Consider the following 115,343-nt stretch of genomic DNA (forward strand, 5'->3'; position numbering starts at 1 on the left):
CCACGAACATCACGCCGTTGTTGACGATCGGCGGCGCCTCGTGACCTTCGACGACGCCGGTGGCAAAGGTCCAGACCGGCGTGAGGTTCTTCACGTTGGAGGTGTTGATCTGATCGAGCGGGCTATAGCCGTGCCCGTCATAGGTGCGCCGATAGAGCATCCAGTTGCTTGGCTCTGGATTTTCCAGCCGCTGCGCTGTGACCGGCGCGTAATTCTCGATCGGACCTGACACGGCGGCGGTCGAAGCGAGGCAGGTGAAGGCGACGAAGCCGGACAGGTACCATTGCTTCCTGGTCATGGACGTTCCCCTTTTCATCCGTTTGAATTCTTGTGTTGAATTCTTGTCGTTCGTCCCGCCGTCCGCCCAACGGCGGATACGGCCTCTCGTGACGCGGGCGCGGGCCCGCACCGTTCATCATCCTGGCTGCGCGCCACCTACCTTTCCGATGAAATTTCCGGCGACGCTGAGCGAGCCGTCAGCGAGCGCCACCGGCAGCGCCGCGAGCCGTCGCGGCGCCGGGCCGAACACGACCTGTGCGCCCGCACGAGGATCGTATTCGGAGTTGTGACACATGCACTTGAACACCTCCTTGTCGCCGACATCGCTCTTCACCCAGGCGGTCACGGGACAACCGGCATGCGAGCAGATCGCCGAATAGGCGATGATGCCGTCGACGGCACGCGCGGCCGTCTTCTCGTCGAGCTCGGCGGGATCGAGCTTGATGATCAGGATCTCGTTGAGCCGGGAGGCGCTGCGCACCACCGATGTCTTGGGATCCTTCGGCCAGGCATGCACCGGCGGTCCGCCGGCCGGCAGGTCGGCCGCGGTGATCAGCTTTCCCTCCTTGTCGCCTTCGGAGAAGACGAGCACATCGCCTTTCTGGGGCCGTTCGTCGGAGCCGGGCGGATCCTCATCTGCGCGCGCGTGCCCGGAACAACCGAGGCAAGCGGTGGTGGCGAGCGCACCGAGCAGGACCGTGCGCCGCGTTTGGTCGGCGCAAGCGTCGGCTTCGGGCTCCCCGGAGTTTTCGGACGATGTGGAATTGGCGGTCAGGGATGCGCGGGACATGTCCACAAGCAGGCGCTGGAACTCTGCCGAAAACAAGGCGAAGAATTGGCACCGCAGTGCATCAATATGGCTTTGCTCGCGTTGATTGAGCGACGATGAACGCATTCAAGCGCGTTTTCACAATTTCAACGTCGCGCCGCGCGAGCGGCATGATGATTTTGCAGATCAGACCGATGATGTTGGTATTGGTGCGGCGCGCTATTCGTCGCGCTGCGCAAACGCAGCGCGACGCCCCCTGCATGTTTTGCAGGCAGCCGGGTCGTCGTCAGGACCTGAGCACGTGGCGCGGCGCGGCGATAGAACCGGCGACGGTGGCCGATGCCATCTCAAAACTGTCGGCGATGCGGCGCGCCTTGTCGATGAAGAGTGCAGCCGCCGGCGGCGGGCAGACCTCGCGCGCGGTCTGCTCGAACAGATCGAGCCAGCGGTCGAAATGATCGCCCACCAGGCTCAGCGGCAAATGCGCCCGCATCGGCGAGCCGTGATAGCGGCCGCTCATCAGCACGACCGAGGACCAGAAATCCCTGAGCTTGGCGAGATGCTCGTCCCAATTCTGCACGATCCCGAACACCGGCCCCAGCCGTGCATCTTCGCGCACGCGCCCATAGAAGCGGGTGACGAGTTCCCCGATCATCTCTTCGGTAATCCCGGTGCGCTCGATCGCATCCTGGGTCAACAGGTTCCGCCGCGCGGCCGCCGCCTCGCGCTCGGCCTTCAGTCGATCCGACATCTTTGCTTCGTCCGTTTCGTCTTTCCCTCTCCCCCTGTGGGAGAGGGTGGCTCGCCGCACAGCGGCGAGACGGGTGAGGGGTCTGCCTCCGCGTGCTCCTCAGCGAGTGAGTCTACGGCAACAACCCCTCATCCGGCGCTTCGCGCCACCTTCTCCCACAAGGGGAGAAGGGAACGCCCGCATCCATGCTGGCGCAATTCGCGACGTCCGTCTTTGTCGCAGCACAAATTGCGAGGATCAGGCGCTATAGATGTAGAAGCCCTGCCCGGTCTTGCGGCCGAGATGGCCTGCATCGACCATCTCTTTGAGCAGCGGCGCCGGCCTGTATTTAGGATCGTTGAAGCCCTTGTAAAAGACCTCCATCACCGAAAGCATGGTGTCGAGCCCGACCAGATCGGCTAGAGCCAGCGGCCCGATCGGATGGTTGCAACCGAGCTTCATGCCGGCGTCGATCTCTTCCGCCGTCGCGATTCCCTCCTGGAGCGCGAAGATCGCCTCGTTGATCATCGGGCACAGGATGCGATTGACGGCAAAGCCCGGGCTGTTCTTGGCGGTGATCGCCACCTTGCCGACGCGCTTGGCGAAATCGAGGGCCTTGGCGTGGGTGTCGTCGGAGGTCTGCAGGCCGCGGATCAGCTCCAGCAGCGCCATCACCGGCACCGGGTTGAAGAAGTGCATGCCGATGAAGCGGTCGGGACGATCGGTCGCCGCAGCGAGCTTCGTGATCGAGATCGACGAGGTGTTGGTCGCAAGCAGCGTGCGCGGCGACAACGTCGCGCAGAGATCCTTCAGGATCTTGACCTTGAGCTCCTCGTTCTCGGTTGCGGCCTCGATAACGAGATCGCAATTGGCAAGCTTCGCCCGGTCGGTGGTGCCGGTGATGCGCTTGAGCGCCGCCTCGCGATCGGCCGCCGACATCTTCTCCTTCTTGACCAGACGCTCGAGGCTGCCGCCGACGGTCGACAGCCCGCGGTTCACCGCCGCATCGGAAATGTCGACCATCACGACCGAGAGCCCGGCCGCCGCGCAGACCTGCGCGATACCATTCCCCATGGTGCCTGCCCCGATGATGCCAACCGTCTGGATCATTGCCTCGTATCCTTCATCCTTGCGGGCGAGCCAATCCCGGCCGGCCCATTGTTCCTGCATCAGGCTCTAGCACCGCCGGCGGGCGCCTGCGACCCTGATCCTGCCCCTTCCTTAAAGCATCCATGGCGGGAATAAAGCCGCTGCCGGTCGCGAAAGGGCACGATTTGGCCGCCTGGCGCGCAATTTGCCTCAAATTGCGTCCCTGCCCGGCCGGGCCAGCGATCTCCCTCAATCGGACGACGCGGCGGAGCTGACGGCGTGGTGTAGTCGGCGCGCAATGGCCGCCGCGAATGCCTCGCGACGCAATTGTGAGATCGAACACATCGGCTTCGTGCCCCACCTGTTAGCGTCGCGCAAATGAAGAACCACATCGGGCTATCAATCATCCTCACCGCTCTGCTCGTCGCCACACAAGGCATGGCAGCCGAAACCAAAGGCGCCGGCTCAACCTTCGTTTCCCCCGTGATGGCGAGATGGACCGACGCGTACAAGGCCAAGACCGGAAACGTCGTCAGCTATCAAGCCGTCGGCTCCGGCATCGGCCTCGGCCTGATCAAGAAAGAAGCCGTCGATTTCGGCGCCAGCGACATGCCGCTCGACCCCAGGGAGTTGGACAGGCTCGGCCTGATGCAATTCCCGATCGTGATCGGAGGCGTCGTCCCCGTGGTCAATATCGACGGCGTCAAGCCCGGCCAGATCCGCTTTACCGGGCAAGTGCTCGCCGACATCTATCTCGGCAGGCTCAAATCCTGGAACGATCCCGCGATCGCCGAGATCAACCCCGACGTCAGATTGCCGAACGCTGCGATCACGGTGGTCCATCGCATCGACGGCTCCGGCACGACGTTCAACTGGTCGAACTACCTCGCGAAGGTCAGCCCGCAGTGGAAAGCCAGCGTGGGCGAAGGCACCTCCGTCGAGTGGCCGCTTGGCCTCGGCGGCCGGGGCAATGATGGTGTCGCCTCGCTCGTCGGTCTCATTCCCGGCGCGATCGGCTATCTCGAATACACTTACGCGCTGCAACGTCTCGACCGGATTTCCTTCGGAATCGTGCAGAACAGCGCCGGCAATTACGTCGTGCCCGACGCCGCATCTTTCCAGGCGGCCGCATCAAGCGCGGACTGGAAGGCGGAAAAGGATTTCCATCTCGTGCTCACCAACGCGCCCGGTGACGACGCCTACCCGATCACAGCGACGACCTTCGTGCTGATGCCGAAGGCGCCGAAATCACCGGAACGATCGGCAGCCGCCATCGATTTCGTCCGCTGGTCGCTGGAAAACGGAAAGTCCGAGGCCCAGACGCTCAACTACGTCCCGCTGCCGCCTGCCTTGATCGACCAGATCGAACGCTATTGGCAGCAGAGCATCGACGCTGCCCCCAGGATTTCGGCGTCGGCCACCGTCAAACGCTGAGGCTGCAACCGCGGGCGGCCGAGCCGATCCCGGATACCTCGCTCGATGAACCGCTTCCGACAGGGTCGGGAGCGGTTCGCCGCTTCCGGTTCGGGCCAGCCACGCCGATCCTTCTGGAAATTCCGCAGTGAATCGTGATCTAGTCGGCAGGAGGCCTGTTGCCGGCTCGCCACGGTGAGAATACGCGGGGGTCCATGAGAGCAGCCGAACCGCTGCAGAGCCCCGGGGACTTTCGAATGGACGTGATCATCTACCACAATCCCGAATGCGGCACGTCGCGCACGACGCTGGCGACGATCCGGAACGCCGGCATCGAGCCGCATGTGGTCGAGTATCTGAAGACACCGCCATCGCGAGCCCTGCTGCAGCAGCTCATCGCACGCATGGGAATTTCGGTGCGCGAGGCAGTCCGCGAGAAGGCTGCCCCCTATGCGGAGCTCGGGCTCGCCAACCCCGCGCTGACCGACGATCAGCTGCTCGATACGATGATGGCGCATCCGATCCTGATCAACAGGCCGATTGTCGTGACGCCGAAGGGCGTCAGGCTCTGCCGTCCCTCCGAACTGGTGCTCGATCTGCTGCCGGCGCAACAGCGTCAGGCCGGATGAACGACTTCGCACGATCCATTGGCGCGGCGCTCTCGCTGATCGGCGAAGCCGACGCCGAGCTGCTCGGCATCGTCGCATTGTCGGTGCGCGTCAGCCTGACCGCGAGCATCCTTGCCCTGCTGATCGGCGCGCCGATCGGGGCCTTGCTCGCGATCACGCGTTTCCGCGGGCGGCAGGTGATCATCGTGCTGACCAACGCGCTGCTCGGCCTTCCGCCGGTCGTGGTCGGGCTCGCGCTCTATCTTCTGCTCTCGCGGTCCGGCCCGCTCGGGGTGGCCGGACTGTTGTTCACGCCGGCCGCCATGGTGATCGCGCAGACGCTGCTCGCCACCCCGATCGTGGTGGCGCTGGTGCACCGGCCTGCGAGCCTGCTGTGGGCGGAATATGGCGACCTCGCACGGATCGACGGGCTGTCGGTCTTCCGCTGCATGGCGCTGCTGTTCGCGCTCGGCCGGACCTCGCTGCTGACGGCCTTTCTCGCCGCCTTCGGGCGCGCCATCGCCGAGGTCGGCGCCATCATCATCGTCGGCGGCAACATCCGCGGCTTCACGCGCACGATGACGACCGCGATCGCGCTGGAGACCAGCAAGGGCGACCTGCCGCTGGCACTCGGACTCGGACTGATCCTGCTCGCGCTCAGCGTCGCGGTGTCGACCGTCGCCTTCCTGCTAGTGGGACGCGTTGGGGAAAAATAGCTGCTCACCGCCCACCTTGTAGCCGGCGATCGCCTGCTGCCCCTTCGGCGAGACCAGCCAGTCGATGAAGGCTTGCCCATCCTTCGCCTTCACGTTCGCATGCTTTGCCGGATCGACCAGCATGACGCCGTACTGGTTGAACAGCCGCTTGTCGCCCTCGGTCAGGATGGCGAGCTCGCCGCGATTCTTGAAGGACAGCCAGGTGCCGCGGTCCGACAGAACATAAGCGTTCGACGACGACGCCATGTTCAGCGCCGGGCCCATGCCCTGGCCGATCTCACGATACCAGCTGTCCTTGCCGGCACTGATGTCGACGCCCGCCTCCTTCCACAGCCGGAGCTCGGCCGCGTGCGTGCCGGACTTGTCGCCGCGCGAGATGAACTGTGCCTTCGCTGCCGCGACCTTGCGCAGCGCATCGGTGACATCCTTGCCTCCGGCGATCTTTGCGGGATCGCTCTTGGGCCCGACGACAACGAAGTCGTTGTACATGACGTCGAAGCGCTTCACGCCCTGCCCTTCGGACATGAACTTGTCCTCGGCAGCCCGGTCGTGGACGAACACCACGTCGGCATCGCCGCGCCGCCCGATATCCAGCGCCTGGCCGGTGCCGACGGCAACAACCCTCACGCTGATGCCCTCGGCCTTCTCGAACAACGGCAGCAGATGGCCGAACAGGCCCGACTGTTCCGTCGAGGTGGTCGAGGCCACGGTGATGGTGCGCTCCTGCGCGAACGCGATGGTGGACCAGAGCATAACCGCTCCGATGGTGACAATCTTCCTCATGCGTCGTCCCCCAACAAACAATGACGATCCTGAATAACCTCTGGCGATGGCGACGGGAACCCCGACATTCGGCCGCAGAGAGTTGAAGCGGTGGCGTCAAATCGGCAGGAACGGCGTTGGCGCGGGCGGATTGTATGGGGATGTAACGTCAAGGAGAATCCCATGAAAAAGATCATCTTGGCATCGGCGTGCATCATGGCGCTCGCGGCTGGTGGTGCCTTCGCGCAGACACAACCCGCTCCAGGCGCCTCCGGTCAGGGCGACGTCGGCCCCTCCTCGCGCGGCCCCGCGACCAAGGGAATGACGACCGGCAAGTCGTCGAACATGCAGAACGAGGCCAGCGACAGCAAGGGCGCGCAGCAGCCATCGGCGGGCGGCACCAACACGAATAACATGGGCAGCCAGGCCGGAGGCAGCGCGGGCGGCGGCAGCGCCGGCGCCGGCAAGTAGCCGAAGATCGAAAAATCCCGGAGGGGATCACCGTCCCCTCCCGCAGGCCGACCGGCGTCGATCAACGGCCGGGGCAATATCTCATCACGCTGCGGATCCCCTGTGGCTCCGGTTCCTTCATCCATCCGATTTCCCTGGCCAGCCAAAGCTTGTCGTCGCCGATGACATAGGCGAACGTCATGGTGTCGAAGCCTCTGGGATTGCGGACCGTGACCTCGCCGCAGGCCACCTCGATCGAGCGGCCCTGCGGGTCGGATGCGGGGCTGGTCCAGGAAATGTGGATTTCCGCATTCGGCGGGATCAAATGAGCGGCGATCTTTGGCGTGAGATCATTTGCCAAGGCAGGTGCGCAGATCAATGCGGCGAGGACCGCAGCCGGATATATCTTGCGGATCACGTCTTCTCTCCTTCGCTTTCGAAGGAAGCGTATCCGTGATCGGCGCCGCAGCTCTGTGGAAGCGATCACATTGGCAGCCGGTGCACGGCGGCCTGATGACAACCGCACTTTCTCGATGATGCCTGACACATCATGCAGCCGCCCGCGCGCGGGATGCGTGGATGTTCTGCAATTGGTCCCGTCTACATTGACAGGGGTGTGACGGCCGGGGCAGTTTTTCACATTGCTGGCGAATCAGCGATTGCCTCACGCCGAGTACCTCTTGGACAACTCCCAGTGCTTTCGAGACTGATATCGTTGCTGCGCCGCATCCCCGCGGTGAAATGGGCGTTCACCCGGCTTCGGCCCTTGCCGCATGGCGGCAGCATCGACGGTGCGGCGGTGGTCGCCGAACAGCCTGTCATCGTTGCCGACAACGCTGAAGCTCTTCCGGCTCTCGACACCGGCATCGGCACTGATCCGCTGCGCAGCGACGCCGCGGTCGCCGAGAACGGCAGCGCCCACCCTGTCATCGCGGAAGCAGCGGCCGATGTCGCCGGCAGCGACGATTCCCTGCAGCAGGCTCCGACAGAATTCGAGCCGGTCTTGGTCGCAGAGGTTTTGGTCGCGGACGAGGCCGCCGGCGAGACGGTCGACGGTCCCAAACCAGTCGATGTTCCTGAACCCGTCATCGCCAATGATCCGCCTGTGGAGCTTTCGACGAAGCCCGAGTCCGACGCCATTGAAGCGGTCGGGGCCATCGACGTCGAGGACGAGCCGGCCAAAGCGGCCGAGCCCGTCATCAGCAGCGATCCACCTCCCGAGTTCGCGGCAGGCGTTGAGCCTGATGTGGCCGAGGAGACTTCGTCCAATCTCCAGGTCGCTTCGGTTGATGTCGCTCCGGTTGATGTCGCTTCGGTTGACGCCCCCGCGCTCGTCGTTGCCGACGATCCCTCCACCGTTGCCGTCGTGGATGTCGAGCCTGTTCTAGACGATACCCATGTCACGCTTGCCGATCGCGACGTCCCGGCGGAGCCTGTCGCTGAAGACAAGATCGACAGCGATTCCGCCTCCGGCACTGCGGTGGCAACCGAGCCGGTCGCAAGCGATCCTGCCCCTGTCGCCGCGGAGGACTCTTCCGCCGACGCCCTCGTGGTCACGCATGATGAGCCGGCTCCGGCTCTCGCGGCTCCACGTGAAGAGATTCGCAGTGCGCCGAAACTTCGCGCGAAGGCCACGGAACCTGCCGATCGCACCGCGCTGATCCGGCAGCGCTGGGCGGAAACCGGAATCAGGATGTGGAATCCCCGCCTTCACGGCACCGGCGAAGCCACGCTGAACATCCAGGGCAGCGTTGGGCTGCTGCCGCCTGCGCCCGGCGAGACGATGCCGCGCTACGACAAGCTGGAATTCAAGATGCTCGGCGGACAGATCGTCTGCGAAGGCGTCATCGTCGAGGCCCCCGCGCAGGCGAGCCATCGCAGCTTCACCCGGCTCGCCGAGCCAGGGAAGCTCGACCGGGTTCGCGAACCGGTGCGGGAACGCCAGGCCGCTCTGGCCTGATCCTTTCCGCTGCAAGCGTCGTCACGCCGTGCTAGGCTGAGGTTTCCGGGACATGGGAGATCACATGCCTGCGAAGCTGTTGCGACTGATCGTGATCGCCGCCCTCTGCGTCTCGCAAGGAGCCTTTGCGGCGTCCGGCAAACGGCCTCACCACACGCCCGCCACCGATCCCGCCGCGCCCTACAAGGCCGACCGGCTCTCCTCATCGCGCGGCGAGACCCTCCTCAACACGCCCGGGCAGACCACCGTGCTGACGCGAGAAGTCCTCGACGACATGAACGCGCGGAGCCTCCGGGATGCGATGCGCTCGACCGCAGGGGTCACGATCGGACGCTAGAGCATGATCCGGAAAAGTGTGCAGCGGTTTTCCGAGAAGATCATGCTCAAACAATAAACCAAAGACCTAATCTCATCGCGCTTTGGGCTGCTCCTCGCTCAGGGGATGGATAGCCCTTCCAGATCCACTCGAGCGCCGACGGCAGCGTCTGTGCGATCGTCGACCGATCGACGTGCTTGGCGTTGCGCACGAACAGGTACTGATAGTGGTAGCCCTTCTCCGCCAGGACCTTGGCTCCCCCGCTGGGCAGCGCAATCGCATTTGGGAGGGTCTCTCCGTGTCCATCCTTCGAGGCAAGACGTTGCGGCGAAGCGCATGGTTAGCAGAGCGTAACGGCGGTTTTTGCAGGACTTCGCCGCGATACGCCTGCTGCCGCAGCCCCGTATCGTTAACACAGCCTCACCATTGCACGCGTCCGGAAATGCAGCGGTAGCGCGCAACCTGCGCTGGTCTTTCGCGCAGGACCCGATCTAACGGGCCCTTTACCCACGCTATGCAAGATCGCCGGCGTTTTCAGGATCCGGGGCTCGTATTTCAATGCCTGTTGCCGATTTGAAGTCTTACTTCGCCGCCGCAATGCGGCTGTTTCGCGTGCCGGCCGACAATCCCGAGCTGACGCGCGCGCAGTTCGACGCCTTCTCCAAGCAGATCCCGCTGCTCTACTTCATCCTGATCACCAACACGATCGCGGTCGCATATACCTATGTGCCGCTGGCGCCGGCCTCACTCAGCATGATCGTGCCCGGCGTATTGATCGCGGTGGCGGGCTATCGGACCTTCTGGTGGCTGCGGCAGCGCCACGTCGTCCGCAGCGACGCCGACATCCTGCGCAATCTGCGTCTCACCAACTGGATCGCGGCACCGATCGCGGCGGGCTTCACCGTCTGGTCGTTCGCCCTCTATCCCTATGGCGATCCCTTTGCCAAGAGCCAGGTGGCCTTCTACATGGCGGTGACCGTGATCGGCTGCATTTTCTCGCTGATGCATCTGCGTTCGGCCGCGCTGATCGTGACTCTCGTCGTCGACGTGCCCTACGTCGTGTTCTACTTCGCCACGGGCGAGCCGACGCTGGAGGCGATGGCCGTCAACAATTTGCTGGTCACCGGCGCGATGGTGACGGTGCTGACCATCTACTACCGGGACTTCGCCGATCTCGTCGCCAGCCGCAAGTCGCTGCTGGCACAGCAGGCGGCGACCCAGGCACTCTCGGACGAGAACTTCCGCCTCGCCAATCTCGATTCCCTCACCGAGCTGCCGAACCGCCGCCGCTTCTTCGCCGAACTGTCGAGCGCCTTTGCCGACGCCGAGCGCAGAAACGTTCGCGTCGCGGTCGGCATCATCGACCTCGACGGCTTCAAGCCGATCAACGACAATTACGGCCACAGCGTCGGCGACCGCGTCCTGATCGAGGCGGGCCGCCGCATCCGCGAGGTCTGCGAGGGCTTCGGCCCGCAACGCGTGGAATTCGCCCGGCTCGGCGGCGACGAGTTTGGCCTCGTCGTCTGCGGCGATCCCGACGATGCCGATCTGGCACGGCTCGGCGAACGTATCGGCGGGCAGGTCAAGCTGCCTTACCAGCTCGACACCGCCCACACCGGCCTGTCCTGCTCGATCGGATTTGCGCTGTTTCCGGACTCCGCGACGACATCGGAAGCTCTCTATGAATGCGCCGACTATTCGCTCTATCATGCCAAGCGCCAACTGCGCGGACGCACCGTGATCTTCTCGGGCGAGCTCGAGGCCGAGATCCGCAGCCGCGGCGTGATCGAGAATTTGCTGCGCACCTCCGATTTTGGCGCCGAGATGGAGCTGGTGTTCCAGCCGATCGTCGATGCCATGAGCGAGCACGCTGCGGGTTTCGAGACGCTGGCGCGCTGGCACAGCCCCCGTCTCGGCTGGGTTTCCCCCGCCGACTTCATTCCGGCGGCCGAGCGCATCGGCCTGATCCGCCCACTGACGCAGACGCTGCTGGCGCGGGCGCTCGCGACGGCCAAGACCTGGCCCGACGACATCCGCCTGTCGTTCAACCTGTCCGCTCACGACGTCTGTGCCGCCGAAGGCATCCTGCCGCTGATCTCCATCATCGAGAAGAGCGGCCTGTCGCCGCGTCGGATCGACTTCGAGATCACCGAGACCGCCGTCACCTTCGATTTCGTGCGCGCGCAGCAGTCCATCTCGACGCTGAAGGCGATGGGCTGCGGCATCTCGCTGGACGATTTCGGCACCGGCTATTCCTCGTTGAGCCACGTGCACCGGCTGCCGCTCGACAAGATCAAGGTCGACCGCAGCTTCGTCGCCGACATCAACGAGAACCCGGTCAGTCACAAGATCATCAAGTCTTTGACGGGCCTCTGCGACGACATGGAGATCGCCTGCGTCGTCGAGGGCGTCGAGACCCGCGCCCAGCTCGACACCCTGCGCCGGCTCGGCTGCGACTTCATCCAGGGCTATTATTTCGCAAGACCCATGTCAGCCGATGCGATCGGCGACTATCTCGCGAACGAACGCCAGCGCCTCGACGGCGCCAAGGTCGTGGCCTAGCGGGCTAAACGTCAGACCGCGCAGTAGCGTTCCTGGATGTCCTTGTCCGCGAGCAGCGCCGCAGCGCTGCTCTCGTGCACGACCTCGCCCTGGTCGATGATCACGGCGCGGTCGGCCAGCCGCAGCGCCCATTCGACGTTCTGCTCGACCAACAGCAGCGTCTTGCCCTCGTCACGCAGGCGGCGGAACAGCACGCCCATCTCCTCGACGAGGACGGGCATGATGCCCTCCGAGGGTTCATCGAGCAGGATCATCTTGGGCTTGCCGATCAGTGCGCGCGCGATCGCCAGCATCTGCTGCTCTCCACCGGAGAGCGTCACGCCCTCCTGCTCGAGGCGCTCCTTCAGGCGCGGAAAGGTCGCGGCGATTTCGTCGATCGCGGCCCGCTCCTCGATGCCGCTGCCGGCCGCGACGAGACCGAGCCGGAGGTTCTCGCGCACCGACAGCCCGGGAACGATGCGCCGCTCCTCGGGCACGTAAGCGAGGCCAAGGTGGAAGCGCTGATGGGCGCGCAACGGCAGGAGCTCCATGCCAGCAAAGCGCACGCGGCCGGTCGCCTTCGGCATCAGGCCCATCATGGTTCGCAAGGTCGTGGTCTTGCCGGCGCCGTTGCGACCGACGAGGGCAACCACCTCGCCCTCCTTCACGTGCAGCGAAATGCCGTGGAGGATGTGGCTCGCGCCATACCAGGCGTGGAGATCTTCGATTTCGAGCAGCGCTGTCTCAGCCATAACCTTCACTCTGTCCGAGATAGACCCGGCGGACTTCCGGATTGCTCCTGATCTCGTCCGGCGCGCCGTCCGCGAGCAGGCGGCCGTGGTGCAGCACCACGACGCGCTTGGACAGGCCCAGCACCATCTTCATCTTGTGCTCCACCAGCAGTACCGTGCGCTTGTCGGCGAGCCGTTCCAGCAGCGCGACCATGTCCTTGGTCTCTTCGGGACCCATGCCGGCGGTCGGCTCGTCGAGCAGCAGCAACTCGGGCTCGGAGACCAGCCCGATCGCGATCTCCAGCGCGCGCTGCTGGCCGTGCGAGAGGAACTTTGCAAATTCGCTTCGCCTGCCGAGAAGCCCCACCGCGTCGAGTGCCGCATCGGCACGCGCATGCAATTCGGTCAGCCGCGCGCGATTCCGCCAGATGTCATAGCTCACGGCCAGCGCCTGGGCCGCGACGCGGACGTTCTCGTGCACCGACAGGTCCGGAAAGATGTTGGTGATCTGGTAGGACCGTGAAATGCCCTGGTGCACGAAGCGGTGCTGCGGCAGGCCGTTCAGCTCACGCCCCCGGAAATGCAGCTTGCCGGAGGTCGGCGTCAGTGCACCTGAGAGGATGTTGAAGAACGTGCTCTTGCCGGCACCGTTCGGCCCGATGATCGAGGTGAGCTGCCCCGCCGCAAAGGACAAGGTAATATCCTCGAGCGCGACAAAGCCGCCGAAGCGCTTGCCGATTCCCTCGGCGCGAAGCAGTTCGCCGCTCATCGCCGCGCCTTTCCGATGCGAAGGGCATCCAGCAGCGTGCCCCAGATGCCCTTGGGCAGGAACAGCACGAACAGCACGAAGATCGCGCCGACGAAGATCTGCCAATGCGGCGTCCAGAGCGAGATGACATCCTCCAGGATCAGGAAGCTCGCCGCGCCGACGAAGGGTCCGAAAAAGCTGCGGGCGCCGCCGAGCAGCACCATCATCACGATCATGCCCGAGGTCTGGTAGTGCAGGATGTCGAGCGGCACGATCGACAGATGCAGCGCCAGCATGCAACCGCCGAGCGAGGAGATCGCGCCCGACAGCATGAACACGACCAGCTTGCTGCGCTCTACGTCGTAGCCGCAGGCCCGCGCGCGCTGCTCGTTCTCGCGGATCGCCTCGATGACGGCCCCGAACGGCGAGTTCAGGATGCGCGACTGGAACCACATCGCCAGCGCCGCGAAGGCCATCAGCACGTAATATTTGTTGATGGGGTCGAGGAAATTGACCTGGAGGCCGAACAGGCTGATGCGGTCGACGGTGAAGCCGCGCAGGCCGTTCTCGCCGCCGGTGAAGGAGGACGCCTGGAGCGCGACGTAGTAGACGAGCTGCGCCAAAGCGAGCGTCACCATGGAGAAATAGATGCCGCGGGTGCGCGTCGAGACAATGCCGATCAGGGCCGCCAGGCAGGTGCTGAGACCCACGGCGAGCGCGACCGCGGCAAACCACGGCACGCCATAGCGGCCGATCGCAATGCCGGTAAAGTATGCACCCGCCCCGAAGAACGCGGCCTGCCCGAACGACAACAGCCCGGTGTAGCCGAACAGCAGATTGTAGCCCATCACCACGACGCCGTAGATCAGGACGTTGACGGCCAGCGCCTTGGACGGCAGCAGCCAGGGCAATATCGCCAGCACGGCGATGGAAAGCAGCACGCGGTGGTCGAGAAGCCGGCCGAGCCCGCTCGGCGCGGCCTTGGCGAGAGCCTCGCCGCTCGAAGGGTGCGTCACGCCGTCCTCCCTCTCACGCCGAACAGGCCTTGCGGACGGATCAGCAGCACCACCGCCATCAGCGCGAACATGACGATAGTCGCCATTTCAGGCGCGAACAGCGCCACCAGGCTGATGGAAATGCCGACCATGAGGCCGGCCACGACCGCGCCGACGATCGAGCCGAGACCGCCAATCACGGTGACGACAAAGGCTTCGGCCAGCACCAGCGAGCCCATCTCCGGATTGACGCTGCGCATGGGCCCGGCGAGCACGCCACCCAGCGCGGCGAGACCGACGCCGAGCCCGAAGATCGCGAGCCACACCCGGCCGATGTCGACACCGAGCACCTGCATGATGGTGGGATCGCGCGCACCTGCGCGCACGATCAGGCCGACACGGGTCTTCTCCAGCGTCAGCCAGAGCGCCAGCAGCACCACCGCCACCAGCGCGATGACGAACAGGCGGTAGCGCGGGAAGAAGCCGATGCCGAGATCGAGCACGCCGATCAGCTGCGGCGGGGTCGGAAACGGAATGCCGTCGCTGCCGAACACGATGCGCACGCCCTCGACCAGGACGTAGCTGAGGCCGAAGGTGAGCAGCAGCGGATCGTCGATCGAGCGTCCATACAGCCTGCGGATCAGCACGAACTCGATCAGCATGCCGAAGGCGCCGATCAGGATGGGCGCGAGCAGCAGCCCCCACCAGAAGCTTCCGGTGAGCGAGGCCAGATACAGCCCGGCATAGGCCCCGATCATGAACAGCGCGCCATGGGCGAAATTGACCACCCCGAGCATGCCGAACACGATCGTCAGTCCAAGCGCAGTGATCACCAGGACCGCCCCAAGGGCGATCCCGGAGAGAAGCTGCATGATGATCAGCGACAGGTCCATCGTCACAGGCTTCAGGTGGCGTGGCCGAGCTCGCTGCAGCTGCGCAGCATGTCGTCCGAGCCGGTGTCGTTGGCGAGAATGGCGAACAGATCGTTGTCGCCCGCCATGGCGGACTTCTTCTTGGACTCCAGCACCAGCACCGACTGAACCGACTGATGGTCGCATTTGCGGTAATGCTGCGGCCCCTTGGTCAGATCATATTGCAGCTTCTCCAGCGCATCGACCACCTTATCGGTGTCGGTGCCGCCGGCGGCCTGCATCGCAGCCAGCAACGATCCGACGCCGGAATAGCCATAGGCGCCGTAGTCGGTCGGGATCGCGCCGCCATTGGCAGCCTTGAACGCGGCATTGAAGGCGGCCGCCGACTTGCTCTGCGTCTCCAGGCCCCAATAGTAGTTGGCGCCGCCGACGACGCCCTCGAACACGTCGGGGCCGACCGCGAGGCGCTGGTTGTGCAGGATGACGGGGACGACGATCTTCATCTGCTGCTTGACGCCGAAATCCACGGCCTGCTTGATCGCATTGGCCTGGTCGCGGCCGAAATTGGAGATGCAGAGCACGTCCGGCCGCATCGACATCAGGCGCGGCATGAAGGTCGAATAGTCGGCAGCACCGAACGGATGCAGGATCTCGCCGACATTGTCCGCACCGATCGCCGCCTGCGCGCGCTTGAAGCCGCGCAGCATCTCATGGCCATACGCATAATCGGCGACGAGATGGGCGACTTTCATACCCTTCTTCAGCGTCTGCCGCGCCACCGCGGCTGTCGTCATGTGTGGGTTCAGCGCTTCATGGAAGGTGTATTTGCTGAAATCCTTGGCTTCGTTGATGGTGTCCGACTGGCTGATCGAGACGTAGATCACGCCGCGGGCGCGGGTAACCTCGTTGACCGCGAGCTGCACGGCGCTGGAGAGCGCGCCGACCACGGCATGAACCTTGTCCTTCTCGATCAGCTCGAGCGTACGCGTCGCGGCCTCACCGGCGTTGAGCTTGTCGTCGCGCACCAGCAGCTCGACCTTGCGGCCGCCGATGCCGCCCTTGTCGTTGACGAGCTTCACCGCGAGCTCGGCGCATTTGACCTGATCGCGCGCTTCCGCCGCGAACGGGCCGGTCAGCGGCGTCGGAAAGCCGATGCGGATCGTCTCGTCCACGGCGCGGCCGAGCCGGGGCATGGCAAGTAGCGCCGCGCCGGCCGAGAGGCCGGCGAGTGCGGTACGGCGAGTTATCTTCGACGTCGAACCGGATTTGGGCATGATTTCCTCCAATTGTCTTTTTTCTAGAAACGCTTCAGGGCTTTCAGGACTTTGGCAGGCGTGATCGGGATCGAATTGATCGTGGCACCAAACGGCGCGAGCGCGTCGTTGACCGCATTGAGCACGCAAGCCGACGCCGCCGCCGTGCCGGCCTCGCCGACCCCCTTGGCGCCGAGCTCGGTGTCGGCGGTCGGCGTCTCGACGTGGGCGATGACGATATCGGGCATCTCCATCGGCATCGGCACGAGGTAATCGGCGAGCGAGCCGTTCATGAGCTGACCGGTGTCGCTGTAGCGGCATTCCTCGAACAGCGCAGCACCCAGCCCCTGCACGATGCCGCCGCGGAGCTGTTCGTCGACCAGCATCGGATTGATGACGCGTCCGCAATCCTCGACGATAAAATGCTTCAGGAGCTTGATGAAACCGGTCTCGACATCGACCTCCAGCGAGCAGCCCTGGATGCCGTTGGTGAAGGCAAAGGGATAGCCCTGCGGCGCGAAATGATGGCTCACCGTGAGCTGCGCCTGCGTGCCCGGCGGCAGCGTATCGGAACGGAAATAGGCAATGCGTGCGATCTCGGAGATCGGCATCCGTTGGTTCCGCGTGCCTGCGTCGACGATTTCGCCATCGACGATGTCGAGCGCCGACGGTTGCTCCTGGAGGATCAGCGCGGCGATCTCCAGGATGTTGCGCTTGAGCGCGCGCGTCGCCTGCAGCGCGGTCTCGCCGCCGATGCCGGCGCCGCGGCAGGCCCAGGTCGCCCCGCCATGCGGCGTCACCTCGGTATCCCCGGTGATGACCTTGACGTGCTCCTGGGCAAGGCCGAGCTGGTCGGCCACGATCTGGCTGATGATCGCCTCGGTGCCCTGCCCCTGCTCGGTGACCGAGATCAGGCAGCGGACCTCGCCCGACGGCGTCAGGCTGAGAGTGGCGCCGTCCTGCGAGGAGATGCGCGCGCCGCCGACGCCATAGAACGCCGGGCTGGGGTTCGTGATCTCGACAAAGGCGGCGATGCCGATGCCGCGATAGACGCCGCGCTTGCGCAAATCCGCCTGCTTGGCCCGCAAGCCGTCGTAGTCCATCATCTCGTGCAGGCGCTTCAGGCACGCCTGATGCGACAGCGCCTCGAAGCGGTAGCCGGTCGGTGAGGTCTGCGGATAGGCATTATCGGGGATGACGTTCCGCGCACGGATGGCGAAGGGATCGAGGCCGATCTTGCTTGCTGCCATATCGACCAGCCGCTCCGTGACGGCGCAGGCGATGGGATGGCCGACGGCGCGATACTGGCTGGTCTGCACCTTGTTCTGGAAGATCACCTCCAGCGTGGCGCGGTAATTCTTGAAGCGATAGGGCGCGCCGATCAGGCGAATGACCTGGTTGCCCTCGACCACGCTGGTGCGCGGATAGGTCGAGAACGCGCCGATCGCGGTCAGATCCAGCACGTCCATCGCCAGGATCTCGCCCCTGGCATCGAGCGCCATGCGGGCGCGGACGCGGTGGTCGCGCGCGTGGATGTCGGAGACGAAGGACTCCATGCGATCGGCAACGTACTTCACGGGACGGCCGAGCAGGATCGAGAGACCGACCACCGCCATGTCCTCGTGATAGACATGCAGCTTCATCCCGAAGGAGCCGCCGATGTCCGTCGCGATGACGCGGACGCCCGCCTCCGGGATGCCGTAGTGGCGGGAGTAGAGATCCTGGAACTGGTACGGCGTCTGCGTGCCGTGATGCACGGTGAGCGTGCCCGCGGACGGATCGTAATCCGCAACGATGGCACGCGGCTCCAGCGTCACTGCGGTATGGCGGCCGAAGGAGAACTCCTCCTCCACCACATGGGCCGCATGCGCAAAGGCGTCATCGACAGCGCCGTTGTCGAGCTGGCTGCGGAAGCAGGTGTTGTTGGCGCTGCCGGGATTGACCAGCGGACCGCCGGCCTCGCGTGCGCCGTCGATGTCGACGACGACGGGAAGGTCCTCGTAGTCGACCTCGATCAGCTCCAGCGCATCTTCGGCGATCGTCCGGCTCTCGGCAACGACGGCGACCACCGCCTGTCCGGCCCAGACCACGCGATCGAGCGGCAGCGGCAATTGCGGTGCGGAGGTCATGCCCTTGAAATGATCGAGCGTGCCAGTCCAGGGCGTGCAGATCCTGGCGAGATCGGCGCCGGTGGCGACGAGATGCACGCCTTCGATTGCACGCGCCTGCTCGGTCTTGATCGCGACGATCTTCGCATGCGCATGCGGGCTACGCAGGAACGCGGCGAAGAGCATACGCGGCAGACGGAGGTCGCTGACATAACGTCCCCGCCCGGCCAACAGCCGCTTGGCGTTCGGCCGCGGCACGGAACGGCCGATATAGGAGTTGGGCCGATCGAGCGAAGTCAGCGGCGCGCTCATGCTGCGCCTCCGCCCGTATTGCGCGCTTTGGCCACCGCGTCGATGGCATCGACGATCGCTTCATAGCCGGTGCAGCGGCAGTAATTGCCCGACAGCGCGTCGCGGATCTCCTCGCGGCTCGGCTGCGCACTCTGCGAGAGCAGCTCGTGAGCGTTGATCAGCATGCCCGAGGTGCAGAAGCCACATTGCAGCGCATTGCGACGGTGGAATTCGGCCTGGAGATCGGCGAGCAGGCCGCTCTCGCTGAGCCCCTCGATCGTGTCGATCCTGCCGCCATCAGCCTGCACCGCAAACATCAGGCAGGAATGCACGGCGCGGCCGTCGAGCTGCACCAGGCAGGCACCGCAAGCGCCCATCTCGCAGCCGGCATGCGTGCCCGTCAGCTCGAGCCTGTCGCGCAGGCAATCGACCAGCATGTCGCGCGGCGCGACCTCGCAGGCGACCTTGCGGCCGTTGACAATGAGGCGAACCCGCACCGTCTCGTCCACCTCGTTCAGCAGGCTGTCGTCGAAGCCGCTCATGCTCCCTCACCGAGACGTCCGAGCAGGCGGCCAAGCAGCACGCGGGCGAGATGCAACCGCATCGCCGGCGGCACCTCGTCGCTCTCGGGCGGCGCGAGATCGCCTTCGAGCGCGCCTTGCGCGGCAGCGATGCGTGCCGCATCCAGGCTCGCGCCGATCAAAATTGTTTCCGCCCCTTTGACCCGTGTCGGCGTGTTACCGACGGAGAAGAAGGAGATGCGGATGTCGTCAATGCGCTCCCCGGTGCAGGTCGCAAGGATGCCGCAACCGACCAGCGCATAGTCCCCGCGCCGCCGCGCCAATTCGTCGAACGCAAATCGCTGATCCGCCCTGAACAGCGGAACGTAAATTGCCGTGATCAGCTCGCCGGGCTGTAGCGCCGTCTCGAACAGGTCGATGAAGAAGTCGTCGGCCTTGACGCGCCGCCGGCATGACGGCCCGGCGATCTCGATCTCGGCATCCAGCGCCAAGGTCATCGCCGGAAATTCGGAGGCGGGGTCGGCCAGTGCGACGCTGCCGCCGAGCGTGCCGCGGTTGCGGATCGCGGGATGGGCGACGAACGGTGCCGCAGCGTGCAGCAGCGGCGCGAACTCGGCGATCAGCGGCTCGCTCAGCATTTCGCAGTGGCGCGTCAGCGCACCGATGCGCAAGCTGTCACCTTCACGCCTGACGCCGCACAGTTCGTCGATATGCGTAATGTCGATCAGCAGCCGCGGCGCCTGCAGCCGCAGCGACAGCGCCGGCACCAGGCTCTGGCCGCCGGCGATGAAACGCGCATCGTCCCCGGCGCGTGCGTGAGCATCCAGCGCCTGGTCGATCGTCGCAGCCCGAAAATAGCTGAAAGCCCGCGCCTTCACTGCCGTTTCCTCGATATCCATCGGCTCATCAGCCGGGATGCCAGATTTGTAACCATCTGGTCTCAAAATCCTGACACGGCTCCCGAGATCGGTCAACAGGAAATGACCATTTGGTCACAAAAGCACCTTGGGTTATGAAGACAGGGTTACGTTGATTCAGCGACGAGATGGCCCGAAGAGCGCAGAAAACTTTGAGGCGACCGGTCCGCAAGCGGACCGAGACAGGCAGCAAGTCCGCGCCAAAGCGTCGCAACATGCGCGCGGCCGACCGCGAGCGCGCGATCGTGGACGAGGCCATCCGCTTCTTCGCCGAGCGCGGCTTCGAGGGTCAGACCCGCGAGCTCGCCAAGCGCATGGGCATCACGCATTCGGCGATCTACCGCCACTTCCCGAGCAAGGAAGCGCTGATCGAGCGAGTCTACCAGGAGGTCTATCTCAGCCGCTGGTCGCCCGATTGGGGACCGATGATCCGCGACCGTTCGTTGTCACTCGAAGCAAGGCTCACACGCTTTTATCTCGACTATGTCGAACGCGTGTTCGAATACAATTGGGTACGGATCTTCGTGTTCTCCGGCATGAAGTCATTCGGCATCACCAGCCGCTATCTCGACATCGTCCGCCGCGAGATCATCGAACCGGCGGCGGCCGAACTGCGCCACGAGCTCAAACTGCCCGACTCGAAAGCTCACTCATTGGGTGAGCGCGAGACCGAGCTGTTCTGGGGCCTGCACGGCCGCATCTTCTATCTCGCCATCCGAAAATTCATCTACGAGACGCCGATCCCGCCCGATCTCGACGCCATCGTCCGGGACGCCGTCCAGACCTTCATGGATGGCGCGAAGACGACGATGCCGAAGCTCTTGGTCAGCGGCTGAATCGGCGACGCTGCCCCGAAGCAGGTGCGCTCCCTCTCCCGCTTGCGGGGGAGGGCTGGGGTGGGGGTGCCTCCGCAGAGAGACTCCCTGATTGGAGAGAGCCCCCACCCGGCGCTCCGCGCCGACCTCCCCCGCAAGCGGGAGAGGTTGATCGAGCCCGCGGCTAGCTACTTCGCAAGGCTCGGCAGATCGAGCCCCTTGTCACGGGCGCAGTCGATCGCGGTCTCGTAACCCGCGTCGGCATGGCGCATGACGCCGGTGGCGGGATCGTTCCAGAGCACGCGCTCGATCCGCTTGGCCGCTTCCGGCGTGCCGTCGGCCACGATCACCATGCCGGCATGCTGGGAATAGCCGATGCCGACGCCGCCGCCATGATGCAGCGACACCCAGGTCGCGCCACTGGCGCAATTGAGCAGCGCGTTCAGCAGAGGCCAGTCGGACACCGCGTCCGAGCCGTCCTTCATCGCTTCGGTCTCGCGGTTGGGGCTTGCCACCGAGCCGCTGTCGAGATGATCGCGGCCGATCACGATCGGCGCCTTGAGCTCGCCGCGTGCCACCATCTCGTTGAAGGCAAGGCCGAGGCGATGGCGGTCACCGAGGCCAACCCAGCAGATCCGAGCCGGCAGACCCTGGAACTTGATGCGCTCCTTGGCCATGTCGAGCCAATTGTGCAGATGCTTGTCGTCGGGCATCAGCTCCTTCACCTTGGCGTCGGTCTTGAAGATGTCCTCGGGATCGCCCGAGAGCGCGGCCCAGCGGAACGGCCCGACACCGCGGCAGAACAAGGGACGGATATAGGCGGGAACGAAGCCGGGGAAATCGAAGGCGTTCTTCAGGCCCATGTCCTGCGCCATCTGGCGGATGTTGTTGCCGTAATCGAGCGTCGGAATGCCCTGCGCATGGAAATCCAGCATCGCCTGGACATGCTCGACCATCGACGTCTTCGATGCACGCTCGACCCCCTTCGGATCGGAGCCGCGCTTGGCTTCCCACTCGGCGAGCGTCCAGCCCTTCGGCAAATACCCGTTGATCGGATCATGCGCGCTGGTCTGGTCGGTGACGATGTCGGGCTTGACGCCGCGGCGCACCAGCTCCGGGAAGATCTCCGCGGCATTGCCGAGCAGGCCGACCGAGATCGCCTTCTTCGTCTTGGCGGCCTCTGCCATGATCGCCAGCGCCTCGTCGAGCGTTGCGGCCTGGCGATCGAGATAGCCGGTGCGCAGCCGCATCTCGATGCGGCTCGGCTGGCATTCCACCGCGAGCATCGAAGCGCCGGCCATGGTCGCGGCCAGCGGCTGCGCACCGCCCATGCCACCGAGGCCAGCGGTGAGAATCCATTTGCCGGCAAGGCTGCCGCCATAATGGCGCCGGCCGACCTCGACGAAGGTCTCGTAGGTGCCCTGCACGATGCCCTGGCTGCCGATATAGATCCAGGACCCCGCGGTCATCTGGCCGTACATCATCAGGCCCTGGCGATCGAGCTCGTTGAAATGGTCGAGCGTTGCCCAATGCGGCACGATGTTGGAGTTCGCGATCAGCACGCGCGGCGCATCGGCATGGGTGCGGAACACGCCGACCGGCTTCCCGGACTGGACCAGCAGCGTCTGGTCGGCTTCGAGCTTGCGCAAGGCCGCAACGATCCGGTCAAAGCTCTCCCAGTCGCGCGCGGCGCGGCCGATGCCGCCATAGACCACGAGCTCGCTCGGGCGCTCCGCGACATCAGGATCGAGGTTGTTCATGAGCATGCGCAGCGGCGCTTCCGTCAGCCAGCTCTTGGCGCTGATGTCGCTGCCGCGGGGCGCACGGATGGTGCGGTCATTGTCCAGTCGGCGGTTCATGCGGGCACCTCTTTAGGCAAGTCGCGGAAATGGGTCAGTTGGAAGCATGGTGAGCGCCACGCTCGGCAGCGCATCGGCCTCGATCAGTGCAGCGGCCCTGGCGAGATCGCCGGCCATGTAGCGGTCCGCACCGAGCGCCGGCACCTGCTCGCGCAATGCGGCGATGACGGCAACGAGCGGCGCGCTGGTCGCATGCGGCGCGCGCAGCGTGATGCCTTGGGCGGCAACCAGGAGCTCGATGCCGAGGATGGCGGCGAGATTGTCGGCCATGTCGCACAGGCGGCGCGCGGCGTGTGCGGCCATCGAGACATGGTCCTCCTGGTTGGCGCTGGTCGGCGTCGAATCGATCGAGCAGGCTGCCGCGCGCTGCTTGTTCTCAGCATAGAGCGCGGCGGCCGTCACCTCGGCGATCATGAAGCCGGAATTGATGCCGGGATCTGGGGTGAGGAACGGCGGCAGGCCGAAATTCAGGGCGGGATCGACCAGCGTCGCAATGCGCCGCTCGCTGATCGCGCCGATTTCCGACAGCGCCAGCGCGAGCGCGTCGGCGGCAAAGGCCACAGGCTCGGCGTGAAAATTGCCGCCGGAAACGATCTCGCCGGTTTCGACCAGCACCAGCGGATTGTCGGTGACGGCGTTGGCTTCGACAATCAATGTGCGCGCGGCCTGCGTGATCAGGTCGAGTGCGGCGCCTGCAACCTGCGGCTGGCAGCGCAGGCAATAGGGGTCCTGCACGCGCTCGTCGCCTTCGAGATGCGACAGGCGGATGTCGCTGCCATCCAGCAGCGCGATCAGCGTCGCGGCTGCGGCGATCTGCCCGGGATGACCACGCAGCGCCTGGATTTCCGGACGGAACGGCGCCGTCGAGGCCATCGCGGCGTCGACCGACAATGCGCCGGTGACGAGCGCAGCGCGAGCCAGACCGAAGGCGCGCAGCACGCCGGCAATAGCGTAGGCGGTCGAGAATTGCGTGCCGTTGATCAGCGCGAGCCCCTCCTTGGGGCCGAGCGTCAGCGGCGCGAGGCCGGCCGCGGCGAGCGCTTCACCGCCGGACACGGTTTTCCCGTCGACGATCGCCTGCCCCTCACCGATCATCACCGCCGTCATGTGCGCGAGCGGCGCAAGATCGCCGGAGGCGCCGACCGAGCCCTGCTGCGGCACCAGCGGCGTGACGCCCCGCGCCAGCATGGCCTGCAACTGCTCGATTACCGCGCGGCGCACGCCGGAAGCGCCGCGCCCGAGCGAGACGATCTTCAACGCCATCATCAGCCGCACGATCGGCTCGGGCGTGGCTGGGCCGACGCCGCAGCAATGCGACACGATCAGATTGCGCTGGAGCAGCGCGGTCTGATCGGGCGGAATGCGCTTCGAGGCGAGCTTCCCGAAGCCGGTGTTGATGCCATAGACGGGAGCGTCGGCTTGCGCGGCCCTTGCAACGATTTCGGCTGCCGCCTCGACGCGTGGCCAGAACGACGGATCGAGCACGACGGAAGCGCCTTCCAGCACGCGCGCGAGATCGTCGAGGCTGACCGCTCCCGGCTTGACGACGATCGCGGTGCCCTGCTCCGTCACTGGCCCCTCCACACCCGGCGATGCAGCGGATTGAAGCCGATGCGATAAACAAGCTCGGCTGGACGCTCGATGTCCCAGATCGCGAGGTCGCACCATTTCCCGGCTTCCAGCGTGCCGGTTTCATCGAGCACGCCCAGCGCCCGCGCGCCCTCGCGGGTGATTCCGGCGAGGCATTCGGCGACCGTCATCCGGAACAGGGTCGCGCCCATGTTCATCGTGAGCAGGAGCGAGGTCAGCGGTGAGCTGCCGGGATTGCAATCGGTCGCGAGCGCCATGGAAACGCCGTGGCTGCGGAACGCCTCGACCGGCGGCTTCTGCGTCTCGCGGATGAAGTAGAATGCGCCGGGCAGCAGCACCGCCACCGTGCCGGCCTTCGCCATCGCGGCGGCGCCGGCTTCGTCGGTATGCTCGAGATGATCGGCCGACAGCGCCGAGAATCTTGCAGCGAGCGCAGCACCGCCGAGGTTCGACAGCTGGTCGGCATGAAGCTTGACCGGCAGCCCCAGCTCCCTCGCCGTCTCGAACACCCGCGCAGTCTGCTCCGCCGAGAACGCGATGCCCTCCATGAAGGCATCGACGGCGTCGGCAAGACCGGCCTTCGCAACGGCCGGCAGCATCTCCTTGCAGACGAGATCGATATAGCGATCCTTGTCACCCTCCGCCTCCACCGGCAGGGCATGCGCCCCGAGGAAGGAGGTGCGGATCGCAACCGGCCGCTGGCGACTGATGCTGCGCGCGGCCGCGAGCTGTCGCATCTCGGTCTCGGTGTCGAGGCCGTAGCCCGACTTGACCTCGACCGTGGTTGCGCCCTCGCCGATCAGCGCATCGAGCCGCGGCAACGCACTCGCGACGAGATCGGCCTCGCTCGCCTTGCGGGTCGCCGCCACCGTGGAGACGATGCCGCCGCCGGCGCGCGCGATCTCCTCGTAGCTCGCGCCCTTCAGGCGCAGCTCGAACTCGTGCGCGCGGTTGCCGCCATAGACGAGATGGGTGTGGCAGTCGACGAGGCCGGGCGTGATCCAGCGTCCCTCGCAATCGGTCCGTTCCGCCGCATCGGCATCCGCCGGAAAATCGGCCTGCGCACCGGCATAGGCGATACGTCCGCCGCGCGCGGCGATCAGGCCCCGCCCGATCTCGCCGAGATCGGGCCGGTCGGCCCGCATCGTGGCAAGCCGGGCATTGTGCCAGATCCGGTCGAAGCGCTCTGCCATGCAACGGTCCCTTCGCGTGGGATGCTTGACTTATATGTCTAGACATATAATCGTGGGACCGTTCTGTCCAGCCGGCGTGTAATCATGACCCGACTGCATTTCGCCTCCGCGCTCCTGCCCTCGGGCTGGGCCAATGACGTGCAGGTGGTGATCGCCGCCGGCGCGATCGCGGCGGTGTCCGCGGGTGTGCAGCCGGCCGCCGGCGACGAGCGCCACGCCATCGCGCTTCCGGGACTTGCGAGCCTGCACAGTCACGCGTTCCAGCGCGGCATGGCGGGCCTTGCTGAGCTGCGCGGCAATTCCACCGACACGTTCTGGACCTGGCGCGAGACGATGTATCGCTTCGCCCTCGCAATGACGCCCGATGACGTCGCCGCCGTTGCGACTCTCCTCTATGTCGAGATGCTCGAACAGGGATTTACCCGCGTCGGCGAATTCCATTATCTGCACCACGGTCGCGACGGCTCGCACTATGCCGATCCCGCAGAGACGGCCGCGCGCATCGCGCAGGCAGCCGAAGCCTCCGGCATTGCCCTGACGCTGCTGCCGAGTTTCTATGCGCACGGCTCCTTCGGCGGCGCAGCGCCTCATGACGGCCAACGCCGCTTCATCTGCTCGGTCGATCAGTTCGCGGCATTGATGGCTGCGTCGCGCAAGGCGATCAGCGCATTGCCCGACGCCAATATCGGCATCGCGCCGCACAGCCTGCGCGCGGTGACGCCACACGAGCTTGCGGCGATCATTCCGCTTGCCGACGGCGGGCCGGTGCATATCCACGCCGCCGAGCAGGTGAAGGAAGTCGAGGACTGCCTCGCCTGGTCGGGACGGCGCCCGGTGCAATGGCTGCTGGAGCACGCGCCCCTCGACCGGCGCTGGTGCCTTATCCACGCGACTCACACGACGGACGAGGAAGTCGCCGCGTTCGCGAAGACCGGGGCGGTGGCGGGCCTCTGCCCTGTCACCGAAGCGAGTCTCGGCGATGGCACCTTCCCGGCGCGCGAATTTCTCGGCGCCGGCGGTGCGTTCGGCGTGGGCACTGATTCCAACGTCCTGGTCGGGGTCGCCGACGAATTGCGCCAGCTCGAATATGGCCAGCGGCTGAAGCATCGCGAGCGCAACGTGCTCTCCAGCGGCGCGGGCCGTTCCACCGGTCGCACATTATTCGACCATGCTCTTGCGGGCGGCGCGCAAGCGCTGGCACAGCCGACAGTCGGCCTCGCCGCGGGCGCGCGGGCCGACATCGTCACGCTCGACACGGCGCATCCTTCGCTATCGGGGCGCGCCGGCGACGCAGCCATCGACGGCTGGATCTTTGCCGCGAGCAGTGGCGCGATCGATTGCGTCTGGGCCGGCGGCCACAAGGTCGTCGAAGGCGGCCGGCACAAATTGCGTCAGGGGGCGCGCGAACGCTTCAACGCGACGGTGCGGAGGCTCCTCGCATGAGCCTTGCGACCGATGCCGCCGATAAGCCGACGCTCTATAAGCGCATCCGCGCCGACATCGAGACGCGCATCCTGACCGGCGAATGGCCGCCGGGGCATCGCATTCCGTTCGAGCATGAGCTGGTGGCCCGTTACGGCTGCTCGCGCATGACCGTCAACAAGGCGTTGTCGGAGCTCGCGCAGGCCGATTTGATCGAGCGGCGGCGGCGGGCCGGCTCTTTCGTGCGCCGGCCGCAGCATCAGTCGGCCGTGCTCAAGATCGCCGACATCCGCGCCGAGATCACCGCACTGGGGCGCGGCTACGGCTACGAGTTGATCGGTCGCAAGCTGCGGGCTGCGACTGCCGCCGACCGTGACCGTCTCGGCGTGAAAAAGGCCGGCAAGGTGGTCGCGATTACCTGCCGGCACAGCGCCGACAAAGTGCCTTTTGCGGTCGAGGACAGGCTGATTGATCTGTCCTCGGTGCCGGAGGCCGCAACCGCGGATTTCGCACGCGAACCGCCGGGGTCGTGGCTGCTTCACCATGTCCCGTGGACGGAGGCCGAGCACACCATCAGCGCCATCGTCGCCGACGATCGCACGGCGGATGCGCTCGCGATCGCCGTCGGCGCGCCCTGCCTCGTGATCGACCGCTACACCTGGCGCAGCGCACGCACCATCACTGCCGTGCGCCTGCTCTATCCCGGTGACTCTCACCGCCTTGTCGCGCGATTCAAGGGAGGCTGAGAGGATATGTCGGCACAAATCGTGCAACGCTTCGGGCAACGGTCCATCTGGACCGACAATGATCAACAGGACGTCAATCCATCGATCGGCAAGAGGACGACAATCATGCGTAGTTCGACGATATTTGCGACAATCATTGCTATTTCGGCCTCCACTCCCGTGCTCGCCGACGACGTCAAGGTCGGAATCGGCATCTCCGGCTGGACCGGCTTCGCGCCGCTGACGCTGGCGAAGGAGGCTGGCATCTTCAAGAAGAATGGTCTCGACGTCACCATCAAGAAGATTCCGCAGAAGGACCGCCACCTCGCGATCGCGTCCGGCGACATCCAGTGTGCGGCGACCACGGTCGAAACCTGGATCTCCTGGAACGCCAACGGCGTTGCGACCAAGCAGATCTTCCAGCTCGACAAGAGCTTCGGCGCCGACGGCATGGCCGTGCGCAACGACGTCGCCGCGATCAAGGACCTGAAGGGCAAGACCGTCGCCGCCTCCGCGCCCGGCACCTCGCCTTATTTCGCGCTGGCCTGGATGCTCAAGAAGAACGGTCTCACGGTGAAGGACGTCACCGTCGTCAACCTCGAGCCGGCCGCCGCCGCGCAGGCTTTCGTCTCCGGCCAGAACGATGCGGCGATGACCTATGAGCCTTACCTCTCGACCGTGCGCGCCGCGCCCGACAAGGGCAAGATCATCGCCACCACGCTGGACTATCCGATGGTCATGGACACCTTCGGCTGCACGCCGAAATTCCTGACGGAGAATCCCAAGGCCGCCAAGGCGCTCGCCGACAGCTATTTCGAGGCGCTCGACATGATCGCCAAGGACCAGGCCAAGGCCTACGAGATCATGGGCGCCGACGTGAAGCAGAGCGGCGAGCAATTCGGCAACTCGGCGAAATATCTGCGCTGGCAGGACAAGGCCGCGAACCAGAAGTTCTTCGCCGGCGACTTCCTGACCTTCAACAAGGAGGCTGCCGAGCTGCTGCTCGAGATCGGCATCATCAAGGCCGCACCAAAGGTCGAGGATCTCTTCGACGCCAGCTTCATCAAGTAACTTCTTCTAGCGCTGCCGGTCCCGTCTTGCGGCGGGGCCGGCATTTCTCTTCATCGCCCGGATAGACAGTTTGATGCGTCCCCTGGACCCTGTTACATCGAAGCAGCGCGTGGCCTACGGCCTTGCGTTCTTCGTGGTGTTCGTCGCCCTCTGGTCGTGGGCGACCTTCGGCGGCTATGTGTCGAAGACCTTTCTCGCCAACCCGCTGACCATGGTGCAGGAAGGCTATGACCTCTTGGCCAAGCAGGGGTTTGTGTTCGACATCGGCATGACGATCTGGCGCGTCGTCGGCGGCTTTGCGCTCGCAGCGATCATCGCAGTGCCGCTCGGCGTTCTCATGGGCGCCTACAAGCCGGTCGAAGCCTTCCTCGAACCGTTCGTCTCCTTCGCGCGCTATCTGCCCGCCTCCGCGTTTATTCCGCTTCTGATCCTGTGGGCCGGCATCGGCGAACTGCAGAAGCTCCTCGTCATCTTCATCGGCTCGGTATTCCAGGTCATCCTGATGGTCGCCGTGACCGTCGGCGCAACGCGGCGCGATCTGGTCGAGGCGGCCTATACGTTGGGAGCCCGCGACCGCGGCATCATCCGCCGCGTGCTGCTGCCCTCCTCCGCACCCGAGATCGCAGAGATCCTGCGGCTGGTGCTCGGCTGGGCCTGGACCTATGTCATCGTCGCCGAGCTGATCGGCTCGTCCTCCGGCATCGGTCACATGATCACCGACAGCCAGGCGCTGCTCAACACCGGACAGATCATCTTCGGCATCATCGTGATCGGGCTGATCGGCCTGCTCTCGGACTTCATGTTCAAGGCGTTCAACGCCTGGCTGTTTCCGTGGAGGCTCGCATGACGATCCTCAAGGTCGAACAGGTCTCGCGCACCTTCCCCGCGCGCCACGGCAACGCGCCGACCAGGGCGCTGGAGCCGACCGATCTCGTCATCGGCAACAACGATTTCGTCACCATCCTCGGCCCTTCCGGCTGCGGCAAGTCCACGCTGCTGCGCATCGTCGCGGGCCTCGACCGTCCGACCAGCGGCCGCGTCACGCTCGACGGGCGCGAGGTCACCGGCCCCGGCGCGGATCGGGGCATGGTATTCCAATCCTACACGCTGTTTCCCTGGCTCACCGTGCGCGAGAACATCGCCTTCGGCCTGCGCGAGCGCGGCGTGTCGCAGGACGAACGCTACAGGATCGCCGACGCCTTCATCCGCCAGGTCGGATTGTCCGGCTTCGAGAATCACTGGCCCAAGCAACTCTCCGGCGGCATGCAGCAGCGCACGGCGATTGCCCGCGCGCTTGCCAACGATCCCAAGATCCTGCTGCTCGACGAGCCCTTCGGCGCGCTGGACAACCAGACCCGCGCATTGATGCAGGAGATGCTGCTCGGGATCTGGGAGCGCGACCAGAAGACCGTGTTGTTCGTGACCCACGACATCGAGGAAGCCATCTTCCTCGGCAGCCGCGTCATCGTCATGAGCGCGCGCCCCGGCCGTATCAAGGCCGAGATCACAGTGGACCTGCCCCATCCGCGCTCCTACAAGATCAAGACCACGCCGGAATTCGTCCAGCTCAAGGAACGGCTGGTCGAGGAGATCCGCACCGAGGCGCTGAAGGTTACTGAGCATGCCTGACACCAAGCCGCGCGCCGACGGCCAGCGCGTCCTCGCCGACCTCAACGCACTCCGTGCCATCGGCACCTACAAGACCGGCGTGCACAAGCCGACCTTCTCCGAGCCGCATAAGGAGTCGCTGGATTGGCTGGTTCAGAAGCTGCCCGGCGCCGGTCTTACCGCTGCGATCGACGGCATCGGCAATGTGTTCGGCACCAGCGCCAAGTCCGGGCCGAAACTGCTGGCTGGCTCGCATCTGGAGAGCCAGAACTACGCCGGCTGGCTCGATGGCCCGCTCGGCGTCGTCTATGCGCTCGAGGCGGCGCGCGTGCTCAATGCCGATCCGACCGTCAAAGGCGCCGTCGAAGTCGTCGCTTGGTGCGACGAGGAAGGGCATTTCGGCAGCTTCCTCGGCTCGCGTTCCTATGTCGGCCAGGTGACTGAAGCCGAGATCGACGCCGCGCGCGACCGCACCAGCGGCCGCACCATGCGCGATGCCCTCGCCGAGATCGGGCTCTCCGGTCGCGAGCGCCTCGGCGTCGAGCCGGGCCGCCACGTCGGATATCTCGAGGCCCATATCGAACAGGGCGACACGCTCGAAAGCGGCAAGCTCGCGATCGGCGTCGTCACCTCCATCGTCGGCATCTGGCAATACCGTATCAATTTCACCGGTGAACAGAATCACGCCGGGACCACGCGCATGGCCGTGCGCAAGGATGCCGGGCTGGCGCTGGCCAAATTCTGCGTCGCGATCGACCAGCGTTTTCCTGACACCTGCGGTCCGCGCACGGTCTGGACCACCGGGCGCATCACGCTCGATCCCGGCGCGCCGAGCATCATTCCGGGTGGAGCGGAGATGCTGTTCCAGATCCGCGATGACGATCCGGCCGTCATTGCCCGGCTGGAGCAGTTGCTGCGAACAATGGCGGACGAGGCCAGCGCGAACGGTCCCTGCACCGTGACCGTCGAGAAGATTCGCACCGGTGCGCCTGCCATGATGAATCCCAGCTTTCAGGACGCAATCGACGCCGCGAGCAAGGCGCTGGCCGGTGGACGATCCATTCGCATGCCCAGCGGCGCCGGCCACGACGCGCAGATGCTGGCAACCGTCATGCCCGCCGCCATGCTGTTCGTGCCTTCGATCGGCGGCATCAGCCATCACTGGACTGAAGACACCGCCGACGCCGATATCGTCACCGGCGCGGAGGTGTACGTCGAAGCCTGCCGGCGGATTCTTGCGGGCTGACGCCCTTTTTTGGGCATGATCTTTCGGAAAACCGCGCCACACTTTTCCGGATCATGCTCTAGAACGACGTCCCTCCTCCGAACCTGAACTCCTGGACGACGTCATATTTGCCCTTCGTGATCGGCACGGCGTAGTCGAAGCGCAGCGGCCCGAACGGGGAGGCCCAGATCAGGCCGACGCCGACCGACGACCGCACCGTGTTGCCGTCGTCATATTGCAATCCGCAGGTCGGGCACGCCTTGGTGTTGACTTCGCCCGTGGCCGACCACGAGGTCGGCCCCTGATAGCCCCAGAGCGATCCGGCGTCGGCATAGACCGCGCCCTTCAGGCCGACCTCCTTCGGCAGGAACCAGAACGGCATCTGCAATTCCGCGGACGCGCCCCAATATTTCGTGCCACCGAGCGCATCGCCACTGGCGCCGAGGCTCCAATAGGTGATGTCGCGTGGACCGATACCGTTCGAAGCGAAGCCGCGCACCAGGCTCGGGCCCATCTGGAAGTGATCCAGCATGCGCAGGTCCTGATCGCCGAGCTTGCCGAGGAGGCCGCCCTGGAGATGGATCACGCTGACGATCTCGGAGACGAGCGGCGTGTAGTATTTGGCGTCCAGCGCGGTCTTCAAATAGGTGACGTCGCCGCCGACCCCGGCGAAATCCTGCCGGAAGTCGACCAGCAATCCGTCCGTCGGGTTCTTGGTGTTGTCGAGTGTGTTGTAGCTCAACGTGTAGCCGAGCGCGGAGGTCCAGGTCGCGCCGTTCGCCAGTTCTTTCCGGACCGGCAGGCTCGACTCGCCGTCGCCGTAGCAGCCGTAGCCATAGACCCCCGAGCTCGTGGAGTTGGTCGGGTCGACGCCGCCCAGGACGTTCTGGATGTAGGACGGCGTCGGGTTGTAGGCCAGCGAGGCGTTGGACGCGTTGTTGTTGCAATTGTTGTAGGCGCTGGCGAGCGTGATGCTCTGCTGATAGAGCGAATAGCGGAGCTGGAGCGAAAGGTCCTCGCGCAATGCAAGGCCAATGCGCGGAGAGAAGCCGAGCGTGGTCACGCCGTAGCTCGTATAGCTGTTCGACTTCTGCTGCTTCCAATATGTGTCGAACCCCAGCGCCATCCGGTAGTCGAGCAGATAGGGCTCGACGAAGGACAGCGATATGCCGCGTGAATACTGGCCATAGCTGACCGAGGCCTTGCCGTAGAGACCGCGGCCGAGCAGGTTGCGCTCGGAGATCGAGACTTCGGCGAGTGCTCCGTCGGTGGTGGAGTAGCCGCCCGAGATCGAGAAGTCGCCGGTCGATTTCTCCTCCATGTCGACGATCAGGACCACGCGGTCGCTGGAGGAGCCGGGCTCGGTGACGATCTTGACGCTCTTGAAGTAGTCGAGGTTCTTCAGCCGCCGCTCGGCGCGGTCGACCAGCGCGCGGTTGTAGGCATCGCCCTCGGAGAGATCGAATTCGCGGCGGATCACGTAATCGCGCGTGCGGGTGTTGCCGCGCAGGTTGATGCGCTCGATATAGCTCCGCGGGCCTTCGTCGACGTTGAACACGACGGAGACGGTGTGCGCCTCGAAATTGCGGTCGCCGCCGGGCCGGACCACGGCAAAGGCATAGCCGCGGCGCGAGGCCTCGATCTGCATCTCTTCGGTCGACTTCTCGACCAATTCGACGTTGTAGAGCGAGCCGGCACTGACGCGCGAATAGCTGCGGAGCGAGCCCGCGTCGAAATTGGGAATGCCGGAGCGGAAATCGACGGAGCCGATGCGATATTGGGCACCTTCCTCGATCTTGAAGGTGACCAGAAAGCCCTTCTTATCCGGATCGTATTCGGTGAGCGCGGCCACGACCTGGACGTCGGCGAATCCGTTCTTGAGGTAGAAGCGGCGAATCAGGTCGCGGTCGGCCTCGACGCGATCGGGGTCGTAGATGTCGTTGCTGCCGAGGAAGCTGAGCAAATTGCTCTCGCGCGTCTTGATGACGTCGCGCAGGCGGGAGGCCGAGAAGGCGCTGTTGCCGACGAACTCGACCGACTTCACCGAGGTCTTGGCGCCCTCCTCGACCGTGAAGACGAGATCGACACGGTTGTTCGGCAGCTCGATGATTTCAGGGGTAACGCGGACGTCGTAGCGGCCGGAGCGCCGGTAGATTTCGGCAATGCGCAGGGTGTCGGATTGCACCAGCGCGCGCGAGAACGTCCCGCGCGGCTTGGACTGGATTTCCGCCGAGAGCTGCTCGTCCTTGATCTTCTTGTTGCCCTCGAAGGCGATGCGGCCGATCACGGCATTCTCCACCACCGACACCACGATGCGGCCGCCCGCCTGGCTGATCTTCACATCCTGAAACAGGCCCGTCGTGATGAGCGCCTTGAGCCCGTCGTCGATGGCGGATTGATCGAGACGCCCGCCGGGGCCCGGCCTGAAGTAGGAGCGGACCGTCTCGGCCTCCACCCGGCGATTGCCTTCGACGACGATCGTCTCCGCCGCCTGCGCGGCCGCCGGCTGCGGCAGCAGTGCAAGCGGAAGCGAACTCGCAATCGATACAGCACTCATCGCCACGGCGATCAGCCAGGTCCGCAAAAACGGCATTCCACACCTCAGCAGCACTTCACATGCCCTGAAGACGGGAGCCCTGTGGCCGCGGTGTGGCTTTGAGATTTCCGCATTGTTTCTACGCGTTGAATTTCGTGCGGGCGGCCGGTCGCGCCGCGGCGTTCATGTCCCGGACAAGCTGCAACGCGCAGCGTTGCGGCGCAGCGCCGGGACCCAGGGCAACACGGCGAGACGCGGCGAGATGGGCCCCGGCTCTGCAGCGCACCGCACCGGACGATGCTTCGCATCGCCGGGAGCGCTGCGCTGCAGAGCCGGGGCACGAGAGCGGAGTGCGGCGCCCGGTCTCTCCACCGTCATTGCGATGCTCCAATGCACATCCCAGCGTGCAGTGTCGTAGGGTGGGCAAAGGCGCACAGCGCCGTGCCCACCAATTCAATTGCGGTGCGAGGATGGTGGGCACGCTGCGCTTTGCCCACCCTACGATATCGAGTTTGTGGCACGCAGCTCAGCTCGCAAACACACCTTCGCGGCCTCGCGGCGGATTTCGCCCGAGCTTTGCTTCAACTCTCCACCCTCCAATCCAAGAGGGCGCAGGGAAGGCCGGGTGCCAGCTCGCACCCGCGGTCCGCTGCGCGAAATGCACACGCAGAAAGAACCGCACAGCAGCATACAGGTGGTGCCGAACACTCGGCCTTCCCTGCGCGGTGGTCGGACGGCTTATGCCGTGCTCTCCCGGGAGCCGAACTTTCCTTCTGGCCTCCCTCGCCCCGCGAATTGGATGATGCAGTCTGCCCGGTTGGGCTCGCTCGCACCTCCGCGGAAGCTTGACCGTAGCAACGACGGCCAGGACCACACGGTTTTGCCGTACGCGTTCAGCGTCGCTCGTCCGCACGCGGTTTCGGGCTCACAGGGACGACCCGCCCTGCCCGCTACCTTTTCGTGCCGACGCTGCCGCGTCCACCGCAACCCGGCTCGCGAAACGTGACGACGCGCGATCGCCCCTCAAGGTCAAGCCGGGATGGACGACACATACGTCGAAACCGAATTTCGGTAAAGTGGAATATTTTTAACGGAGCGGATTGACACGCGGCGACACAGGCGGGTCGCGTAACCCGGATGGAGCGCTAGCGGAATCCGGGACGGTGCAAAATGCCGGGCGAGCAGTCCGGATTTACGCTTTCGCTCCATCCGGGCTGCGGGACATCACCGCTTCGGCAGCGCCGAGACGTCCTGCAATACCTGTTTACATTCAGCAACATTCCCGCTGCCGAAAGGCCACGATCGGCCGGCTAGTGGCGGCTGCCTCGTCCTGCCCCTGAGGGCCATGAGCTCCCTCCGAGCCGAGGTCAGTGGATTTCAGCCGATTTGATGCCGTCGTACTCGTTCGCCGCAAGTCCCCTGCCAACGGCCAAGGAGACGCATCGTCCGAAGCCCGCCCCGTTGCGCAGCCCCATGTCGCGCGCCGGATCAGCCTGCGTTGCGCTGATGCTGGGCAGCGCCCTGGCCGGCTGCGCGGTCGGCCCGGATTATGCCGGCCCGCCCAAGCTCGCCTTGCCCTCGCACTGGAGCACCAACACCGCCCCGCATCGGGACGCCGGCAAGCTCGACCGCTGGTGGCTGCGCTTGCGCGATCCCCTGCTCAGCCGGCTGATCGAGGAGGCCATCGAAGCCAACCCTGATGTCGCGAAGGCGAAAGCGGCCGTGCGCGAGGCGCGCGCCACGCTGCAACAGACGACGGCAGGCCTGTTTCCGTCCGTGAGCGGCACGGCCTCGGTGACCAGCAACAAGTCCAGTGCCGGCTCCTCGTCCGTCCTCGTCGACAGTGCGCCCTACTCACTTCACCAGGCAAGCTTCGATTCGAGCTGGGAGCTCGACCTGTTCGGCGGCACGCAGCGGAGCATCGAGGCCGCGGCGCATGGTGCGCAATCCGCCGAGGAGGATCTACGCGACAGCCTCGTCACGCTGATCGGCGACGTCGCCGCCTATTACGTCGAGGCGCGCGGCTATCAGGCCCGGATCGCGCTGGCGCAGCGGACCGCGGTCTCGCAGCGCGACACCGAAAAGCTCACCCGCAGCAAATACGAGGCCGGCAGCGGCAACGCCGTCGATCTCGCCAAGGCCACCGCGCAGGCCGCAAGCACAGAAGCCAACGTTCCGACCTATCAGGCGGCGCTTGCGGCCGACGTTCACCGGCTCGGAATCCTGCTCGGGCGGCCGCCCGGCGGCGTCGCCTCGTCGATGGCGCAGTCCGCGCCCGTGCCGGCGCCGCGTATGCCGCTTCCCATGGGACTGCCCGCCGATCTCCTCATGAGCCGTCCCGATATTGCCAGTGCCGAGCGCAAGCTGGCGCAGGCGACCGCCAAGATCGGCGCCGCGGAGGCCGACCGCTATCCGGCGGTGTCGTTGACCGGCTCGGTCGGCACCTCTGCGCTGCGGGCCGGCGATCTCGCCAAATATTCGAGCGTCAGCTGGTCGGTCGGCCCCTCGATCACCGTACCGGTGTTCGACGCGGGCAAGCGCCTGGCCACGGTCAGGATTGCGGAGGCGCAACGCGACCAGGCGTTCGCCACGTTCCATTCGACCCTGCTCACCGCGCTCGAGGACGTCGAGAATGCCCTGGTCTCGTTGTCGCGCGAACGCGTGCGCGCCACCAAGCTGACGGAGGCGGCCAGGAACTACCGCGAAGCCGCACGGCTGTCGCGATCGCTGTTCGAGACCGGCAGCGCCAGCTTCATCGACGTGCTGGACGCCGAACGTTCGCTCTATTCGGCCGAGGATTCGCTGATCCAGAGCAAGGTGTCGGCTGCCAAGGATTACATCGCGCTGGCAAAGGCGCTCGGCGGCGGCTGGTCCGATCCGGTCGACGTATCGACGCCTGTTATCGTGGACACCAACACGGGACCTCACTTCCGGGAGGCGCAGAAGTGACCGAGATCATCACCGCCAGACGCCTGAAGATCGCCGCAGCGATTATTGCCGTCGTGGCGACCGGCGTGGTCGCGGCCACGCGCTTTCCGGGAACGTCGAGCAAGGCGCAGTCCTACATCACGGCGCCGGTCACCGTCAGCGATTTGCGCGAGGAGGTGCTCGCCAGCGGCACGCTGAAGCCGGCGCGGCTGACCGCGGTCGGCGCGCAGGTGTCAGGCCGGATCACCGCCCTCAACGTCCGCGTCGGCGACACGGTGAAGGCCGGCGACGTCATCGCTCAGATCGATCCCGTCACCAGGCAGAACGATCTGCGCAGCTCCGAGGCGTCGCTGAAGAACTACCGGGCGCAGAAGGTCGAAAAGGAGGCCGCGCTGGTGCTGGCCGAGGCCAATCTCGCGCGCCAGCAGGCGACCCTGGCGCAACGCGCGACGTCGCGAAGCGACTTCGACAGCGCGGATTCGACCGTGCGGCAGACCCGCGCCCAGATCGCCGCCCTCGAAGCCCTGATCGTGGGGGCGGAAGCCAGCGTCGAGACGTCACGCGTGAACCTCGAATACACCCGCATCACCGCGCCGATCGACGGCACGGTCCTCGCCACCGTGGTGCAGGAAGGACAGACGGTCAACGCGGTGCAGTCCGCGCCGACCATCGTCGTGCTCGGCCAACTCGCGACGATGACGGTGCGGGCGGAGATCTCCGAGGCCGACATCGTCAAGGTCAGACCGGGGCAATCGCTCTACTTCACCATCCTCGGCGACCAGGACCATCGCTATGAGGCCCGGCTCGAGCAGATCGAGCCGGCGCCCGAATCGATCAAGAACGACGCCAGCTTCTCCTCGACCACCACCAGCTCGACTTCGAGCACGAGCTCGTCGAGCTCGACCAGCACGGCGATCTACTACATCGGCGTCTTCAACGTGCCGAACAAGGAGCTCTCGCTGCGGACCTACATGACCGCGGAGGTGCACATCGTCACCGGCGAGGCCAAGCGCGTGAAGGTGATCCCGGCGCTCGCGGTGATGCGAAAGTCCGACGGCCGCAGCACGGTGCGCACGCTCGCCGCGTCCGGTGACATCCGCGAGCGCGAGGTCAAGACCGGCCTCAACGATCGCACCATTGTCGAGATCAAGTCCGGCCTCGACGAGGGCGAACGTGTCGTGACCGGCGAGGCGAACGAGCAGACCGCATCACGCGGCATGCCCGGCGGCCCGCCGGGAGGCGGAGGTCCCTGACATGATCCCTCATTTGGCCGATCCGATCATCGCGATCGAGAAGGTTCGGCGGGAGTTCATGGCCGGCGACACCAGCGTGGTCGCGCTCGACGATTTCTCGCTGAGCATCCAGCCCGGCGAGATGGTGGCGATCATCGGCTCGTCCGGATCGGGCAAATCGACGCTGCTCAACATCCTCGGCTGTCTCGACCGCCCGACCTCCGGCACCTATCGCGTCGCCGGCAAGAACGTCTCCGAGCTCGATGCCGATGCGCTGGCGGCGCTGCGCCGCGAGCATTTCGGCTTCATCTTCCAGCGCTATCATCTGCTCGGCGACCTCTCGGCCGGCGAGAATGTCGAGATCCCCGCGATCTATGCCGGGATGAAGGCCCGCGAGCGCCGCACGCGCGCAGAGCAGCTTCTCGCAAGGCTCGGCGTCAACGACCGGCGCGGCCATCGCCCGAACCAGCTATCGGGCGGCCAGCAGCAGCGTGTCTCGATCGCACGCGCGCTGATCAACGGCGCCGAGGTCATCCTGGCGGACGAGCCCACCGGCGCGCTCGACCGGCGCAGCGGCGAGGAGGTCCTGAAGATCCTGAAAGAGCTGCACCGCGAGGGGCGGACGATCATCATCGTCACCCACGATGCCGATGTCGCCGCGCGGGCCGAACGCATCATCGAGCTGCGCGACGGCAGGATCGCCTCCGATCGCCGCGCGGAGACGACAAGCGCGTCGGAGCCGGCGGTTCCGGTGTCGCGGACGTCATGGAGCAGCGGCACCGGCTGGTCCGGCGCCTTGCGGCGCCTGCGGGAGGCCTCGCGGATGGCGCTGGTTGCGATGGCCGCGCACCGGCTGCGCGCCTTCCTGACCATGCTCGGCATCATCATCGGCATCGCCGCGGTGTCGTCGGTGGTCGCGCTCGGCAACGCGTCCCAGCGCAAGGTGCTGTCCGACATTTCGAGCCTCGGCACCAACACGATCGAGGTATTTCCGGGCAAGGACTTTGGCGACGCCCGCGCCGGCAAGATCAAGACGCTGGTACTGGGCGACGCCCGCGCGCTCGGCCGGCAGGATTTCATTGCCGGGGTCACTCCGACGGTGTCGACCAGCACGACGGTGCGATATCGCGGCAACGAGTCCAACGTGCTGGTGAACGGCGTCGGCGAGAGCTATTTCCAGGTCAAGGGCGCCAAGCTCGCGAAAGGACGCCTGTTCGATACCGATGCGATCCGCAACATCGAGCGGCAGGCCGTCATCGACGACAATACCCGCAAGACCTTCTTCGCCGACGACCAGACCTCCGGGATCGGCCGCGTGATCTGGCTCGGCAAGGTGCCCTGTCGCATCGTCGGCGTCATCGCCCAGCAGCAGGGCGGGTTCGGCTCGAACCAGAACCTGTCGGTCTACCTGCCCTACACCACCGTGCAGGCCCAGTTCACGGGCGATCGCGCGCTGCGCAGCATCCTGCTGCGGATCAGCGACGAGGTTTCGACCGCGCTGGCGCAGGACGCGGTGACCACGCTCTTGACGCAGCGGCACAACACCCGGGATTTCGTCATCCTCAACACCGACGATATCCGCCGCACCATCACCAGCACGACACAGACGCTGGCGTTCCTGGTGGCGGCGATCGCGGTGATCTCGCTGGTCGTCGGCGGCATCGGCGTCATGAACATCATGCTGGTGTCCGTATCGGAGCGGATCAGCGAGATCGGCGTGCGCATGGCGGTCGGCGCCAGGCGCAGCGACATCCTCCAGCAATTCCTGGTGGAAGCGACCCTGATCTCGTCGATCGGCGGCATCGCCGGCATTCTCGTCGCGATGCTGCTCGGCGTCGCCATCAACGTCGCGGTGCCCGGATTCGAGGTCAGCTATTCGACGTTCTCGATCGGCGCGGCGTTCCTGACCTCGACCGGGATCGGGGTTGCCTTCGGCTTCTTCCCCGCCCGCCGCGCCGCCTTCCTCGACCCCGTGGTGGCACTGAGCCGCGACTGACCTTAGGATTGCACGATGACCGTAGTTCTTCGGGCGAGACATTCGTCCGCAAATCGACCAACGATCGGCAACCCCGATGCGATTTCAATCATGACCAGCGGCCCCCAGAACATCCTGATCGTCGAGGACGACAAGCAGACCCGCGACCTCATCTCGCGTTATCTGCGTGATCACAACTTCTCGGTCGACGCGGTCGCGAACGGCAGGGAGATGGACCGCCATCTCTCCCGTGAGCGGGTCGACCTGATCGTGCTCGACTTGATGCTGCCGGGCGAGGACGGCCTCAGCCTCTGCCGCCGGCTGCGGATGGAGTCCGCGACGCCGATCATCATCCTCACCGCGAAGGGCGAGGATCTCGACCGGATCCTCGGCCTCGAGATGGGCGCCGACGACTATCTGCCAAAGCCGTTCAACCCGCGCGAGCTCCTCGCCAGGATCAACGCGGTGCTGCGGCGGCGATCGAGCAGCCTCACGGGCCCCACCGCGGCGCGTCTCAAGTTCCAGGGCTGGACCATCGATCTGCGCCTGCGCGAATTGCGCGATCCCGAGGGCGCGCAGGTGCCACTGACCAGTGCCGAGTTCGATCTGCTGCAGGCCTTCTGCGAGCGGGCCGGCCGCATCCTCACCCGCGACAACCTCCTGAGCATGACGCGCGGTCGTGCCGGAGCAAGCTTCGGCCGCAGCATCGACGTGCTGGTCAGCCGGCTGCGCCGCAAGCTCGACCGGGCGGAAGGCGCATCCGTGATCAAGACCGTCCGCATCGGCGGGTACGTCTTCACCCCGAGGGTGGAGGAAGCATGAGCCGCACCGCCGACCTCGTCGCGCTCTTCAGCTTCAGGCGGATCAGCGGCCAAATCGCCGCCTTGATCCTGGGATCGCTGGTCCTGATCCATGTCCTGATCGCCGGCTATTTTCTCCTCAACCAGCCGAAGCTGCTGGCGGACACGCCGCTGGAGCAGATCGAGCTGATCGTGCGGATCATCGCCAACACGCCGAAGGCCGAGCGCGCGATCGTCCTCGACAGCGTCAGCCGGACCTTTCCGCCGCTCAAGCTCCAATTGCGGGACAGCGTATCCGCCGCCGCCACGCCGCAGTCGATGCGGACTTCACTGACCATCCCCTTTGCGCTTGGTGTCAGGGCCGAGCTCGTTCGCGGCAGCGGCGCGGACGACGAGCGCGTCTGGTTCTACCTTCCGGGCGACGACGTGCTCGAAGCCACGATCGGATCGCCCAAGATGCCGGCCTTCGTCAGCGGCCTCTGGACCTCGACGCTGCTGTTCCTCGTGGCAAGCCTGACGCTGCTCGGCGTCTGGGCCGGCCGCGCGCTCTCCTCGCCGCTGTCGGCCTTCGCGCGCGCGGCGGAGGATTTCAGCCTGAGCCGGTCCTCCGCGCCGCTGCCGGAAAACGGACCGGAGGAGATCAGGTCCGCGGCAAGGGCGCTGAACCGGATGCGCGATCGCATCACCACGCTGATGAACGACAGAACCCGCATGCTCGCGGCCATCAGCCATGATCTTCGCACCCCGATCACGCGTCTGCGGCTCCGTTCGGAATATATCGAGGATCCGGCACAACGCACGCAGACCGTGCGCGATCTCGACCAGATGCAGTCGATGCTCGAATCGGTGCTGTCGCTCCTGCGCAGCGAAAGCCCGGTCAAGCCGACGCTGGTGGACGTCGCGGCGCTGCTTCAGATGGTTTGCGAGCAGTTTTCGGATTCCGGATTTGCCGTGACCTATTCCGGCCCCGACAGGGCCGCCTTCGTCCTGCGGCCCGACGAAATCATTCGCGCGGTCACCAACCTCATCGAGAACGCAACGCGATTCGGAACCCAAATCGACGTCGCGCTGTTGACCGCCGAGGACCGGCTCGTCATCGACGTCTGCGACGACGGGCCGGGCATTCCCAACGAAAGCAAGGCCGCGATGCTGGAGCCCTTTGTGCGCGGAGAGGAAGCCCGCACCATGGACGAGACATCAGGATTTGGTCTCGGTCTGTCGATCGCGCAGGCGATCGTGACCGCGCATGGCGGAACGCTTCAGCTGCTCGACAACGCGCCAAAGGGCCTGCGCGTCCGCTTGCAGCTCGCGCGGGCCGCCCGCGACGATTTGGGAGCGCCTCGGACATAAAGCCGCGGCATTTCTCGGGCTTGTCGATCGCCCTGCCTCTGCTTCTCCGGAGTTCCCATGTCTTCCGCCGACCGGCCTGCGACGCGCCTTGCGACCCGGCTTGCCTTCCTCGTCGCGGGTTTCGGCATCTCGTGCTGGGCGCCGCTGGTGCCGTTCGCGAAGACGCGGCTCGGCGTCGATGACGGCGTGCTCGGACTGCTGCTGCTCAGCCTCGGCATCGGCTCGGTCATCGCGATGCTGGTGACCGGAATCGTGAGCGCGCGCTACGGCAGCAGGCCGATCATCATTGCCAGCGGGTTCGGCCTGGCGCTGGTCCTGCCCCTGCTCGCCATTGCGGCTTCGCCCGCAACGCTGGCGCTGGCGCTTTTCGCATTCGGCGCCGCGCTCGGCTCGATCGACGTCGCCATGAACATCCACGCCGTGGAGGTGGAGCGCGCCGCGCACCGCCCGCTGATGTCCGGCTTCCACGCCCTGTTCAGCATCGGGGGTTTTGCCGGATCCGCGCTGATGACGGCGCTGCTCTCGCTGCAATTCGGAACGCTCGCCTGCACGCTGGTCTGCTCCGCCCTGATGCTGCTCGCGATGGCCCTGACCTCGCCGCGCCTGCTTCGTTCCGTGCAGGTGCAGGAGGGCCCGCTGTTCGTGCTGCCGCACGGATCGGTGCTGCTGCTCGCGCTGCTCGGCGCCATCACCTTCCTGGTCGAAGGTGCGATGCTCGATTGGGGCGCCCTGCTCGTTATCGGTGCAGGTCTCGTCACCGAAGCGCAAGGCGGCGCCGGCTATATCGTGTTCTCGATCGCGATGACTGCGGGCCGGCTCGGCGGCGACGCCGTCGTCGCGCGGATCGGCGACCGCACGACGTTGCTCTGGGGCAGCCTGATTGCGATCGCCGGTTTCGTGGTCCTGCTCACGGCGCCCATCGCAGCGGTCGCCATCGGCGGATTCCTGCTGATCGGGCTCGGCGCGTCGAATCTCGTGCCGGTGCTGTTCCGTCGGGCGGCGCGGCAGACGGTGATGCCCACGGGGCTTGCGGTCGCGGCGATCACGACCGCGGGCTACGCAGGAATCCTCATCGGCCCCGCCGGCGTCGGCTTCGTCGCGCGTTTTGGCGGATTGCCCATGGCGTTCTGGCTGCTGGCTGCGCTGATGGGTCTGGTCACGCTGTCGGCACACATCGTCACAAAGGACAAGGGTAAGACCACGGCGACCTAACCCCTTCCATTTCCAGCATGATTCAGGCGGAGCCGAAGCCGACTGAAGTCATCTGCGCAGGTCTGCCAGCCATGCTGCTTTCGGCCAGTTTACTGGACGCCTCGTTCTGCTAGACCACAACAAAATACCTTTTGACTCCCGTTGCGGGGGGCAATGGCACGTGCCAGCTCACAATAACAACCAAGACTCGGCCATTTCATTCGGGCCATTTCGGCTGTTTCCCAAGTCCCGGCTCCTGGAAAAGGAAGGGGAGCCGCTTCACGTCGGCGGCCGCGCGCTCGATATTCTCATCCTGCTTGCCGAGCGCCCCGGAGAAGTCATCGACAAGAGAGAACTGGTCAAGCGCATCTGGGCCGAGGTGAATGTCGACGAGGGCAGTCTGCGCTTCCATGTCGCAGCGCTCCGCAAGGTGCTCGGCGATACCGGAAAATCGGCCCGTTATGTCCTCAATGTACCCGGCCGTGGCTATTGCTTTGTCGCCCCGTTCGCTCAAGCGCCCTCGCAGGTCGCGCCAGCCGCCGCCGAAATCATTCCTCCCCGCTCCCTGCCCGCCCAGCTTGCGAAGATGGTCGGACGCGAGGAGGTCATCGAGAAGATTTCGAACGGCCTGACGCTCTATCGCTTCATGACCCTGGTCGGTCCCGGCGGCATCGGGAAGACCGCCGTCGCCGTCACGGTCGGGCATCGCCGCTCGGCGGATTTCGACGGCCGCGTCTTCTTCGTCGATTTCGGTCCGCTGCGGGATGCGAGCCATGTCCCAACCAGCATCGCCGCCGTCCTCGGACTGACCGTCAGCGCGGAGGATCCGACGCCGGCCCTGCTGACATTTCTGAAGACCGGGCCGGCCCTGCTGATCTTCGACAGCTGCGAGCATGTGCTGGATAATCTGGCGCCTCTCGTCGAGCGCATCGTTCGCGAAGCGCCGCAGCTTCGTGTTCTCGCCACCAGCCGCGAGTCGTTCCGAAGCGAAGGCGAGCGGATCTTCCGGCTGTTTCCGCTGGATTGTCCGCCCGAGCGCGACGGCCTCGACGTCGCCGAGGTTCTCGCCTACCCCGCGGCCCAGCTCTTCGTCGAGCGCATCGCGCAGAGCTCCGGGCCGTTCCAGCTCAGCGCCGAAGAGGCGCCGCTTGTCGCCAGCATCTGCCGGCGCCTCGACGGCATTGCGCTGGCGATCGAGCTTGCGGCAGGCCGTGTCAATGCGTATGGCATCGCCGGCACCGCCTCCCTGCTCGACAGCCGCTTCTCGCTGCAATGGCGGGGACGGCGCACGGCCGTCCCGCGGCACCAGACGCTCGCCGCCGCCCTCGACTGGAGCTACGACCTGCTGCCTCCGGCGGAAAGCGCCACCTTGCGGCGATTGTCGGTGTTCGCAGGACCCTTCGCGCCGGAGGCGGCTGCCGCGGTCGCGTCCGGCGATGGCCTCAGCACCTCGGAGACGCTGGAGGCGATCGACAGCCTGGTCACCAAATCGCTGATCTCGCCATCCGGCTCGCGGACGCTGCGCTATCGCCTGCTCGACACCACGCGCACCTACGCGCTCGGGAAACTGAACGAGCTCGGCGAAGCCAGGCAGTTCGCGCGGCGTCATGCGGAGCATTTTCGTGATTTCTTCGAGCGCGCGGGGGCCGACGCGTCGACGCCGCTGCCCGAATGGCTCAGCACCTATGGTGGGGAGCTCGACAATGTGCGCGCGGCGCTGGACTGGGCCTTCGCGCCCGACGGCGACACCCGGCTCGCCGTTGCGCTGACGGCGGCCGCGGTCACCCTGTGGGTGCGTCTGTCGCTGTTCGCCGAATGCCGCGAGCGCAGCAGAACGGCACTGGCGGCGCTCGGAGACGACGGCGACAACGACCGCGTCCGCATGCAGCTCCTGTCGGCACTCGGCTGGTCGCTGATGTATGGCGAGGGCCGCGCGCGCGAGGCGCGCCCGATCCTCGAGACGACGCTCGAGCTGGCCGAGAGCCTCGACGACAAGGACTTCCGGCTGAGGGCGCTCTGGGGCCTGTGCATCGACCAGTTCAACAACGGGCAGTTCGGCAAGGCCCGCGTGCTCGCCGAGCGCTTTGCGAACGCGGCTGCGAATTCGCCTGACAGCACCGATCTCATGCTGGGCGACCGCCTGATGGCCGTCGCGTTGCATTATCTGGGTGATCAGAACGACGCGCGGCAGCGTATCGACCGGGTGAACGCCTCGCTGCATGTGCTGGTGGCGAAGCCGAAAATCTTCCCACTCGACCTCAGGATATCGACGCAATATTTCCGGGCCCGCATCCTCTGGCTTCAAGGCCTTGCCGATCAGGCCCAGGCGCTCGCCGCCACGAACATCGAGGAAGGCCGCGCCAACGGCCATGCGCTGACCTTCTGCAGCGTGCTGGGACAGGCCGCCTGCCCGATCGCGTTCTGGTCCGGCGATTTCGATGCCGCCGAGCGCCACGGTGCCGAGCTGCTCGAACACACCGAGCGCCACGGAATCCGGCTGTGGGGCCTATGGGCACGCGCCTTCAACGCCGCGGTCGTGGCCAGGCGCGGCGACATCGCCACCGGCCTGCCGCTCCTGCGCGAAGAGCTCAACCGCGCCGGCGATGCGCGCTTCCTGCCGCGCTTTCTGCCGCTGCTCGGCGAGCTCGCCGCGTGCTTCCTCGAAGCCGACCAGGTCGACCGTGGCCTCGACGTGATCGAAGACGTCCTGACTCGTTGCAACGACCGGCAGGAGCGCTGGTATCTGCCGGAGCTGCTCCGCATCAAGGGAGAATTGATGCTCAGGAGCGCGCGGCATGCGGAGCAGGCCGAGGCGCACTTTCGCGAGGCCATCGACATTGCCGCCCAGCAGGGCGCGCGCTTCTGGGAGCTCCGCTGCGCGACCAGCCTCGCGCGGGCCATGATCGGAGCCGGCCGGGGCGCGGAAGCCCGGGTGGTTCTCGACAACGTCTGCGGGACGTTTGCCGAAGGCTCCGATATCGCCGACATGCGCATGGCCCGCGATCTGATCGCGCGATCGCGGGCCTGACGGCACGGCGTCTTGATCTAGCCTCCGACGGCAGCAGCGCGGCGCGGCAGCTTCCAGCCGGGCCGGATGAAGTGGCAGGTGTAGCCGTCGGGATAACGTTCGAGATAGTCCTGATGCTCGGGCTCGGCCTGCCAGAACTCGCCTGCGGGCGCGACCTCGGTCACCACCTTGCCGGGCCACAGGCCGGACGCCTCGACGTCGGCGATGGTGTCTACGGCGATCTTCTTCTGCTCGTCGCTCGCGTAGAAGATCGCGGAGCGATAGCTGGTGCCCCGATCATTGCCCTGGCGATCGAGCGTGGTGGGATCGTGGATCTGGAAGAAGAACTCGAGCATGGTCCGGTAGCTGGTCTTGGCGGGATCGAACATGATCTCGATCGCCTCGGCGTGGCCTTCGTGGTTGCGGTAGGTCGCGTTCTTCACCGCACCGCCGGTGTAGCCGACGCGTGTCGAGATCACGCCTGGCTGCTTGCGGATCAGATCCTGCATGCCCCAGAAGCAGCCTCCGGCCAAAACTGCGCGTTCCGTCGTCATTTGATGCTCCTTGGTTTCGTCGAGATGCTTACCTTTGCTCTGCAACTGCACGCAAGCGCGGGTCATCCTTGTCGTCGTGATATTCGAGGCCCAGCGGCCCGATCGCACTCACCTGCGTGACATACTCGCCGGCCTTCGCCCAATGGAAATGCCAGGTCTCGCCGGGCAGCACGATAACACTCCCCGGCGGATAGGCGCTGACTTTATCGCCGTCAAAACTCTCGCCGAGCCCGATGTAGAACACGCCCGACATGACCGTGTAGATGCGGTCCTCCGGATGCTTGTGCGGCATCAACCTCGTGCCGCCGGGCACCTTGACCCGGACCACGTAAGGTCCGGGCTCGGCGGGATGTCCGACCATGACGGCCAATCGCGCACCCGGCGGAAATGCCGGGAAGGGCTGCCATGCGATATCCTCGGGCAGGATCGCCCGGAACCTGTCCTCATCCGGCTGATGTTGGCGAGACGGATTTTGGCGAGACATGGCAACACTCCCTGCGTTCAGTCAGCCCAGCTTGGCGTCGAGCGTGATCGCGGCGTTGAGCACCTTCGAGACCGGGCAGTTCTTCTCGGCCTCGCCGGCGATCTTGGCAAAACCTGCGTCGTCGAGGTTCGGCACCTTGGCACGCAAGGTCAGCGCGGACTTGCTGATCTTGAAGCCCTTGCCTTCGGGCTCGAGCGTGACGGCGGCTTCGGTCGAGAGCTCGTCCGGCGTGAAACCGGCCATCTGAAGGCCAAAGGCCAGCGCCATCGTAAAACAGCCGGCATGGGCCGCCGCGATCAACTCCTCGGGATTGGTACCCTTCTCGTTCTCGAAGCGGGTCTTGAACGAATAGGGTGTCTGCGCGAGCACGCCGGATTCGCTCGTCAGATGACCGGTCCCGTCGCGACCGGTGCCTTTCCAGACTGCCGTTGCCTTGCGTATCATCTCAATTCTCCTTGTTTGATTTCAGCACCGCTCCTCCGTACCGGTGGAAGGCGGCATCGGCGTGACCGCCTGCCGCCGCTCCAACCGGCCGCGCGTCGCAACGGTTCCGTTAGCTGCCGATCTGTCCGACGTGGAAGCCGAGCCGGTTCTCGACGTCCCCGGAGCGGTGGAAGCCGCGCGCCATCAGCGCCTTGATTCTGGTCTGGCTCGCGGGGCGGCCGAGCGAGGCCAGGAACGCGTCCCACTCCGGCTTGATTTCGGCGTCCGGCGGCAGGCTTGCGACATCGACAAGGCGCTTGGTCTCCGCGATCGCCTCCTTGTCGAACGAGGCGATGCGCATGGCGAGTGCCTCGACGAAACCATCGAGCTCGGCGTCCGGCAACGACCGGTTGACGTAACCGTAGCGTTCGGCGAGATCGCCATGGATGTCGTCGGCGCCGAGCAGCACTTCGAGCGCACGGCCGCGGCCCATCAGGCGCGGCAATCGCGCCATCGGCCCGCCACCGGGCACGAGGCCCGCCCCGACCTCCCATTGCGACAGGATCGCCTTCTCGTGGCTGGCAAAGCGCATGTCGCTCGCGAGTGCGAGCTCGCTGCCGACACCCGTCGCGCGGCCCCGGATCGCGGCGATGGAGACGACCGGCGCGCGGCTGAGGCGCACAAGCATGTCGGGCAGCGCCTCGAGGCCGGTCGACCCCGGCGGAATACGAAGCGAATCCTCCAGCGGCGCGAGGAAGTCGTAATGGGTGATGAAGAAGCCTTCGACGGCACTGTCGAACACGACGACCTTCACGTCCGGATCGGTCTCGATCCTGGTGACGATGTCGCCCAGCAGCGGCAGCTGCTTCGGGCCGAAAATATTCACCGGCGGCATGTCGAAGGTGACACGCCAGTAGGACGGCAGGCGGCGCTCGAGGTGGATCTGTTCGGTCGTGAAGGTGGGTTCGGGACGGTTCATGTCTTGCACTCCTGATGTATGGGTTCGCATCTCAGATCGATTGCCGCAGCGGGCGGAACGCGGTGCGCACTTCCGCGGAGAACAGCGCCGGCTGCTCCCAGGCCGCGAAGTGTCCGCCCTTGTCGAGACGGTTGTAGTGGATCAGCTTGGGGTAGGCCCTCTCGGCCCAGCTCCGCGGCGCGGCGTAGATCTCGTCCGGAAAGACGCTGACGGCGACCGGAATCGTCACGTGCTTGGGCGCGAAGAACACCAGCTTGTTCTCCCAGTACAGGCGGGCCGAGGAGACCGCGGTGTTGGTGAGCCAATAGAGCGTGATATTGTCGACCACGTCGTCGCGCGACAGCCCTTCCGTCCGACCGTCGAACACGCGCGCGATCATCGCGGCGCTGCGCGCATCGTGATCGAGCATCCAGGACGCGAGGCCCGCGGGCGAATCCACGAGGCCATTGAGCGTCTGCGGCCGGTTCGACATCTCGATCGCGTAGCCGAGACCGTGCTTGTAGAAATCATCGAGCTGGTCGTAGGCAAGGCGCTCGTCGGCCGAAAGGTTCGCCGGGCGCGTTCCGCCGGGTTGAAGCGCCTTGGCGATGTCGTCGGGGACGGTCGCGGGCATGTTGGTGTGGATGCCGAGCAATTCCGGCGGCGCGATCAGCGCCATCTGCTCCGTCACGGCATTGCCCCAATCGCCGCCTTGCGCGACGTAGCGGCTGTAGCCGAGCCGCTTCATCAACACGACCCAGGCCCGCGCGATGCGCTGGGGATCCCAGCCGAGAACCGCCGGCTTGCCCGAGAAGCCGTGGCCGGGGAGCGAGGGAATCACAAGGTCGAACGCGTCCGCGGCCTTGGCACCGTGTGCGGTCGGATCGGTGAGCGGACCGACGATCTTCATCTGCTCGATGATCGAGCCGGGCCAGCCATGCGTGACGATCATCGGCAGTGCATTCTCGTGCCGCGAGCGGACGTGAATGAAGTGAATGTCGACGCCGTCGATTTCGGTGACGAATTGCGGCAAGGCGTTCAACCGCGCTTCCAGCTTGCGCCAGTCGTAGTCGCTCTGCCAGTAGCGCACGAGCTGTTGCACCGTCGTCAGCTGCACGCCCTGCGACTGATCATTGACGATCTCGCGATCCGGCCAGCGCGTGGCAGCCAGGCGCCGGCGCAGGTCGAGCAGATCCTGCTCGGGCACCTTCATCTGGAAGGGGCGGATGGCGCCGCCTGCGGCGGCCCTGGCCGGATGCAGCGGCAACAGGCTCGATACGCTGGCGGCAACCGCGGTCATCGCGGCCTGGCTCAGCAATTGACGGCGATCGGGATTGAGGCTCTCGGTTCGTGCTTGCGCGGTCATGTTGGATCTCCCTTGCTTTGGTCGGTGACGCTGACCGAGTTCGAAATCAACGCGTCGGTTGGTGTGCAGAGAGATTGGCGCGGGCCCCGGAAATTTGCTCGTTATGGATTGTTAGCCTGCGTTAGCCGTTGCGAGTCCGCGCACCGCAAGAGGACGATGACATGCGCGCGATGCGACACGGCGCGCGATGACCATGTCATCGCGCGCCGTGTCGGCTAAAGTCGGAGATGCCTTTCGCGGCAGCTCAAGTCGGCAACGGCTGGCCGGCCTGCTCGCGGACGATGTAGTCGGCGTACCATTCCGCCCAGTTCTCGTCGTGCCCGCCGGTCCGCGCCTCATGCTCGCCATGCGCCAGCGCCGCGCGACGCAGCGCTGCGGCCAGATCGGTCGCTGAGGCGAATGCCGTACCGTCGCCTGCGATGCGTCCGGGCAATCGTGTCGTGACTTCCTGGAACAGCCAGCCATTGCCGTCGGGATCGCTGAACGCGGCGAATGAAGCATAGCTGCCGCGCTTCGGGTCAGCACCACTGACTCGAACGCTGCCGAACAGATAGGGCTCGTCAGGCCCGGCATGAACGTCGCCGGCACCGTGGAACGGCGCGCTGACTTCGACGCCGCGGTCGAGCAGATCCTGTCGTGCCGCCTCGAGATCGGAGACGACCAGATACAGGCCGCGCGCCGAGCCGGGCGCTGCCGCCGTGACGTTCCTGCCGAAGATCACCGAACAGGCCGAGCCCGGCGGCGTGAACTGGATCACGCGCCAGTCGTCGCCTGACGTGAAATCGGCATCCAGTCGCCAGCCGAGTCGCGCATAGAACGCCTTGGCGCGGTCGACATCGGACACCGGGATCACGAGGACCTCGAGCTTCATATCGACGCCGCGAGATGTCGAGGGCTTGGTTTCAGCTTCGCGATTGATCTCGATCACAGCCATGTCCAACTCCTTGTTTCAAGCCGCGGGCCCGGAATCGACACCCGCTCTGAACGTCAGGACTGTCGCGCAAACGACAGACCTTTGCCCGTTATGGAGTGTTAGGGTCCGCTAGCCGTTGTGAGGCAGGGGGAAGCTTCCCCCGCGGTCACGCCGCAGCAATCGGCATCACGATCGTGACCCGGGTGCCGCCCTCCCCCGCCTCGCCCTGCAGCCGCGCATGGATGCTGCGTGCGAGCCCTTCGAGAATCCGGCTACCGGTGCCCTGGAGCGGACCGGTCGCGCCGATGCCGTTGTCGGCCACCGTGCAGAGCCAGGCGCCGCCGCGCCGGGCCAGGCCGATGCGGATCAACGCACCATTCTTGCTCGGGAAAGCATGCTTTGCCGCATTCGTGACCAGCTCCGTCAGCATCAGCGCGAGCCGATGACGCTGCGCCGCCGGCAATGAGCCGCTTTCGATCGCAGCCTCGCAGCGGATACCTGCCGGTTCCAGCACAGCCTCGGAGATCGCCTCGCACAGGCTTTCGAAGAAGGCCGCTGTGGAGACGACCGGCAGATCGTCATGATCAGACAAGAGTTGATAGAGCCTGCCGAAGGCGACGATGCGCCGCTCGAGCCGGTCCACCGCCAGCGACATATCGCCCCTGCCCGCGCGCGTGAAATCGCGACGGACTGACGCACCCAGCAGCGTCAGCGTGTTCTTCATGCGATGGTGGGATTCCCGCAGCACGAGCTCCCAATCACGCGACTGATCATCGAGACCAGGTACAAATTGAGATCGAACGACGTGGTCGTTCGGCCGAGCGCCGATCGCGGACATCATAGCCTCCCGTTGAAAATTGCGTCTAACTCGAAGGCCATACTGGATGCTGTTTGCGCCCGTTGCTCGTTAGACGTTGCAAGATTCTGTTATGATCACCGTCGCGACGACCGAGATCCAGATCCGCCATCGCGGTCCAGCGCATTGCCGGATTGTCCCGATCGCTCGCTAGACCATTCGCGTTTAAGTTAGATTTGCGACGCTCCTCGCGCATCGGCCGATTGCGATGATCGCCACGCGATTTCGCCACTTTCAGCCAGTTTACTGGACGTCTCGTTCTGTTAGACCAAGACTGCACTTCAGCATTTTCACTGGAATTATTGGCCCGTGCCGGACACTAACGAGCAAGATTCGGTCATTGCCTTCGGACCATTCCGCTTGTTCGCGAAGTCGCGGCTGCTCGAGAAGGACGGCGTCCCGCTTCACCTCGGCGGCCGTGCGCTCGACATCCTCATTTTTCTCGCCGAGCGTGCGGGTGAGGTCGTTGACAAGCGGGAGCTGATCAAGCGCATCTGGGCCGACGTGAATGTCGACGAAGGCAGCCTGCGTTTCCACATCACGACGTTGCGCAAGGCCTTGAACGACAAGGCCTTGAACGATGCCGGCGAAGGCTCCCGCTACGTGATCAACGTCCCCGGACGCGGCTATTGCTTCGCGGCCCCGCTGCTCCGGGCTGCGCCTTCGGAGAGCCGGACCAGCCCGCCCGACGCTTCGCTCCGCTCGCTGCCCGCGCCGCTCGCGAAGATGATCGGGCGGGACGATGCGGTCGAGAAGATCTCGGCCGAGCTTGCCCAGCATCGCTTCGTCACAATCGTCGGCCCGGGCGGGATCGGCAAGACGTCGGTGGCACTTGCCGTCGCGCATCGCGAGCTTGCCGGCTTCGATGACCAGGTGTGCTTCGTCGATTTCGGCGCGTTGACGGATGTCCGGCTGGTTCCCGGCACGATTGCGGCCGCACTGGGCCTGACCGTCAACGCCGACGATCCCGTGCCGAGCCTGCTGACGGTCCTGCGCAGCCGGCGCATGCTGCTGGTGTTCGACAGTTGCGAGCATATCCTCGATGAGCTCGCCCCTCTGGCCGAGCGCATGGTCCGCGAGGCGCCGAAGCTGCATATTCTGGCCACCAGCCGCGAATCCTTTCGCACCGAAGGTGAGCGCGTCCACCGGCTGTTTCCGCTGGATTGCCCGCCGCAGCGCGAAGGCCTCGGCATCGCCGACATCCTTGCCTATCCCGCAAGCCAGCTCTTCGTGGAACGCATTGCCGAGAGCCTGAGCGAATTCGAGCTCACCGAGGAGGATGCGCCGCTCGTTGCCGAGATCTGCCGGCGGCTGGACGGCATTGCCCTGGCAATCGAGCTCGCGGCCGGACGCGTCAACGCCTATGGCATTGCCGGGACCGCATCGCTGCTGGACAGCCGCTTCTCGCTGCTGTGGCGGGGACGGCGCACCGCGATTCCGCGGCACCAGACCCTGAGCGCAGCGCTTGCCTGGAGCTACGATTTGCTGCCGCCGGCCGAGAGCGCGACCCTGCGCGGCTTGTCGGTATTCGTCGGGCCGTTCACGCTGGAAGCCGCGCTTGCGGTCGCATCCTGCCAGGGCATCAGCGAGGGCGAAGGTGTGGAAGCCATTTCGAACCTGCTCTCCAAATCCCTGATCGCGACCTCGCCGGCGGAGCGGCGGTTGCGCTATCGCCTGCTCGACACCACCCGGGCCTTCATGGCGGACAAGCTCGTCGAGAATGGCGAAGCGGACCGCGTCGCGCGCGCCCACGCCGAATATTTCCGCGATTTCCTGCGCGACATTGCGCTGAAATCCACGGGCATGCAGAGCGCGGGCGGCTTCCTTCCCTATGCCGACCATGTGCCCAATGTCCGGGCCGCGCTGACCTTCAGCTTTTCGGACGGCGGCGACCGGACGATCGGCGTGGATCTGGCGGCCTCGGCGGCGCAGTTCTTCCTCGAACTGACATTGCTGACGGAATGCTACCGATGGACCCAGCAGGCGCTGGCGTCCCTCGACACCAGCGCGGTGGACAGCCGTCAGGAAATGACCTTGCAGGCCGCGCTCGGCGTCTCCGTGATGTTCACGCGAGGCAATACGGAAGCGGTCCGGTCGGCCTTCACGCGCAGTCTCGAGCTCGCCCGGCAGCTCAATGACCTGCACTGGCAGCTCTGGCTGCTGCGCGGATTGCACATCTACCTGACCAGGGTCGGAGATTTCCACGGTGCGCTCGGGACCGGCGAACAGGGCGAGGACGTTGCGCGCAAACTGAATGATTCCGCCGCCACGCTGAACGTGGATTGGATGCTCGGCGTCGCGCATCATCTGATCGGCAACCAGGACAAGGCGGTTCGGTTCTGCGAAAGCGCGATGGTGCACAATCCCGGCTCGCAACGGCTGAATATCGGGCATCTCGGCTATGACGACCGCATCGTCGCGCTGGTTGCGCTGGCGCGCGGGCTCTGGCTCACGGGCCGGCCCGAGCGAGCGGTCGAGGTGGCCAGATACACCGTTCGCGAGGCCGAGTTGCTCGAGCAGCCGCTCACCCTCGGCATCTCCCTGATCTGGACGATCTATGTGTTCCTCTGGGTCGGCGACTGGGCCAGTGCCGAAATCCTGATCGAGCGGCTGATCGACCATTCCGCGCGGCACTTCCTCGGCCCCTATCACGCGGTCGGCATCGGCCAGAAGGGCGAGCTGCTGCTGCGCCGGGGCGACGTCGCGGGGGGTATCGAGCACCTCCGCCGCAGTCAGGCTACGTTGTACGCCACACGGCACCGCATCATGACAACGGTGTTTGCGACGGCGCTCGCGGAGGGTCTCGCCTCCCAGAACCAGCCCGACGAGGCCTTGCAGACGATCAACGAGGCGATCGCCCAGATTCCCGATCATGGCGAATCCTTCGACATGCCAGAGATGCTCAGGATCAAGGGTGACATCCTCGCCGGGTCGGGCAACGCTGTGGAGGCCGAGAGTACCTTGCGCAGATCGCTCGATCTGTCCCGGCGTCAATCCGCGGTCGGCTGGGAGCTTCGCGGGGCGATCAGCCTCGCCCGCATCTGGGAGCAGGCCGGCAAGGCCGCTGACGTCCGCGCTTTGCTCAACCCCCTCGTTGCGCGCTACCAGGAGGGCCTCCAGACCCGCGATCTGATCGCTGCCAGGGAGTTGCTGGGCACCCTGAATTGAGAGTATCTTCAACGAGATACTGCCATGCTGCCCGCTCGCAACTCCTAACAACTTCTAACACGCCAAGCCGCATGCGCCCCGCCATGGTGGAGACACTGCACGGTGGATGTGGCGGGACATGGCGCTTCTTGACGATGTAATCGATGCCAGCGGCGGAATGGCCCGCTGGAACAGCTTGAGCCGGTTCACGCTCCACCTTTCCGTTGGCGGGACGCTGTTCTCCAGTGCCGGCCATGCCCGGGAATTCAAGGATGTGACCGCTGAAGGCTCGACCCGGACGCAATCGGTGCGCTTTACCGGCATCACCGGGGGTGAGCACTCCGGCTCCTTTCAACCGGATGCGATCACGATCGAGAGCCTGGATGGTGAGGTCCTGCGGTCCTGGCGTGACCCGAGCCTTGCATTCTCCGAGGTCGATCCACCTGCGCTTGCCGATGAACTGCATCTCGTCTTCTTCTGCGGCGTCGCGATCTGGAGTTATCTGACGATTCCATTCCTGCTTGCCCACCCCGATGTCGTGATCGAGGAGCTGCCGCCCTGGCAGGAGAATGCCGAAACCTGGCGGCGGCTGCGGGCACGATTCCCGGCTCACCTGATAACGCTCGCGCCCGAGCAGATCTTCTATTTCGACGAGAGCGCCCTGCAGCGGCGGACAGATCACGATCTCTTCGGGATGAAGGTCGCACATTCTTCCTGGGCTCATGACAACTTCGGCGGCATCCTGGTGCCGACACTTCGGCGCGCGCAGACATTGCGGCCCGATGGAACCGTGATTGCCAAGCCGGTGCTGATGGACGTCGAGATCTTCGACGCCGTCTTCGAATAGCGGCGACACCTGATATCGCCGCTCTCAACGTCTAACATTTCATAACGAGCCAACGGCCCGCCTCGAGCGCAGATTGGGTTCGCGAGCAACGAACGACGTGCTCGAACGAAACCCAGGCGACGCATCCCACAAGCGTGGAATGCGTCGCAGCACCTTCCGCAAACCCTCGCGCCACGTGCAAGAGCAATGACATGAGCATTCCAGCCACACTCGCCCTCTCGGCCGCAATGGCCTGCGCCGTCGTGCAAGCCTCAGCGCAGGAATTGCGATCGAGCCGGCGCTCGATCAGCTATCACAGCGTCGATGTTCGTGACCTCAAGATATTCTACCGCGACGCTGGGCCAGCCGACGCCCCGACCGTGCTGCTGCTGCACGGCTTTCCGTCCTCGTCGCGGATGTGGGAGCCCCTGCTGCCGCTGCTCGCCGACAAATATCACGTGATCGCACCGGACTATCCCGGCTTCGGCAACAGCAGCGCGCCGCCGCCGTCCGATTTCACCTATACGTTCGACAACATCGCCGGCGTGATGAACGAGCTTACGGTGAAGCTCGGTCTTGGCAACTACGTCCTGTTCATGCAGGACTATGGCGGCCCGGTCGGCTTCCGCATGGCGCTGGCGCATCCCGAACGTGTCCGCGGGATCATCATCCAGAATGCCGTGTCGCACGAGCAGGGCTTGAGCCCGCTCTGGGAGGCACGTCGCAGATATTGGGCCGATCCGGCCCACGAGCTCGAGGCGCTCAAGGCCAATTTCACCTCGCTGGCGGCGACGCGCCAGCGGCATCTCGGCTCCAGCCCGCACCCCGAACGCTACGACCCCGATAGCTGGACCGACGAATACGCCTTCCTGACCCGTCCGGGACAGGCCGAGATCCAGACCACGCTGTTCCTGGATTACCGGACCAACGTCGCCTCCTATCCGGAATGGCAGGAATGGTTGCGCAAGACCCGGCCGCCGACGCTGGTGGTCTGGGGCAAATACGATCCGTCCTTCGCGGTCGCCGGCGCGTCGGCCTATCGCGACGACGTTCCGGATGCGCAGGTTCACATCCTGGAAGCGGGCCACTTCGCGCTGGATGAAGCCACCGACGAAATCGCTGCGCTCGTTCGCGGCTTCCTTGCGCGACTGGACGGGCACAAGGGCTGACAGCAACCCGCGGGGCGGATCGCTACGGAGGCGCCGCCGCTGTTCGGCTTGATCAGGGGGAAGGCGGATTCAGCATGAGCCGAGCGTCCCTGAGATCGGCGGTCTCGAACCCTTCGGTGAACCGCGCGTACGTCTTGGCGAGCTGTTCGCGCGGATCTCGTACACCCTGCCGCTCGCGTAGCCGCGCCAGCGACATCTCGGTGCGCAGCCGCCAGGACAGCGCGCCCTGTTGCTCGGCGAGCTCTGCCGACGCAACAAGGCTAGCCTCGGCCGCGTCGAGCTTTCCGCTCTGCGCCTCCAGCTCTCCGCGCAGACGGAGCAGCTCCGGCATGTCGAAGGCGCCGCCTTCCTGCTCGACGCGGTCGATGGTTTCGTGAAGGACCTGAGCGCCTTCCGCCAAGCGCCCCAACGAGACCAGCCCGGAAGACAGATCCGCGGCGAACGCCGACATATAGAGCTCGTAGCGATCCGCGTGCAGACGCGGAAGCGCGCTCCGCAACAGGTCGATGCCGCCAATGGCCTCGCCGTGGGCAATCATGGTCTGCGCCCGAAAGCCGGTCGCAACGGCTTCGTAGGGGACGAGCCCGTGCATACTCGCATGCGTCGCCAGGCGAGTGCTCATGGTCTCGACGGCGGACCAGTCGCCGACCCAACCGAACACCGAGGCGGACCAGCACAGCGCGATACAATGCATGACCACGTCGCGCGGCGCTGATGCGCCGACGAGCGGGAGGACGCATTCGAGCGCGCGATCGGGATAGCCGCGCAGCCACAACACGCGCGCGAGCGGAATTTGCGGCGTACGCGAATAGGCGAAATGTCCCGGTTGCGTGCCCCGCAGCGCGGCGTCGTCGCGCATGCCCTCGTCGAGATGAGCTTGCGCCTCGGCCTGGTCGCCGGCGAGGTGATAGGACACGCCGAGAAGCGCCTTGCTGCCCGCAATGCCCGCGGTATCGCCGATCAGGCGCGCGATCCGCTCGGCGTGACGCGCTGTCGGCACCAGATGCCGGTAGCCGCCGGTCCGGCGGTAGAACATGTTCAGTCGCGACAGCAGCCTGAACGTGTTGGCATGGTCGCCGAGCGCTTGCGCGATCTCCAGCCCGCGCCTGAGCGCCGCTTCCGCCTGCTCGCTGTTGCGCTCGGTGAACATGAAGGCGTGGCCGAGCGTCGACTGGAGCTCGAGCTCCCATCGGCCGCCACGATCGGCGTCGTCGAGCATCGCGAGTGCGCGATCGGACCAGATGCGCGCCTCGTTCAGCAAATTGAGCTCGACGAACAGCCCCGTGCAACTGCCGGCAAGCGGCACGCGCAAATCGGCGCCGTCATCATGGGCGTAGCTCCAGGCCAGCGCCGCGCGGGAATCGGCGAGCAGACCCGCGCGCTCCTGCGAGCGGGACACCTGGCCGCTGCCGCCCTGCGCCGTCAGGCCGGCTTCGAGCGTGCGTTGAACGTAACAGGCGTGACGGCGCGCGATAGTGTTGGCCTCACCGCCATCCGCCAGCTTCTGCATGGCATAGGCACGCGTGGCATCCAGCAGGCGATAGCGCCGCGATGCGCCGTCCGGCTGCGAGGACACCAGCGACTTGGCCACGAGCTGCTCCAGCGCCTCGATGACGCGATCCTCCGGCGTTGCCTCCTTGGCCGCCACCGCTATGGCGCCCTTCAGGGTGAAGTGACCTGCGAAGACGGCGAGCCGCAGAAACACGATGCGCTCGTTCTCGCCGATCAGGCCGAAACTCCAGTCGAGCGTGGCACCGAGCGTCTGCTGCCGCGGCGGCGCCGTTCGCCGCCCGCGCCATTCGAGCTGCAGACGGCTGTCGAGCAGCGCCGCCATCTCGCGCAGCCCGTAGAGACCGACGCGCGCGGCGGCAAGTTCGATCGCGAGCGCGATGCCATCGAGCTTGCCGCAGATCTGCACCAGGATTTCCGCATCCTCGTCCGTGAGGTCGTCGCGATGCCCCGCCGCACTGGCGCGGTCGACGAACAGACGCGCCGCGGGATAATTCAGCACCTCGCCGGCGCTGAGGCGCGCGCCCTGCGGCGGGCCCGGCAGCGGAGCGAGCTCGAAAATCTGCTCGCCAGCCACCGACAGCTGCTCGCGGCTGGTGGCGAGGATGGCGACGCCGGGCGCCTCGCGGTGGATGTCTTCCGCGAGACGTGCGACCGCGTCGATGACGTGCTCGCAGCTATCGAGAACGAGAAGCAGCCGCCGCCCGCGCAGGAAATTGACGATGCTGCCACTCGGATCGTTGTGATGCACGACGAGGCCAAGCGCGGCGGCAACCGTGCTCGCTACCAATGCGGCATCCTTGAGCGGACCGAATTCGAGGAAATGAACCTTGCCCTCGAACCTGTCGCACAGGTCATGCGCGAGCGCGACCGCAATGGTGGTCTTGCCGATGCCGCCTGGCCCGCGCAGCGTGATGAAACGATCGCGGAGCAAGCGCGGCGCCAATTCGGCCACGATTTCGTCCCGCCCGACCATCCGGTCCAGGCGATGCGGCAGAGACGGCGACGGCGTCACCCTTTCGGCCGGCCGCGACGTGAGCGCAGGCGGCTCAGCGCGTGGGCCACGCTGCACCGGCGCGACGAAGCAATAACCCCGGCTCGGGATGTTGGTGATATAGCGGACACCGTCCTTGCCGTCGCCGAGCACCTTGCGCAGCTCCGCGACATGAACCCGCAAGGAGATCTCCTCGACGGAGAGTCCGGACCACGCGTAGCCGAGAATCTCGTTCTTTGGCACCACCTCGCCGGCTCGGCTGACGAGCAGGCGCAAAATATCCATCGCCCGACTGCCGAGCTTGACCGGCACGCCGTCCTTCTCCAGCAGCCGCGAGCGCAGCGAGAACGGCCCGAACGAGACGGCATCGAGATCTGGGATCGGTCCGGCGCCGCCGCTGCGGGGGCCATGTCCTGCCGTGAGGTCGGTCACATCTTGCTCATCTTGACGACTGCTTCCTCGAAACGCGCGGGGACTATACCCGGCACCGATGCGAGGTCCAGCGAAGGCCCTGCGCGGATCTCACACCGGCACGTCGATCCCCACGCGATCCTCCTTGAGGTCCCCTCAAACAGCGGCAGCCGGGCAAATCTCCGACAAATTGGACTTGATCAAACGACTGCGGCGGGCTGTCGCACCTGGTGCACGCGCACAAAATCTAACAGATCCTAATCACCACTAACGGGCGTCCTGGCCAGCTCACGCCTATCCTCCGAGTATGGAAAGCATTGGGTTTGCGCGTTTGCCGGTCGTTGCAAACCGCGGCAAAGCCAGGAGAGGACGAGCGATGTCGAACAATTTGCACGCGGCCCATGCCTGGATCGATTTTCCAGCCGGCTCGCGGGATCACGAGGTTCTTCGCCCGACGCAGGTGATCGCCCGGGAGAGCCAATGGCGTCAGATCGATCGCGCTCCGGACGCCGCGACCCAGGACATCACGATCTCGCGATGGGAGGACACGCGGAGCAGCTCGTCGCACGAGACGACGACGCCGGACGATCGCTATTTCATCGGCATCGCCCTGAAGACCACGCGCGCGAAGCTGACACGGGACCGCCAGATCATTTTCGACGGCACCATGCCTGCGGGGACGCTCTATGTCACCGCTCCGTCGAAATCTCTCGGCGTGCAGTTCCAGTCGCCATGCGCCTTCCTGCACGTCCACATCTCCACGGATCATCTTCCGGCCCATGTCGTTGCGACTGACGGGCTCAATGATCTCGTGCTGTTCCGCGATCCCCTCGCAGCCGAACTTGCCAAGGCGCTGATCGAGCAGAGTGATGCCAAAGACCGGCATTTCACGCAGTGCATCGGCCGGACCCTGGCGATGCATCTCACCCGGATGGAGTTGCCGCGCGTCAGGGTCAACGCCTTGCCGAAATGGCGGCTGCGGCGTGTCGAGCAATATATCGCCGATCATTTCCACCGCGGCATCAGCCTGTCCGAGCTCGCCAATGTCGCCGGCCTGTCCCGGATGCACTTTGCGGCACAATTCCGCGCAGCGACGGGTTACCGCCCCCGCGAATATCTGCTCAATCACAGGACCGAGCAGGCGAAGACGCTGCTTGCAACCACCGAGCGGCCATTGGCGGAGATCGCTCTTGCCGTGGGCTTCAGCACGCAGGCGCATTTCTCGACCGTGTTCAAGCGCATCAGCGGCGAGTCACCGGCACGCTGGCGCCTCGCCAGCAGGGGTGAGCGGCTCGAGGTCGAAGCGCCGACGCGGCGCTGCCCTTCCCCGCAGATCGGCTGGATCGCCAGCGCCGCGGCGTAGTGCAGCGTCGGGCGCACGTGAGGGCTACACCGGATCGAACGCGCGGATCGGCGGCAGATTGCCGGTGAACTTCTCCACCTCGACCACCGTCAGCTGCCCCGTACAGCCTTGCGCGAACGACGAGGTCCCGATGTCGCGGGTGAGCACGTTCGGATTGCCGTGAACGCAGAGCGGCGCCTCGTCTTCGGGGTCCATCGGATCGTACCAGGCGCCGGTCGGAAGCTGCACCACGCCGGGCGCGATGCCGTCGGTGACGTGGACCGCGGAGAGGCACGCACCGCGATCGTTGAACAGGCGGATGATGTCGCCGTCCTTGATGCCACGCGCGTTCGCATCGCGCGGGTTCATCCGCGCGACCTCGCGGCCGCGATGTTTGGCGGCAAGCGAGTGCCCGCCGAAATCGAGCTGGCTGTGCAGGCGCGTCACCGGCTGGTTGGCGACGAGGAAGCACGGCGCCCCCGGCTTGGGCATGTCGGTCTTGTCGAGCCAGACCGGATGTCCCGGACAATCCGCATCGTTGTGCCCGGCAATCTTGGCCGAAAATATCTCGATGCGCCCGCTCGGCGTCGGCAGCGCGTGATTGACGGGATCCTCACGGAAGCGGCGCAGCCGGCCGCCGTCATCGGGCTGCTGCGGCACGACCAGGCTGCCGCGCGCCCAGAACTCGTCGAAGCGAGGGGCCTCCAGGCCGCGCTTGGCGAGCGAGGCGCGGGTCGGCTCGTAGAGATGCTCCAGCCATTGCCGCGAGGTGCGGCCCTCGGTGAAGGGTTCGCGGGCCCCCAAACGGTCGGCGAGATCGGCAAAGATGTCGTAGTCGTCGCGCGAAAGCCCGAACGGCTCGGCGATCTGGTGCATGGCCACCATGAGAGGGTCGTTGCTGGAATAGCCGATGTCCTCGCGCTCGAGCGTCATCGTCGACGGCAGCACGATGTCGGCATGACGGGCGGTGGCGGTCCAGGCAAGCTCATGCACGACGAACGTATCGAGTTTCGCAAAAGCCTTGCGCAGGCGGTTGATATCCTGGTGGTGATGGAAGGGATTGCCGCCGGCCCAGTAGACCATGCGGATGTCCGGATAGGTCCGCGTCTCGCCATTGTAGCGATAGGTGCTGCCCGGCTTGAGCAGCATGTCGGCGATGCGCGCCACGGGAATGAAATCGGCCACGCCGTTGCGGCCCTGCCCCAGCGTCGGCCCCGGCACGTCGTTGACGCGGCGGCCGTAATAGCCGATGGCCCCGAGCGAATAGGCATAGCCGCCGCCGGGAAGGCCGATCTGGCCGAGGGCTGCCGCCAGCACCATGCCCATCCACACCGGCTGCTCGCCATGCTCGGCGCGCTGCAGCGAATGCGAGACGGTGATCAGTGCGCGCTTTCCGGCGAGCCGGCGCGCGAGCTTGCGGATCGTATCCGCCTCGACGCCTGAGATCGCGGCTGCCCATTCGGCGTGCTTGGGCTGGCCGTCGCTCTCGCCAGTGAGGTAGCGCAGAAAGACCGGCCAACCCTCGGTGTAACGATCGAGGAAGGCCTGATCCTGCAGGCCTTCGCTGACCAGCGTGTGAACGATGCCGAGCATCAGCGCGGTATCGGTGCCGGGCACGCAGCTCATCCATTCGGCACCGGCTTCCACCGGCAGATCGTCACGCAGCGGGCTGACCAGGATGAAGTCGCAACCGCGCCGGCTCGCCGCTGCCATCGCGCCGCGCTCGACGTGCTTGCTGATGGAGCCGCCGGCCACCATTGAGTTCTTCAGCGCCATGCCGCCGAAGGCCAGCACGATGTCGGTGGTCTCGGCGATCTGCTCCCAGGTGACATTGCGCTTGGTGATGTCCTCGTAACCCGCCAGAATCTGCGGCAGCAGCACCGAGGACGCGCCGGAGGAATAGGTGTTGACCGAGCGCACATAGCCGCCCATCGCGATGTTGAGGAAGCGATGCACCTGGCTCTGGGCGTGATGAAAGCGGCCGGCGCTCGACCAGCCATAGGAGCCGCCGAACACGGCGCCAGGCCCTCGCGTATCGCGGATGCGCGACAGCTCGTCGCCGAGGAGGTCAAGCGCCTTCTCCCAGCTCACGGAAACGAATTCGTCGCGGCCGCGGCGATCGTCGGGGCCCGGCCCGCGCTCGAGCCAGCCGCGGCGGATCGCCGGCTGGGAAATGCGCGCCTGATGGCGGAGCGCGCCGGGGAAATTGTCGATGATGCCGTTCGGATCGGGGTCGCCCGCATAAGCCCTGACCTCCAGCCCGGCCGCGCCCTGACGCGCGGAAAACACGCCCCAATGCGAGGTGTGCGGCTTGAAGCCATCCGACAGGTCGAGACCGGGATCGGGGAAGCCAATCGTATCGTCCATCATCTGATCCTTGTTCCGGCGTCGGCCTGCAATCGGGGTGGTACTATACCGATCCAATCCGGACGTCGTCGAGATCAGCGTTGACGGGAACGCTGGGCTGCCCCGCGGTGCTGGCTCTTGGCGTTAACCGCGGCGGCTAGGCGCTGGCTCGCACGCGCTGCAGCAGGCGTGCGGCGGCTACCAGATCCTGCGTTTCAAAGCCTTCGGTGAATTCGCCGTAAAGGGGAGCCAGCAATCGGACGGCTTTCGGCCTGCGGCCCGTCGCGATCCAGTGCGCGGCAAGATCGGTGGCGATCCGCAACTCGAAGGTCACCGCCCCGATGGCGCGCGCTTCGGCGAGCGCCTGCTGCAGCCGCTTTTCGGCACGCAGCGGCTCCCCTTCCTGCAGTAGAACCGATGCCTCGACCCGCTGAAGTTCCGAGCGGCACCAGCGCTCGCCCTGACGCTCCTGGTGGTCGATCGCCCGCGTGATGGCCGCACGCGCCTCCGCGATTCGCCCCTGCCGCAGATGGGCGCGCGCGAGGACCGCCAGATAGCTGCCGATCCGCATCAGAAAGCGGCATTCGATCAGTTCGTCGATCGCGGCTCGAATATCCTCCACCGCCTGCCGATCGCCACGCAGATCGCGAAGGCAGGCGGAGAAATAGTGCTCGACGGGAACCCAACGCGAGATCCGCTCCCGTTGCAGATTGCGCCTCAGCCGCTCCGTATAGGTCTCGAGCGCGGTCAGGTTTCCGGTCTCGAGCGAGACCGGGAGCGCGGCGAGCCCGAGCGCATTCGACTGGGATACCCAATGACCGCTGCGATCCGCGGCGTCGACGGCGTCGCGCGCGAGCCTTGCCGCATAGTCGGGCTGCCCTTGCATCCACGCAACGAAGGGCAAATTGAAACGCACGGTGATGAACCGATAGACCTCGTTCGCATCCTTGCGCGAACGTCCGGCGGCGAGCGAATAGGTCGCCGCGAGGCGATCGAGGACCGGGCGGCTCTTGCTCAATTCGCCGGCAAAGGCGCGGGCCCAGGCCAATGCCCGATCGGCTTCGGACGTTGCCGTCAGGTTGCGGTCCCGCTCGGCGAGCTCCGTGGCCTCCTCGAGATAGGCGATGGCGCGCGGGACCTGGCCGATCTGCAGCAGGTAAAAGGCAAATCCCACCAGCGCGCGCTGCTGATACTCGACGTTACCCGAGCGCCTTGCAAAGGCGATCGCATCGAGCCAGGCAACCTCGTTTTCGTTCGACATCTTGCGTGCGTAGAACAGGCTCCATCCGAGGGCACAGGCGAGCTTTGCCTTCGACAGGTCGTCGCATTCCACAATCTTGGCCAATGCGAGCGCCTGCTTCAACCGCGCCTGCGCTTCCGACAGGATGGAGGTTTCCGACCACAAGGTGATCGCCGCGACCGTGAGCCTGATTCCGAGGACAGGGTCTCCCGCCTCGCCGAATGCCCAAGACAGAGCAGCCCTCAAGTCCGCGATACGGCCAAGGTAGCGATGCGTCCAATCAGCCGGCTCGCGCCAGTTCCACTCCTCCTCGGACTGCTCGAACAGCGCGAGGACGCGCAACGCATGACGGTGCAGGGCATGGCCGCAGGCGGGATCGGCCTGGCGCCGCTCGGCCGCGTAGCGCCGTGTGCTGTCGAGCAGTCGATAGCGAAGGCCCGGTCCCCTCGTCTGCGCGCTTACAAGCGATTTGGCGACGAGACTGCCGAGGCCGGTGACGACGTCGACCGGAGTGAGCCCGGCGGCCTCCGCCACGAAAGCCGCGTCCTCGACCTCGAACGCGTCGCTGAACACCGACAGCAAGCTGAACAGCACGGCTTCCTTCTGCGACAACAGCCTGAAGCTCCAATCGATCGTCGCCATGAGGGTTTCGTGACGCGGCGGTGCGCCCTCGGTGCCGGGGGCGCGAAAACCCAGATTCTGATCAAGCAGCGTCACCAATTCGCGAGGATTGAATGCGCCGATCTGGGCCGCCGCCAATTCGATCGCCAGCGGAAGACCGTCGAGCGAATGGCAGATCGAGGCGACAGCCTCGCAATCGCCGTCGATGAACTGGTAGTCCGACCATTCGGCGGCGCGGCGGACGAACAGCTGGACCGCCGGAAACCTGACGGCCTGATCGACCGTCAAGTCTAGACCGGACCTCGGTGAGGGCAGCGAACCAAGCCGCACGACGTGTTCGGTGGCCGTCCCAAGCGGTTCGCGGCTCGTGGCCAGCAGCCTGGACGGCGAGGTGTCCGCCAGGAACCTGCCGGCAAAGATCGTGGCAGCCGGCAGCACATGCTCGCAATTGTCGAGAATGAGCAGCATCTGCCGTGGTCGCAGATAATCGAGGACCGCAGCCAGGCTGTTGTCCGGATTGCCCCTGATGCCCAGCGCCGTGACCAGCGCCGCGCCGAACAGCGTCGGATCGGAGATCGTGGCGAGATCGACGAAGCAGGCGCCGTCCCGGCATTGTGGCGCGAAAAGCCGTGCTGCCGCAGCGGCGACCGTGGTCTTGCCGACCCCGCCTGGGCCGGCCAGCGTGACGTGCCTCGTATTGGTCAACACATCGGCAATGTCGGCGATGTCGGCCTCGCGACCGACGATCCCCCGCAACAAGGGCGGCCCGGACAAGGCGACCGGCTGAGCGAGTGCCGGATCGTCCTCGATCTCGCCAATGCTGGTTTGCACCTGCGCGATGAACTTGTAGCCACGCCGCGCCACGGTCGCGATGTAGACCGGCTCGATCTGGGTATCACCCAGCGAGCGACGCAAGCTCCACATGTTGACCTTCAGATTGCTGTCGTGAAGGAAGGTGCCCGGCCAGGCGGCCGCCATCAGCTCATCCTTGCTGACGAGTTCGCCGCCACGCTGCACCAGCAGCTGCAAGAGTTCGAAAGCCCGCCCGCCCAGTTTGACGGGGCGCCCGTCGAGCAGGAGCAGCTGGCGGCGGGGAATCAGCCGAAACGGCCCGAAGGAGAATGTGAGTTCCTGTCGGCCTACGCTCCGCTGCAGTGTCTCGGTGACAGCCCGCATTGACCATTGCCAGTCGATCGAAGAGATCGCCAGCAAATTATCATGCACTGCGAAAGTGTTGAATAGCGCCCTTTTGAATTAGCACGATTGCGGCGGGCATTTCGCCGCAGGACATGCGCGAGAACACCGCGTGTGCGGAATTCCGATCATTTCCTGGGCACGTCGAGGATCGCCATCCGCATGACCTCGACGCCGCCTTCGGCAAGCTCCGGAAGCTTGGCGAACCATTCCTGGACGTAAGCAGTGGCGTTATGCGCGTCGAAATCGGCCTGGCTCGCGAAGACCTCGTAGAAGATGAAGCGGCCAGGTTTGGCGCGGTCCTCCTGGAGAAAATAGACCAGGTTCTTGGGATCGCTGCGGACCTTGGCAATCAGCGGCAGGGTGGCTGCGCGCAGCGCATCTTCCTTCCCGGGCCTTGCTCGCACCTGCGCCACGACCGAATAGGCGCCTTCCGGAATCTCCTGGTAGTGCACGCGCGGCGCTTCCTGAGCGACGGCCGAGGACGCCGCCATGGATAGCGAGACCGCGAGAAGCAGGACAGCCGGCGACTGACGGACGAGGATTGGCATGATGAATTCCTTCACATTGTGGTCGTGAACGCTTCACTGGACGAGCAGGCTGTCGGCACAGATCCCGCGGCCCCGTCGCCCGGGGACTTACGGATCAGCGTGTGACTGTCTGCTGCCGTTTCGCCAGGGCCTCGCTGAAACGCTTCTTGACGGGGCCGAGCGCCTTGACGAACTCGAGCTGCTCGCCTTCGGGACCCTTGCAATAGATCAGCTCCCAGCCGTTCGAGGGCTCCTCGGTCACTCGGTTGGTGTTGGCGCTCTGAGGTGCGGCTTTGCGTGCAGCCTCGGTCATGACCCGGACCGTGCGGTTCGCCCTCACCTGCGTCATGCCGCGTCGCGCAGATTCGGCTTCGAGATCGGCGATGAATTTGTTGAAGTCGACGTCGTCGCGAACATAGAAGCAGATGTGCATCATGCGCGGAAAGGCGGGGCTCATGTGCTCCAGCGGTTCGGCAAAGCTCTTCGAACTGCCCATGGGCTGGTCGGCCTCGCGATATTGCAGCAGCTCGAGCACCATGTTGTCGAACTGGATGAAGCGGACGTCGAGCCTCTGAGCTCCGCTGCGCAGATCCGGGACGCCGATCGTCCGTGGATTGACCCCGCGCGCATTCGCCTCGATCTCCTGGTCGGCCAGCAGCGTGTTCTGCACCCCGTCGCCCTGGAAGTCGCCATGACGGAAAACCTCTGTGCCGCCCAGCACGCCCGTGTAGAACTCGTAGGCCCGCTCCATGTTCTGGACCGTCAGCCCGAAGTGCTGGACGCCCTGGAGCCGCACGCCAAGCGGCGCCTCGTTGCGCTCGGCTGAGGACATGCTGTCGGCGCCTCCTGTCGCTGCAGCCGCATCCGTCGCCGTACCGCCGACCACGAGGCCCGTGACGACGGCTGCTCCGGCAGTCCGAAGCATGGTGCGGCGGCCCATGCCGGCGGCGTTGTGTGCTTGATCTGTCATGTCTTTCTCCTTGGTCGCTGGTTGACTTGGCGTGTGTCATCCTTCGGTCGAGGCCTCGCTCGACCGGATGAACCTGCCGCGCCCTCAAGCGGCTCAATCGGCCGCCGGAAGCGGAGCTGCGGGGTTGACGAGCCCCGCCGAGCGGAGCTCGCGCCAGAAATCGGCGGGTATGGCTTCCTCGACGGCGGCGCGATCTTCAGCGATGCGGCTCGGACGGCTCGCACCTGGAATGACGGCAGCGACGACTGGATTTGCCAGCGCGAACTGCAAGCCGGCCGCCTTCATGCTGATCCCGTAGCGATCGGCGATTGCCTTGATCCGCGCCACCTTGCCGAGAATCTGTGGAGGCGCCGGCGCATATTCGAAATTCGGCCCGCCGACGAGCGCGCCCGAACTGTAGGGGCCGCCGACGATGATCGCGAGTTCATGTTCCGCAACCATCGGCATCACCCGCTGCAGCGCGCGGGCATGGTCGAGAAGTGTGTAGCGGCCCGCGAGCAGGAAGCCGTCGGGGCGCGGATCTTCGAGCGCGAGCAGCAGCTCGACCGGTTCGACCCGGTTGACGCCGAGCCCCCAGGCCTTGATCACGCCCTCGTCGCGCAACCGGTCAAGCGTCCTGAACGCACCCTTGCGCGCGCCTTCGAACACCGCCAGCCACTCGTCGCCGTAGAAATCCTGCGCGACATCATGCACGAAGACGATATCGACATGGTCGGTGCCCAGCCGCTTCAGGCTGTCTTCGATGGAGCGCAACGTCGCGTCGCCGGAATAGTCGTTCACGATTTTGTTCGGGCGTCCATGTTGGAAGACGCCGGCCTTTTCGCCGAGCTCGCGGACGCCGGCGTCCTCGGTTTCGTCGAGGATGAGGCGGCCGACCTTGGTGCTGATCACATAGTCGCCACGCGGCCGAGCGGCGAGCGCGGCACCCATACGGATCTCCGCGAGCCCTGCGCCATAGAAAGGCGCAGTGTCGAAATATCGGATGCCGTCGTCCCAGGCCGCGTTCACCGTCGCCAGCGCTTCCTGCTCCGGGATATCGCGAAACATGTTGCCGAGCGGCGCCGCGCCGAAACCCAGTTTTCCCGGCAAAATATCCTTCAGGGTCATGTTGCGAGTCCTTTGTGTGTGACAGGCAAGACCAGTCCGTGCGCGGCGCGGTCGATCTCAGTCGGCTGCGGACGTATCCGCGCTTCTGATGAAGGCCGCGACCTCGCGCGGATGCGACAGCATCACCGCGTGGCTGCTTTTGATCTCCGTCACCTTCGCACCCGAGCGCTTGGCCATGGTGCGCAGTAAGCTCGGAGGGATAATGTGATCCTCCATCGTCACCATGTAATAGGTCGGCTTCGTCTTCCAGGCCACGCGCTCGACCTTGGTCTGCACCGCCTGCAATCCAAACGGCAATTGCGCCGCAGCCATGAAGCTGGTCGTGGCCGGGTCGACACCGGCGGCGAAGGAGGTCGGGAATTTATCGCGCTCGACGAAGAGATAATTGCCTTCAGTGACCAAGGGACCCTTGTGCTCGCCGGGCGGCACGGGTGCTTCCGACAGCGTGCTGACCGACTCCCCGACATCGGGAGCATATGCCGCGAGATAGACCAGGCTGCGAACCTTCGGATTGTCGCCGGCTTCGGTGATGACCATTCCACCATAGGAGTGACCGACGAGAATGACCGGATGCCGCGCCTTGGCGATCACGCGTTCGGTCTCCGCGACATCGTCTCGCAGCGAGATCGTCGGCTGCTGGACGACGAGCACTTCATAGCCGGCCTTCGAGAGGATGTCGTAGGTGTCCTTCCAGCCCGATCCGTCGACGAAGGCGCCATGGACGAGGACGATGGAGACGGGCCTCTCGGCCGCGACCGCGGCAGAGGCCGTTGCGATCGACATTGCAGCAAGCGTAAAGATAAGCGACTTCATAACAGGCTCCGATCCTCGATACGGCGGCATTGCCGTTGACGAGCCTTTCACTAGAGCAGGCGAGCACTGCGGTATTTCCGATTCCTGCGCGATGACGGACGCATCTTGCTCATTCACGGCATGATCGAATTTAGGAGGCTCGTGGGGCGTATCGCCAAGTCTTTGCGCTGCTTGCCTTTTACCTCTTTTAACCGGGCTGCCTCTGGACTTCGCTCTTACCGCTTGTGAGAAATTCCCATCGGCGTGGCAGCAGCCGGGGCTGCAGCTCTACACCGGATGGAATGATCGCTCGCTTGCGATACGGGGCCGGGAGTCGTCGTAACGAAGCGGAGGTCCTGATGGCGCTCGTGACGCATGGAGATCAGAAATACCAGAACAGCGAGAAGCTCGCGGAGACCAGCAACTGGTCCGCACTGAGCATCGAACATCGGAAATTCGAGGCGGGACGGCAGCAAACGCCCGTTCCCGTTTGCACCGAGCTCGTCATGCTCGTGTCGGGCGGCGGCATGGTGTGCCGGGCCGGCAATGGCGAAGTCCAGAAGAGCCTCGCCCGGCCGGGCATGAGCTACCTGGTGCCCGTCGGAACGCAGGAAAGCCATCTCGAGCTTTCGGACCGGATGGAATGTCTGCATCTCTACCTGCCGCCGGCGCTGCTGGACCAGAGTGCCCTCGCCGACTTCGACATCGATCCGGCAAAGGTCGAAATTGCCTATGCTCACGGTCTGGCAGACCAGGTGCTCTTCCACATCTGCTCGCCGCTGCGTGACCTGCTCCATCGTCCCCGCCAGCGGACCGATGCGCTGTTCGTGGAAGGAATTCAGGTGGCGCTCGCGGCTCATCTTCTCGGACATTATACGATCGACCGCTGGCGCCCGCCGGAAAAGTCGCCCTCGCTCGATCCACGACGGCTGCAGCGCGTGCTGGATTATATCGAGACCTCCCTGGGCCTCGACATCAGGCTCGAGGAGCTGGCGGCGCAGGCCTGCCTCAGCCCCTATCATTTTTCCCGGCTGTTTCGCGAGGCGACCGGACTGTCCCCGCATCGCTACGTCACCGATCGCCGCGTCCAGGCCGCCCGGCAGGAGCTCGCACGCAACCGTTTGGCCCTGGTCGAGATCGCGCTGGAGTTCGGTTTCGGTTCGCAGGCCAATTTCACGCGCGTGTTCCGCAAGGCCGCGAGTCTCACACCGGGACAATATCGTGAATTGTGCTGCGGCCAGCCGGACATGAAAGCCGATCGCGCCGATCCATTCCGCAGGGATTGCGCATGATGCCGCAGGATTCGGAAATACTGCGCCTCGCCATGAGGCGATGCTGCCGTGCCGAAGAGATCCGCCAGAGGGACATATCGACATGATCGAGCTCACAGTGAACGGGATCAAGCGCCAGGTTGACGTCGTTCCCGAGATGCCGCTGCTCTGGGTGTTGCGCGACGAGCTCGGCATCACGAGTCCCAAATATGGCTGCGGGGTCGCGCAATGCGGTGCCTGCACCGTCCACATCGACGGAAAGGCCGTGCGGTCCTGCCAGTCGCATATCGGCGAGATCGCCGGCAGGTCGGTCGTCACGCTCGAAGGGTTGGCCAACAGGGACCAGCACCCGGTGTTGCAGGCCTGGATCGAACATCAGGTCCCGCAATGCGGCTACTGCCAGACCGGGCAGATCATGCAGGCGATCTCGCTGCTCTCGAAGATCCCCAAACCGACGGACGAGCAGATCAATCAGGTGATGTCCGGCAATCTCTGCCGCTGCGGCACCTATCCGCGCATTCGCGCTGCGATCCACGCGGCTGCCGCGCACAAGATGGCGGAGAAGTGAGATGGGCCACATGCAGAGCCTTTCGCGTCGCGCCTTCGTTTTCGGCTCCGCCGCGCTCGCCGGCGGCATCGCCTTCGGTGCTTACAGCAATGCCGAAGCTGCGGCGCCGGCTGCCGATGGCAATCCGTTGGCTGCCGGCCTCGGCCCGAACGCCGTGACCTTCAATCCCTGGGTGGAGATCAGTCCGGACAGGATCACGCTGATCGCCCAGCACGCCGACATCGGTCAGGGCGTCGGCTCGGTGCAGCCGATCATGATCGCCGAGGAGATGGACCTCGATCCCGGGCAGTTCGAAGTTCGCTTCGCTGGTCCCAGTCCCGCCTATTTCAACACCGGGTTCAAGGAAGAGCTGGCGCCGTTCCTCGCCTCGGATCAGAGCCCCGCGGCCGAAGCGGGTCGCGCCGCGGCGCTCGAAGGTCTTCGGAAGTCCGGCCTGCAGATGACGGGCGGCTCGAGCACGATCCCTGACACCTATGAGAAGCTGCGCATGGCCGGCGCGGTCGCGCGCGAAACGTTGAAGGCCGCGGCCGCCAAACGTTCGGGCGTCGCGGTGGCCGACATCCGTACCCAATCCGGGCACGTGATCCTCCCCGATGGCACGAAAATTCCCTACGTCGAGCTCGCGGCAGACGCCGCCAAGATTCCCCCGGTGCTCGATGCGCAGACGCGCGATCCCTCCACCTGGCGCATGATTGGCAAGCCAATGATGCGCCTTGATGTGCGCGCCAAGGTTCTGGGCGAGCTGAGTTTCGGCATCGACATGAAGATGGAGGGCATGCTGTACGCCTCCGTCAAGCTGAACCCCAACAAGGGGCAACCGCTGAAATCTCATGACGCGGCCAAGGCGCAATCGATGCCGGGGGTCAAGAAGATCCTCGAAATCAAGAATGGCGTTGCGGTGATTGCCACGAACAGCTGGTACGCGATGAAGGCAGTCGATGCCATCGCGTGCGAGTGGGCGCCCTCGGTCTATCCCGCCGAGCAGGCCGACCATTGGAAGGTTCTGGAATCCTCGTTCAAGCCGGAGTTCCTGGGCAAGGAATGGCGCAAGATCGGCGATGTCGAAGCTGGCCTGAGGACGGGAAAGCGCATCGAGGCCGAGTATCGCGCGCCCTATGTCGCGCATCAGCCGCTCGAGCCGCTCAACGGGATCGGCCTCGTCACCGACAAGGGGATGGAGATCTGGGTCGGCCACCAGAGCCCTCAATTCGTACAGTATGTCGCGGCGACCGCGATCGGCCTGAAGCAGCCGGAACAGGTCACCTTCCACAATCAGTGGACCGGTGGGAGTTTTGGCCACCGCCTCGAATACGAGAACGTCCGTGTGCTTGCCGAGATCGCGAACCAGATGCGCGGCACGCCGATCAAGCTGGTGTTCTCGCGCGAGGAGGATTTCCTCCAGGACATTCCGCGGCAGATTGCGATCGCCCGGCACAGAGGGAGCATCGACAAGGGCAAGATCGTCGCGGCCGATCTGCAATTGGCCTCGACGGCACCGCTCAAGGGACTGCTCGAACGTTCGGGTGCCCCCTCGAAGGATCCCGACGCTCAATTGGCGGCCGGCCTCTGGAACGTCTACTACGACATCCCTAATTTCCGGGCCACGACTTACGAGGCGCAAGGACTGTCGCCGAGCACGACGTGGCGGTCGGTCGGCGCCTCTACCGCCGGCTTCTTCACCGAGAGCTTCATCGACGAGTTGATCCATGCCGCGGGCCTCGATCCGATGAAAGCGCGGATCGCGATGTGCGCCGTGCCGACTTACCGCAAGCTGCTGGAGACGGTGGCGGAGATGTCGGATTGGAAGGGACCGCTCGGCAAGGGCAGAGGCCGGGGCGTCGCATTCGTCGAGTCCTTCGGGACGCCGGCGGCCGAAGTCGTCGAGGTGACGGCGACGGACCGAGGCATCAAGATCGACAGGGTCTGGGTCGCCGTCGACGTCGGCAAGGTCATCGATCCCGTCAATTTCGAGAACCAGGTGCAAGGCGGCGTCGTCTGGGGGCTCGGCCATGCCATCAATTGCGAGCTCACTTACGCAAAGGGCGCGGTGCAGCAGACCAATTACAACCATCACGAAGCCATGCGGATCTACCAATGTCCCGTCATCGAGGTCCGCGGGCTCGAGAACGATCCCAAAGTGAGAGGTGTCGGCGAGCCACCCGTTCCACCTGCCGCCCCCGCGCTCGCCAATGCGATCTTCGCAGCGACCGGAAAGCGCATCCGCGAAATGCCGTTCAACAAGTTCATCGATTTCGTGTGAGGCAAGCCATGAACAGGTCTCTGATCGCCGTCGTTCTCGCCGCCTCATCAATCGCCGTCCTCACCGGGATCGTCGCGGCCAAGGACGAGACCGCCAGGCCTGCGCTGCCGACCGGCAGCGTCAGCCGCGCCGAGGGACTGGCGGCCTGGAAGCGGATCGAAGCCGTGGTGACCCATCCGCGTTGCGCCAACTGCCACGTCGATGCCAAGGCGATCCCGATATGGACGCCGGCGGGCGAAACCAAGCCGCGCGTGCACGGGATGAACATCCACGGCGGAGCGAGCCGCATCGGCACGGAGGCGATCCCCTGCTCGACCTGTCACATGACCTCCACCCAGGCGAACGAACCGGCCCCGGCGCCGCCGCGCGCCGGCATCGACTGGCAGCTCGCCCCAGTGGCCTTCATCTGGTTCGGCAAGAGTGGCGCTGAGATTTGCGCGCAAATGAAGGATCCCAAGCGCAACGGCGGTCGCGACGCCGCCGGCCTCGTCGACCATTTGCGGCACGACGCTTCGTTGAACGGTTTCATTCCTCGTGGCTGGGCACCGGGAGCCGGCCGCTCGACGCCGCCCGGCACCTTCGAGGACCACGTCAAGGACATGGCGATGTGGGGAGCGGCGGGGCAACCCTGTCCGAATTGACGGTTTCGTTGCTTGCGGCATCGATGACGCGAGCGTGATGACGCCGGAGGAGCGCTATAAATAGTGGCGCCTGCCGCCAAGGACGGCATCACTCACCTGCGCAGCAATCCACCAACAGCTGCCAGATCCGCTGCGCCTCGCGTCTCTCGTGGCTCTCCGTCACCTTATCGGCGCCGGACTGACCATAGCCGGCGATGGTGCGCGCTTCACGCGGCGCGATCCACCGTTCCGAGATCGGGTCGTACCATTTTCCGATGTTCATCTCAGTCACGGCGATCGACTCACAAATTTTCCAACCGTCGAGCGATGCACCTCCCGCGGCCTCATGCGGACCATTCGGCGGCGCGTCGCTCAATTTACCAATCGGCGGCGCGTGTGTTGGTTCCAGTCGCTGCATCATCCCGGCCGGGCCGGATGAAGCGTACGCGGGTGCCGCTCGTGCAACAGCCGCGCGAGCTCCTCGCGCTCGGGCTCGCGCCCCTTCATGGCCGTCTCGAACAGCGCTTCCTGGATGTCGCGAGGCATGTCGCCCCACACGTCCATCGCCGCGCGGCCGAGCAAGCCCGCAAGATGATCAATTCCGTCGCTCATTCGGCCCTCCTGGTCTGCACACAGGAATGGAACAGCTGCGGCCGCGCAGCGTTCCAGTGTCATCATTGTGAAAAGGAGGCGTCTTTTATGGGATTCTTCACCAAGGACATCAAATCGATGGAAGACCTGCTGCTGCACGGGTTGCAGGACATCTATTACGCGGAGCAGCAGATCCTGAAGGCGCTGCCGAAGATGATCGACAAGGCGACCAACAGGGATCTCGTCGCCGGCCTGAAGGCTCATCTGGACGAGACCAACAAGCAGGTGGAACGGCTCAACAAGGTGTTCGCCAAGCTCGACAAGGAGCCCAGCGGCACGCAGTGCCCCGCCATCGACGGCCTCATCGAGGAAGCCGACGCGACCGCCGGCGAGATCGAGGACAAGGCCGTGCTCGATGCCGCGATCGTGGCCAACGCGCAGGCCGTCGAGCACTACGAGATGTGCCGCTACGGCACGCTGATCGCCTGGGCGCAGGAGCTCGGCCACGACGACATCGTGCGCTTCCTCACGACCAATTTGAACGAAGAGAAGGCCGCCAACACCAAGCTGAACACGGTGGCGCTCCGCAAGGGCGTCAACGCCAAGGCGTCCAACGCCGCCTGATCGATCTGCTGGCCAGGACGTGGCAGCCCGGCCTCCGGCGCCGCCACGATCCTCGTGCTCTCAAGACGCTGACGAGGCACCTTCAATCAGATGAACGGCTTCCCGCCGGTGACGGCCAAGGTGGCCCCCGAGGTGAAGCTCGAGAGCGGATCGGCCAGCATGACATAGGCGGTCGCGAGCTCGGCCGGCTGGCCGGCGCGCTGCATCGGGACCTGCTTGCCGAAATTCTTGACCCTTTCCTCCGACATCGTCGACGGGATCAGCGGCGTCCAGATCGGCCCCGGAGCCACGGCGTTGACCCGAATGCCTTTCTCGGCCAGCATCTGCGCCAGCCCACCCGTGAAATTCTGGATGGCGCCCTTGGTCGTGGCGTAAGCCAGCAAGGTCGGGTTCGGCATGTCGGAGTTCACCGACGCCGTGTTGATGATCGCAGCGCCCGGCCGCATGTGAGGCACGGCGGCCTTGGTCAGATAGAACATGGCGTGGATGTTGGTCTCGAACGTGCGCTGCCACTCCTCGTCGCTGATGTCGGCGATGTCCTTGAACGTGGCCTGGTGGGCGGCATTGTTGACGAGGATATCGATCCCACCGAGCTCCTCGACGGTGCGACGCACGATCGACCAGCAGTGCTCGGGATTGCTGATGTCGCCGGGAATCAGGATCGCCTTGCGTCCCGCTTGCTCCACCAGCGCCTTGACCTCGGCTGCATCCTCGTCCTCGTTCAGATAGGAGATGACGATGTCCGCGCCCTCACGGGCATAGGCGATCGCGACCGCTCGGCCGATGCCGCTGTCACCACCGGTGATGAGCGCCTTCTTTCCGGCCAAACGTCCTGAGCCTCTGTAGCTCTCCTCGCCATGATCGGGGCGTGGATTCATCGCACCCGTCGAACCAGGCATCGGCTGCTGTTGCGAAGGATAAGGCGGCTTGGGGTATTCGATCATGGACAGCTCCAGCAATTCGCTCCGCTAACGGAGCCCCGCCCGAAGCGTTCCTGTGACAGCCTGTTGCACCGCGGAACCATTTGCGCCGCACCATTCAAAAATGAGACTGCCCGTCAAACCAAAGGAGGCGCTAACGGATGCACCGCATCCGACTTCGGTTAGCTTTCCCATCAAAGCCGCGGGCCTTTCGAGAGCCACGCGGCGACAAAAGACGACACACAGGGAGGAGCACAATGTCGAAATGCAGTGTGGGACTGCTCGCGCTGAGCAGCTTGTTTCTTTCAAGCGCAGCGATCGCCCAGGAAAAGATCAAGGTGGGCGTAACCGCAACCCTCGAAGGCACCTACACGGTGCTCGGCGAGGACGGCATGCGCGGCCACCAGACGGCACTCAACGTCCTCGGCAAGAAGGTCGGCGACAAGGAGCTCGAATTCATCGTCGCCTCGACCGACGCAACGCCGGACAGCGCGGTGCGCGCCGTGCGCAAGCTGATCGAGCAGGACAAGGTGCAGATCCTGCTGTCGCCGCTCTCCGGCGACGAAGGCATCGCGGTGAAGAACTTCGCAAAGACCCATCCGGAGCTGACCTTCATCAACGCAGCCTCCGGCGCGCAGGAAACCACTTATGTCGATCCTGCCCCGAACTTCTTCCGCTACAACATGGACGGCGCGCAATGGCAGGTCGGCCTCGGCAAATACGCATTTGAGGACAAGAAGTATCGCAAGATCGCGACCGTCGGCGAGGACTATTCCTTCATCTACACCCAGGTGTTCGGCCTCGTGCTCGAGTTCTGCGGCGCCGGCGGACAGGTCACCAACCGGCAATGGGTGCCGCTCGGCACCAAGGATTTCGCCTCGGTCATCGCCGCACTGCCCGACGACGTCGACGCGATCTATCTCGGGCTTGGCGGCGCCGATGCCGTCAACTTCCTCAACCAGTACCAGCAGGCCGGCGGCAAGGCGCATCTGATGGGCGGTTCCATCATGATCGACCAGACCATCCTGTCGTCGAAGGGCAACGCCAAGAACGCCCTGGTCGGCACCATCGCGGCGAGCGGCCAGGCCGATACCTGGGAGGATCCGGGCTGGCAGAAATTCGTGAAGGCCTATCAGGACGCCTTCCCGCCGAACAAGCGCTTCCCGAGCCCGTCACTGCTCGCCACCAACTATTACGGCTCGACCATGGCCCTGATCCTGGCGCTGCGTGAGGTCAATGGCGATCTCTCCAACAACCAGGCCAAGTACAAGGAAGCCCTCGCCAAAATCGAAATCGATGCGCCGAACGGCAAGATCAAGCTCGACTCCAACCGGCAGGCGATCGGCACCAACTTCGTCACCGAAGTCGTCGATGACGGCAAGGGCGCGCTGTTCAGCAAGGTCGTGAAGGTGATCCCGAACGTGAACCAGACGCTCGGCTACGATCCGGCCGTCTTCTCCAAGATCGGGCTGCCGAGCCGCACCGTGCCGGAATGTAAGAAATACTGACGCATCACCTCCGCGATGCACAACCCGGGGAGCGACTTGCTGACGCGGTCGCTCTCCGCTCTTGCAATCTCGTCGGCGTTGTTGAACGCTGAGCGAAAAGACAAGAACATTCGGGAGGGGAAGGCATGAGCCGTGCGCTCGCCGTCTTCCACGGCCGGTTCGGCCGGGCGACGGTTTATCAGTTGAACCGCCCTTTCAATATCCACGCCCATCGTGAAGGTCATCTGATCTTCCATGTTGGCGGCATGCCGGCATGCATCGACGTCTCCGAGGGACACCACGATCTCAACGAGACGTCCGTCGTCGCGGTCAATCCCTGGGAGCCGCATAATTTCCTGCCCGCCGATCTCGACGGCGGCGCGATCTTCTTCGTGCTCTATGTCAATGCCGAATGGTTTGCACCCGATGCCTCCGGCACCCACCGGATGCGTTTCGGCCGCACCCAGTTCCGGCGCACGCCGGCGCTGGACAAGCACATCAGGCGGACGGCCGCGCTCGTGTGCGGCGCACCATCGCTCTCCAGCCTCGATTCCGAGCTGCGGCGGCTGATCGACATCTGCTACGACGAAAGCTGGCAGCAGGCCGAGATCGCGCGCGATCCACGCGCAAACGGCTCCGTCACCGATTTCCGCGTGCGCAAATGCATCAAGATGATGTCGGAGAGCCCCGGCGCCGAGATCGAGCTCGATACGATCGCGCGGGAATCCGGACTGTCGCGACCGCATTTCTACCGGCTGTTCCGCGTCCAGACCGGCGTGACGCCGAACCTCTATCTCAACACGCTGATCATGGAACATGCGCTCGAAGCGCTGGTGGCAAGCGAGACTCCGATCGCCGATATCGGCTTCGATCTCGGCTTCTCCTCGCAGAGCGGCTTCACCCGCTTCTTCGCCGCCAATGTGGGAATGGCCCCGACCGATTATCGACGCGCAGCCAAGATTTTGCGCGCCTGAGCGCGGGCCACGAAAAGATACTCACGATCAAACGTCGCCCTCGCAGCCCCGCTAGGATGCGGGCAACGCGATCCCGAAAGAGGGTCGCGAGTCCAGGGAGGACGTGCGTCCATGGCAGGGCCAGCAGCAGCCGGCAACGGCTTGCATGCCCCCTCGCCCCGCTTGCAGGGAGAGGGTTGGGGTGAACCCGCGTGCTCGGCGCGACCTCTCTCCGCACGCGCGAGCGCAATCGCACACGATCTCCTGGAGCCGCCTGAACAAGCGCCTCCTCCTTCGAGACGATCGCTGCGCGGTCTCCTCAGGATGAGGCTAATCGGCATCGACCCCGCTGAAATTGCTGCCGCATACTCTGCCCTCATCCTGAGGAGCCCGCCAAAGCGGGCGTCTCGAAGGATGGGCCGCGGAAAATCCGCTTACGATATGCCATTGCCCCGCCGCAAGCGATACGAGGCGAGAGCATGAGCCGCTTCGTCGAACGCCATCCGGCCTGGGCGCTGATCTCGATCATTGCCATTGCCGTCGGGCTGTGGCTGGTCTTCGCGGTCTGGCCGCCGGGCCTGGAAGAGGCCATCGGCCGCAAGCGCGTCTTCCTCAACGCGGTCTTCAACGGCATCACGCTCGGCGGACTCTACTTCCTCGTCGCCAGCGGCTTCACGCTGATCTTCGGCCTGATGCGCAACGTCAACCTCGCGCACGGCTCGCTCTATCTGTTCGGCGGCTATGTCGGCTACGCCGTCAGCACGGCGACCGGCTCCTGGCTGCTCAGCTTCATCGTCGCCTTCATCCTCACCGCCCTGGTCGGCGTCCTGCTCCAGTTGATCGTGTTCCGCCGGATGGAGGGACAGGACCTCAGGCAGACCATGGTGACGATCGGGCTTTCGATCGTGTTCGCCGATCTCATGCTGTGGGCCTGTGGCGGCGACTTCTACCAGATCCAGACGCCGAACTGGCTGATCGGCCCCATCGAGCTGCCGCTGGTCACGGCGATCAAATCCTCGGGCGAGCCGGTCTATCTCCGATATCCCCTGGTGCGGCTGGTGATCTTCGCCGCCTCCGTCGTGATCGGCGTGGCGATGTGGCTCGCGCTCAATCGCACCCGCGCCGGCATGATCATCCGCGCCGGCGTCGACGACCGCGATATCCTCGCCGCGACCGGGGTGCGCATCCAGCTCGTCTTCGTGGCGGTGTTCGCGTTCGGCGCAGGACTTGCCGGCATCGCCGGCGTCGTCGGCGGCACCTTCCAGTCATTATCCCCGGGCGAGGACATCCGCTTCCTGCTCGCCTCCCTCGTCGTCGTGATCGTGGGCGGCATGGGCTCGATCCCCGGCGCGGCGCTCGGCGCGCTGATCATCGGCCTCGCCGAACAGCTCGGCTCGGTCTACATCCCGACCTATGCCATCGTCGTGACCTTCCTGATCATGGTGCTCGTGTTGGCGATCCGGCCGCAAGGCCTGTTGGCGAGGCGCTGACATGTCGCTCGCCCACGATGCCCGCGTTACCGTTCGCCCCGCCGATGTTGCGCAGCGCCCGGCGCGGACATGGCCGGAGATCAACAATCCCGCCGCCTGGATCGTCGCGATCATTCTCCTGATCATGCCGTTGATCGCGAGCGGCTTCTTCCTGATCGAGATCTTCGCGACCACGCTGATTCTCGGCATCATGGCGCTCAGCCTGATGTTCCTTGCCGGCTATGGCGGCATGGTCAGCCTGATGCAGCTCACCATCGCGGGCTTCTCCGCCTACATGGTCGCCGTGTTCGGCGTCAGCGGCAACGCCAATATCAGCCTGGGCTGGCCGTGGTGGCTCGCGGTCCCCATGGCGCTGGCGCTGGCGACCGCCTTCGGCACGCTCGGCGGCGCGCTCGCGGTGCGCACCGAAGGCATCTACACCATCATGATCACGCTCGCGATCGGAGCGGCCTTCTACTATTTCACCAACCAGAACTGGGCGATTTTCAACGGCCATACCGGCATCAACACCGTGGCGACGCCGCACTTCTGGGGCGTGAACTGGCGCGCCGACATTCCCTTCTACTATATCGTGCTCGCGGTTGCCGCGCTGTGCTATTTCGCCGTCGAATATCTTTCGCGCGCCCCGTTCGGCCTCGCCCTTCAGGGCGTGCGCGACAATCCCAGGCGCATGGCGGCGCTCGGCTTCAACGTCAATGCGCACCGCGTCGCCGCCTATGCCTTCGCCTCCTTCGTGGCGGCACTCGCCGGCGTCCTCCAGGTCTGGAACTACCGCCAGATCTCGCCGGGCTCGGTCAGCGTCGGGGCCTGCATCGACGTGCTGATCATCGCCGTCGTCGGCGGCATCACGCGTCCGATCGGTCCCTTCATCGGCGCGCTGATCTTCGTGCTGCTGCGCACCTTCGCGCTCGACTTCCTTGTCAGGCTCGGCCTCGACGGCAACCGCTTCCGCCTGCTGATCGGTCTCGGTTTCCTCGCCATCGTGTTCTGGTCCTCGGACGGCGTCATCGGCCTGTGGCAGCGCTGGCGCCAGAGCCGGCGTCCTGCCGCAAATCGACCGGGCGGAGGACGCGGCCATGGATAGCGTCGCCCAACGCCTCTCGGCCGTCGGCGCCGGCGCCGCGCTGGAGCTGCGCGGCGTGACGCGGTTGTTCGGCGCGCTCGCGGCGCTGACCGACGTCACCATCACCGTGCGGCCCGGCGAACGCCGCGCCGTGCTCGGCTCCAACGGCGCCGGCAAGACCACGTTGTTCAACTGCATCACCGGCGACTTCGCGCCCTCCTCCGGCACGATCCGCTTCTTCGGCGAGGACGTCACGCATTTCCCGCCCTATGAACGCATCCGCCGCGGGCTGCGCCGGACCTACCAGATCTCGGCCTTGTTTCCCGGCCTCACCGTGCAGGACAATGTCTATCTCGCCTGCCGCGGCGTCTCGCGCGGACGCTTCTCGTTGCTGCGGCCGGGACAGAACGATGCCCTGATGCATGCGGCCGACAACCTCGTCCAGGCCGTGCATCTGGCCGCCGTGAAAGACCAGCGCGTGGCGGAGCTCGCGCACGGCCAGCAGCGCCAGCTCGAGATCGCGCTCGCGCTCGCCGGCGCCCCGCGCTTCGTCCTGTTCGACGAGCCGGCCGCGGGCCTGTCGCCGACCGAACGGGCCGAGCTGATCGAGATCCTGACCTCGCTGCCGGCGCATATCGGCTACATCATCATCGAGCACGACATGGACGTCGCCTTGCGCGTCGTCGAGAGCGTCACGATGATGCACAACGGCCGCATCTTCAAGGAGGGCCTGCCGGAGGAGATCCAGTCCGACCCCGAGGTGCAGGAGCTTTATCTCGGAGGCGGCCATGAATGAGGCCCGTCGCTCCGCCGCCGGGCTCGAGGTCCGCGGGCTCGACGTCTATTACGGGCACTCGCACGCGCTGCAAAGCGTCGACCTCACGCTCGAGAGCGGCGTGTTCTCCGTCGTCGGCCGCAACGGCATGGGCAAGACCACGCTGTGCAAGGCGATCATGGGGCTGGTCGGCGTCAGCGGCGGGTCGATCCGTGTCCGCGGCGCGGACATCACAAGGCGGCCGCCCGCCCAGATCGCCCGGCTCGGCGTCGGCTACGTACCGCAGGGGCGCCGCCTGTGGCGCTCGCTCAGCGTCGACGAGCATTTGCGGCTGGCCGGCGGCATGCGCTCCGGCGCCTGGACGGTCGAGCGCATCTACGACACCTTCCCGCGCCTTGCCGAGCGAAGGGATCACGGCGGCGGCCAGCTCTCCGGCGGCGAGCAGCAGATGCTGGCGATCTCGCGCGCGCTGCTCACCAATCCGCATTTGCTGATCATGGACGAGCCGACCGAGGGACTTGCGCCCGTCATCGTGGCGCAGGTCGAGGAGATGCTGCTGCGGCTCGGTGAGGACGGCGACATGTCCGTGCTCGTGATCGAGCAGAATATCGGCGTCGCCACCGCGGTCTCGCGCAACGTCGCCATCATGGTCAACGGCCGCATCAATCGCATCATCGACTCCGCGCGGCTCGCCGCCGACCGCGAGCTCCAGCAACGCCTGCTCGGCGTCGGGCTTCACGCCGAGCTCGAGCCGGATCTCGACATCCCCCCATCCGGCCCGGACGCCAAACCGGCGCCGGCGCCACGCCGCGACGGGCCGATCCGCATCTACGTCTCCAATCCGACACTGCCGACGCGGTGGTCGCAGCCGGTGCCGATCGCCCGCATCGAGGCCGCAGCCCGCACGCTCTCGACGCAAATCGCGCGGCTCGACGAGACGGCAAGGCGCAAGCGCGAGCCGATGGCGGCGCAGACCGCGGGCCCGCCTGTCGTCCTGGTCGTCGGCACGCTCGACACCAAGGGCCTCGAGCTGCGCTTCATCCGCGACATCATCGCCGAAACCGGCCTGCGTACGCGGCTGGTCGACGTCTCGACCAGCGGCAAGCATTCCAGCTGCGATGTCTCCGCGCAGGAGATCGCCCTCAACCACGGCCGCGGCGGTGCCGCGGTATTCGGCCCCGACCGCGGCGCGGCCGTGACCGCGATGGCCGATGCGTTCGCGAGCTGGCTACGGCGCCAGGGCAATGTCGTCGGCGTGATCACGGCGGGCGGGTCGGGCGCGGCGTCGCTGGTTGCCCCCGGGATGCGCGCGCTTCCGGTCGGCGTCCCGAAGCTGATCATCTCCTCCGTCGCATCCGGCGATGTCGGGCCCTATGTCGGCCCGGCCGACATCACCATGATGCACTCGGTCACCGACGTGCAGGGCTTGAACTCGATCTCGCGCGCGGTGCTGGCCAACGGCGCCCATGCGCTTGCCGGCATGGTCAAGGCGCGGCTGGATGCGCGCGCCGCGACGGCACGGGAGGCTGGCGGCCTGCCTTCGGTCGGCATCACCATGTTCGGCGTGACGACGCCGGCGGTGCAGAAGATCGCCGCCGAGCTGCGCGACGATGTCGAGTGCCTGGTCTTCCATGCCACCGGCGTCGGCGGCCGTTCCATGGAGAAACTCGTCGAGTCCGGCCAGCTCGCCGGCATCATCGACCTCACCACGACGGAGGTCTGCGATCTCCTGATGGGCGGCGTGTTTCCCGCAACCGAGGACCGCTTCGGTGCGATCATCCGCACGCGTATCCCCTATGTCGGCTCGGTCGGCGCACTCGACATGGTCAATTTCGGCGCGCCCGACACCATTCCCGAGCGCTACCGCGGCCGCAAATTCCACGTCCACAATCCGCAAGTGACGTTGATGCGGACGAACGTGGAAGAGAACGAGCGCGTCGGCCGCTGGATCGGCGAGCGGCTCAACCAGATGGACGGCCCGGTGCGCTTCTTCCTGCCCGAGGGCGGCGTCTCCGCGCTCGATGCGCGGGGCCAGCCGTTCTGGGATCCGGACGCCGATGCCGCGCTGTTCCGCACGCTGGAGCGCACCGTGCGGCAGACCGGCCATCGCCAGCTCATCCGCACGCCCAAGAACATCAACGATCCCGATTTCGCCGCCGCCATCGTCGGTGCGTTCCGAACCCTGTTCGGCCGCACGGGCACGCGGCGGAGACTAGCGAGGTGAGCGATGCCAAGGTTTGAACGCGCAGCACTTCTGAGGCGGTTCCGCGAGATGGCGAAGCGCGGCGAGCCGATCGTCGGCGGCGGCGCCGGCACCGGCCTGTCAGCCAAATGCGAGGAGGCCGGCGGCGTCGATCTCATCGTGATCTACAATTCCGGACGCTACCGCATGGCCGGACGCGGCTCGCTCGCGGGCCTGATGGCTTACGGCGATGCCAACGCCATCGTGCTGGAGATGGCCGGCGAAGTGCTGCCCGTGGTCACGAGGACGCCGGTGCTCGCGGGCGTCAACGGCACCGATCCGTTCCGCGACATGGACGCGTTTCTCGACCAGCTGAAGGCGCTCGGCTTCGCAGGCGTGCAGAACTTTCCGACCGTCGGCCTGATCGACGGCACCTTCCGCGCCAATCTCGAAGAGACCGGCATGTCCTACGCGCTCGAGATCGACATGATCGCCAAGGCGCACGACAAGGACATGCTGACGACGCCCTATGTGTTCAGCGAGAAGGAAGCCGCCGCGATGGCGATCGCCGGCGCCGACATCGTCGTCTGCCACATGGGCTTGACGACCGGCGGCTCGATCGGCGCGCAGACCGCGTTGAAGCTGAAGGACTGTCCGGCGCAGATCGACACCTGGGCCTCCGCCGCGCTCAGCGTCAATCCCGACATCCTGGTGCTGGCGCATGGCGGCCCGATCGCGGATCCCGCCGACGCCGATTTCATCATGAAGAACACCCGCCATTGCCACGGCTTCTACGGGGCCTCCTCGATGGAACGGCTTCCCGTGGAGCGGGCGTTGACGGAGCAGGTACGTCAATTCAAGGCGATCGGCGCGCGATAACGCCTGAAGGTTCGAGGGAGGAAAAGATGTCGGGGATGCTCGTCGGTGAATTGATCCTCTGGCTGATCGTCGCGATCGTCGTGATCGTGGTCGGCGTCTATATCGTGAACTGGCTCTATCACCGCTCCTCCAAGGAGACATCGTTCGTCCGGACCGGTTTCCTCGGCGAGCGCGTGGTGATCAATGGCGGCGCGTTCGTGCTGCCGTTCATCCACGATTACACGCCGGTCAACATGAACGTGCTGCCGATGGGCATCGTGCGCTCCCGGCAGGACGCCGTCATCACCCGCGACCGCATGCGCGTCGACATCGAGGCCGATTTCTACGTCCGCGTCCAGGCGACCCGCGAAGCGGTGTCCATCGCGGCCGCCACCCTCGGCCGCCGCACCATGGAGCCGGGGCAACTGCATGCCCTCCTCGCCGGCAAGTTCATCTCGGCGATCCGTTCAATCGCCTCCGAAATGACCCTCGAGCAGATGCACGAGCAGCGCGGCGAGTATGTCGCCCGCGTCAAGGCCAACGCGGCGGAGGCCCTCGCTCAGAACGGCCTCGAGCTGGAGTCGGTCGCCATCACCGATCTCGACCAGACCGATCTCGAATTCTTCAACCCCTCGAACCGGTTCGACGCCGAAGGCCTGACCCAGCTGATGCAGGACATCGAGGCCAAGCGGAAGCTGCGCAACGACATCGAGCAGGACTCGATGATCAAGATCCGCGCCCGCAACCTGGAGGCCGAGCGGCAGGCGCTGGAGATCGAGCGCGAGAGCGAGACCGCGCGGCTGGAGCAGGAACGCGACATCGAGATGCGCCGCGCGCTTCAGCGCACGGAAGTCGCCCGCGAACGGGCGCTGCGCGAAACCGAGGCCGAGCAGGCGCAGATCTCCGCGCGCGAAGCCATCGAGCGCGCCCGCATCGCCAACGACCAGGCGATTGCGGAAGCCCGCATCGCCTCCGAGCGCGAAACCCGCCAGAAGGAGATCGAGCGGACCCGCACCATCGAGGAAAAGGAGCTGCTGGCACGCGAGGAGATCGAGAAGACGAGGATCGCCAACCAGCGCTCGATCGACACCACGCGGATCGCATCCGAGCGCGAGGTGCGCCAGCGCGAGATCGAGCGGATGCGCACGGTCGAGGAAGCCGAGATCGCGGCGCGCGAAGCCATCGAGAAGGCGCGGATCCAGCAGGACCGCGTCGTCACCGATGCCCGCATCGCCAACGAGGAGGAAACGCGCCGCCGCGAGATCGAGCGCACCCGCGCGGTCGACGAGGCCGAGATCGCCGCCCGTGAGGCCACCGAGAAGGCCCGCATCGCCCAGACGCTGATCGTCAATGTCGAGCGCATCTCCTCGGACGAGCGCACCCGCGCGCTGGAGATCCAGCAGGTTCGCACCATCCAGGAGGCCGAGATCGAGGCGCAGCGCGCGGTCGAGGCCGCCCGCATCGCCCGCGAGCGGACGCTCGCCGCCGAGCGCATCGCCGCCGAGCAGAACACGCGGCAGCTGGAGATCGAGCGCAACCAGGCACTCGACGTCGCCGGCATTGCGGCGCGCGAGACCACCGAGGCCAGCCGGATCGCCCAGGAGGAGCGCGTGCGCTCGCTGGAGATCGCCCGCAACCGCGCCGTCGAGGAGGCCGACATCGCCTCGCGCGAGGCGATCGAGGCGGCCCGCATCGCCCAGGAGAAGGCGGTCGCGGCCGAGCGCATCCAGGCCGAGCGCGATACGCGTTCGCTCGAGATCGAGCGCACCGGCGTGCTGGAGGCGGCCGAGCTGAAGCGGCGCGACGCCATCGAGCGCCAGCGCATCACGGTCGATCTGGCGCTCGAGGCCGAGCGCATCAATTCCTCCAAGAAGCGCGAGGTGCTCAACATCGAGCAGAAGAAGGCGATCGAGATCGCCGACGAGGACCGCGTCATCGCACTGTCGACCAAGAAGTCCGAGCGGATCGATGCCGATCGCCAGGTCCGGCAGGCCGAGATCGTCGCGCGCAAGGAGGTCGAGACCACGGACGTGTCGCGCGAGCAGGCGCTGGAAGCGGCCCGGATCGAGCGGCGGCGCTCGATCGAGCAGCTCGAAGTCGCCCGGGTGCAGTCGCTGCAGGAGGCCGAGATCGCCTCTCGCGAGGAGGTCGAGCGCGCGCGCATCGCATCCGACCGCGGCCTCGACGAAGCCCGCGTCGGCCGCGAGCGCGAGCTGCGCAAGCTCGAGGTCAACCGCGAGAAGGAGGTCGAGACCGTCCTGATGGAGAAGGCCATCGCCATCCATCTGAAGTCTCTCGAAGAGTCCGCCGCCAAGGCGTCGGCCGAGGAAGCGCGGATGCGCGCGACCGAAGCCACCGAGCGCGTCATTACCGCGCGCGAGAGCGAGATCGCCAAGCGGCGCAAGACGGTCGAGGTGCTGCTCGCCGAGAAACAGGCCGAGGAGACCCGGATCGCCGCGGAAGCCGAGCGCGTGCGCGCCGCCGTCGAGGCCGAAGCGCAGCGGATGCTGAACGAGGCCGAGAACGTGCTGACCGATCAGGCGCGCTACTCGCTGTTCCGCCGCAAGCTGCTCGACCGGATCGAGGGCATCGTCCGCGAGAGCGTCAAGCCGATGGAGAAGATCGAGGGCATCCGCATCCTCCAGGTCGACGGCCTCAACGGCAACGGCCACGGCGGCAATGGCGGCCGCAGCGCCACCGACGAAGTCATCGACTCCGCCCTGCGCTATCGCGTCCAGGCGCCGCTAATCGACTCGATCCTGTCGGACATCGGCGTCGAAGGCGGCAGTCTCTCCAAAATGCCGGGCCTGATCCGCGAAGCCCGTGACATGCAGGGGATCAAGGAGTCCGCGCGCAAGAGCGGCGGAGGCGGAGGTGGCGGCGACAAGCCGGCGGCCTCGCCGGCCCCCTCGGCCGAAGGTGGGGAACCGCCGGCCGAGCGCGGGCCGCGGAAGAAGAGCTGAGGTCGCGCCATGGCTCGCGTCTACGTCTCCACCGTCGTCAATGCCCGCAACGACCGCGTCTGGGCGCGGGTGCGCGATTTCAATGGCTTGCCGAACTGGCATCCGGCGATCGCCGAAAGCCGCATCGAGGGCGGCGAGCCCGCCGACAAGATCGGTTGTGTGCGAGATTTTCGCCTGCGCAACGGCGACCGCATCCGCGAGAAGCTGCTCGGCCTCTCCGACTACGACATGTTCTGCACCTATTCGATCCTGGAATCGCCGATGGGTGTCGAGAACTATGTCGCAACCCTGCGGCTCACCCCCGTCACCGACGGCGACCAGACCTTCATGGAATGGACCGCCGAATTCGACTGCGCGCCGGAGCGGGAGACCGAGCTCGTCAGCAATATCGGCGGCGGCGTGTTCCAGGGCGGATTTGATGCGCTCAAGCGCGTGTTCGGAGGCTGACCGTGCCGCATGTCGTCAAGAGCACGATCCTGGACGCACCGACCGATACGGTGTGGACCGTGCTGCGCGATTTCAACGGGCACGATCGCTGGCATCCGGTTGTCGCGACCTCGTCGATCGAACGCGCGCAGTCCTCCGACAGGATCGGCTGCATCAGGCGGTTCAAGCTCAACGACGGCTCCGAGCTGCGCGAGCAATTGCTGGCGCTGTCGGACCTGGAGCAGTCCTTCAGCTATTGCCTGCTCGACACGCCGGTGCCGATGTTCAACTACGTCGCCCATGTCAGGCTGCTGCCGGTCACCGACGGCGACCGCACCTTCTGGCACTGGGAATCCCGCTTCACCACCAAGCCGGAAGATCGGGACCGCATCACCCACATGGTCGCGGAAGACATTTACCAGGCTGGATTCGAGGCAATCCGCCGGCATCTGAGGGAGGCCGCATAGTCATGGCCGTGACAGTGAAGACGTTTGCAAGCGCCAGCGAGGCGGCGGGGGCATTGTCCTCGGACCGCAGCGCGCGCTATCTCGGCGGCGGCACGCTGGTGATGCGGGCATTGAACGAGGGCGATGTCGCGATCTCGATCGTGGTCCGCGCCAACGATCAGGCGCTGACCCGGATCGACGCCTCGGGACCGCGCATCACGCTCGGCGCCGGCGTCACCTTCGCGCGCATCCTTGCTGAGCGGGACCTCGCCTTCCTGCACGCGCCCGCCCGCTCGATCGGCGGTCCCGCCGTGCGCAACATGGGCACGGTCGGCGGCAATCTTTTTGCCCAAGCTCCCTACGGCGATTTCACCGTGGCGCTGCTGGCGCTCGATGCGACCGTCGCCGTCGCGGGCGGCTTTGGTGCCCGCGACATCCCGATCGAGGAGTTCTTGCAGGCGCGCGAACGTCAGGCCGGAACCCTGGTGCTGTCGGTTTCTTGCACCCGGCCGGCGAGCAGCGACGCGTTCCGCTATCGCAAGATCGCCCGCATCAAGCCGAAGGGCGGCTCGGTCGTCACGCTTGCCGCGCATCTGCCGATCAGCGGCGGCCGGATCGCGGGCGCTCGGATCGCGCTGGGATCGATGGCGCCGACCCAGATCCGCGCCCGCGCCGCCGAGCGCGCGCTGGAGGGCCGCTCGCTGGACGCTGCAACCATCGCGGCCGCCGCATCCGCGGCGACCGAGGGAACGTCGCCATCCGACAACGCGCTCGGCAGCGCGTGGTATCGCCGCGAGATCGTCGGCGTCCATCTGCGGCGCCTGCTGTCAGGCCAGGAATAGAGCCATGTCCAAGATACCCCTGCAATTTCGTCACAACGGCCGCGATGTCGCGATCTTCGTCGACGGCGGCACCAATCTGCTGGTGGCGCTGCGCGAGTTGATCGGCGACATGACGCCGAAATTCGGCTGCGGCCAGGGCGGCTGCGGCACGTGCAGTGTGCTGATCGACGGCGAGCTTCATCTCTCCTGCCTGACGCTGGCGGAGACGGTGGCCGGCCGTTCCATCGAGACGCTCGACGGCATGAAGCAGGGCCCGAACCTGCACCCGCTGCAGCGCGCCTTCGCGGACCATTTCGCGGCCCAGTGCGGCTATTGCACGCCGGGCATGCTGATGGCCGCCAAGGCGCTGCTCGACCGCAATCCCTCGCCGAGCCGCGACGAGGTCATTGAAGCCATCTCCGGCAACATCTGCCGCTGCACCGGCTACGAGCCGATCATCAATGCCATCCTGGCCGCAGCGAGCGGCCGGGTCAGCGCCTGAGGTCAACCATGCTGGAACTGCGCAAGGACATTTTCGCCGACGAGCGCGACGATAACCTCAAGGAGATCGGCAAGGGCACCCAGCGCCAGGACATGCTCGGCCATGTCACGGGCACGTCGAGCTACTTCAACGATCACAAGCTGCAAGGCATGCTGCACCTGAAGGTCGTACGCTCGACCCAGGCCCATGCAAGGATCCGTCGCATCGATACCACCGAGGCCGAACGTTCGGCCGGCGTTCGCCGGATCATCCGTGGCACCGACGTGCCGGTCAATCTCAACACGCTGCTCAGCCTGATCAACTTCGGCAAGGATGACGAGCCGTCGCTGGCGGTCGACAAGGTCCGCTACAAGGGCGAGCCGATCCTCGCCATCGTCGCCGACAGCGAGCGCGAAGCGTTCGAGGCCATCGCGAGGGTCAAGGTCGACTACGAGCCGCTCCCGACTGTGTTCGATGTCGAGGACGCGCTGAAGCCCGGCGCGCCCGTGGTCAACGAGACCTATCCGAAGAACGCCTTCATCTATCACGACGTCTACGATCACCAGCGCCTGCGCTTCGGCGATGCGGACGCGGCGCTCGCCAGCGCCGACCACGTGCTGGAGCAGCGCTACCAGATGTCCCCGATCGAGCACGCGCCGACCGAGACCAACGGCGCCATTGCGGCACCCGACACCAACGGCCGTTACGTCGTCTACACCTCGACCCAGGCGCTGTTCTTCTCCGTCGACACCTGCGCCAAGATTCTGGACGTGCCTTCCAATACGTTCCACTTCATCGGCGGCACCGTTGGCGGCGGCTTCGGCGGCAAGGTGGACACGTTGACCGAGCCACTTGCGATCCTCGGCGCGATGCTGACCGGACGCCCCGTCCGCTACGTGTTCGGGCGCGAGGAGGAGATGCAGTACGGCCCGCCGCGCGGCGCCGAACGCATCTACATCAAGGACGGCGTGATGCGCGACGGCCGCATCGTCGCGCGCAAGATCCGCGCTTTTTTCGACAGCGGCGCCTATACGCGACTCTCCAGCTACGCCGCAGTGAAGTGCGCCGCCCATCTTCCAGGCCCCTACACCATCCCGAACGTCTATGGCGACGTCTATTGCGTCTTCACCAATCGCACGCCCGCGACCGCCATGCGCGGCTTCGGCGTCACCGCGATGGACTTCGCGATCGAATGCCAGATGGACAAGCTCGCAAACCTCGTCGGCATGGACCCGATGGAGTTTCGCATTCTGAACGCCTATCGCGACGGCGACATGAAGGCGCACCGGCGCGAGGCCAAGAACACCGCGCTGATCGAATGCGTTCAGGTCGCGGCCGAGAAGGCCAAATGGCCGATCCGCGACGAGTTCAAGCGCGCCTCCTCGCGCAAGGACGGCGGCGGCAGCCGCGCGGTGATCCCGCCGACCGCAACGGAGTCCCGCGCACGTCCGGCTGCGCCTGCACAGCAGCGCACGAGCTACGACCGTGCACCCGTAACCACGACACGGGAGCCGCCGCGCGATCCACCCCCGCCGGCACCGCCGCCTCCCCCACCACGCCCGGCCGCACCATCGCACGGCGCGACGCGGTTCTCGTCGGTGTTCGGCACCAGGAGACGCTGACATGACCAGGCATCGCGGACGCGGCATGGCGTCGATCAACTACCCCATCGGCATGAACCTTGGCGGCGACCCGAGCCAGGCACTGGTTCACTCCAATCCCAGCGGCAAGTTCACGGTGGCGCTGTCGTCGATCGACCTCGGCCAGGGCATGAAATCGGTGACGCGGCAGATCTGCGCCGAGACGCTGGGCGTGCCGGTCGAGGACGTCTATGTCGACACGGCGGATTCCGACACCGGCCCGCACTGCATGGGCTCGTTCGCCTCGCGCGGCACCCATCGGGTCGGCAATGCCGTGATGGCCGCGGCGCGCGAGGCCCGCGGCGTGATGATGGAAGCGGCGGCTGAAGAGCTCGAGGTCAATGCCGCCGATCTCGACACCGACGGCCGCGGCAATATTCACGTCAAGGGCGCGCCGCACCGTTCGATCTCGACCAAGGACGTCGCGATTGCCGCGCAGTTCAAGCAGGGCAAGACCATTTCGGGCCGCGGCATCTTTCTGGTTCCCCTTTCCAACGTCGATCCGGAGACCGGCGAGATGTCGCCGGCGACCTGCTACGCCCATGCCTGCCTCGTCGCCGAGGTCGAGGTCGACGACGAGACCGGCGATGTCGCGATGGTCCGGATGGATTCCGCCTATGAGCTCGGTCGCGCGCTGAACCCGCGTCTGGTCGAGCAGCAACTGGTCGGCGGTGCCTGGATGGGCGTCAGCCACGCGCTCTATGAGACCCCGGAGCCCTATTATCCCGATCCCATTCACGGCCCCCGCGACTTCGTCGAATATCTGATGCCCGGCCCCGGCGACATCTGCCCGCACGATATCGCGGTGCTGGAACGTCCCGCTCCCGATGGCCCCTTTGGTGCCAAGGGCCCCGGCGAGATGTGCGCCAACCCGGTGCTGCCGGCCGTCGCCAATGCGATCTTCAATGCCGTCGGCGTGCGCATCGACGACCTGCCGATCACGCCTGAAAAGGTGCTGCGCGCGATCAAGGCCCAGGGCGGCGCGCGGCCGCAGGCACGGCGCTAGAGGAACGGCCGTGGCGGTTCGCAGCAACATCGTCGGCATCGACAGCCCCGAGGCGCTGGAGAAGGCGCTGCGCGCGGCCTATTATCTCGCCGACGAGGGTCTCGCGACCGCCGCCTATCTCGGCCTCGCGCTCGGCAAGCCGTTGCTGCTGGAAGGCGCGCCAGGCGTCGGCAAGACGGAGGCGGCAAAAGCAATCGCTGCCGTGCTCGGCCGCCGCCTGATCCGCCTGCAATGCTACGAGGGCATCGACGCCTCTGCCGCACTCTATGAGTGGAACTACCCGCGCCAGATGCTGGCGATCCGCCAGGCCGGCGACGAGAGCATCGACATCTATGGCGAGACCTTCCTGATCGAGCGTCCCATGCTGGCCGCGCTCCGCGCGCCCGATTCCACCGTGCTGCTGATCGACGAAATCGACCGCGCCGACCAGGAGTTCGAGGCGTTTCTGCTCGAATTCCTCTCCGACTTCCAGATCTCGATTCCCGAGCGCGGCACGGTTCGCGCGGCGGAGCGCCCCGTGGTCGTTCTGACGTCGAACCGGACGCGCGATCTGCACGAGGCCTTGCGCCGCCGCTGCGTCTATCACTGGATCGACTATCCGACCGCGGAGCGCGAGGCGCGGATCATCATGATGCGCGCCTCCAGCGTCGCCGAGGCCACGGCCCGCGCCGTCGTCGCAGCCGTGGAGAGGCTGCGGCGCGAGCCGCTGAGCAAGGCGCCCGGCATTGCCGAGGCCGTCGACTGGGCCGAGGCCGCGACGCTGCTGCACAAGGGCGGCGCCCGCTGGCCGGATGCGTTCAAGCGCTCGATCGGCGTGGCGCTGAAGGACGAAGAGGATCTGCATTTCATCTCGCCGCGGCTCGACGCCATGCTCGCGGAGGCGACCGCATGAGCGCCGAACCGCAGCTCCCGCGCGCCGCGCGCATCTTCGTCGCCTTCGTCCCGCTGCTGCGCGCGAACGGCTTTGCCGTCGCACCGGAGCAAACCACCACGTTCCTCGCCGCGATCGAGCTGCTCGGCCCGCGCGACATCGAGCACGTCAGGCAAGCCGCCCTCGCGACGCTGGCGCCGCCGCCCGAGCGCCGTGCGACCTTCGACCGGCTGTTCGATCTCCACTTCCGCGGCAGCGAGGCCATCGCGCGAGCCGACGAGGACGAGGACGACGAGACAGTCCGCCTCCAGGAAGAGGGCCGCGGCGACGAGGCCCCCCTGCTCTCCGACGAGGCCAATGAGTCCGGCCTCACCGCGACCCGAAGCGAGGCGCTGGTCGAGCGCCGCTTTAGGGCGGCCTCGAGCACGGACGCATTGCGCCGCCTGGCGCGGGAGGCACCGCGGCGCCTGCCGCGACGGCGCGGCCATCGCCGCATGCGCGCCCGCCGCGGACCGTTTGCCGATCTCCGCCGCACCTTGCGCGACAGTGTCCGCAGCGACGGCGAGATTCTGCGGCTCGGTCACATGAAGCGGCGCCAGCGTCCGCGCAAGATGCTCCTGCTGATCGACGTCTCCGGCTCGATGAAGGGCCGCACCGAGGAGAACATGAAGCTCGCGCATGCGCTGGTGCAGGCCGCGCCCAGTGTCGAGGTCTTCACCTTCGGCACGCGGCTGACCCGCATCACCCGCCCGCTGCGACTGAAGCGCGGCGAGCAGGCCATGAACGCCGCCGCGCATCTGGTCAGCGATTGGGACGGCGGCACCCGCATCGGCGACGCACTCCAGGCCTTCCTCGCCGTGCCCCGCTTCGGCGGCTATGCGCGCGGCGCCGCCGTAGTCATGGTCTCCGATGGACTCGAGCGTGGGGAGACCGATGCGCTTCGCGACGCCGTCGCGAAATTGTCGCGGCGGGCCTGGCGCCTGAGCTGGCTGACGCCGCTGGCGACAAGCCCCGGCTTCCACCCGCAGACCGAGGCGCTCATCGCCATCGAGCGCTTCGTCGATGACCTCGTGGATGGCGGTTCGAGCGCGTCGATCGTCGCGCATATTCTGGCGCTGGGACGAAGGAGAGCGGCGTGACCGACATTGTCGACGGCCATCATCACATCTGGCGGCAGGCCGACCTGCCCTGGCTGACCGGCCCCATGCAGCCGCGCATCTTCGGACCCTATGAGCCGATCCGGCGCGACTATCCGATCCAGGAATATCTCGACGACCTCAAGGATACCGGCGTCACGCGTTCGGTCTATGTGCAAACCAACTGGGCCAACGACCGCTTCGAGGACGAGGCCGCGTGGGTGCAGCAGACTGCGGACGAACACGGCTGGCCGCACGCGATCGTCGCCTATGCCAATTTCGCCGTGGACGACGTGCGTCCGCAGCTCGATCGCCTGAAGCGCTACAAGCTGGTGCGCGGCGTGCGCATGCAGCTGCACTGGCACGAGAACCCGCTCTATCGCTTTGCCGCCCGCCCGGATCTCTGCACCGATCCGATGATCAGCCGCAACGTCGCGCGCCTCGCCGACTATGGTTGGAGCTTCGACCTGCAGGTGTTCACCCCGCAGATGCCGGATGCCGCAGCGCTGGCCGAAGCCTGCCCCGACGTGACCTTCATCCTCCAGCATGCCGGCATGCTGGAGGATCTCTCTCCTGGTGGCCGCGCCGCCTGGCGCAGCGGCATGGCCCGGCTCGCGGCCTGCGCGAACGTGGTCTCAAAGCTCTCCGGGCTCGGCACCTTCATCCATCGCAACGATCCCGCGCACATCGCCGCCGTTCTCATCGACACCGTCGCGATCTTCGGCGCCGAGCGCTGCCTGTTCGGCTCCAATTTCCCCATCGAGAAATTGTGGACCAGCTATCGCGAGCTCGTCGGCGCCTTTCGCACGGCCGCCGCGCCGTTCAGCGCGGAGCAGCAGGACGCTATCTTCAAGACGACGGCGAGGCGCGTCTACCGGCTTTGACAGACAAGAAACAGATGAGGGAGGGCAACGAATGGCGCTGGAGATCAAGATCCTGGACTATGGCGATATCGAGCTGGAATCGAGCTTTCTGGTTCTCGGCCGCGACTGCGGTCGCACCCGCCGCGTCCTCACCCTCGGTTTCCTGATCCTCGGGGGGAAATATCCGGTCGTGGTCGACACCGGCTACCGCTCCAACCAGATCATGGAGACGCTGGGCATGCGGGGCTTGCAGTACCACGAGAACATGATCGAGAACCAGCTCGCGCGCCACGGCGTGCGCATGGGCGACGTCCGCTTCGTGTGCCACACCCATCTGCACATCGACCACGCCGGCAAGGACGATCTGTTCCCGATGAACACGACCGTCGTGCTCAACCGCAAGGAACTCGAGTATTCCGTCTCCGGCCTGATGCATCCGCAATATCCGGCGCCCGACATCAAGCACCTGATCGACCGGCTGCACACCAAGAGCGCGCTGCGCTTCCTCGACCTCGAGATCACCGGCCCGGTCGAGCTGATGCCCGGCGTCTATTGCGACGCGGCCAATGCGCATACGGAGGGCTCGATGAACGTCATCGTCGAGACGGCCGACGGGATTGCGACCATCTGCGGCGACGTGATCTACGATTTCAACGACCAGATCGTGACGCCCTTCAACGAGATCCACGATTGGGAGCCGCGCACGACGGGCAATCATGGCACCAGCAAGCGTGCCGAGAAAGCCTCGATCAAGAAGCTGCTGAGCAATTCGCGCTATCTGCTGCCGGTGCACGACCGCCCGGCCAAGATCGAAGGCGGCAACGTCGTCGGGCGCCTGCACGATCAGGTCCCCGGACCGATCGTGCAGTCCTTGCCCGCACGCAACTGGTTCCCGGCTTGAGATGATCTTGGGGATCGACCGATGACGCACGTCACCTTGCGAAGCGAATTCGAAACTTTGATCGACCCCTATGCGCCGGTCGCGCAGGTCGGCACCGGCTTTGACTTCACGGAGGGACCGATCTGGCATCCGGTCGATCACTATCTGCTGTTCTCGGACATGCCGGGTGACGTGCGCCGGCGCTGGGATGCGCGGCGCGGCGTGGCCGAGGTCAAGCGTCCCTCGAACAAGTGCAACGGCATGACCTATGATGCCGAGCTCAATCTGATCGTCTGCGAGCACGCGACATCGCAGCTAGTCCGCGAACGGCCGGACGGGCGGCGCGAGGTGCTGGCTTCGCACTTCCAGGGCCAGGAACTGAACAGCCCGAACGACGTCTGCGTGCACTCCTCCGGCGCGATCTATTTCTCGGACCCCTGGTACGGCCGCATGCCGGTCTATGGCGTGGAGCGGCCGCGCCAGCTCGGCTTCCAGGGCGTCTATCGCCTCGTGCCCGGCGGCGAACCGAAGCTCGTGGTCGAGCGCAATCTGTTCGACCAGCCGAACGGCCTGTGCTTCTCGCCGGACGAGAAGCTGCTCTATGTCAACGACACCGTGCAGGCGCTGATCCGCGTCTTCGACGTCAACGCCGACGGCTCGCTGTCGAATGCGCGGGTGTTCGCAAGCGGCATCCGCTCCGAGCTCGAAGCCGGCCTGCCCGACGGCATGAAGTGCGATCAGCACGGCAATGTCTGGGTCACCGCGCCCGGCGGCGTCTGGGTCTATTCGCCGCGCGGCGAGCTGCTCGGCAAGGTCCGTGTGCCCGAGATGGTCGCCAACCTCGCCTGGGGCGGGCCGGATTTCCGCACGCTGTATCTGACCGCGACGCACTCGGTCTATGCGATCCCGACCAAGGTCGGTCCGCGGCATGAGCCTTATATGAGTGGCCGGCGAAGCGGCGGCGGCCAGGCGGCAAGCGCCTCGCCGGCGGCGCCTATCCTCGCTGACGGCGACATGCGGCTTGATCCGCAGCGCTGCGCGATGATCATCCAGGATTTGCAGAACGACGTCATCGTGGACGGCGGCGCGTTCGCCGAGTCCGGCGCTCCCGGTCATGCGAAACAGCAGCATGTCGTCGAGAATGTCCGCCGTCTCGCGGAGACCGCTCGGGCCCGCGGCGTCGCCATCATCCACGTCTGGTTCGTCGTCGAGCCGGGTGCGCCGGGTGTCACGCTGAACGCACCGCTGTTCGAAGGCCTCGTCGACAGCAAGGCGATGGTGCGTGGAAGCTGGGGCGCGGCGCCCGTCTCCGGCCTCGAGCCCCGGCCCGGCGATTTCGTCGTCGAGAAGATGCGGATGAGCGCGTGGGAGGGCACGCGGCTGGAGACAATCCTCAAGGCGACCGGGCGCGACATGATCATCAACACCGGTGCCTGGACCAACATGTCGGTCGAGCACACCGCCCGCACCGGGGCAGACAAGGGCTACTTCATGATCGTTCCCGAAGATTGCTGCTCGACCATGAACGCCGATTGGCACAATGCGTCGATTAATTTTGCCATGCAGAACGTGGCGATCGTCACGAGGGCGGATGCCGTCATCAGGGCGTTGGGATGAGCGGTGGCAAAGATTTTGCACCTCTCCTGCTCGCCGCGCCCTGACTCCGAGTCGAGTGCCGGCGCGCGCGTCTTTCTTGACGGCTTTCGCCAGGCCCGGCCGGACTGGGACCTCGATGTCGTGGACCTTTGGCGGGAGCGGATGCCGGAATTCTCAGGCCCCATCGCCGAGGCCAAATATGCTCGGATGAACGGGCAAGCCTTCAACGACACGCAACGCGACAGCTTTGCCGAGGCCGAGCGAATGGCGCTGCGGTTTTCGTTGGCCGATCGCGTGCTGATCTCGACGCCGATGTGGAACTTCAGCATTCCCTACAAGCTCAAGCAGTGGTTCGACATCATCGTCCAGCCCCGGGCTGACGTTCCGGTTCGACCCGTCACAGGGCTATCTCCCACTGCTCAAGGACCGGCCGACGCTGGTGATTCTCGCCAGTGGCAGCGACTTCGCCACCGGCATGAACCGCGGCCGCATCGACATGGCAACGCCTTACCTGCGCGACATCCTGCGCTTCATCGGTATCGACAATGTCCGTTTCGTGCCGATCGGGCCAACCACGGGACCGCAACAGCCGATCGAGGCCGCGCGGGACAGGGCCCATCGACGGCTGGCCGCAATGGCCGCGACTTTCTGAGCGCTCGGAGCGTCGCCCCGTTTAGCGAGTCCCGATCTGCGCCGCGCCTTGCGCATCCCCTGATCGGGCCTGACGGTAGACGTGCCCCGGCTCGGCCCACAGGAAGCCATTCGAGAACGGCACGCCCGGATAGGCCGCGGCAAGCCGGCGATTTCCACCCTCGACATCGTCGCGACCGTCCAGCACGTCGCGAAAGGTCCTGGCGACGACGACCATGTCACAATCCTGCGGCGACAGGCGCAGTGATCCGACGTTGCTCTCGTGCAAGAGGCCGGCCTCACCCAGCAGATTGGCACAGGTGTGCGACAGCGTCTGCACGCCGTTGATGGTCAGGAAGTCTTGCTGCTCCAGCGTGTTGAGGAGAAGACCATCCGGGTCTTTCTCGCAGACGAAGCGGCAATTGTCCTTGGCGAGCTTGTGAAGTCGCGCATGGTAGCATCGCGCGGAGATGGCCAGCGGCACCCGGCCAAACGCTAACACTTCGATCGTGGCATCGGGAACAGCCCTCGCGATCGTCGCCACCGAGGCCAGCGGCAATTCCGGCGGCAGGCAGATGCGCCTCGCCCCGCTTGCCGCGTGGAAATCCGCGCTCGCCTCGTTGTAGATGTTGACGAACGGACCGATGGCGTGCGGCCGGCCCGCAAGCGCCCTGAGACAGGTCAGATCATTGACCTCGACCATGGCGCCCTCGACCGCCGCGAGCTCCTCGGTCTGGCGGCGCTCGCGCCGCAGCGAGACCAGGATCAGCGAGCCCAGCAGCACCTGCTTGCCGGCGCTTTGCAGCCGTTCGACCACGGCCGGGATGTGATCTGCGAAGAACGGCGAGCGCTTCGAGCAGACGATCTCGCCGACGGACACGACGTCAACCGGCGCTTCATCGGCGATCCGGAAATAGAAGTCGCGCCAGCGTTCCGGCGCCCAATTGTACAGAACTGGACCGAGGCTGAGTTGCATCTTTCGGATCTCACATCGTCGAACGGATTAGCGCCAGGTCTTGCGATAGGCGCCAACCGTCGAGGCCTGACCTTCGGTGAACGGCTTCAGGCTCGCGATGTCGGCCTCGCTGCCGGTCTCGAGCGCGGCGAGCGCCTGGCGGAAGTGGCGCACCACGCTCTCGACATAGGCACGGCCGCGCTGGCGGCCCTCGATCTTGAGCGCGGTCACGCCGGCATCGCGCATGCCTTTAAGCAACGCCGTGGCGTCCAGGCTGACCGGGTCCTCGAAAATATAGCCGGAGCCCTGGGAGGTCGAGAAGCGGCCCTTGCACAGCGTCGGATAGCCCGCGGGCTCGCTCACGGCGAACCGGTTGATGGCGAAGCCGCCGAGACTGGACTTCGTCCCCTCCGCAGTCTGTTCGTAGGTCACATGGCTCGGCGGCGAACAGACGCCCTGCATGTTCGGCGACTTGCCGGTCGCATAGGACGACAGCGAGCAGCGCCCTTCGGCCATGACGCAGAGGCCGCCGAACACGAAGACCTCGGTCTCGCAGGCCGACTCCCGGGTGATCTCGGCGATCTCAGGCACGCTCAGGACACGCGGCAGCACGACGCGCCGCGCCCCGAAAGTCTCGGCGTAGAAGGCGATGGCATCGGGATTGGCGGCCGCAGCCTGAACCGAGACGTGCAGACGCTGGTTGGGATGGCGCCTTGCCGCATAGTCCATCAATCCGATATCCGCGAGGATCAGCGCATCGGCCCCCGCACTCGCCGCATCGTCCACCGCGCGATGCCAGATGTCGACGGCGGAGGCGCGCGGAAAGGTGTTGATGGCCACCAGGATCTTCGCGCCGCGGCCATGCGCCAGCGCGATCCCCTTGCGCAGCTCGTCGCGGCTGAAGTTCAGCCCCGGAAAATTGCGCGCATTGGTCTCGTCGTTGAAGCCGCAATAGATCGCATCGGCGCCGGCATCGATGGCGCTCTTCAACGCCGCCGGCGTGCCGGCAGGACAGATCAGCTCCATCATCTCGATTGCTCGCCATGGCCTGAGGAGCCGATCACGCGGCCACGGGCGGCTTCGAAGGCGCGCCTCGCTGGCGCGCCCAGCGGGCCAAACAGCGAGGACAGCTCTTCGGCCAGATCGAGCTGGGCGTCGTCGATCGCATTGCGCAGCGCCAGCACTGCCTCGACATCGCCCTCGACCACGAGCTCGCGCGAGAACATCAGGGCATCGCCATCGACCTTGCCTTCGAGCAGCGCCAGCAGATTGGCGAGCGAGGCTGAGATCCGCGCATCCAGACCTCGCGGCAAGTCGCGCACCACGGACAGGCGCGGCGGCCTGGCCTCGACCACGAAGGCGAACGGCAGATCGATCGGCTTGATACCGAACCGCGCGCGCGCGTGATCACCGAGCCGGTCGAATATTGCGGGGTTGCGCCGGTGGATCCCCTGCAGGACGCCGGCGAGAACGAGCTGCAGCGGCAGCAGAGGCAGGGGACGCATGGCCAATGCGACAAGGGGCGGAATCGTCGGCAACGGGCCGGGCGATGCGGCGGACGGATCATTCATGGCCCCACATCTGGACGGATTGCACGCCGCTGTATTTGAGCGGGAACAATGAAGACCGAAAACAACCCGGCTAGCTCTGATTTTTTGGGAGCTCGTCCAGTTGCAACGTGATGTGCCGCGCTTTCGCGACCTGTCCGACTTCCTGCGCTTCATCGAAAGCCGGGGGCAGTTGCGACGCATTCGCGAGAAGGTCTCCGTCGTCCACGAGATCACGGAAATCCACCGGCGTGTGCTTGAGGCACACGGACCGGCATTATTGTTCGAGCAGCCCGTCAGGGCCGATGGCAACGCGTCGGAGATGCCGCTCCTCACCAACCTGTTTGGAACGGTCGAGCGGATCGCGTGGGGCATGGGCATCACGCCCGACCGTCTCGGAGAGCTCGGCGCGCTGATGGCCGAGCTCCGCGCGCCGCGACCACCGCACGGCATCAGGGATGCTTTCGAGAAGATCCCGCTTGCGCGCGCTGCGCTGGCGACGCGCCCGCGCACACGCCCGGCGGCCCCGGTGCAGGACTGCGTCGCGATGGGGCCCGACGTCGATCTTGCAAGATTGCCGGTCCAGATCTGCTGGCCCGGCGAGCCGGCGCCGCTGATCACCTGGCCACTCGTGATCACCGTGCCGCCGGAATCCGCGACGGCGGACCAGGAGGAGAATGTCGGCGTCTACCGCATGCAGGTGCTCGGCCGCGACCGCGCCATCATCCGCTGGCTCGCGCATCGCGGCGGCGCCAGGCATCACCAGCAATGGAAGGCGATCGGGCGCGACATGCCGGTCGCGATCGTCATCGGCGCCGATCCGGCCACGATCCTTGCCGCGGTGCTGCCGCTGCCCGAGACGCTGTCCGAGCTGCGCTTCTCGGGCATCCTGCGCGGCGAGCGGCCTGACCTCGCGCCATGCCTCACCGTCCCGCTCGCGATCCCGGCCGAGGCCGAAATCGTCATCGAGGGCTTCGTCTCCGCGACCGAAACCGCGCCCGAAGGACCCTATGGCGATCACACCGGGTATTATAATTCCGTCGAACAGTTCCCCGTGATGCGCGTGACCGCGATCACGAGCCGGCGCCAGCCCATCTACCTCTCGACCTTCACGGGCCGGCCGCCGGACGAGCCGTCGCGGATCGGCGAGGCGCTCAACCAGCTGTTCGTGCCGTTGATCCGGCAGCAATTCCCTGAGGTGACCGACTGCTGGCTGCCGCCGGAGGCCTGCTCCTACCGCATCGCGATTGCGGCCATTAAAAAGCGCTATCCCGGCCAGGCGCGGCGGCTGATGCTCGGCCTGTGGTCGATGCTTCCGCAGTTCAGCTACACCAAGCTGCTGATCGTGGTCGACGACGACATCGACATCCGCGACTGGCGTGCCGTGATGTGGGCGGTCTCGACGCGCAGCGATTCCTCGCGCGATCTCGTGACGCTCACCGACACGCCGATCGACTATCTCGACTTTGCTTCGCCGAAATCAGGGCTCGGCGGCAAGCTCGGCATCGACGCCACCACGAAGATTCCGCCGGAGACGGATCGGGAATGGGGCGTTCCGCTGGCCATGGATCCCGCCGTGGTCGCGCGTGTCGATGCGATGTGGGCGAACCTCGGCCTGTCCGGCATGCCGGCACCGGTCCTCACATGAGCGGGCGGCAAGGCATCATCGTCGGCATCAGCGGCGCCTCGGGTGCCGCGATCGGCTTGCGCATCGTCGAGCTGCTGGCCGACAATCCACACTACGCGGTGCATCTCGTGGTTTCGCCCGCGGCTGAGCGTACGCTGAGCGAAGAAGTCGGGCACGATGCGCTCGCGCGGCTGCGCGCCCTCGCCTTCCGCCACTATCTTCATTCCGACATCGGCGCCGCGATCGCCAGCGGCTCGTATCCGGTCGCGGGCATGATCGTGGCACCGTGCTCGATCCGTACGCTCTCGGCCATCGCCTGGGGGCAGCTCGACAACCTTCTGACGCGCGCGGCCGATGTGCAGCTCAAGGAACGGCGCCGGCTGGTGTTGCTGGTCCGCGAGAGCCCGCTGCATCTCGGCCATCTCAGAGCGATGCTGCAAGCGACCGAGATCGGCGCGATCATCGCCCCGCCGATGCCGGCCTTCTATCTGAAACCACAGTCGCTGGATGAGGTGATCGACCAGATCGCCGCCCGGGCGATCAACCTGCTCGACCTGACAAAGCTTCGCGCACCCGCAAGGACCTGGTCCGGCCCGGGCGGCGAAGGCGTCTAGCCGGCCGCCTCGCCGGGTCAGTTCACCTCAGCAAAACCGAGCGACGCCTTGACGCCTGGCGAGATCATCCAGGGCTGCCAGGGCGGCTCGAACGTCATGGTGACGTCGACCGATTCCACGCCAGGAACCAGGCACGCGCTGTTGGCGACGCCCTCCTTGAGAAAGGATGCGGCGGGACAACCTGGTGTCGTCGCCGTCATGGTGATGTGCGCGACGCCGTCGTCGATCGACACGTCATAGACGAAGCCGAGGTCGACGATGTTGTGCCCGAGCTCCGGATCGATCACGACCTTCAGCGCCTGCCTTATCTGAGCCACGAGATCGTCGTCGTTGATCGTCATGCGCAAACCCTCACGGTCAGTTGATAGGTGTCGTTCTGCGGTGTGAAGCCGCCGCGCCATTGATGGCCGCGCTTGGTCAGTTCCCGAAACAGGAAGACCGGTTCACGACTGAGCAAGGCGAAGAGGGTCTGCCCGGGGGCGAGCCGCTCCATTGCAGCCAGAATCCGGACCATCGGCTCCGGTGGATCGAGGTCGCGGTTGTCGAGATGAACCACGGGCTCCGGCCAATCGCCACCACTCGCCACCGCGGGCGCCGGTTCAGCCGCATCGGACGAGCCGTCGTCCGGCAGAAACCGGATCTCCCATTCGCCGCCTTCGAGCTCGGCCTCCCGATGCGCAAAGCCCTTGCTCGCCATGACGTCGAACAGGGGAACCGGTTTGAAGGGGGCATAGAGCCGCAGCCCCTCCCCGGGCTCGAGCCGCGCGAGCGCGGCCATGATGATCGAGAACGGCTCGCCGCCTGCACGCAGGATCGGCCGGACATCGACGTCGATGAATTGGGTCATTGCAGTCTCCTTTCAGTTTCGCGAGACCAACAGATGGGGCACGACTGCTCCCGTCGGCAGGCGCAGCGGCTCCGACACGTCCGCAAGCCGCCTTGCCCTGATGAGCTCCTCGCCCAGGCCGAGCGTCGCAAGCGTCACGACCGCGACGGCGACGCGGAAACCGGGTGCCTCGTCGACCAGGAGCATCAACGTTGCCGCCCAGCTTCCGGCAAAGAACAGCATGAACCATTTCAACGCGCGGCGCTCGTCAACGAGATCCTGCACGCGGGGCGTCGGCACTCTGCCCATCACCGGACCGTAGGTCTCGAGCCAGGTCAGGAACGGGACGATCTTGTAGAGATTGGCGAGCACGAGGCCAGTGAGCCAGCCGAACGCGACCAGGAACGCGAGCGCTCCGACATGCGATTGGAGAGAACCGGTCGCAAGGAACACGGCGCCGAGGATTGCGACTGCGACGAGGCTCGCCAGCGCAACGAGGCTCATGCGCGTGTTGAGCTCGAGCGCGCGACGCTTGCGGGCTCTGTAGAGGCCGAGCATATCGCGGCCGTAGGCGATTAGCGACAGCAGCGCCGCGGCTCCTGCCAGCAGAAGCGCCAAATTCACCCCGGTCGCACGCCAGAGTGCGAGCACCCCGCCGACAGCTCCGGCGGCCAGCGCGGCAATGCCGGCAAGCCAGGCCAGCCGGCCCAGCCGCGCGTCGCTGTCGGGCGCGAGCATGAACATCGCCAGCAGGCGATAGCTGACCCCCATGGCCGTGAAGGTCAGCCATCCACCAATCCCGGCAATGGCGTGGATCGGAACGCCCGATACCAGCAGGTCCGGCCATTGCGCGCCGATAGCGGTTCCGGACAGCACCAGAGAGAACATGCCGCCGAATGCCGCCGTGACGCAGATGCAGCCCAGCCCGGCTGCGACGAAGCGCGCCGGCCCCGGCAGCGGACGGGCCGACCAGAGCGTCATGCCGAGATTGGCAACGACCAACGCGAAGCCGGCAATCAGCAGGCTCGCGCCGACCGGAAGCAGCCGGGGCGACCCGTTGAAGTGCCCGCCAAGCGTCAGGAAGCCCGCGAGCAGGATGGTCAGCCCAAGCGTCAGCAGCGCCAGAGCCGGCAGTGTCCAACGCTCCGCATAGAGCGGCCTTGCGGCCAGCACCGGCACGAACTGGAACAGCGCGCCACACAGGACCGTGCTCAACCAGCCAATGCTAACCATGTGCACGATGACGAGCGTGTCCGGCCCGCCGAAATCGTGGTTCGGAAAGCCGAACCCGGCGACAACAAGCACTTCCGCGAGCAGCAGCCATACGATTGCGACCGCGAAGTAGCTGATGGCCCATTTACAGAGGCTGGTTCCAATCACGGCTGCTTCCCATCGCGTGCAACACGAAACCCCGTGTCAGCACCCGAAAAGGTAAGCGGTTGCAGTCACGACCACTTTGTCGAGGCGCAAACTCCGGCGCCTTTCGCGACTGCCGACGTCAGCATCTGTTCAGGGCAAGACCAACTTCTTGCGGATCGCGTAGCGGACGAGCTCAGCGGTGGACGACATCCTGAGCTTGCGCATGGCCGAGGCGCGATGGGTCTCGACGGTCTTCACACTCAGTTTCAGGATGGAGCTGATCGACCTGTTGGTATGCCCCTCCGCGATCAGCTGGACCACGCTCTGCTCGCGTGAAGTCAGCAGCATGTCGGCCCGATTCTCCTTGTTGCCCTGGTAGTCGTGCAGCAGCCTCTCCAGCAGGATGCTGGTGAAGTAGGGCCTGCCGTCGAGCAGGGCCTCGATGGCGGAGATGAGGTGCTTGCGCGCGTCTGACTTGAACAGAAAGCCGCGCACCCCGGCCAGAATGGCTTCGGTCAGAAGCTCTTCGCTCTCGTGCATGGTCAGGATCAGGACCTGCGCGCCAAGGTGGAGTGCCTTGAGGCGGCGACTGACCTCCAACCCGTTCATGACCGGCATGGAGTAGTCAACGATCACGATGTCCGGCCTGGTCTCGAGCGCCAGCGCGACCGCCTGCTCGCCATCGGTCGCCACGCCGCTCACGATCCAGCTGGAATGCGCTTCGATGATTGCACGCAGCCCGGAACGCACAACTTCATGATCATCCGCAATCAAGATGCGTTTCACCGTGTCGTTCCCGTTGGCCGACCCTTGCGCTTCCGGGCCGATACCGGCAGCAAACCGGCAGCACAGTCGAACGATCATAGGGAGCGTGGCTGGAATCGTTATCCCACAAAACCCTGATATCTCCCGGCGAAGGTACCGACGCCCGTATTGCTCGCTAATATCGCCGTTTCACGCCTCGACCAGCCCGGTCCGAACGGCGTACCGGACCAGCCCCGCCGTCGAGTTCACCTCCAGCTTGCGCATCGCTGCTGCCCGATGGGCCTCGGTGGTCTTGACGCTGAGGTCGAGGATCGCACTGATGCCCTTGTTGCTGTATCCCTCCGCGACCAGCTTGACGACCAGTTGCTCGCGGGCCGTGAGTTCGTGATGCCGCTCGCCGTTGGTCCGCGGCGCATGGTCGAGTTCGGTCTTCCGGGGCCAGAACGGCCGGTGCAGCAACAAGGCTTCGACAGCTGCGACAAGCAGCTTGTTGGCGTCGGACTTCACCAGGAATGCACGCGCCCCCGCCTCGAATGCTTGCTGGGCAAGCAAGCCCGAATTGTGCACCGTGAAGATCAGCACCTCAGTCTGCAGCGGATACTCTCTGATCCGCCGCGCCACCTCGACACCGGTCATGCGCGGCATCGAGAAGTCGACGATGGCGACATGGGGCCGGCTTTCGATCGCGGCTGCTACCGCCATGCCGCCGTCATTCACCTCGGCGACCACCTCCCAATCCACCCGTTGCTCGAGCACCGCCCGCAAGCCCGACCGTACCGCCTCATGATCGTCCGCGATGAGAATTCGCTTCATGGCAGAGCACTCCGAATCCGCATCGGCGATGGGCCGTGACCCCGGCCCGCCGCCCCGCAGTTAGTGTTTTTTCGCTGATTGTGCGCCTGCGCGGGCCCTTGCATTTGTCGTGGCCCCGCGGCGATTGGCCCTGTTCGCCGAGGGAGCATACGGAAATACTGCACACAGCACCGTGCCGGCATGCCGGGGCGCGCGACTGGATTGGATATCGAGCGTACCCCCGATCTCGTGCAGCCGTGCTTGCATCGCCGGAATTCCGACACCAACAGAGACCGCGCTCCTGCCGAAACCCGGCGGGAGCCCACGTCCATTGTCGCTGAGCGTCAGGTGAAACCGGCCGTCCGCGGTGTCGATAACGATGGCCACCTCGGTCGCGTTCGCATGACGGAAGACGTTCGTCAGCGCTTCCTGGACGACCCGTAGCAACGTTCGTTTCGTCTCGTAAGGCAACCGATCCACATCCGGCACGATGTTGACACTCGCGCGCAACGACGTGCGCGCCGCAAATCCCTCCGCGTACCGCTCGATCGCAGCCTTCAGGCCCTCACCGGCGAGGTTCCGGGGATGCAGCAGATAGGCAAAGGCGCGGATTTCCCGGAGGGCTTCATCGATCGATGCATCGATTTCGTCGCAGAGCCGCTCGGCCAAATCCGGTTCGCCGATGCTGCTTCGGATCCGCATGAGACCGAGACTCGCGGCAATCAGGTGCTGGCAGGTCGAATCGTGGAGATCGGACGCTATCCGCTGCTGGATGCCTTCCTGGATCGATACCAAGCCGAGATTCACGTCGAGCCCGTTGCCCTGTCCGACCCCGCTCTCGAACGCGCGGCTGCGCAGGGCGCGGTGGCTGCCGATCAAGCGAACCGCACCACCACACGAAGATTGAACGACCGGAGTTACTACGGTTTCGACGTTCCGGGGCGAGCCGCCGAACGCGAGACGCTGCCGGATCCTGATTTCCGCTCCTTCCGCAACGCACGCCCCCAGCGCCTGGCAGACGATTCTAGCGTCGTCTGCGTTCATGCAATCGAACACATCCATGTCGTAAACGTCCTCCGGCGAGAGACCGAGCCGGGACCCGAACTCCGGATTGATCGCCTCATAGACGAAGCGCCCTTCAGGAGACGGGCGCACGACGAAGAGGAGATCAGTCGAAAACGTCCAATAGAGCGCTTCGATCGATTGTTCCGAACCTGTCCGAAGCCAGTTCCCGAGGCCGGTTCGATGCGACTCGCTGGCGGGGGAGACATGTACCTTCACGATACGCACTCACTCTTCTCCGGCGACATCGCGACGCTGACAACAGTATCACCTGTGTCCGCTCGCCTGTTCGGGGACATGTCCCCTCGCCGGCCCGCGGCGCCTTGGAGCCGATCCAATTATACACCCTGGAATCGCCCCACAACAAGAGGTAGCATTTCCTTAGGATTAAAATCTTGAATCCGCGACGCGGCGTCTGCGCGGCGAAGCGGTTCGGTGTCCTGCGCAAGCGCTCGAATTTGGCGCAACAGAGATTAAAAATGCGGAATTCCGAGACAGCGAACTCCCGCGCCGATAGGCGGCCATGCCTACCAACGTAGCGAGGCGCTAGCGGCTGCCGCCACCATTTGCGCCGGACTTCCTCCTGCGTTCCGTCCTTGCCTTTGGAACTGTCGGAGGTGGCGCAATCTGCAGGGGATGCGATGGCAGCGTCAAACGGTTTGTCGCAGCATCGTCCCGAAGCGCATCGGTATCAAGACGCTGGCTTCGATCGACGGCATCGCGTGGATCGGCGGCGGCAACGGATACCGCCGCTATGCCCACAACAATGCCGATCAACAGCGACAAGCCTCTTGCGTGCATCGATCGGATACCTCTCAGAATGCAAAATCCAGACGAGGGCCGATGCGAACGTCCCTGTATCGCCGTAGCGGTACGTTCGACGTTCGCGCCTCGTACAGCACGGTCGTCGTGAGCGACACATTGCTCGCAAAATTATACTTCAGGCCGACGTCTGCCGAATAGAGCTGATCGCGCCGCCCGCTATTGAGCCCATCGGTGAACCAGTAAGCCTCGAACAGTGGCGTGCTGACAATCGACCATTTGGAATCGAGCTTGACCTCGATACCGAGCACGGCGTCGAAGCGCCAGCGGCGCGCCTCCGCCAGGTCGGAAAATCGATAGGTCAGGAGCAGCAACGGCGAAAACGTCGCGTTGTTGAAGCGGAAGTCACGCGCAACCGAGCCCATCACATCGTTCGAGGTGAAGGCCAGGTCGCGGTAGATACCGTCAAAATCGTAGCGATGCTCGTAAATGGCGGAGAAACGCCAGCCGTCCCAGTTTTGGGTCAGGCGCCCGCCCATCCGCGCGACGGCAAAGTTGCCGTCCTTCTCACGCGAAAACGCTTCATATTGCGCGCGTGCATAGAGGCGGTACGACAGGTCGTTGCTAAGGTTCCCGTCCAGCCGGACGCTCACGTCGGGCACGTAGTAAACATCCGACTTGCGGTTGTCCCGGGTAAACAGGGCGTTGTCGGTGAAGGTGGGCGCGATGGAACCGACGACGCTCCAGGATGGTGCGGAGGTGTACGGTACAGGGGCCGCGATCGTCTTGAACTCGGTGACATCAAGGTCGGCTGCACCTGCGGTGCTTGCGCCGAACAGACCAAAGATCGGCAGAAGAATTCTGGACCTTCGCATGGCGTCCCTCGATGGCTGTCGCGTGCATCGGGATTCGCGTCAGGCTGTGACACGATTGTGGCGTGTTAATGTTATTCGATTAAATCATGGGTTGATGAGATCGATCATCGTTTCGCAAACAGCCGCAAGGGCCGCTGCTGCGGGCCTAATAGTCGACTGCGTCCCTGATGATCGGACAGGTCATGCAATGACCGCCGCCGCGACCACGTCCGAGTTCCGCGCCAACGATGGTGATGACCTCGATGCCTTCCTTGCGCAGCAGCGTGTTGGTGTAGGTGTTGCGGTCATAGGCGAACACGACGCCAGGGGATGCGCAGACGAGATTGGCGCCGCTATCCCACTGGGTACGCTCGCGCATATAGGCATTTCCGCCCGTCTCCACCACGCGCAGCTTCTTCAGCCCAAGCGCCTCTGCCACGACCTCGACGAAGGGCTTTTCATCCTTCCGCAGTTCGATGCCTGCGGAGCTGTCGGCCGGACGGTAGGAAAATGCCGCGATATTGTTGACGATGTCCGGATAAAGCAGCACGCAATCGCGATCGGCGAACGTGAAGACCGTATCCAGATGCATCGCCGCTCGGAGCTTGGGCATGGCAGCCACGATCACGCGCTCGGCCGCCTTCTTCTTGAACAGGGCGGCGGCGAGCTGGCTGATGGCCTGCCGCGAGGTGCGCTCGCTCAATCCGATCAGCACGTTGCCCTTTCCGATCGGCATCACGTCGCCGCCCTCGAGCGTCGCAAGACCGTGATCCTGTGTCGGATCGCCCCACCAGACATTGACCTTGCCGGCGAAATCCGGATGGAACTTATAGATCGCTGCGGCGAGGATGGGCTCTTCGTGGCGCGCCGGCCAGAACAGCGAATTCAGCGTAACCCCTCCGTAGATCCAGCAGGTCGTATCGCGCGTGTACAGGGTGTTGGGAAGCGGCGGCAGGAGATACTCGGTCATGCCGGCCGCTTCCCGGATGAGCCTGAGCGTCTCGCCGCCGCGGGCTTCCGGAAAGTCCTGGGTCGACAATCCGCCGATCAACGTCTCCGCCAGCTCGCGCGGCTTGAGACTTTCCAAATAGCCGCGCAGCTCGTCGATCAGGCCGAGGCCGACCTGATTGGGGATTACCTGGTTGTCGAGAATCCACGTCCTCGCCTCCGGAATGGCGACCGTGTCGGCGAGGAGATTGTGCATCTCGACGACTTCGATACCGCGGTCACGCATCTTCTGCACGAAATCGAAATGATCGCGCTTGGCATTGTCGACCCATAGGACGTCATCGAACAGCAAGGTGTCGCAGTTCGTCGGCGTCAGACGTTGATGAGCCCGCCCCGGCGAACAGACCAGCACCTTGCGCAGCTGGCCGACTTCCGAATGAACACCGAAGGGAATCCCTGCATCCGATGTCTGCTTTGTCATGGGGCCTATCTCCGGAACCGCTCCGTTCAGATCGTGATGTAGCCGGTGGCCAGGCCATGAATGCCGATGACCGCGCCGATCGCAACGACAATGAAGATGATCCACTCGACGAAGGTGAAGACTCTCGCCTTTTGCTCGAGGCGTGCCCACAAATACAGTGCCGTGCCGGGCGCGTAGAGGATGGCCGACAGCAGCAGATATTTCATTCCGGCCGCATAGATCAGGAAGAGCGTGTAGATCAGCGCAATTCCGGTAAAGGCCAGCCCGCTTCGACGCTCGTCCGGACGCTTCTCATAGGTCTCGCCCCGCTTGACCAGCAGGAGCCCGTAGGCTGCGACCAGGAAAAACGGGATCAAATTCATGACGCTCGTCAGATTGAGCATCAGCGAGAAAGCGTCCCGCGACCAGTAGGTGCTGATGACGAAGAGCTGGACGACGATGTTGGTCAGCCACAGCGCCGCCGCCGGGACCTTGTTCTCGTTCTCGGTGCCGAACAGGGCCGGCATATCCCTGGTGCGGCCCGCGGCCGAAAGAACTTCGGTGCAGATCAAGCTCCAGGCGAGATAAGCCCCGAGCACCGAAACCAGAAGTCCGATGCTGACGAAGACCGCGCCCCAATGTCCCACCACGGCCTCCAGCACCGCTGCCATGGACGGCTGACGCATGTCGGCGATGTCGGGACGCGGCAGCACGGCGTAGGGCAGCATGGTGACGAGCACCATCAGGCTGGTCACCATCACAAAGCCGATGATCGTCGCCGCGCCGACATGGGATCGCTCCTTGGCATAGCGGGAATAGACGCTGGCGCCCTCGATCCCGAGGAACACGAACACCGTGACCAGCATGGTCGCGCGGATCTGCTCGAAGAGGCCCTTGTCCGGCATGCCCTCGCCGCCCCAGAAATTGTCGCGGAACTGGTCGGCCTTGAAGGCGAAGATCAGGATGACGATAAAGACCAGGATCGGCACGATCTTGGCAATGGTCACGATGGTGTTGATCGCGGCGGCCTGTTGCACGCCACGCAGGATCATGAAGTGGAAAAGCCAGATCCCGATCGAGGCAACGATGATCGCGATGACGGTATTGCCGTCACCAAACACAGGAAAGAACGCGCCCAAGGTCGACTTGATCAGGACCCAATACGACACGTTGCCAATGCAGCTTCCCATCCAATATCCAAGCGCCGACAAGAAGCCGGGATAATCGCCGAAACCTGCTTTCGCATAGGCGTAGACACCAGCATCGAGTTCAGGCTTTCGCTCCGCCAACGATTGAAACACGCGCGCCAGCGTGTACATGCCACCGCCGGCGATGCACCAGGCTAAGATGGCGCCGAATGGACCGGTTGCGATGCCGAATGTGCGCGGCAGTGAGAAGATGCCGGAACCGACCATGGAGCCGACCACCATGGCCGTCAGAGCAAACAGCGAGAGCTTCTGGATCGACGGCGTCGCGCTCATGTGAAGGCCTCGAACCGCGAGTGATGGTTGGCGTTGCGGCCGCTTCGCTCGCTGCGACCCGGACGATGCGCCGTGGGGCACGCATGGCCAATCAGGTGATTACCTAGTCGAGGTCCGGGATTACCCTCACCGCCCACGCGCTCTCAGGCCGCGGACGAAGAGCCGGACGCTTCGGCCTGCTCCTTTCCGCCGAACCAGGCGACATACAGTGTCGGCAGGAAGACCAGGGTCAGACCGGTCGCAACCAGCAGGCCGCCCATGATCGCAAAGGCCATTGGCCCCCAGAACACCGTCGGAGCAATCGGGATCATGCCGAGAACGGTGGAGATGGCCGTCAGCATGATTGGACGAAAGCGGGAACTGCTGGCGTCCACCGCGGCCAGCCAGGGCCCCTTCCCCAGTGAACGCTCCGCCTCGATCTGACCGATCAGGATGACCGCGTTCTTGCTGATCATGCCGAGCAGCGCAAGCACACCGAGAATGGCGACGAAGCCCAACGGCCGGCCCGACAACAGCAGCGCTGCGACGACGCCGATCAGACCGAGCGGCGCAACACTGACGACCATCAACAATCGCGGAAAGCTCTGCAACTGGGCCATCAGGACCGTGAACATGACGAACAGCATCACAGGCACCACCGCCATGACGGACGCCTGCGAATTCCGGCTTTCCTCCACCGTGCCGCCGACCACGACGCGGTATGAAGCCGGCAGCGCCGCCTTCAGCTTTGCCATGGCCGCGGCCTGCCTGTTGACGACCGTCTCCGGCAGCACGCGGTCGGCAATGGCGGCCCGAACCGTGAGCGTGGGCACGCGATCTCGTCGCCAGATCAGCGGAAACTCCTGATCATACTCGAACGATGCAAACTGGCTCAGTGGAACGGTTCGCCCGCCCGCGATCGGCATCTGCAACGTGCGCAAGCTCGCCAGCGAGACGCGCTGTTCGTCGGTTGCGCGGACCACCACATCGACCAGGTAGATATCGTCCCGCACCTGCGTGACCGGCGTGCCGGATATCACGGTGTTCAGAACGGTGGAAATCGTCTGCGAACTGAGGCCGAGAAGGCGGGCCTCGTCCTGGTTGACGCGAATCCGCACCTGGCGATCGGGCTCCATCCAGTCGAAATTCACGCTCTTGGCGGCCGGATCGGCCCCGACGATCCGTGCGACCTCGAGCGCGATGTCGCGCACCCGCTCGACGTCCGGACCGCTGACGCGATACTGCAGTGGCCATCCGACCGGGGGACCGAGGCCGAGCGGAGACACCGACGAGATCGCGTTCGGAAACTCGTCGGCGAGGAATCGTTCCAGCTTGCCGTGGAGCCGCTCACGCGCCCCCATGTCTCTGGCGACGACGACCGCCTGCGTGAAGAAGTCGTTCGGCAATTCGACGCTGAGCGGCAGATAGAACCGGATCGCACCGCGCCCGACATTGGTGCTCCAATGCGCGACATCGGGATCGCCCGTGAGCATCTTGTCCAGACGCTTTGCCGCGGTTTCGCTGGCAAAAATCGATGCATTCT

At 65.5% G+C, this 115,343-nt stretch carries 99 protein-coding genes and 1 pseudogene (2 of these 100 cut by a window edge); 52 read left to right on the plus strand and 48 right to left on the minus strand.

Going from position 1 to position 115,343, the window contains the following annotated elements; translation table 11 throughout:
- From XH81_RS02050 to XH81_RS02065, 4 genes are all read right to left on the minus strand, one after another.
- Nucleotides 1–298 carry the 5' end (the start) of a methanol/ethanol family PQQ-dependent dehydrogenase gene (locus tag XH81_RS02050; protein WP_028142712.1) on the minus strand. Its footprint begins 1,430 nt before the window's first position, so the window shows 298 of its 1,728 coding nt (coding positions 1–298); its start codon is at nt 296–298; its stop codon lies beyond the left edge, outside the window.
- 117 nt (nt 299–415) lie between these two features.
- A complete protein-coding gene (locus XH81_RS02055; protein ID WP_028142713.1) occupies nt 416–1,069 on the minus strand; it encodes a QcrA and Rieske domain-containing protein in 654 nt (217 codons plus the stop codon).
- A gap of 265 nt (nt 1,070–1,334) precedes the next feature.
- Nucleotides 1,335–1,799: a group III truncated hemoglobin gene (locus XH81_RS02060; protein WP_038973413.1), complete on the minus strand. Its 465-nt coding sequence runs from the start codon at nt 1,797–1,799 to the stop codon at nt 1,335–1,337.
- 237 nt (nt 1,800–2,036) lie between these two features.
- Nucleotides 2,037–2,948: a 3-hydroxybutyryl-CoA dehydrogenase gene (locus XH81_RS02065; protein ID WP_131233117.1), complete on the minus strand. Its 912-nt coding sequence runs from the start codon at nt 2,946–2,948 to the stop codon at nt 2,037–2,039.
- 297 nt (nt 2,949–3,245) lie between these two features.
- On the opposite strand from XH81_RS02065, the gene pstS reads away from it, so the two are divergent.
- The 3 genes from pstS (at nt 3,246) to XH81_RS02080 (ending at nt 5,604) form a co-directional block, all read left to right on the plus strand.
- Nucleotides 3,246–4,301 carry a phosphate ABC transporter substrate-binding protein PstS gene (pstS, locus tag XH81_RS02070; RefSeq protein ID WP_038973414.1) on the plus strand — a complete coding sequence of 352 codons (1,056 nt, stop codon included), beginning with the start codon at nt 3,246–3,248 and terminating at the stop codon, nt 4,299–4,301.
- A gap of 236 nt (nt 4,302–4,537) precedes the next feature.
- Nucleotides 4,538–4,909 carry an arsenate reductase (glutaredoxin) gene (arsC, locus tag XH81_RS02075; protein ID WP_049801793.1) on the plus strand — a complete coding sequence of 124 codons (372 nt, stop codon included), beginning with the start codon at nt 4,538–4,540 and terminating at the stop codon, nt 4,907–4,909.
- Complete coding sequence (locus XH81_RS02080) at nt 4,906–5,604, plus strand: ABC transporter permease (RefSeq protein ID WP_028142716.1); 699 nt, start codon at nt 4,906–4,908, stop codon at nt 5,602–5,604. The genes arsC and XH81_RS02080 overlap by 4 nt, the downstream gene beginning before the upstream one ends.
- Here the strand turns inward: XH81_RS02080 and XH81_RS02085 are convergent.
- Entirely contained in the window at nt 5,578–6,387 is an 810-nt protein-coding gene (locus XH81_RS02085) for a substrate-binding domain-containing protein (protein ID WP_028142717.1), read from the minus strand. The genes XH81_RS02080 and XH81_RS02085 overlap by 27 nt on opposite strands.
- A gap of 162 nt (nt 6,388–6,549) precedes the next feature.
- On the opposite strand from XH81_RS02085, the gene XH81_RS02090 reads away from it, so the two are divergent.
- Entirely contained in the window at nt 6,550–6,837 is a 288-nt protein-coding gene (locus tag XH81_RS02090) for a hypothetical protein (RefSeq protein ID WP_028142718.1), read from the plus strand.
- A gap of 61 nt (nt 6,838–6,898) precedes the next feature.
- On the opposite strand, the gene XH81_RS02095 is transcribed toward XH81_RS02090, so the two are convergent.
- Nucleotides 6,899–7,363, minus strand: a complete 465-nt coding sequence (locus XH81_RS02095; protein WP_131233118.1) for a hypothetical protein — start codon at nt 7,361–7,363, stop codon at nt 6,899–6,901.
- A 168-nt stretch (nt 7,364–7,531) separates the two neighbouring features.
- On the opposite strand from XH81_RS02095, the gene XH81_RS02100 reads away from it, so the two are divergent.
- The 3 genes from XH81_RS02100 (at nt 7,532) to XH81_RS02110 (ending at nt 11,654) form a co-directional block, all read left to right on the plus strand.
- Nucleotides 7,532–8,776: a hypothetical protein gene (locus XH81_RS02100; protein WP_028142720.1), complete on the plus strand. Its 1,245-nt coding sequence runs from the start codon at nt 7,532–7,534 to the stop codon at nt 8,774–8,776.
- Nucleotides 8,777–8,840: 64 nt separating this feature from the next.
- Nucleotides 8,841–9,113 (plus strand): TonB-dependent receptor plug domain-containing protein, encoded by a 273-nt coding sequence (locus XH81_RS02105; protein WP_028142721.1) that lies wholly within the window; start codon nt 8,841–8,843, stop codon nt 9,111–9,113.
- A 537-nt stretch (nt 9,114–9,650) separates the two neighbouring features.
- Nucleotides 9,651–11,654: a putative bifunctional diguanylate cyclase/phosphodiesterase gene (locus XH81_RS02110; RefSeq protein WP_028142722.1), complete on the plus strand. Its 2,004-nt coding sequence runs from the start codon at nt 9,651–9,653 to the stop codon at nt 11,652–11,654.
- A gap of 11 nt (nt 11,655–11,665) precedes the next feature.
- On the opposite strand, the gene XH81_RS02115 is transcribed toward XH81_RS02110, so the two are convergent.
- From XH81_RS02115 to XH81_RS02150, 8 genes are read right to left on the minus strand one after another with little or no spacing between them, the layout of a single operon-like run.
- Nucleotides 11,666–12,385 carry an ABC transporter ATP-binding protein gene (locus XH81_RS02115; RefSeq protein ID WP_049801795.1) on the minus strand — a complete coding sequence of 240 codons (720 nt, stop codon included), beginning with the start codon at nt 12,383–12,385 and terminating at the stop codon, nt 11,666–11,668.
- Entirely contained in the window at nt 12,378–13,133 is a 756-nt protein-coding gene (locus tag XH81_RS02120; RefSeq protein ID WP_028142724.1) for an ABC transporter ATP-binding protein, read from the minus strand. The genes XH81_RS02115 and XH81_RS02120 overlap by 8 nt, the downstream gene beginning before the upstream one ends.
- Entirely contained in the window at nt 13,130–14,128 is a 999-nt protein-coding gene (locus XH81_RS02125; protein ID WP_028142725.1) for a branched-chain amino acid ABC transporter permease, read from the minus strand. The genes XH81_RS02120 and XH81_RS02125 overlap by 4 nt, the downstream gene beginning before the upstream one ends.
- Nucleotides 14,125–15,000, minus strand: coding sequence for a branched-chain amino acid ABC transporter permease (locus XH81_RS02130; RefSeq protein ID WP_028142726.1), 876 nt, complete (start codon nt 14,998–15,000; stop codon nt 14,125–14,127). Before XH81_RS02130 ends, XH81_RS02125 begins: the two co-directional genes overlap by 4 nt.
- Nucleotides 15,001–15,011: 11 nt before the next feature.
- A complete protein-coding gene (locus XH81_RS02135) occupies nt 15,012–16,253 on the minus strand; it encodes an ABC transporter substrate-binding protein (protein ID WP_028142727.1) in 1,242 nt (413 codons plus the stop codon).
- Between the two features lie 23 nt (nt 16,254–16,276).
- Nucleotides 16,277–18,652, minus strand: coding sequence for a xanthine dehydrogenase family protein molybdopterin-binding subunit (locus tag XH81_RS02140; protein ID WP_271595656.1), 2,376 nt, complete (start codon nt 18,650–18,652; stop codon nt 16,277–16,279).
- On the minus strand, nt 18,649–19,173 hold the full coding sequence (locus XH81_RS02145) for a (2Fe-2S)-binding protein (RefSeq protein ID WP_028142729.1): 525 nt from the start codon (nt 19,171–19,173) through the stop codon (nt 18,649–18,651). The genes XH81_RS02140 and XH81_RS02145 overlap by 4 nt, the downstream gene beginning before the upstream one ends.
- Nucleotides 19,170–20,030: an FAD binding domain-containing protein gene (locus tag XH81_RS02150; RefSeq protein WP_028142730.1), complete on the minus strand. Its 861-nt coding sequence runs from the start codon at nt 20,028–20,030 to the stop codon at nt 19,170–19,172. Before XH81_RS02150 ends, XH81_RS02145 begins: the two co-directional genes overlap by 4 nt.
- 254 nt (nt 20,031–20,284) lie before the next feature.
- Here XH81_RS02150 and XH81_RS02155 point away from each other — a divergent pair, with 254 nt between their 5' ends.
- Nucleotides 20,285–20,905 (plus strand): TetR/AcrR family transcriptional regulator, encoded by a 621-nt coding sequence (locus tag XH81_RS02155; RefSeq protein WP_028142731.1) that lies wholly within the window; start codon nt 20,285–20,287, stop codon nt 20,903–20,905.
- Nucleotides 20,906–21,072: 167 nt separating this feature from the next.
- On the opposite strand, the gene hutU is transcribed toward XH81_RS02155, so the two are convergent.
- From hutU to hutI, 3 genes are read right to left on the minus strand one after another with little or no spacing between them, the layout of a single operon-like run.
- Nucleotides 21,073–22,743, minus strand: coding sequence for a urocanate hydratase (gene hutU, locus XH81_RS02160; protein ID WP_028142732.1), 1,671 nt, complete (start codon nt 22,741–22,743; stop codon nt 21,073–21,075).
- A gap of 12 nt (nt 22,744–22,755) precedes the next feature.
- Nucleotides 22,756–24,315 (minus strand): histidine ammonia-lyase, encoded by a 1,560-nt coding sequence (gene hutH, locus XH81_RS02165; RefSeq protein ID WP_038974491.1) that lies wholly within the window; start codon nt 24,313–24,315, stop codon nt 22,756–22,758.
- On the minus strand, nt 24,312–25,526 hold the full coding sequence (gene hutI / locus XH81_RS02170) for an imidazolonepropionase (protein WP_028142734.1): 1,215 nt from the start codon (nt 25,524–25,526) through the stop codon (nt 24,312–24,314). The genes hutH and hutI overlap by 4 nt, the downstream gene beginning before the upstream one ends.
- Before the next feature lie 84 nt (nt 25,527–25,610).
- On the opposite strand from hutI, the gene XH81_RS02175 reads away from it, so the two are divergent.
- From XH81_RS02175 to XH81_RS02200, 6 genes are all read left to right on the plus strand, one after another.
- Complete coding sequence (locus XH81_RS02175) at nt 25,611–26,969, plus strand: formimidoylglutamate deiminase (protein ID WP_028142735.1); 1,359 nt, start codon at nt 25,611–25,613, stop codon at nt 26,967–26,969.
- Nucleotides 26,966–27,694 carry a histidine utilization repressor gene (gene hutC, locus XH81_RS02180; RefSeq protein WP_028142736.1) on the plus strand — a complete coding sequence of 243 codons (729 nt, stop codon included), beginning with the start codon at nt 26,966–26,968 and terminating at the stop codon, nt 27,692–27,694. The genes XH81_RS02175 and hutC overlap by 4 nt, the downstream gene beginning before the upstream one ends.
- A gap of 105 nt (nt 27,695–27,799) precedes the next feature.
- Complete coding sequence (locus tag XH81_RS02185) at nt 27,800–28,744, plus strand: ABC transporter substrate-binding protein (protein WP_028142737.1); 945 nt, start codon at nt 27,800–27,802, stop codon at nt 28,742–28,744.
- A 73-nt stretch (nt 28,745–28,817) separates the two neighbouring features.
- Nucleotides 28,818–29,591 carry an ABC transporter permease gene (locus tag XH81_RS02190; RefSeq protein WP_028142738.1) on the plus strand — a complete coding sequence of 258 codons (774 nt, stop codon included), beginning with the start codon at nt 28,818–28,820 and terminating at the stop codon, nt 29,589–29,591.
- Nucleotides 29,588–30,373 (plus strand): ABC transporter ATP-binding protein, encoded by a 786-nt coding sequence (locus tag XH81_RS02195; protein WP_028142739.1) that lies wholly within the window; start codon nt 29,588–29,590, stop codon nt 30,371–30,373. Before XH81_RS02190 ends, XH81_RS02195 begins: the two co-directional genes overlap by 4 nt.
- Entirely contained in the window at nt 30,366–31,598 is a 1,233-nt protein-coding gene (locus XH81_RS02200) for a Zn-dependent hydrolase (RefSeq protein ID WP_028142740.1), read from the plus strand. The genes XH81_RS02195 and XH81_RS02200 overlap by 8 nt, the downstream gene beginning before the upstream one ends.
- 58 nt (nt 31,599–31,656) lie before the next feature.
- Here the strand turns inward: XH81_RS02200 and bamA are convergent, their stop codons facing one another.
- Nucleotides 31,657–34,170 (minus strand): outer membrane protein assembly factor BamA, encoded by a 2,514-nt coding sequence (bamA, locus tag XH81_RS02205; RefSeq protein ID WP_028142741.1) that lies wholly within the window; start codon nt 34,168–34,170, stop codon nt 31,657–31,659.
- A gap of 1,449 nt (nt 34,171–35,619) precedes the next feature.
- On the opposite strand from bamA, the gene XH81_RS02210 reads away from it, so the two are divergent.
- The 7 genes from XH81_RS02210 (at nt 35,620) to XH81_RS02240 (ending at nt 46,617) form a co-directional block, all read left to right on the plus strand.
- Nucleotides 35,620–37,062, plus strand: coding sequence for an efflux transporter outer membrane subunit (locus XH81_RS02210; protein ID WP_240536507.1), 1,443 nt, complete (start codon nt 35,620–35,622; stop codon nt 37,060–37,062).
- On the plus strand, nt 37,059–38,294 hold the full coding sequence (locus tag XH81_RS02215; RefSeq protein WP_028143727.1) for an efflux RND transporter periplasmic adaptor subunit: 1,236 nt from the start codon (nt 37,059–37,061) through the stop codon (nt 38,292–38,294). Before XH81_RS02210 ends, XH81_RS02215 begins: the two co-directional genes overlap by 4 nt.
- A gap of 13 nt (nt 38,295–38,307) precedes the next feature.
- Nucleotides 38,308–40,269 (plus strand): MacB family efflux pump subunit, encoded by a 1,962-nt coding sequence (locus XH81_RS02220; RefSeq protein WP_028143728.1) that lies wholly within the window; start codon nt 38,308–38,310, stop codon nt 40,267–40,269.
- A 90-nt stretch (nt 40,270–40,359) separates the two neighbouring features.
- Nucleotides 40,360–41,070, plus strand: coding sequence for a response regulator (locus XH81_RS02225; protein ID WP_028143729.1), 711 nt, complete (start codon nt 40,360–40,362; stop codon nt 41,068–41,070).
- The gene (locus tag XH81_RS02230) at nt 41,067–42,398 is read left to right on the plus strand and encodes an ATP-binding protein (protein ID WP_271595657.1); all 1,332 of its coding nucleotides are present in this window, start codon (nt 41,067–41,069) and stop codon (nt 42,396–42,398) included. Before XH81_RS02225 ends, XH81_RS02230 begins: the two co-directional genes overlap by 4 nt.
- A gap of 57 nt (nt 42,399–42,455) precedes the next feature.
- A complete protein-coding gene (locus tag XH81_RS02235) occupies nt 42,456–43,610 on the plus strand; it encodes an MFS transporter (protein ID WP_028143731.1) in 1,155 nt (384 codons plus the stop codon).
- Nucleotides 43,611–43,770: 160 nt separating this feature from the next.
- Nucleotides 43,771–46,617, plus strand: coding sequence for an ATP-binding protein (locus XH81_RS02240; protein ID WP_028143732.1), 2,847 nt, complete (start codon nt 43,771–43,773; stop codon nt 46,615–46,617).
- A gap of 17 nt (nt 46,618–46,634) precedes the next feature.
- Here the strand turns inward: XH81_RS02240 and msrA are convergent, their stop codons facing one another.
- From msrA to XH81_RS02275, 7 genes are all read right to left on the minus strand, one after another.
- On the minus strand, nt 46,635–47,150 hold the full coding sequence (gene msrA, locus XH81_RS02245) for a peptide-methionine (S)-S-oxide reductase MsrA (protein WP_028143733.1): 516 nt from the start codon (nt 47,148–47,150) through the stop codon (nt 46,635–46,637).
- A 28-nt stretch (nt 47,151–47,178) separates the two neighbouring features.
- Nucleotides 47,179–47,634 carry a cupin domain-containing protein gene (locus tag XH81_RS02250; protein ID WP_028143734.1) on the minus strand — a complete coding sequence of 152 codons (456 nt, stop codon included), beginning with the start codon at nt 47,632–47,634 and terminating at the stop codon, nt 47,179–47,181.
- Nucleotides 47,635–47,655: 21 nt separating this feature from the next.
- Nucleotides 47,656–48,078 carry an OsmC family protein gene (locus XH81_RS02255; RefSeq protein WP_028143735.1) on the minus strand — a complete coding sequence of 141 codons (423 nt, stop codon included), beginning with the start codon at nt 48,076–48,078 and terminating at the stop codon, nt 47,656–47,658.
- A 109-nt stretch (nt 48,079–48,187) separates the two neighbouring features.
- Entirely contained in the window at nt 48,188–49,036 is an 849-nt protein-coding gene (locus tag XH81_RS02260) for an enoyl-CoA hydratase/isomerase family protein (protein WP_028143736.1), read from the minus strand.
- A gap of 31 nt (nt 49,037–49,067) precedes the next feature.
- Nucleotides 49,068–50,381 carry an epoxide hydrolase family protein gene (locus tag XH81_RS02265; RefSeq protein ID WP_028143737.1) on the minus strand — a complete coding sequence of 438 codons (1,314 nt, stop codon included), beginning with the start codon at nt 50,379–50,381 and terminating at the stop codon, nt 49,068–49,070.
- A gap of 244 nt (nt 50,382–50,625) precedes the next feature.
- Complete coding sequence (locus tag XH81_RS02270; protein ID WP_028143738.1) at nt 50,626–51,315, minus strand: VOC family protein; 690 nt, start codon at nt 51,313–51,315, stop codon at nt 50,626–50,628.
- 145 nt (nt 51,316–51,460) lie between these two features.
- Nucleotides 51,461–52,132 carry a sensor histidine kinase gene (locus XH81_RS02275; protein ID WP_028143739.1) on the minus strand — a complete coding sequence of 224 codons (672 nt, stop codon included), beginning with the start codon at nt 52,130–52,132 and terminating at the stop codon, nt 51,461–51,463.
- Nucleotides 52,133–52,459: 327 nt separating this feature from the next.
- On the opposite strand from XH81_RS02275, the gene XH81_RS02280 reads away from it, so the two are divergent.
- The 3 genes from XH81_RS02280 to XH81_RS02290 all read left to right on the plus strand — a co-directional run bounded on the left by XH81_RS02280 (nt 52,460) and on the right by XH81_RS02290 (nt 57,292).
- Nucleotides 52,460–55,318, plus strand: coding sequence for an ATP-binding protein (locus XH81_RS02280; RefSeq protein WP_028143740.1), 2,859 nt, complete (start codon nt 52,460–52,462; stop codon nt 55,316–55,318).
- A gap of 118 nt (nt 55,319–55,436) precedes the next feature.
- The gene (locus tag XH81_RS02285) at nt 55,437–56,144 is read left to right on the plus strand and encodes a hypothetical protein (protein ID WP_028143741.1); all 708 of its coding nucleotides are present in this window, start codon (nt 55,437–55,439) and stop codon (nt 56,142–56,144) included.
- 191 nt (nt 56,145–56,335) lie between these two features.
- On the plus strand, nt 56,336–57,292 hold the full coding sequence (locus XH81_RS02290; RefSeq protein WP_028143742.1) for an alpha/beta fold hydrolase: 957 nt from the start codon (nt 56,336–56,338) through the stop codon (nt 57,290–57,292).
- A 52-nt stretch (nt 57,293–57,344) separates the two neighbouring features.
- Here the strand turns inward: XH81_RS02290 and XH81_RS02295 are convergent, their stop codons facing one another.
- Complete coding sequence (locus tag XH81_RS02295) at nt 57,345–60,227, minus strand: ATP-binding protein (protein WP_028143743.1); 2,883 nt, start codon at nt 60,225–60,227, stop codon at nt 57,345–57,347.
- A gap of 355 nt (nt 60,228–60,582) precedes the next feature.
- On the opposite strand from XH81_RS02295, the gene XH81_RS02300 reads away from it, so the two are divergent.
- On the plus strand, nt 60,583–61,569 hold the full coding sequence (locus XH81_RS02300; protein ID WP_271595658.1) for a helix-turn-helix domain-containing protein: 987 nt from the start codon (nt 60,583–60,585) through the stop codon (nt 61,567–61,569).
- 24 nt (nt 61,570–61,593) lie between these two features.
- Here XH81_RS02300 and XH81_RS02305 read toward each other — a convergent pair whose 3' ends face one another.
- The 6 genes from XH81_RS02305 to XH81_RS02330 form a co-directional block, all read right to left on the minus strand.
- Nucleotides 61,594–63,915, minus strand: a complete 2,322-nt coding sequence (locus XH81_RS02305) for a molybdopterin guanine dinucleotide-containing S/N-oxide reductase (RefSeq protein ID WP_028143745.1) — start codon at nt 63,913–63,915, stop codon at nt 61,594–61,596.
- 136 nt (nt 63,916–64,051) lie between these two features.
- The gene (locus XH81_RS02310; protein ID WP_028143746.1) at nt 64,052–66,931 is read right to left on the minus strand and encodes an ATP-binding protein; all 2,880 of its coding nucleotides are present in this window, start codon (nt 66,929–66,931) and stop codon (nt 64,052–64,054) included.
- Nucleotides 66,932–67,077: 146 nt separating this feature from the next.
- Nucleotides 67,078–67,500, minus strand: a complete 423-nt coding sequence (locus XH81_RS02315; RefSeq protein WP_038974495.1) for a putative quinol monooxygenase — start codon at nt 67,498–67,500, stop codon at nt 67,078–67,080.
- Between the two features lie 94 nt (nt 67,501–67,594).
- Nucleotides 67,595–68,449 (minus strand): VOC family protein, encoded by an 855-nt coding sequence (locus XH81_RS02320; RefSeq protein WP_028143748.1) that lies wholly within the window; start codon nt 68,447–68,449, stop codon nt 67,595–67,597.
- A 93-nt stretch (nt 68,450–68,542) separates the two neighbouring features.
- Nucleotides 68,543–69,556, minus strand: a complete 1,014-nt coding sequence (locus XH81_RS02325) for an aldo/keto reductase (RefSeq protein ID WP_028143749.1) — start codon at nt 69,554–69,556, stop codon at nt 68,543–68,545.
- Between the two features lie 57 nt (nt 69,557–69,613).
- Nucleotides 69,614–70,369: an alpha/beta fold hydrolase gene (locus XH81_RS02330; protein ID WP_240536509.1), complete on the minus strand. Its 756-nt coding sequence runs from the start codon at nt 70,367–70,369 to the stop codon at nt 69,614–69,616.
- Nucleotides 70,370–70,707: 338 nt separating this feature from the next.
- Here XH81_RS02330 and XH81_RS02335 point away from each other — a divergent pair, with 338 nt between their 5' ends.
- The 4 genes from XH81_RS02335 to XH81_RS02350 all read left to right on the plus strand — a co-directional run bounded on the left by XH81_RS02335 (nt 70,708) and on the right by XH81_RS02350 (nt 75,088).
- Nucleotides 70,708–71,640, plus strand: coding sequence for a helix-turn-helix domain-containing protein (locus XH81_RS02335; RefSeq protein ID WP_028143751.1), 933 nt, complete (start codon nt 70,708–70,710; stop codon nt 71,638–71,640).
- 82 nt (nt 71,641–71,722) lie between these two features.
- A complete protein-coding gene (locus XH81_RS02340) occupies nt 71,723–72,187 on the plus strand; it encodes a (2Fe-2S)-binding protein (RefSeq protein ID WP_038974496.1) in 465 nt (154 codons plus the stop codon).
- A 10-nt stretch (nt 72,188–72,197) separates the two neighbouring features.
- Nucleotides 72,198–74,447, plus strand: a complete 2,250-nt coding sequence (locus XH81_RS02345; RefSeq protein ID WP_240536510.1) for a xanthine dehydrogenase family protein molybdopterin-binding subunit — start codon at nt 72,198–72,200, stop codon at nt 74,445–74,447.
- 8 nt (nt 74,448–74,455) lie between these two features.
- Nucleotides 74,456–75,088, plus strand: coding sequence for a hypothetical protein (locus XH81_RS02350; RefSeq protein WP_028143754.1), 633 nt, complete (start codon nt 74,456–74,458; stop codon nt 75,086–75,088).
- An 88-nt stretch (nt 75,089–75,176) separates the two neighbouring features.
- On the opposite strand, the gene XH81_RS02355 is transcribed toward XH81_RS02350, so the two are convergent.
- Nucleotides 75,177–75,488 (minus strand): hypothetical protein, encoded by a 312-nt coding sequence (locus XH81_RS02355; protein WP_131233148.1) that lies wholly within the window; start codon nt 75,486–75,488, stop codon nt 75,177–75,179.
- A complete protein-coding gene (locus XH81_RS02360) occupies nt 75,485–75,679 on the minus strand; it encodes a hypothetical protein (RefSeq protein ID WP_038973239.1) in 195 nt (64 codons plus the stop codon). The genes XH81_RS02355 and XH81_RS02360 overlap by 4 nt, the downstream gene beginning before the upstream one ends.
- Before the next feature lie 87 nt (nt 75,680–75,766).
- On the opposite strand from XH81_RS02360, the gene XH81_RS02365 reads away from it, so the two are divergent.
- Nucleotides 75,767–76,282, plus strand: coding sequence for a YciE/YciF ferroxidase family protein (locus XH81_RS02365; RefSeq protein WP_038973240.1), 516 nt, complete (start codon nt 75,767–75,769; stop codon nt 76,280–76,282).
- An 86-nt stretch (nt 76,283–76,368) separates the two neighbouring features.
- On the opposite strand, the gene XH81_RS02370 is transcribed toward XH81_RS02365, so the two are convergent.
- Complete coding sequence (locus XH81_RS02370; RefSeq protein WP_271595659.1) at nt 76,369–77,226, minus strand: SDR family oxidoreductase; 858 nt, start codon at nt 77,224–77,226, stop codon at nt 76,369–76,371.
- Between the two features lie 233 nt (nt 77,227–77,459).
- Between XH81_RS02370 and XH81_RS02375 the strand changes: the two genes are divergently transcribed.
- The 20 genes and pseudogenes from XH81_RS02375 (at nt 77,460) to XH81_RS02470 (ending at nt 99,791) form a co-directional block, all read left to right on the plus strand.
- The gene (locus XH81_RS02375; protein ID WP_028143758.1) at nt 77,460–78,710 is read left to right on the plus strand and encodes an ABC transporter substrate-binding protein; all 1,251 of its coding nucleotides are present in this window, start codon (nt 77,460–77,462) and stop codon (nt 78,708–78,710) included.
- A gap of 125 nt (nt 78,711–78,835) precedes the next feature.
- Entirely contained in the window at nt 78,836–79,663 is an 828-nt protein-coding gene (locus XH81_RS02380; RefSeq protein ID WP_028143759.1) for a helix-turn-helix transcriptional regulator, read from the plus strand.
- 458 nt (nt 79,664–80,121) lie between these two features.
- Nucleotides 80,122–81,132, plus strand: coding sequence for a branched-chain amino acid ABC transporter permease (locus XH81_RS02385; protein WP_095426999.1), 1,011 nt, complete (start codon nt 80,122–80,124; stop codon nt 81,130–81,132).
- A 1-nt stretch (nt 81,133) separates the two neighbouring features.
- Complete coding sequence (locus XH81_RS02390; RefSeq protein ID WP_038973241.1) at nt 81,134–82,216, plus strand: branched-chain amino acid ABC transporter permease; 1,083 nt, start codon at nt 81,134–81,136, stop codon at nt 82,214–82,216.
- Nucleotides 82,209–82,991 carry an ABC transporter ATP-binding protein gene (locus tag XH81_RS02395; protein WP_028143762.1) on the plus strand — a complete coding sequence of 261 codons (783 nt, stop codon included), beginning with the start codon at nt 82,209–82,211 and terminating at the stop codon, nt 82,989–82,991. The genes XH81_RS02390 and XH81_RS02395 overlap by 8 nt, the downstream gene beginning before the upstream one ends.
- A complete protein-coding gene (locus XH81_RS02400) occupies nt 82,984–85,194 on the plus strand; it encodes an ABC transporter permease (protein ID WP_095426998.1) in 2,211 nt (736 codons plus the stop codon). The genes XH81_RS02395 and XH81_RS02400 overlap by 8 nt, the downstream gene beginning before the upstream one ends.
- A gap of 3 nt (nt 85,195–85,197) precedes the next feature.
- A complete protein-coding gene (locus tag XH81_RS02405) occupies nt 85,198–86,031 on the plus strand; it encodes a phosphoenolpyruvate hydrolase family protein (protein WP_028143764.1) in 834 nt (277 codons plus the stop codon).
- 26 nt (nt 86,032–86,057) lie between these two features.
- Nucleotides 86,058–88,973 (plus strand): flotillin family protein, encoded by a 2,916-nt coding sequence (locus XH81_RS02410; RefSeq protein WP_028143765.1) that lies wholly within the window; start codon nt 86,058–86,060, stop codon nt 88,971–88,973.
- Nucleotides 88,974–88,982: 9 nt separating this feature from the next.
- Complete coding sequence (locus XH81_RS02415) at nt 88,983–89,420, plus strand: SRPBCC family protein (protein WP_018318067.1); 438 nt, start codon at nt 88,983–88,985, stop codon at nt 89,418–89,420.
- A gap of 2 nt (nt 89,421–89,422) precedes the next feature.
- Nucleotides 89,423–89,866: an SRPBCC family protein gene (locus XH81_RS02420; RefSeq protein WP_038949657.1), complete on the plus strand. Its 444-nt coding sequence runs from the start codon at nt 89,423–89,425 to the stop codon at nt 89,864–89,866.
- A gap of 2 nt (nt 89,867–89,868) precedes the next feature.
- Nucleotides 89,869–90,687 carry an FAD binding domain-containing protein gene (locus XH81_RS02425; protein ID WP_028143767.1) on the plus strand — a complete coding sequence of 273 codons (819 nt, stop codon included), beginning with the start codon at nt 89,869–89,871 and terminating at the stop codon, nt 90,685–90,687.
- Nucleotides 90,688–90,691: 4 nt separating this feature from the next.
- On the plus strand, nt 90,692–91,168 hold the full coding sequence (locus XH81_RS02430) for a (2Fe-2S)-binding protein (protein ID WP_028143768.1): 477 nt from the start codon (nt 90,692–90,694) through the stop codon (nt 91,166–91,168).
- A gap of 8 nt (nt 91,169–91,176) precedes the next feature.
- Nucleotides 91,177–92,769: a xanthine dehydrogenase family protein molybdopterin-binding subunit gene (locus XH81_RS02435; RefSeq protein ID WP_028143769.1), complete on the plus strand. Its 1,593-nt coding sequence runs from the start codon at nt 91,177–91,179 to the stop codon at nt 92,767–92,769.
- A 1-nt stretch (nt 92,770) separates the two neighbouring features.
- Nucleotides 92,771–93,793: a xanthine dehydrogenase family protein molybdopterin-binding subunit gene (locus XH81_RS02440; protein WP_028143770.1), complete on the plus strand. Its 1,023-nt coding sequence runs from the start codon at nt 92,771–92,773 to the stop codon at nt 93,791–93,793.
- Between the two features lie 10 nt (nt 93,794–93,803).
- Nucleotides 93,804–94,685: an AAA family ATPase gene (locus XH81_RS02445; RefSeq protein WP_028143771.1), complete on the plus strand. Its 882-nt coding sequence runs from the start codon at nt 93,804–93,806 to the stop codon at nt 94,683–94,685.
- The gene (locus tag XH81_RS02450) at nt 94,682–95,803 is read left to right on the plus strand and encodes a vWA domain-containing protein (RefSeq protein WP_028143772.1); all 1,122 of its coding nucleotides are present in this window, start codon (nt 94,682–94,684) and stop codon (nt 95,801–95,803) included. The genes XH81_RS02445 and XH81_RS02450 overlap by 4 nt, the downstream gene beginning before the upstream one ends.
- A complete protein-coding gene (locus XH81_RS02455) occupies nt 95,800–96,684 on the plus strand; it encodes an amidohydrolase family protein (protein ID WP_028143773.1) in 885 nt (294 codons plus the stop codon). Before XH81_RS02450 ends, XH81_RS02455 begins: the two co-directional genes overlap by 4 nt.
- Nucleotides 96,685–96,715: 31 nt before the next feature.
- Nucleotides 96,716–97,564, plus strand: a complete 849-nt coding sequence (locus XH81_RS02460) for an N-acyl homoserine lactonase family protein (protein ID WP_028143774.1) — start codon at nt 96,716–96,718, stop codon at nt 97,562–97,564.
- A gap of 21 nt (nt 97,565–97,585) precedes the next feature.
- Entirely contained in the window at nt 97,586–99,160 is a 1,575-nt protein-coding gene (locus XH81_RS02465; protein WP_028143775.1) for an isochorismatase family protein, read from the plus strand.
- A gap of 3 nt (nt 99,161–99,163) precedes the next feature.
- Nucleotides 99,164–99,791 (plus strand): annotated as a pseudogene (locus XH81_RS02470) (FMN-dependent NADH-azoreductase).
- Between the two features lie 21 nt (nt 99,792–99,812).
- On the opposite strand, the gene ubiV reads toward XH81_RS02470, so the two are convergent.
- The 3 genes from ubiV to ubiT are packed head-to-tail and all read right to left on the minus strand — an operon-like array spanning nt 99,813 to nt 102,229.
- Entirely contained in the window at nt 99,813–100,745 is a 933-nt protein-coding gene (gene ubiV, locus XH81_RS02475; protein WP_028143777.1) for a ubiquinone anaerobic biosynthesis protein UbiV, read from the minus strand.
- 27 nt (nt 100,746–100,772) lie between these two features.
- Nucleotides 100,773–101,750, minus strand: coding sequence for a ubiquinone anaerobic biosynthesis protein UbiU (gene ubiU, locus XH81_RS02480; RefSeq protein WP_028143778.1), 978 nt, complete (start codon nt 101,748–101,750; stop codon nt 100,773–100,775).
- Nucleotides 101,750–102,229, minus strand: coding sequence for a ubiquinone anaerobic biosynthesis accessory factor UbiT (gene ubiT, locus XH81_RS02485; RefSeq protein WP_244429168.1), 480 nt, complete (start codon nt 102,227–102,229; stop codon nt 101,750–101,752). Before ubiT ends, ubiU begins: the two co-directional genes overlap by 1 nt.
- Nucleotides 102,230–102,395: 166 nt before the next feature.
- On the opposite strand from ubiT, the gene XH81_RS02490 reads away from it, so the two are divergent.
- Nucleotides 102,396–103,919 (plus strand): UbiD family decarboxylase, encoded by a 1,524-nt coding sequence (locus XH81_RS02490; RefSeq protein ID WP_028143780.1) that lies wholly within the window; start codon nt 102,396–102,398, stop codon nt 103,917–103,919.
- Nucleotides 103,916–104,512, plus strand: a complete 597-nt coding sequence (locus tag XH81_RS02495) for a UbiX family flavin prenyltransferase (protein WP_028143781.1) — start codon at nt 103,916–103,918, stop codon at nt 104,510–104,512. Before XH81_RS02490 ends, XH81_RS02495 begins: the two co-directional genes overlap by 4 nt.
- A 17-nt stretch (nt 104,513–104,529) precedes the next feature.
- Here the strand turns inward: XH81_RS02495 and XH81_RS02500 are convergent, their stop codons facing one another.
- The 10 genes from XH81_RS02500 to XH81_RS02545 form a co-directional block, all read right to left on the minus strand.
- Nucleotides 104,530–104,853: a metal-sulfur cluster assembly factor gene (locus XH81_RS02500; RefSeq protein WP_028143782.1), complete on the minus strand. Its 324-nt coding sequence runs from the start codon at nt 104,851–104,853 to the stop codon at nt 104,530–104,532.
- Nucleotides 104,850–105,359, minus strand: a complete 510-nt coding sequence (locus XH81_RS02505) for a DUF2249 domain-containing protein (RefSeq protein ID WP_028143783.1) — start codon at nt 105,357–105,359, stop codon at nt 104,850–104,852. Before XH81_RS02505 ends, XH81_RS02500 begins: the two co-directional genes overlap by 4 nt.
- A 12-nt stretch (nt 105,360–105,371) precedes the next feature.
- Nucleotides 105,372–106,718: a hypothetical protein gene (locus XH81_RS02510; RefSeq protein WP_028143784.1), complete on the minus strand. Its 1,347-nt coding sequence runs from the start codon at nt 106,716–106,718 to the stop codon at nt 105,372–105,374.
- A gap of 129 nt (nt 106,719–106,847) precedes the next feature.
- Complete coding sequence (locus XH81_RS02515) at nt 106,848–107,483, minus strand: response regulator (protein WP_028143785.1); 636 nt, start codon at nt 107,481–107,483, stop codon at nt 106,848–106,850.
- Between the two features lie 168 nt (nt 107,484–107,651).
- Nucleotides 107,652–108,275: a response regulator gene (locus XH81_RS02520; protein ID WP_018318087.1), complete on the minus strand. Its 624-nt coding sequence runs from the start codon at nt 108,273–108,275 to the stop codon at nt 107,652–107,654.
- A 60-nt stretch (nt 108,276–108,335) separates the two neighbouring features.
- Nucleotides 108,336–109,544 carry a sensor histidine kinase gene (locus tag XH81_RS02525; protein ID WP_028143786.1) on the minus strand — a complete coding sequence of 403 codons (1,209 nt, stop codon included), beginning with the start codon at nt 109,542–109,544 and terminating at the stop codon, nt 108,336–108,338.
- Nucleotides 109,545–110,131: 587 nt separating this feature from the next.
- The gene (locus XH81_RS02530; RefSeq protein ID WP_028143787.1) at nt 110,132–110,953 is read right to left on the minus strand and encodes an outer membrane beta-barrel protein; all 822 of its coding nucleotides are present in this window, start codon (nt 110,951–110,953) and stop codon (nt 110,132–110,134) included.
- A gap of 145 nt (nt 110,954–111,098) precedes the next feature.
- Nucleotides 111,099–112,361, minus strand: coding sequence for an arginine deiminase (arcA, locus tag XH81_RS02535; protein WP_028143788.1), 1,263 nt, complete (start codon nt 112,359–112,361; stop codon nt 111,099–111,101).
- 26 nt (nt 112,362–112,387) lie between these two features.
- Nucleotides 112,388–113,821, minus strand: coding sequence for a basic amino acid/polyamine antiporter (locus tag XH81_RS02540; RefSeq protein WP_028143789.1), 1,434 nt, complete (start codon nt 113,819–113,821; stop codon nt 112,388–112,390).
- A gap of 143 nt (nt 113,822–113,964) precedes the next feature.
- Nucleotides 113,965–115,343: the end of an efflux RND transporter permease subunit gene (locus XH81_RS02545; protein ID WP_028143790.1), read on the minus strand. Its footprint extends 1,687 nt past the window's final position; the window shows 1,379 of its 3,066 coding nt (coding positions 1,688–3,066); the start codon falls outside the window, past its right edge; it ends in the stop codon at nt 113,965–113,967.

It is taken from the genome of Bradyrhizobium sp. CCBAU 25360, assembly GCF_028128695.1.
Classification (GTDB): domain Bacteria; phylum Pseudomonadota; class Alphaproteobacteria; order Rhizobiales; family Xanthobacteraceae; genus Bradyrhizobium; species Bradyrhizobium ottawaense.

Coding starts and splice junctions, on each gene's coding strand:
- XH81_RS02055 (WP_028142713.1), bottom strand. CDS start 1,069: ATGTCCCGCGCATCCCTGACCGCCAATTCCACATCGTCCGAAAACTCC.
- XH81_RS02060 (WP_038973413.1), bottom strand. CDS start 1,799: ATGTCGGATCGACTGAAGGCCGAGCGCGAGGCGGCGGCCGCGCGGCGG.
- XH81_RS02065 (WP_131233117.1), bottom strand. CDS start 2,948: ATGCAGGAACAATGGGCCGGCCGGGATTGGCTCGCCCGCAAGGATGAA.
- pstS (WP_038973414.1), top strand. CDS start 3,246: ATGAAGAACCACATCGGGCTATCAATCATCCTCACCGCTCTGCTCGTC.
- arsC (WP_049801793.1), top strand. CDS start 4,538: ATGGACGTGATCATCTACCACAATCCCGAATGCGGCACGTCGCGCACG.
- XH81_RS02080 (WP_028142716.1), top strand. CDS start 4,906: ATGAACGACTTCGCACGATCCATTGGCGCGGCGCTCTCGCTGATCGGC.
- XH81_RS02085 (WP_028142717.1), bottom strand. CDS start 6,387: ATGAGGAAGATTGTCACCATCGGAGCGGTTATGCTCTGGTCCACCATC.
- XH81_RS02090 (WP_028142718.1), top strand. CDS start 6,550: ATGAAAAAGATCATCTTGGCATCGGCGTGCATCATGGCGCTCGCGGCT.
- XH81_RS02105 (WP_028142721.1), top strand. CDS start 8,841: ATGCCTGCGAAGCTGTTGCGACTGATCGTGATCGCCGCCCTCTGCGTC.
- XH81_RS02110 (WP_028142722.1), top strand. CDS start 9,651: ATGCCTGTTGCCGATTTGAAGTCTTACTTCGCCGCCGCAATGCGGCTG.
- XH81_RS02115 (WP_049801795.1), bottom strand. CDS start 12,385: ATGGCTGAGACAGCGCTGCTCGAAATCGAAGATCTCCACGCCTGGTAT.
- XH81_RS02120 (WP_028142724.1), bottom strand. CDS start 13,133: ATGAGCGGCGAACTGCTTCGCGCCGAGGGAATCGGCAAGCGCTTCGGC.
- XH81_RS02130 (WP_028142726.1), bottom strand. CDS start 15,000: ATGGACCTGTCGCTGATCATCATGCAGCTTCTCTCCGGGATCGCCCTT.
- XH81_RS02135 (WP_028142727.1), bottom strand. CDS start 16,253: ATGCCCAAATCCGGTTCGACGTCGAAGATAACTCGCCGTACCGCACTC.
- XH81_RS02140 (WP_271595656.1), bottom strand. CDS start 18,652: ATGAGCGCGCCGCTGACTTCGCTCGATCGGCCCAACTCCTATATCGGC.
- XH81_RS02145 (WP_028142729.1), bottom strand. CDS start 19,173: ATGAGCGGCTTCGACGACAGCCTGCTGAACGAGGTGGACGAGACGGTG.
- XH81_RS02155 (WP_028142731.1), top strand. CDS start 20,285: ATGCGCGCGGCCGACCGCGAGCGCGCGATCGTGGACGAGGCCATCCGC.
- hutU (WP_028142732.1), bottom strand. CDS start 22,743: ATGAACCGCCGACTGGACAATGACCGCACCATCCGTGCGCCCCGCGGC.
- hutI (WP_028142734.1), bottom strand. CDS start 25,526: ATGGCAGAGCGCTTCGACCGGATCTGGCACAATGCCCGGCTTGCCACG.
- XH81_RS02175 (WP_028142735.1), top strand. CDS start 25,611: ATGACCCGACTGCATTTCGCCTCCGCGCTCCTGCCCTCGGGCTGGGCC.
- hutC (WP_028142736.1), top strand. CDS start 26,966: ATGAGCCTTGCGACCGATGCCGCCGATAAGCCGACGCTCTATAAGCGC.
- XH81_RS02185 (WP_028142737.1), top strand. CDS start 27,800: ATGCGTAGTTCGACGATATTTGCGACAATCATTGCTATTTCGGCCTCC.
- XH81_RS02190 (WP_028142738.1), top strand. CDS start 28,818: ATGCGTCCCCTGGACCCTGTTACATCGAAGCAGCGCGTGGCCTACGGC.
- XH81_RS02195 (WP_028142739.1), top strand. CDS start 29,588: ATGACGATCCTCAAGGTCGAACAGGTCTCGCGCACCTTCCCCGCGCGC.
- XH81_RS02200 (WP_028142740.1), top strand. CDS start 30,366: ATGCCTGACACCAAGCCGCGCGCCGACGGCCAGCGCGTCCTCGCCGAC.
- bamA (WP_028142741.1), bottom strand. CDS start 34,170: ATGCCGTTTTTGCGGACCTGGCTGATCGCCGTGGCGATGAGTGCTGTA.
- XH81_RS02210 (WP_240536507.1), top strand. CDS start 35,620: ATGCTGGGCAGCGCCCTGGCCGGCTGCGCGGTCGGCCCGGATTATGCC.
- XH81_RS02225 (WP_028143729.1), top strand. CDS start 40,360: ATGACCAGCGGCCCCCAGAACATCCTGATCGTCGAGGACGACAAGCAG.
- XH81_RS02230 (WP_271595657.1), top strand. CDS start 41,067: ATGAGCCGCACCGCCGACCTCGTCGCGCTCTTCAGCTTCAGGCGGATC.
- XH81_RS02235 (WP_028143731.1), top strand. CDS start 42,456: ATGTCTTCCGCCGACCGGCCTGCGACGCGCCTTGCGACCCGGCTTGCC.
- msrA (WP_028143733.1), bottom strand. CDS start 47,150: ATGACGACGGAACGCGCAGTTTTGGCCGGAGGCTGCTTCTGGGGCATG.
- XH81_RS02250 (WP_028143734.1), bottom strand. CDS start 47,634: ATGTCTCGCCAAAATCCGTCTCGCCAACATCAGCCGGATGAGGACAGG.
- XH81_RS02255 (WP_028143735.1), bottom strand. CDS start 48,078: ATGATACGCAAGGCAACGGCAGTCTGGAAAGGCACCGGTCGCGACGGG.
- XH81_RS02260 (WP_028143736.1), bottom strand. CDS start 49,036: ATGAACCGTCCCGAACCCACCTTCACGACCGAACAGATCCACCTCGAG.
- XH81_RS02265 (WP_028143737.1), bottom strand. CDS start 50,381: ATGACCGCGCAAGCACGAACCGAGAGCCTCAATCCCGATCGCCGTCAA.
- XH81_RS02270 (WP_028143738.1), bottom strand. CDS start 51,315: ATGGCTGTGATCGAGATCAATCGCGAAGCTGAAACCAAGCCCTCGACA.
- XH81_RS02275 (WP_028143739.1), bottom strand. CDS start 52,132: ATGTCCGCGATCGGCGCTCGGCCGAACGACCACGTCGTTCGATCTCAA.
- XH81_RS02285 (WP_028143741.1), top strand. CDS start 55,437: ATGGCGCTTCTTGACGATGTAATCGATGCCAGCGGCGGAATGGCCCGC.
- XH81_RS02290 (WP_028143742.1), top strand. CDS start 56,336: ATGAGCATTCCAGCCACACTCGCCCTCTCGGCCGCAATGGCCTGCGCC.
- XH81_RS02300 (WP_271595658.1), top strand. CDS start 60,583: ATGTCGAACAATTTGCACGCGGCCCATGCCTGGATCGATTTTCCAGCC.
- XH81_RS02305 (WP_028143745.1), bottom strand. CDS start 63,915: ATGGACGATACGATTGGCTTCCCCGATCCCGGTCTCGACCTGTCGGAT.
- XH81_RS02310 (WP_028143746.1), bottom strand. CDS start 66,931: ATGCGGGCTGTCACCGAGACACTGCAGCGGAGCGTAGGCCGACAGGAA.
- XH81_RS02315 (WP_038974495.1), bottom strand. CDS start 67,500: ATGCCAATCCTCGTCCGTCAGTCGCCGGCTGTCCTGCTTCTCGCGGTC.
- XH81_RS02320 (WP_028143748.1), bottom strand. CDS start 68,449: ATGACAGATCAAGCACACAACGCCGCCGGCATGGGCCGCCGCACCATG.
- XH81_RS02325 (WP_028143749.1), bottom strand. CDS start 69,556: ATGACCCTGAAGGATATTTTGCCGGGAAAACTGGGTTTCGGCGCGGCG.
- XH81_RS02330 (WP_240536509.1), bottom strand. CDS start 70,369: ATGAAGTCGCTTATCTTTACGCTTGCTGCAATGTCGATCGCAACGGCC.
- XH81_RS02335 (WP_028143751.1), top strand. CDS start 70,708: ATGGCGCTCGTGACGCATGGAGATCAGAAATACCAGAACAGCGAGAAG.
- XH81_RS02340 (WP_038974496.1), top strand. CDS start 71,723: ATGATCGAGCTCACAGTGAACGGGATCAAGCGCCAGGTTGACGTCGTT.
- XH81_RS02345 (WP_240536510.1), top strand. CDS start 72,198: ATGCAGAGCCTTTCGCGTCGCGCCTTCGTTTTCGGCTCCGCCGCGCTC.
- XH81_RS02350 (WP_028143754.1), top strand. CDS start 74,456: ATGAACAGGTCTCTGATCGCCGTCGTTCTCGCCGCCTCATCAATCGCC.
- XH81_RS02355 (WP_131233148.1), bottom strand. CDS start 75,488: ATGATGCAGCGACTGGAACCAACACACGCGCCGCCGATTGGTAAATTG.
- XH81_RS02360 (WP_038973239.1), bottom strand. CDS start 75,679: ATGAGCGACGGAATTGATCATCTTGCGGGCTTGCTCGGCCGCGCGGCG.
- XH81_RS02365 (WP_038973240.1), top strand. CDS start 75,767: ATGGGATTCTTCACCAAGGACATCAAATCGATGGAAGACCTGCTGCTG.
- XH81_RS02370 (WP_271595659.1), bottom strand. CDS start 77,226: ATGATCGAATACCCCAAGCCGCCTTATCCTTCGCAACAGCAGCCGATG.
- XH81_RS02375 (WP_028143758.1), top strand. CDS start 77,460: ATGTCGAAATGCAGTGTGGGACTGCTCGCGCTGAGCAGCTTGTTTCTT.
- XH81_RS02380 (WP_028143759.1), top strand. CDS start 78,836: ATGAGCCGTGCGCTCGCCGTCTTCCACGGCCGGTTCGGCCGGGCGACG.
- XH81_RS02385 (WP_095426999.1), top strand. CDS start 80,122: ATGAGCCGCTTCGTCGAACGCCATCCGGCCTGGGCGCTGATCTCGATC.
- XH81_RS02390 (WP_038973241.1), top strand. CDS start 81,134: ATGTCGCTCGCCCACGATGCCCGCGTTACCGTTCGCCCCGCCGATGTT.
- XH81_RS02395 (WP_028143762.1), top strand. CDS start 82,209: ATGGATAGCGTCGCCCAACGCCTCTCGGCCGTCGGCGCCGGCGCCGCG.
- XH81_RS02400 (WP_095426998.1), top strand. CDS start 82,984: ATGAATGAGGCCCGTCGCTCCGCCGCCGGGCTCGAGGTCCGCGGGCTC.
- XH81_RS02405 (WP_028143764.1), top strand. CDS start 85,198: ATGCCAAGGTTTGAACGCGCAGCACTTCTGAGGCGGTTCCGCGAGATG.
- XH81_RS02410 (WP_028143765.1), top strand. CDS start 86,058: ATGTCGGGGATGCTCGTCGGTGAATTGATCCTCTGGCTGATCGTCGCG.
- XH81_RS02415 (WP_018318067.1), top strand. CDS start 88,983: ATGGCTCGCGTCTACGTCTCCACCGTCGTCAATGCCCGCAACGACCGC.
- XH81_RS02425 (WP_028143767.1), top strand. CDS start 89,869: ATGGCCGTGACAGTGAAGACGTTTGCAAGCGCCAGCGAGGCGGCGGGG.
- XH81_RS02430 (WP_028143768.1), top strand. CDS start 90,692: ATGTCCAAGATACCCCTGCAATTTCGTCACAACGGCCGCGATGTCGCG.
- XH81_RS02435 (WP_028143769.1), top strand. CDS start 91,177: ATGCTGGAACTGCGCAAGGACATTTTCGCCGACGAGCGCGACGATAAC.
- XH81_RS02440 (WP_028143770.1), top strand. CDS start 92,771: ATGACCAGGCATCGCGGACGCGGCATGGCGTCGATCAACTACCCCATC.
- XH81_RS02450 (WP_028143772.1), top strand. CDS start 94,682: ATGAGCGCCGAACCGCAGCTCCCGCGCGCCGCGCGCATCTTCGTCGCC.
- XH81_RS02460 (WP_028143774.1), top strand. CDS start 96,716: ATGGCGCTGGAGATCAAGATCCTGGACTATGGCGATATCGAGCTGGAA.
- XH81_RS02465 (WP_028143775.1), top strand. CDS start 97,586: ATGACGCACGTCACCTTGCGAAGCGAATTCGAAACTTTGATCGACCCC.
- ubiV (WP_028143777.1), bottom strand. CDS start 100,745: ATGCAACTCAGCCTCGGTCCAGTTCTGTACAATTGGGCGCCGGAACGC.
- ubiU (WP_028143778.1), bottom strand. CDS start 101,750: ATGGAGCTGATCTGTCCTGCCGGCACGCCGGCGGCGTTGAAGAGCGCC.
- ubiT (WP_244429168.1), bottom strand. CDS start 102,229: ATGCGTCCCCTGCCTCTGCTGCCGCTGCAGCTCGTTCTCGCCGGCGTC.
- XH81_RS02495 (WP_028143781.1), top strand. CDS start 103,916: ATGAGCGGGCGGCAAGGCATCATCGTCGGCATCAGCGGCGCCTCGGGT.
- XH81_RS02500 (WP_028143782.1), bottom strand. CDS start 104,853: ATGACGATCAACGACGACGATCTCGTGGCTCAGATAAGGCAGGCGCTG.
- XH81_RS02505 (WP_028143783.1), bottom strand. CDS start 105,359: ATGACCCAATTCATCGACGTCGATGTCCGGCCGATCCTGCGTGCAGGC.
- XH81_RS02520 (WP_018318087.1), bottom strand. CDS start 108,275: ATGAAGCGAATTCTCATCGCGGACGATCATGAGGCGGTACGGTCGGGC.
- XH81_RS02530 (WP_028143787.1), bottom strand. CDS start 110,953: ATGCGAAGGTCCAGAATTCTTCTGCCGATCTTTGGTCTGTTCGGCGCA.
- arcA (WP_028143788.1), bottom strand. CDS start 112,361: ATGACAAAGCAGACATCGGATGCAGGGATTCCCTTCGGTGTTCATTCG.
- XH81_RS02540 (WP_028143789.1), bottom strand. CDS start 113,821: ATGAGCGCGACGCCGTCGATCCAGAAGCTCTCGCTGTTTGCTCTGACG.